At 52.6% G+C, this 115,343-nt stretch carries 95 protein-coding genes (2 of these 95 cut by a window edge); 53 read left to right on the forward strand and 42 right to left on the reverse strand.

Annotated elements, in window-relative coordinates; translation table 11 throughout:
• The 5 genes from Pla144_RS09775 to Pla144_RS09795 form a co-directional block, all read right to left on the reverse strand.
• A protein-coding gene (locus Pla144_RS09775; RefSeq protein ID WP_146450499.1) for a menaquinone biosynthetic enzyme MqnA/MqnD family protein crosses the window boundary here: on the reverse strand, positions 1-624 show its 5' portion. Its footprint begins 201 nt before the window's first position; 624 of the gene's 825 nt are visible here — the first part of the coding sequence; the start codon lies at positions 622-624; the stop codon falls past the left edge of the window.
• A gap of 163 nt (positions 625-787) precedes the next feature.
• Positions 788-2,596: a putative ABC transporter permease subunit gene (locus Pla144_RS09780; protein ID WP_146450500.1), complete on the reverse strand. Its 1,809-nt coding sequence runs from the start codon at positions 2,594-2,596 to the stop codon at positions 788-790.
• A 36-nt stretch (positions 2,597-2,632) separates the two neighbouring features.
• A complete protein-coding gene (locus tag Pla144_RS09785; RefSeq protein ID WP_146450501.1) occupies positions 2,633-3,421 on the reverse strand; it encodes an ABC transporter ATP-binding protein in 789 nt (262 codons plus the stop codon).
• Between the two features lie 105 nt (positions 3,422-3,526).
• Positions 3,527-4,450 (reverse strand): hypothetical protein, encoded by a 924-nt coding sequence (locus tag Pla144_RS09790; RefSeq protein ID WP_146450502.1) that lies wholly within the window; start codon positions 4,448-4,450, stop codon positions 3,527-3,529.
• 198 nt (positions 4,451-4,648) lie between these two features.
• On the reverse strand, positions 4,649-5,248 hold the full coding sequence (locus Pla144_RS09795) for a hypothetical protein (RefSeq protein ID WP_146450503.1): 600 nt from the start codon (positions 5,246-5,248) through the stop codon (positions 4,649-4,651).
• A gap of 316 nt (positions 5,249-5,564) precedes the next feature.
• On the opposite strand from Pla144_RS09795, the gene Pla144_RS09800 reads away from it, so the two are divergent.
• A complete protein-coding gene (locus tag Pla144_RS09800) occupies positions 5,565-5,789 on the forward strand; it encodes a hypothetical protein (RefSeq protein WP_146450504.1) in 225 nt (74 codons plus the stop codon).
• On the opposite strand, the gene aroA is transcribed toward Pla144_RS09800, so the two are convergent.
• Positions 5,763-7,079, reverse strand: a complete 1,317-nt coding sequence (gene aroA / locus Pla144_RS09805) for a 3-phosphoshikimate 1-carboxyvinyltransferase (RefSeq protein ID WP_146450505.1) — start codon at positions 7,077-7,079, stop codon at positions 5,763-5,765. The two genes, Pla144_RS09800 and aroA, sit on opposite strands and share 27 nt — an antisense overlap.
• 173 nt (positions 7,080-7,252) lie before the next feature.
• Between aroA and Pla144_RS09810 the strand changes: the two genes are divergently transcribed.
• The 4 genes from Pla144_RS09810 (at position 7,253) to Pla144_RS09825 (ending at position 13,469) form a co-directional block, all read left to right on the forward strand.
• Positions 7,253-9,505 carry an FdhF/YdeP family oxidoreductase gene (locus Pla144_RS09810; protein ID WP_146450506.1) on the forward strand — a complete coding sequence of 751 codons (2,253 nt, stop codon included), beginning with the start codon at positions 7,253-7,255 and terminating at the stop codon, positions 9,503-9,505.
• A gap of 40 nt (positions 9,506-9,545) precedes the next feature.
• Positions 9,546-11,240 carry a M2 family metallopeptidase gene (locus Pla144_RS09815; protein WP_146450507.1) on the forward strand — a complete coding sequence of 565 codons (1,695 nt, stop codon included), beginning with the start codon at positions 9,546-9,548 and terminating at the stop codon, positions 11,238-11,240.
• Positions 11,241-11,421: 181 nt separating this feature from the next.
• Positions 11,422-12,060: a hypothetical protein gene (locus Pla144_RS09820; RefSeq protein WP_146450508.1), complete on the forward strand. Its 639-nt coding sequence runs from the start codon at positions 11,422-11,424 to the stop codon at positions 12,058-12,060.
• Between the two features lie 134 nt (positions 12,061-12,194).
• Complete coding sequence (locus tag Pla144_RS09825; RefSeq protein ID WP_146450509.1) at positions 12,195-13,469, forward strand: hypothetical protein; 1,275 nt, start codon at positions 12,195-12,197, stop codon at positions 13,467-13,469.
• Positions 13,470-13,552: 83 nt separating this feature from the next.
• On the opposite strand, the gene Pla144_RS09830 is transcribed toward Pla144_RS09825, so the two are convergent.
• The 4 genes from Pla144_RS09830 to Pla144_RS09845 all read right to left on the reverse strand — a co-directional run bounded on the left by Pla144_RS09830 (position 13,553) and on the right by Pla144_RS09845 (position 19,348).
• Positions 13,553-15,439, reverse strand: coding sequence for a preprotein translocase subunit SecA (locus Pla144_RS09830; protein WP_146450510.1), 1,887 nt, complete (start codon positions 15,437-15,439; stop codon positions 13,553-13,555).
• Positions 15,440-15,625: 186 nt separating this feature from the next.
• Positions 15,626-16,570: a hypothetical protein gene (locus Pla144_RS09835; protein WP_146450511.1), complete on the reverse strand. Its 945-nt coding sequence runs from the start codon at positions 16,568-16,570 to the stop codon at positions 15,626-15,628.
• Between the two features lie 248 nt (positions 16,571-16,818).
• On the reverse strand, positions 16,819-17,271 hold the full coding sequence (locus tag Pla144_RS09840; RefSeq protein ID WP_146450512.1) for a hypothetical protein: 453 nt from the start codon (positions 17,269-17,271) through the stop codon (positions 16,819-16,821).
• Between the two features lie 139 nt (positions 17,272-17,410).
• Positions 17,411-19,348: a M13 family metallopeptidase gene (locus Pla144_RS09845; RefSeq protein ID WP_197530550.1), complete on the reverse strand. Its 1,938-nt coding sequence runs from the start codon at positions 19,346-19,348 to the stop codon at positions 17,411-17,413.
• A gap of 209 nt (positions 19,349-19,557) precedes the next feature.
• On the opposite strand from Pla144_RS09845, the gene queG reads away from it, so the two are divergent.
• Complete coding sequence (gene queG, locus Pla144_RS09850; RefSeq protein ID WP_146450514.1) at positions 19,558-20,685, forward strand: tRNA epoxyqueuosine(34) reductase QueG; 1,128 nt, start codon at positions 19,558-19,560, stop codon at positions 20,683-20,685.
• Positions 20,686-20,716: 31 nt separating this feature from the next.
• Positions 20,717-21,805 carry a tRNA dihydrouridine synthase gene (locus tag Pla144_RS09855; protein ID WP_146450515.1) on the forward strand — a complete coding sequence of 363 codons (1,089 nt, stop codon included), beginning with the start codon at positions 20,717-20,719 and terminating at the stop codon, positions 21,803-21,805.
• On the opposite strand, the gene Pla144_RS09860 is transcribed toward Pla144_RS09855, so the two are convergent.
• From Pla144_RS09860 to Pla144_RS09880, 5 genes are all read right to left on the reverse strand, one after another.
• On the reverse strand, positions 21,802-25,722 hold the full coding sequence (locus Pla144_RS09860) for a hypothetical protein (protein WP_197530552.1): 3,921 nt from the start codon (positions 25,720-25,722) through the stop codon (positions 21,802-21,804). The genes Pla144_RS09855 and Pla144_RS09860 overlap by 4 nt on opposite strands.
• A gap of 211 nt (positions 25,723-25,933) precedes the next feature.
• Positions 25,934-27,175: a sulfatase-like hydrolase/transferase gene (locus Pla144_RS09865; protein WP_146450517.1), complete on the reverse strand. Its 1,242-nt coding sequence runs from the start codon at positions 27,173-27,175 to the stop codon at positions 25,934-25,936.
• 26 nt (positions 27,176-27,201) lie between these two features.
• Complete coding sequence (locus tag Pla144_RS09870) at positions 27,202-27,996, reverse strand: WecB/TagA/CpsF family glycosyltransferase (protein WP_231936290.1); 795 nt, start codon at positions 27,994-27,996, stop codon at positions 27,202-27,204.
• Positions 27,997-28,039: 43 nt separating this feature from the next.
• A complete protein-coding gene (locus Pla144_RS09875; protein WP_146450519.1) occupies positions 28,040-29,437 on the reverse strand; it encodes an O-antigen ligase family protein in 1,398 nt (465 codons plus the stop codon).
• 32 nt (positions 29,438-29,469) lie between these two features.
• Positions 29,470-31,077: a GumC family protein gene (locus Pla144_RS09880; protein WP_146450520.1), complete on the reverse strand. Its 1,608-nt coding sequence runs from the start codon at positions 31,075-31,077 to the stop codon at positions 29,470-29,472.
• Between the two features lie 336 nt (positions 31,078-31,413).
• Here Pla144_RS09880 and Pla144_RS09885 point away from each other — a divergent pair, with 336 nt between their 5' ends.
• The 6 genes from Pla144_RS09885 (at position 31,414) to Pla144_RS09910 (ending at position 38,019) form a co-directional block, all read left to right on the forward strand.
• A complete protein-coding gene (locus tag Pla144_RS09885) occupies positions 31,414-32,709 on the forward strand; it encodes a GNAT family N-acetyltransferase (protein WP_146450521.1) in 1,296 nt (431 codons plus the stop codon).
• Between the two features lie 18 nt (positions 32,710-32,727).
• Complete coding sequence (locus tag Pla144_RS09890) at positions 32,728-33,579, forward strand: polysaccharide deacetylase family protein (RefSeq protein WP_146450522.1); 852 nt, start codon at positions 32,728-32,730, stop codon at positions 33,577-33,579.
• A gap of 117 nt (positions 33,580-33,696) precedes the next feature.
• Positions 33,697-35,169: a lipopolysaccharide biosynthesis protein gene (locus tag Pla144_RS09895; RefSeq protein WP_146450523.1), complete on the forward strand. Its 1,473-nt coding sequence runs from the start codon at positions 33,697-33,699 to the stop codon at positions 35,167-35,169.
• Between the two features lie 79 nt (positions 35,170-35,248).
• Positions 35,249-36,382, forward strand: coding sequence for a glycosyltransferase (locus Pla144_RS09900; protein WP_231936332.1), 1,134 nt, complete (start codon positions 35,249-35,251; stop codon positions 36,380-36,382).
• 81 nt (positions 36,383-36,463) lie between these two features.
• The gene (locus Pla144_RS09905) at positions 36,464-37,066 is read left to right on the forward strand and encodes a lysophospholipid acyltransferase family protein (RefSeq protein ID WP_146450525.1); all 603 of its coding nucleotides are present in this window, start codon (positions 36,464-36,466) and stop codon (positions 37,064-37,066) included.
• A gap of 2 nt (positions 37,067-37,068) precedes the next feature.
• Entirely contained in the window at positions 37,069-38,019 is a 951-nt protein-coding gene (locus tag Pla144_RS09910) for a phosphatidate cytidylyltransferase (RefSeq protein WP_146450526.1), read from the forward strand.
• A 47-nt stretch (positions 38,020-38,066) separates the two neighbouring features.
• Here Pla144_RS09910 and Pla144_RS09915 read toward each other — a convergent pair whose 3' ends face one another.
• The 9 genes from Pla144_RS09915 to Pla144_RS09955 all read right to left on the reverse strand — a co-directional run bounded on the left by Pla144_RS09915 (position 38,067) and on the right by Pla144_RS09955 (position 50,465).
• On the reverse strand, positions 38,067-39,044 hold the full coding sequence (locus tag Pla144_RS09915; protein ID WP_146450527.1) for a DUF1559 domain-containing protein: 978 nt from the start codon (positions 39,042-39,044) through the stop codon (positions 38,067-38,069).
• 100 nt (positions 39,045-39,144) lie between these two features.
• Positions 39,145-40,392 carry an MFS transporter gene (locus Pla144_RS09920; protein ID WP_146450528.1) on the reverse strand — a complete coding sequence of 416 codons (1,248 nt, stop codon included), beginning with the start codon at positions 40,390-40,392 and terminating at the stop codon, positions 39,145-39,147.
• A 110-nt stretch (positions 40,393-40,502) separates the two neighbouring features.
• Positions 40,503-41,516 (reverse strand): SMP-30/gluconolactonase/LRE family protein, encoded by a 1,014-nt coding sequence (locus tag Pla144_RS09925; RefSeq protein WP_146450529.1) that lies wholly within the window; start codon positions 41,514-41,516, stop codon positions 40,503-40,505.
• Between the two features lie 131 nt (positions 41,517-41,647).
• Positions 41,648-42,550, reverse strand: a complete 903-nt coding sequence (locus Pla144_RS09930; protein WP_146450530.1) for a hypothetical protein — start codon at positions 42,548-42,550, stop codon at positions 41,648-41,650.
• Between the two features lie 117 nt (positions 42,551-42,667).
• On the reverse strand, positions 42,668-44,143 hold the full coding sequence (locus Pla144_RS09935) for a DnaA ATPase domain-containing protein (RefSeq protein WP_146450531.1): 1,476 nt from the start codon (positions 44,141-44,143) through the stop codon (positions 42,668-42,670).
• A gap of 465 nt (positions 44,144-44,608) precedes the next feature.
• Complete coding sequence (locus tag Pla144_RS09940) at positions 44,609-46,060, reverse strand: DUF1501 domain-containing protein (protein ID WP_146450532.1); 1,452 nt, start codon at positions 46,058-46,060, stop codon at positions 44,609-44,611.
• Between the two features lie 10 nt (positions 46,061-46,070).
• Positions 46,071-48,521, reverse strand: coding sequence for a PSD1 and planctomycete cytochrome C domain-containing protein (locus tag Pla144_RS09945; protein ID WP_231936291.1), 2,451 nt, complete (start codon positions 48,519-48,521; stop codon positions 46,071-46,073).
• 65 nt (positions 48,522-48,586) lie between these two features.
• Entirely contained in the window at positions 48,587-49,561 is a 975-nt protein-coding gene (locus Pla144_RS09950; protein ID WP_146450533.1) for a GNAT family N-acetyltransferase, read from the reverse strand.
• A 22-nt stretch (positions 49,562-49,583) separates the two neighbouring features.
• Positions 49,584-50,465 (reverse strand): DUF6690 family protein, encoded by an 882-nt coding sequence (locus tag Pla144_RS09955; RefSeq protein ID WP_146450534.1) that lies wholly within the window; start codon positions 50,463-50,465, stop codon positions 49,584-49,586.
• 233 nt (positions 50,466-50,698) lie between these two features.
• Here Pla144_RS09955 and Pla144_RS09960 point away from each other — a divergent pair, with 233 nt between their 5' ends.
• The 6 genes from Pla144_RS09960 to Pla144_RS09985 all read left to right on the forward strand — a co-directional run bounded on the left by Pla144_RS09960 (position 50,699) and on the right by Pla144_RS09985 (position 57,199).
• Positions 50,699-51,916 carry a class I SAM-dependent methyltransferase gene (locus Pla144_RS09960; protein WP_146450535.1) on the forward strand — a complete coding sequence of 406 codons (1,218 nt, stop codon included), beginning with the start codon at positions 50,699-50,701 and terminating at the stop codon, positions 51,914-51,916.
• A gap of 40 nt (positions 51,917-51,956) precedes the next feature.
• Entirely contained in the window at positions 51,957-52,823 is an 867-nt protein-coding gene (locus tag Pla144_RS09965; RefSeq protein WP_146450536.1) for a sugar phosphate isomerase/epimerase family protein, read from the forward strand.
• Positions 52,823-53,737 (forward strand): UbiA family prenyltransferase, encoded by a 915-nt coding sequence (locus tag Pla144_RS09970; RefSeq protein ID WP_146450537.1) that lies wholly within the window; start codon positions 52,823-52,825, stop codon positions 53,735-53,737. The genes Pla144_RS09965 and Pla144_RS09970 overlap by 1 nt, the downstream gene beginning before the upstream one ends.
• Before the next feature lie 50 nt (positions 53,738-53,787).
• Complete coding sequence (locus Pla144_RS09975; protein ID WP_146450538.1) at positions 53,788-54,624, forward strand: sugar phosphate isomerase/epimerase family protein; 837 nt, start codon at positions 53,788-53,790, stop codon at positions 54,622-54,624.
• Positions 54,625-54,646: 22 nt separating this feature from the next.
• Positions 54,647-55,972 (forward strand): alkaline phosphatase family protein, encoded by a 1,326-nt coding sequence (locus Pla144_RS09980; RefSeq protein WP_146450539.1) that lies wholly within the window; start codon positions 54,647-54,649, stop codon positions 55,970-55,972.
• A gap of 156 nt (positions 55,973-56,128) precedes the next feature.
• On the forward strand, positions 56,129-57,199 hold the full coding sequence (locus Pla144_RS09985) for a hypothetical protein (RefSeq protein ID WP_197530554.1): 1,071 nt from the start codon (positions 56,129-56,131) through the stop codon (positions 57,197-57,199).
• Positions 57,200-57,217: 18 nt separating this feature from the next.
• Here the strand turns inward: Pla144_RS09985 and Pla144_RS09990 are convergent, their stop codons facing one another.
• Both Pla144_RS09990 and Pla144_RS09995 read right to left on the reverse strand, forming a co-directional pair.
• Positions 57,218-58,030: a TatD family hydrolase gene (locus Pla144_RS09990; protein ID WP_146450540.1), complete on the reverse strand. Its 813-nt coding sequence runs from the start codon at positions 58,028-58,030 to the stop codon at positions 57,218-57,220.
• Positions 58,031-58,080: 50 nt separating this feature from the next.
• On the reverse strand, positions 58,081-58,344 hold the full coding sequence (locus tag Pla144_RS09995) for a hypothetical protein (protein ID WP_146450541.1): 264 nt from the start codon (positions 58,342-58,344) through the stop codon (positions 58,081-58,083).
• A gap of 252 nt (positions 58,345-58,596) precedes the next feature.
• On the opposite strand from Pla144_RS09995, the gene Pla144_RS10000 reads away from it, so the two are divergent.
• Positions 58,597-60,207 carry a HEAT repeat domain-containing protein gene (locus Pla144_RS10000; protein ID WP_146450542.1) on the forward strand — a complete coding sequence of 537 codons (1,611 nt, stop codon included), beginning with the start codon at positions 58,597-58,599 and terminating at the stop codon, positions 60,205-60,207.
• The gene (locus tag Pla144_RS10005; RefSeq protein WP_146450543.1) at positions 60,204-60,614 is read left to right on the forward strand and encodes a hypothetical protein; all 411 of its coding nucleotides are present in this window, start codon (positions 60,204-60,206) and stop codon (positions 60,612-60,614) included. Before Pla144_RS10000 ends, Pla144_RS10005 begins: the two co-directional genes overlap by 4 nt.
• A gap of 1 nt (position 60,615) precedes the next feature.
• Here the strand turns inward: Pla144_RS10005 and ccsA are convergent, their stop codons facing one another.
• The 4 genes from ccsA to Pla144_RS10025 form a co-directional block, all read right to left on the reverse strand.
• Positions 60,616-64,173: a cytochrome c biogenesis protein gene (gene ccsA, locus Pla144_RS10010; RefSeq protein ID WP_146450544.1), complete on the reverse strand. Its 3,558-nt coding sequence runs from the start codon at positions 64,171-64,173 to the stop codon at positions 60,616-60,618.
• 146 nt (positions 64,174-64,319) lie between these two features.
• Positions 64,320-65,435: a hypothetical protein gene (locus tag Pla144_RS10015; protein ID WP_146450545.1), complete on the reverse strand. Its 1,116-nt coding sequence runs from the start codon at positions 65,433-65,435 to the stop codon at positions 64,320-64,322.
• Positions 65,436-65,573: 138 nt separating this feature from the next.
• A complete protein-coding gene (locus tag Pla144_RS10020) occupies positions 65,574-67,187 on the reverse strand; it encodes a helix-turn-helix domain-containing protein (RefSeq protein ID WP_146450546.1) in 1,614 nt (537 codons plus the stop codon).
• A gap of 101 nt (positions 67,188-67,288) precedes the next feature.
• Positions 67,289-67,633 (reverse strand): hypothetical protein, encoded by a 345-nt coding sequence (locus Pla144_RS10025; protein ID WP_146450547.1) that lies wholly within the window; start codon positions 67,631-67,633, stop codon positions 67,289-67,291.
• A gap of 222 nt (positions 67,634-67,855) precedes the next feature.
• Here Pla144_RS10025 and hisN point away from each other — a divergent pair, with 222 nt between their 5' ends.
• The 7 genes from hisN to bioA all read left to right on the forward strand — a co-directional run bounded on the left by hisN (position 67,856) and on the right by bioA (position 74,653).
• A complete protein-coding gene (hisN, locus tag Pla144_RS10030; RefSeq protein WP_146450548.1) occupies positions 67,856-68,671 on the forward strand; it encodes a histidinol-phosphatase in 816 nt (271 codons plus the stop codon).
• Positions 68,672-68,810: 139 nt separating this feature from the next.
• Positions 68,811-69,086, forward strand: coding sequence for a 50S ribosomal protein L28 (gene rpmB, locus Pla144_RS10035; RefSeq protein ID WP_146450549.1), 276 nt, complete (start codon positions 68,811-68,813; stop codon positions 69,084-69,086).
• A 40-nt stretch (positions 69,087-69,126) separates the two neighbouring features.
• Entirely contained in the window at positions 69,127-69,414 is a 288-nt protein-coding gene (gene gatC / locus Pla144_RS10040) for an Asp-tRNA(Asn)/Glu-tRNA(Gln) amidotransferase subunit GatC (protein ID WP_146450550.1), read from the forward strand.
• Between the two features lie 8 nt (positions 69,415-69,422).
• Positions 69,423-70,973, forward strand: coding sequence for an Asp-tRNA(Asn)/Glu-tRNA(Gln) amidotransferase subunit GatA (locus Pla144_RS10045; RefSeq protein WP_146450551.1), 1,551 nt, complete (start codon positions 69,423-69,425; stop codon positions 70,971-70,973).
• Between the two features lie 31 nt (positions 70,974-71,004).
• A complete protein-coding gene (gatB, locus tag Pla144_RS10050; protein ID WP_146450552.1) occupies positions 71,005-72,486 on the forward strand; it encodes an Asp-tRNA(Asn)/Glu-tRNA(Gln) amidotransferase subunit GatB in 1,482 nt (493 codons plus the stop codon).
• A 4-nt stretch (positions 72,487-72,490) separates the two neighbouring features.
• Positions 72,491-73,282, forward strand: a complete 792-nt coding sequence (locus Pla144_RS10055) for an SAM hydrolase/SAM-dependent halogenase family protein (protein WP_146450553.1) — start codon at positions 72,491-72,493, stop codon at positions 73,280-73,282.
• 27 nt (positions 73,283-73,309) lie between these two features.
• Entirely contained in the window at positions 73,310-74,653 is a 1,344-nt protein-coding gene (bioA, locus tag Pla144_RS10060) for an adenosylmethionine--8-amino-7-oxononanoate transaminase (RefSeq protein WP_146450554.1), read from the forward strand.
• Between the two features lie 34 nt (positions 74,654-74,687).
• Here the strand turns inward: bioA and Pla144_RS10065 are convergent, their stop codons facing one another.
• On the reverse strand, positions 74,688-76,097 hold the full coding sequence (locus tag Pla144_RS10065; protein WP_146450555.1) for a hypothetical protein: 1,410 nt from the start codon (positions 76,095-76,097) through the stop codon (positions 74,688-74,690).
• A 462-nt stretch (positions 76,098-76,559) separates the two neighbouring features.
• On the opposite strand from Pla144_RS10065, the gene polA reads away from it, so the two are divergent.
• The 9 genes from polA to Pla144_RS10110 all read left to right on the forward strand — a co-directional run bounded on the left by polA (position 76,560) and on the right by Pla144_RS10110 (position 88,652).
• The gene (gene polA, locus Pla144_RS10070) at positions 76,560-79,400 is read left to right on the forward strand and encodes a DNA polymerase I (protein WP_231936294.1); all 2,841 of its coding nucleotides are present in this window, start codon (positions 76,560-76,562) and stop codon (positions 79,398-79,400) included.
• A 54-nt stretch (positions 79,401-79,454) separates the two neighbouring features.
• Positions 79,455-80,057: a dephospho-CoA kinase gene (coaE, locus tag Pla144_RS10075; protein ID WP_146450556.1), complete on the forward strand. Its 603-nt coding sequence runs from the start codon at positions 79,455-79,457 to the stop codon at positions 80,055-80,057.
• 290 nt (positions 80,058-80,347) lie between these two features.
• A complete protein-coding gene (gene rho / locus Pla144_RS10080) occupies positions 80,348-81,829 on the forward strand; it encodes a transcription termination factor Rho (RefSeq protein WP_146450557.1) in 1,482 nt (493 codons plus the stop codon).
• Positions 81,830-81,853: 24 nt separating this feature from the next.
• On the forward strand, positions 81,854-82,315 hold the full coding sequence (ribH, locus tag Pla144_RS10085; RefSeq protein WP_146450558.1) for a 6,7-dimethyl-8-ribityllumazine synthase: 462 nt from the start codon (positions 81,854-81,856) through the stop codon (positions 82,313-82,315).
• Positions 82,316-82,401: 86 nt separating this feature from the next.
• Positions 82,402-82,812, forward strand: a complete 411-nt coding sequence (gene nusB, locus Pla144_RS10090) for a transcription antitermination factor NusB (RefSeq protein ID WP_146450559.1) — start codon at positions 82,402-82,404, stop codon at positions 82,810-82,812.
• A gap of 51 nt (positions 82,813-82,863) precedes the next feature.
• Positions 82,864-83,862 carry a signal recognition particle-docking protein FtsY gene (ftsY, locus tag Pla144_RS10095; protein ID WP_197530555.1) on the forward strand — a complete coding sequence of 333 codons (999 nt, stop codon included), beginning with the start codon at positions 82,864-82,866 and terminating at the stop codon, positions 83,860-83,862.
• A 438-nt stretch (positions 83,863-84,300) separates the two neighbouring features.
• Positions 84,301-85,713: an ammonium transporter gene (locus Pla144_RS10100; protein ID WP_391580966.1), complete on the forward strand. Its 1,413-nt coding sequence runs from the start codon at positions 84,301-84,303 to the stop codon at positions 85,711-85,713.
• 470 nt (positions 85,714-86,183) lie between these two features.
• On the forward strand, positions 86,184-86,531 hold the full coding sequence (locus Pla144_RS10105) for a P-II family nitrogen regulator (protein ID WP_146450560.1): 348 nt from the start codon (positions 86,184-86,186) through the stop codon (positions 86,529-86,531).
• 198 nt (positions 86,532-86,729) lie between these two features.
• Positions 86,730-88,652 (forward strand): sodium:solute symporter family transporter, encoded by a 1,923-nt coding sequence (locus Pla144_RS10110; protein ID WP_146450561.1) that lies wholly within the window; start codon positions 86,730-86,732, stop codon positions 88,650-88,652.
• Here Pla144_RS10110 and larE read toward each other — a convergent pair.
• From larE to Pla144_RS10135, 5 genes are all read right to left on the reverse strand, one after another.
• On the reverse strand, positions 88,649-89,509 hold the full coding sequence (gene larE / locus Pla144_RS10115) for an ATP-dependent sacrificial sulfur transferase LarE (RefSeq protein ID WP_231936295.1): 861 nt from the start codon (positions 89,507-89,509) through the stop codon (positions 88,649-88,651). The two genes, Pla144_RS10110 and larE, sit on opposite strands and share 4 nt — an antisense overlap.
• Positions 89,506-89,787 carry a hypothetical protein gene (locus Pla144_RS10120; protein ID WP_197530556.1) on the reverse strand — a complete coding sequence of 94 codons (282 nt, stop codon included), beginning with the start codon at positions 89,785-89,787 and terminating at the stop codon, positions 89,506-89,508. The genes larE and Pla144_RS10120 overlap by 4 nt, the downstream gene beginning before the upstream one ends.
• Before the next feature lie 226 nt (positions 89,788-90,013).
• A complete protein-coding gene (locus Pla144_RS10125) occupies positions 90,014-90,709 on the reverse strand; it encodes a TVP38/TMEM64 family protein (protein WP_146450563.1) in 696 nt (231 codons plus the stop codon).
• 2 nt (positions 90,710-90,711) lie between these two features.
• Positions 90,712-92,271, reverse strand: coding sequence for a class I adenylate-forming enzyme family protein (locus tag Pla144_RS10130; RefSeq protein WP_146450564.1), 1,560 nt, complete (start codon positions 92,269-92,271; stop codon positions 90,712-90,714).
• A gap of 192 nt (positions 92,272-92,463) precedes the next feature.
• Positions 92,464-93,552 (reverse strand): DUF4912 domain-containing protein, encoded by a 1,089-nt coding sequence (locus Pla144_RS10135; RefSeq protein WP_146450565.1) that lies wholly within the window; start codon positions 93,550-93,552, stop codon positions 92,464-92,466.
• Between the two features lie 616 nt (positions 93,553-94,168).
• Here Pla144_RS10135 and Pla144_RS10140 point away from each other — a divergent pair.
• From Pla144_RS10140 to atpC, 10 genes are all read left to right on the forward strand, one after another.
• Positions 94,169-94,528, forward strand: a complete 360-nt coding sequence (locus tag Pla144_RS10140; protein WP_146450566.1) for an AtpZ/AtpI family protein — start codon at positions 94,169-94,171, stop codon at positions 94,526-94,528.
• Positions 94,525-94,959 carry a hypothetical protein gene (locus Pla144_RS10145; RefSeq protein ID WP_146450567.1) on the forward strand — a complete coding sequence of 145 codons (435 nt, stop codon included), beginning with the start codon at positions 94,525-94,527 and terminating at the stop codon, positions 94,957-94,959. Before Pla144_RS10140 ends, Pla144_RS10145 begins: the two co-directional genes overlap by 4 nt.
• Positions 94,960-94,975: 16 nt before the next feature.
• A complete protein-coding gene (gene atpB, locus Pla144_RS10150; protein ID WP_146450568.1) occupies positions 94,976-95,884 on the forward strand; it encodes a F0F1 ATP synthase subunit A in 909 nt (302 codons plus the stop codon).
• A 74-nt stretch (positions 95,885-95,958) separates the two neighbouring features.
• Positions 95,959-96,270, forward strand: coding sequence for an ATP synthase F0 subunit C (atpE, locus tag Pla144_RS10155; protein ID WP_146451058.1), 312 nt, complete (start codon positions 95,959-95,961; stop codon positions 96,268-96,270).
• Positions 96,271-96,334: 64 nt separating this feature from the next.
• A complete protein-coding gene (atpF, locus tag Pla144_RS10160) occupies positions 96,335-96,985 on the forward strand; it encodes a F0F1 ATP synthase subunit B (RefSeq protein WP_146450569.1) in 651 nt (216 codons plus the stop codon).
• 5 nt (positions 96,986-96,990) lie between these two features.
• Entirely contained in the window at positions 96,991-97,617 is a 627-nt protein-coding gene (gene atpH, locus Pla144_RS10165; protein ID WP_146450570.1) for an ATP synthase F1 subunit delta, read from the forward strand.
• 53 nt (positions 97,618-97,670) lie between these two features.
• A complete protein-coding gene (gene atpA / locus Pla144_RS10170; RefSeq protein ID WP_146450571.1) occupies positions 97,671-99,212 on the forward strand; it encodes a F0F1 ATP synthase subunit alpha in 1,542 nt (513 codons plus the stop codon).
• Between the two features lie 84 nt (positions 99,213-99,296).
• Positions 99,297-100,181 (forward strand): ATP synthase F1 subunit gamma, encoded by an 885-nt coding sequence (atpG, locus tag Pla144_RS10175; protein ID WP_146450572.1) that lies wholly within the window; start codon positions 99,297-99,299, stop codon positions 100,179-100,181.
• A 64-nt stretch (positions 100,182-100,245) separates the two neighbouring features.
• The gene (gene atpD, locus Pla144_RS10180) at positions 100,246-101,688 is read left to right on the forward strand and encodes a F0F1 ATP synthase subunit beta (protein WP_146450573.1); all 1,443 of its coding nucleotides are present in this window, start codon (positions 100,246-100,248) and stop codon (positions 101,686-101,688) included.
• Positions 101,689-101,763: 75 nt separating this feature from the next.
• Positions 101,764-102,180, forward strand: coding sequence for an ATP synthase F1 subunit epsilon (gene atpC / locus Pla144_RS10185; RefSeq protein ID WP_146450574.1), 417 nt, complete (start codon positions 101,764-101,766; stop codon positions 102,178-102,180).
• 13 nt (positions 102,181-102,193) lie between these two features.
• On the opposite strand, the gene Pla144_RS10190 is transcribed toward atpC, so the two are convergent.
• The gene (locus Pla144_RS10190; protein WP_146450575.1) at positions 102,194-102,889 is read right to left on the reverse strand and encodes a hypothetical protein; all 696 of its coding nucleotides are present in this window, start codon (positions 102,887-102,889) and stop codon (positions 102,194-102,196) included.
• Positions 102,890-103,269: 380 nt separating this feature from the next.
• Here Pla144_RS10190 and Pla144_RS25540 point away from each other — a divergent pair, with 380 nt between their 5' ends.
• Complete coding sequence (locus Pla144_RS25540) at positions 103,270-103,506, forward strand: glutaredoxin family protein (RefSeq protein WP_146450576.1); 237 nt, start codon at positions 103,270-103,272, stop codon at positions 103,504-103,506.
• Between the two features lie 66 nt (positions 103,507-103,572).
• Positions 103,573-104,724, forward strand: coding sequence for a glycine oxidase ThiO (gene thiO / locus Pla144_RS10200; RefSeq protein WP_146450577.1), 1,152 nt, complete (start codon positions 103,573-103,575; stop codon positions 104,722-104,724).
• A gap of 8 nt (positions 104,725-104,732) precedes the next feature.
• Here thiO and nagB read toward each other — a convergent pair whose 3' ends face one another.
• The 4 genes from nagB to Pla144_RS10220 form a co-directional block, all read right to left on the reverse strand.
• Positions 104,733-106,652 carry a glucosamine-6-phosphate deaminase gene (gene nagB / locus Pla144_RS10205; RefSeq protein ID WP_146450578.1) on the reverse strand — a complete coding sequence of 640 codons (1,920 nt, stop codon included), beginning with the start codon at positions 106,650-106,652 and terminating at the stop codon, positions 104,733-104,735.
• Positions 106,653-106,763: 111 nt separating this feature from the next.
• Complete coding sequence (locus Pla144_RS10210; protein WP_146450579.1) at positions 106,764-107,825, reverse strand: Gfo/Idh/MocA family protein; 1,062 nt, start codon at positions 107,823-107,825, stop codon at positions 106,764-106,766.
• Between the two features lie 28 nt (positions 107,826-107,853).
• Entirely contained in the window at positions 107,854-108,720 is an 867-nt protein-coding gene (locus Pla144_RS10215; protein ID WP_146450580.1) for a sugar phosphate isomerase/epimerase family protein, read from the reverse strand.
• Positions 108,721-108,921: 201 nt separating this feature from the next.
• Entirely contained in the window at positions 108,922-110,769 is a 1,848-nt protein-coding gene (locus Pla144_RS10220; protein ID WP_146450581.1) for a monooxygenase, read from the reverse strand.
• A gap of 148 nt (positions 110,770-110,917) precedes the next feature.
• Between Pla144_RS10220 and Pla144_RS10225 the strand changes: the two genes are divergently transcribed.
• From Pla144_RS10225 to Pla144_RS10240, 4 genes are all read left to right on the forward strand, one after another.
• On the forward strand, positions 110,918-112,966 hold the full coding sequence (locus tag Pla144_RS10225; protein WP_146450582.1) for a hypothetical protein: 2,049 nt from the start codon (positions 110,918-110,920) through the stop codon (positions 112,964-112,966).
• Between the two features lie 98 nt (positions 112,967-113,064).
• The gene (locus Pla144_RS10230; protein ID WP_146450583.1) at positions 113,065-113,277 is read left to right on the forward strand and encodes a hypothetical protein; all 213 of its coding nucleotides are present in this window, start codon (positions 113,065-113,067) and stop codon (positions 113,275-113,277) included.
• A gap of 90 nt (positions 113,278-113,367) precedes the next feature.
• Positions 113,368-114,336, forward strand: a complete 969-nt coding sequence (locus Pla144_RS10235) for a GGDEF domain-containing protein (protein WP_146450584.1) — start codon at positions 113,368-113,370, stop codon at positions 114,334-114,336.
• 309 nt (positions 114,337-114,645) lie between these two features.
• The gene (locus tag Pla144_RS10240; protein WP_146450585.1) at positions 114,646-114,969 is read left to right on the forward strand and encodes a DUF6793 family protein; all 324 of its coding nucleotides are present in this window, start codon (positions 114,646-114,648) and stop codon (positions 114,967-114,969) included.
• A gap of 35 nt (positions 114,970-115,004) precedes the next feature.
• On the opposite strand, the gene Pla144_RS10245 is transcribed toward Pla144_RS10240, so the two are convergent.
• A protein-coding gene (locus Pla144_RS10245) for a hypothetical protein (protein ID WP_146450586.1) crosses the window boundary here: on the reverse strand, positions 115,005-115,343 show its 3' portion. 531 nt of this gene lie beyond the right edge of the window; the window shows 339 of its 870 coding nt (coding positions 532-870); its start codon lies off the right edge, out of view; the stop codon is at positions 115,005-115,007.

The raw sequence follows: 115,343 nt of genomic DNA on the forward strand, positions 1-115,343 counted from the left end.
TTGAACCCCTTCGTCTCGAGCGGCCTCAAGCTCTGTTGAGACGGCAGAAAAATTGAGGCCTGGTCGGGCAACCCACATTGCAAACACAAATGGCAATTCCGTCGATCGGCACCATCGGTCGCCGAGATCCCAGGTTTCGATAAACTCGCTATTCTCACACTGAATTGCCCTGTCTCCGATAATCAAGACGGCATCCGACTGCACGTCTTGAGGCCCAGCCCCCAACGGCAAAGATTGTAACTGAGGAGCGATAACTTGCTTCTCTTGCAGGAGCATTTGAGCAAGCAAACAACTGGTCCTCGATCCTTCGTCGAGCGCCAACGTCTCAACCTCGGCTGGGGGAACTCGAAAAAGAAGCTTCACGCTCAAAACAGGACCATGACAAGCAATGCAAGCATTCGACACTACAGACCACTCAGGGTGAACCAATAATTCTGCAGAGGGAACCAGAGCAACATCCAACTCCCCGCCAGCCAACGCATCGGCCAGCCGGCTTGGATAATCCAAAACGATTTTCGCTTCCGGCAACCTCTCCACAAGCCGATAAACCAGAGGCTTAGTATTGAGGTAGCTAACTGCCCCGATTCTTAGACGGTCTTCTGGGTGGGAAGGGGAGCGAGTCATGTCCAAAAATGTCGTAAGTTTTTGTCTGATCCAAAGCGACGATTATAGAGGGCCTTTGGAGGGCCGACTAGGCTGGCCGCGCGGTACGATGTGATTCTCGCCAAAAGATCAACCGAATTAAGCGCGTTACTTTAACCTGTTAGATAGAATCATCGAGGGCCGCTCATACCTCTAGCTTACGAAACGCACGAAAACCACCCATGAGAGGCACAATCGTAACCAAAGCCGTCAACAGCACTACTCCAATCAACCCGAGAGATAGCCAAAGCAGGAGATTTCCTGCCGGAATCATTTGAGTCTGCAACTTGCTTTCATTTGCCATGAAATAGAAATGGCAGGGGAGGGCGGTGAGCAAAACGGTCAGCAAGATGAATATCGCACTCAGGACAAGATTGAGCGTGCCACCAAAACCGGCGGCAATTTTTGAAGGAGACTGCTCCCGGAAATCGGGCATGATCGCACCCAAACCGACGGCCATGCCGGAGAGTCCAATACAAAGCATCAGGCAAATGAATTGGTGAATAACAATCACCTGTATCGACACCCTTAACATGATATCGCTAGAAACGACCAATATAGCGCACGGCAGCCAGGAACCACTTGCTGCAAACAGAAACTTACCCCAGAGTATGGCGTCTCTTTCAATGGGAAGTCTTCCGAGTATCCAGAATCTGCGCCCTTCGAGGCTGATAAGAGGGTATATGAATCGGGTCGTGAAAGTTGATAGAATGAGCCCTACCACAGCCAGATTGAGAAAGCTGACGATGTTGACCCATGCCAATACATTAATGTCCTGGCGGTGTTGCCTGAAGCGGTCGATATTGGCAAAGTAGAGCATCAACAAACCGAAGAAAATGAGAAACTGTGACCACTGAACGGGATCACGACGAAACATGCGAAAGTCTTTGATGATTAACAACTGAGTTTCTCTCGGCAAGAGCCAGAGTAGCTTTTCAGTTATGCGGTCAATCCACGCCATGCGGAGATGCGTCTGGCGTGCTTGCCGGGAATTCAAGCCATAGTAACTTGAACGGTAGAGGAGCCCCCCTACCCAGAGCAATATGACATGAAAAAACATCGCATTCGAAAGTAGTACGATTAGATACTTGCCGCTTTCAAACCAGGGGAGGTCGCCAGGGTCAAAAGTCTCTTCACGCGCCGCTTCCAGCAACCCGTTGCTCAACCAGGTACTTGGCAGCCATTCTTCACGAGTGAACTCGAAACGGCGGAATGTCTGCTTGAACCAGGCGGCTCCCAAAAGATCTGCGTCTTTGATGTCGAGCGTTCGCCATATCGAAGTATAAGCAACGACAACAATCAATAAGGCGATGATTCCTACGACGATTCTACGCAGATGGGGTACACGGCTTATCAGGATCAGACAGATAATCGCTCCTATCGTGCAGGGAATATAGGCGAAGGAGATCATTAACCCAGGCAAGTAGGCGTAATAGTACCACGGGGCTGACACAACAATCCCGTAAGCGATCAACATGGGACTCGCCAGGAGAAAAAATCCCCAGCTGCTAAAGAAAAGAGACTCTTGGAAGCGGTACAGGACGATTCGAGAATCCCTGATGGGCAAGGTCAAGAGATGGTTTGTTTCGTTCGAAGCATACAATCCTCCATACAGGATGATTCCAGACGAGAAAATGAGCATAATCTGCAACGACATGAAGAAGAGCGTGAAGACAAACTGCACTGTTTGCGCATGGTACGTCGCTCCGGGGAGCCCTACCTGGCCGACCACGAAGTCGAATCCCAGGTAGAACAGCACAAAAAGGCCAATCCAAAACACGATGCTCAAGGAGATGACTAAACTGGTCCGCAACCGAGAATTGGCAAACAGGTGGCGTAATTGGCTGCGAGTTTCTCGTATGCGCAACTTCCAAAACAGTTGCCCTTCGCGCTCGTGAGTTGGTAATCGCTCGATCTGATCGAGATAGTCTGATGTACTCAGATCAGATTCCATGATAGGAAACTTCCCAGCATTGTTTCACTGCAACGTTTAAGGCTCAAGCACTGGGCTTTCTGAATGACTCCGAAAATCACCATTCGAATTACCATCGAAAACGGATACATCTGTCAGTGCGAGGTAGAGCGACTCGAGTGTGCCCAATACTCCAGGCACCCTCTCACGCAATTGGGCTACTGTGCCTTCGAACACAAGTCTGCTGGAGTTCATTACTGCAACTCTATCGGCTATTTCTTCGGCGATTCCTAGTGTGTGTGTAGACATCAAGACGGTTTTCCCGTTATCGGCATAGGCTCGCAGGAAGTCTTTGACCAAGCGAATACACTGCGGGTCTAGTCCAACCATCGGCTCGTCGACTACCAATACTTCTGGCTCGTGTATCAACGCTGCCGCAAAGACAGTACGCTGCCGCATGCCGTGGGAATAACTTTCAGTAAGCCTGTCCATGAACTCTCCCAACTGGAATCGTTCGACTTCCCTTTGTACGGCAGTTCTAACTTCCGAAGCCGTCAACCCATACAGTTCACCTACGAATTCCAGGAATTCGCGTGCGGAGAGCTTATCATAAAGAAAGGGCTGATCTGGGACATAGCCAATGAGGCGACTTGCCTCACGCATACTCTCACTAACAACATAGGGGCCAACTTTCACTTGCCCGAAACTGGGCTGGAGAAGACCGACCAACATCTTAATCGAGGTCGTCTTGCCAGCTCCATTATGGCCTAGAAGTGCAACGAGTTCCCCTTTGCCCACAGAAAGGTTGAGCCTCTCTACAGCAGTTCGATTGCCAAACGTGCGGGTGACATCTTCAAAATGTATCATGGATCAACGTCGTGAAGGCACTGAGTCAGCAAATCGATGTACACAACACGAGGTCAATGTACCAGGAAACCATTCAGGATGAAATGAAGGCACCCAGAGTGAAATCTAGTTCTGATCTGATGCGACTTCCGAGTTGAAACTGTCCGTTTCAAGAGTGATCATATCCTCAAAGAACTTCTGACCCATAGCATTGGACTCGGCTTCAGTGAGCCGATTAAATCGAAGATGTGAACTTCCCAGGTACACATCTCGCCTGAGAATTGATCCCTCCGGCTCTACCCAGGACACAGCCTGTAGACGTGCTTTTTCGGAAATCCCAGATCCAAGCAAGCCCTGGTATTCCACTTTAAAGACGCGCCTGAGTTCTTCCGCGAAGAATAGCTTTTCTTCGGCAACCACCTCGACCTTGACCAGTTCTATCTGATCTCCCGAGGCCCGGAAGGGACTATAGACTTCTTCTTGCCAATGTTTACCCAAATACATATAGGGAAGTTCCGAACCAGGAAACAAGACCTCGTTAAGAGAATTGCTGTCTGGCAAGTAAACCGACGTTTCGTAAGGCAAACTACCGGTACTGACCGTAAGGTTTAAATAGGAGTCTTTCACCCTCCCTGAAATCCGGAGGACGGAAGCCATTTCGTTGAGCGATACCTTGCTGTGGAAAGAAGAAAAATTTCCTAAGGAATCAACTTCGATACGAGATTTTACATCGAACGACATTTTCCCCAGGCTGGGGACCGCCATTCTCATCCAAGTTGGCGCTAAATCAGAGATGGGCATGTCATGGAGCAAGATGCGATTATGGAGCTCTACTGTCCCTCCCACCCCAGCCACACGCACACTTGCAGCCTTGCCAACTGGATTGTTGGCCCATTCAACTTCCCAAGCTACGACTTGGTTGTCTCGGAATGTCTCGATGGAGGGAGAATGTCCGTCCCCCATGCCGGGCATGACCCGCTCGGTCACCAGCCATGCCATACTGGAGAGCCACAATGCGAACACTGCAAGGACGAATATCCGATTCGCCATAGGATGACTCCATGGTTAGAGACCTAGACCACGAAACGAAACCAAATCCTTTCCGCCTAAAGAGTTACCGCCCGGCGCGGCACCACTTATCGATTCTCTAGGCATTGTAGCCAGAAATTTGAGTAAAAGCGACAGATTGTTCATTTCTCAGCCAAGAAAACGGCAATTTTGAGCAATTCTGGCTAGCACTTGGGGATACTACTGAGCCGAATCCTTAGAGTTAGCAGAGGCTTCAACACTCCCAATCCCCAACGCCGTTTCCAGATAGTCGTCGAGCGTATAAATAGTTTGCTGACGTAGTGAGGAGGAACCACTCTTTTTTGTGTCAGCCTGGGCTATTGGATTTTGCCGCTTTGCTTCAACCATTGAAATGATTTCTGCCGTCGACTTATCGATAATCGCCCGTTGAAGCACTTCTCTCCCTTGAGGGCTGAGCGAAAGTGCTTCGATTTCTGCGTATCCTCCCAGTTGGCTACTCGCTGAGCTGAGTATTTCACTCCCTTGTTCCTTGTAGAAAAAACGGCAAAGAGGTGCTGTATCCTTAAGAGTTCTATGCAACAGGCCACGGTGCGTAGCGGGGGAAGCACCCAGGCTTAGCCGCAGATATTGCTGTAGTTCTTCGATCTGAGACTCTGTGACCAAGCCTCCGGGAACGTAGCCAGTCATTGATTCCAGATATAGCCTTGCCGTTTCAGAAATCGCCCTGCGCTGCTGGCTGTCCAATTGAGGTTTGGCGGCGAAGGTGATTATTGGTGTAAACGCCAAGAAACTGATCGATAAGATGACTATGGTTTTCATTTCTAAAGTCCGGTCGGATGTGCGGAAACGAAGCTCCGAATTGCAGAAAAGTGGGTTTCTACCCGAGGCCCAAAGTCCGAGAAGAATGGGCACTCTTCTGGGTGTATTAGACAACCCTACCTTACGAAAGCAGATGAAGGGTCCATTTCATAACCCCTTTAATTAAAGGAACTTACATAAAACTCTGAAAAACTTTTTCAGAATAAGTCCCCCTTTCGGGTGGGTTACTATTTGCATCCGGACATTGATGGATTATGTTGGCATAACAGTCGTTCGGAACCGATTCTATTCTTACTCGCCAAACAGGAGGTTAACCATGCCGAGTGGTGCTTATTTCATTCGCAGTTGTCCAACTTGTGGCAGGTCATTGGAAATTCGGGTTGAGTATTTTGGCAAGCGTGTCTCTTGTAAACACTGTTCAGCTGAGTTTGACACGATCGATGCCCCTCAAGATTCACTGGGGGCTAGTGATTCGTCGCTTAGTCTCTTGGCACGTGCTGAAGAGTTGATCGAGTCAGTGAAGATTGGCTCCGTGGCCTGAATTCTGCCGATCATTTGTTAGACTTCCCAGTTCTGTAAAGAACTTGGGATAGGTTTTGGCAGTGCAGTCTGGGTCTCGGATAACGACTCCGCGCGCCTTGATTCCGGCAACGGCAAAACTCATTGCCATGCGATGGTCGTTATAGGTATCAATGGTGGCCGGCAGAACCTCACCAGGGATGATGTCGAGCCCACCCGGGTACTCCGCAACTTTTGCTCCGAGCTTCCGCAGTTCCGTCGCCAAGGCCGCGATGCGGTCGGTTTCCTTGTGGCGAATGTGGGCAATGTTTCGAATACGCGTCGTACCTTTTGCAAACAGAGCCACCACAGCTAATGTTTGCACGGTATCGCTGATCGCATTCATATCTACATCGATGCCACTGAGCGGACCGCCCTGTACCGTGATGGCATCCTCTTGGTATTCAATCTGGCAGCCCATGCTCTGCAGGCATTTGACGAAGGCGACGTCCCCTTGCAGGCTTTGCGAGTTCAAGCCGCGGACCGTCACCTTGCCTCCTGTGACAGCTGCAACAGCCCAGAAATAACTAGCCGCGGAGGCATCTGGTTCGATAGCATAGCGGCATGCTTGATACCTGCCCTGACTCGGTATCTGAATCTCGCAAAAGTCCGATGCGAATTGCGTTTTGACACCAAACGACTCCATCACACGCAGAGTCATTCTCACATAGGGAATCGAAACCAGCTTGCCCGCCACGCGAAGTATGACATCTTCCTCTGCACAAGGAGCCGCCATCAAGAGTCCACTCAAGAATTGGCTGGAGATATCGCCTCTCACGGTTGCAACTCCTCCCTGAAGTCCTCTGGCCGCTACCTTGACTGGTGGACAACCACCGTCTCTTTCACAACGCACATCGGCACCGAGCTGATTCAAAGCAGATGCAAGATCGCCTATCGGCCGTTCACGCATCCTTTCCACGCCATCCAGTCGAAACTTACCCTGACCCAAAGTAACTGCGGCAGTTAAGAATCGAATCGTGGTCCCGCTGTTCCCAACGAAAATTTCTGCTGCTTTGGCTGGAAGATTACCTCCACAGCCGACCACCTGAAGTGTCTGTCCCGAATCGGCCACGTTCACCGAGATTCCCAATGCTCGCAGGCCGTCAATCATGACCTGCGTATCTTCACTGTCGAGAGCACCCTGTAGCTCCGATTTGCCCTCAGCCAACGCAGCACAGATGAGCGCTCGATTTGTGATGCTTTTCGAGCCAGGAGGGCGGATTTCTCCAACTACTGGCTTCTTAACAGGTTGAATTTCGATCTCATCAGGCATGAAGGATAACCGTGAGGCGGCTCGAAGCTGGAAAGGGAAAGACCAATTGGTGAATCGAAATACACAAGGTATGTTAGTAGCTGGAATAGGGCGTGGGAAGCCTGAACGACTGGCCAGCGAGGCGACTGATGATGATTCGAAAACTTAGGGAATGACCTGGAAATTACTCTAACATGAAAAAGGTAACTTCGGGCGGCGGTTGGCCGGCAATCTGGTACACGTTTCGCAAAGGTCGCGAAGCCGGCGGCATTTGGAAGCTGTGGAAAGCTATGCGCTCTAAAAACGCATGCAAGACCTGCGCCTTGGGCATGGGGGGACAACAGGGTGGCATGGTCAATGAGCAAGGCCATTTTCCTGAGGTCTGCAAGAAATCGCTCCAAGCCATGGTTGCTGATATGCAAGGATCGATTGATCCTGAATTCTGGCAGCAGTACTCCATCGAAGATCTAAAGCAACTCACTCCTCGCGAGTTGGAGAACTGTGGCAGACTCACTCAACCGATGCTCTATACCCCCGAGCTGCGCCGCTATCAGCCGATCCCCTGGGAGGACGCCTTTCGACGAATTTCCAGTAAGCTCTGTGAGATTCCAGCCGATGAGACTTTCTGGTACTTCTCTGGACGCAGCAGTAACGAGGCCGGTTTTCTTTTACAGCTATTTGCAAGGCTCTATGGAACGAACAACGTCAACAACTGTAGTTTCTACTGTCATCAGGCCAGCGGCGTTGGGTTGGCCAGCAGCACTGGCAGCGGAACGGCAACGATTGTACTCGAAGACATGGATGCCGCGGACTTGGTTTTCGTCATCGGCGGCAACCCGGCAAGCAATCATCCACGACTGATGCGGACCTTGATGCAAGTGAGGCGACGCGGCGGCGAAGTCGTCGTCATCAATCCGCTGGTCGAAACGGGGCTTGTTAATTTTCGTGTCCCTAGCGATGTGAGATCGCTGCTGTTTGGCACAAAGATCGCTAGCCTCTATGTGCAGCCACACATTGGCGGCGACCTAGCGTTGCTGACTGGCATTGCCAAACGAGTCATTGAACTTAACGCTCACGACGTCAACTTCCTGGTATCACACTGCAATAATTGGGACGAGTGGGCGCAAAACTTAGCCGCCGCATCTTGGGAAGATATTACGACGAAATCCGGTGTCTCTTACGAGCAAATCGACGCCATCGCTCAAAAGTACGCAAAGGCTAATAATGTCGTATTCAGTTGGACGATGGGAATCACGCACCATGCTCACGGAGTGCAAAACGTACAGGCCATTGCCAATCTTGCCTTGCTGCGAGGTATGGTCGGGCGACCAAATGCTGGTTTGCTGCCTATCCGTGGTCATTCCAACGTGCAAGGCATCGGCTCGGTCGGTGTGACCCCCAAACTGAAAGACGCCGTCTTTGAAAGACTCGAATCTCACTTCGGTGTTGCGTTGCCTACATCCGATGGACTCGACACTATGGGCTGTATGGAAGCCGCCCACTCAGGGAATCTCAAGTTCGGACTTTGCCTGGGAGGAAATCTCTATGGCTCGAATCCAGACTCAACCTTCGCCCAGCAAGCAATTGAAAACCTCGACATGATGGTTTATCTGAGCACGACACTCAACACGGGGCACTCCTTCGGCCTGGCGAGAGAAACAATTATCCTCCCAGTACTCGCTCGGGACGAAGAACCGCAACCCACGACACAGGAATCGATGTTCAATCTCGTTCGACTCAGCGATGGCGGCCCTCGGCGACATCCCGGTCCAAAGAGCGAGGTAGAAGTCATCGCCACAATCGCACACGAAGTTTCTTCAACTGATTTAGGCCCGAATAAAAATGTTGCGCTAGATTCCATCGAATGGCTCCGCATGCGCAACACGGGCCGCATTCGTGAAGCCATCGCCGCGATTGTACCTGGCTTCGACAAACTGAAGAACATTGCAGAAACCAAAGAAGAATTTCAAATCGACGGCCGTACGTTTCACAAACCGAGTTTTCCTACAGTCAACGGACGCGCTAATCTGCATGCGCATCAATTACCTGACCTACTCGGAAACGAAGGCAGCCAACTTCGCTTGATGACGATTCGCAGCGAAGGGCAGTTCAACACGGTCGTCTATGAGGATTACGATCTCTATCGCGGTGTGGAAGATCGCCACGTGATCCTCATTCATCCCGAGGATATCGCCGCAAGAGGGCTCGACCCGGCAGTGCCAGTGACTGTTCACGGTCCCGCCGGCTCTCTCTCCGGAGTGCGACTTCATCCCTTCCCACAGATTCGAGCGGGCAACACGGCGATGTACTACCCCGAATGTAATGTGCTCGTTAGCCGTCACCTCGATCCCGCCAGCAAGACGCCGGCTTTTAAGGGAGTAATAATTACCCTCGAACCGGAAGGGGCGCTTCTGGTGCCTAATGAGACTGAATTAAATTCCGCTTAGTGCTCTTTTATACGAATTTACCCTTAATATTAAACCAATCATGACCAATTTCCTTACCAGTTTCTTTGTCTTACTTGTTCTGAGTATCCTGTGGAACTGTAGCAGTTTGAGTGCTGCCGCAGCGCAGGAGGATACCACCGTTGCCGCACGAGATTTCGTAAGGAATTACGAAACGACGGTCGTGCCAATAGAAATCTCGCTCAATCGCGCCTGGTGGGAAGCCAATACTTCCGGAAGCGACGAGGCGTTTGCTAATAAGGAAGCCCTCGATAAGCAGATGAATGAGTTGCTTTCTTCTCCAGGGAATTTTGAAAAGCTGAAAAGCATCAAAGCAGGTACGATCACTGATCCGCAACTCGCCCGCCAGATCGAGGTTCTGTATCTGATCTATCTCAATCGACAAGGCGATCTCACCCTGCTCAATCGCATGTCTGCCAAGGCCAACGAGATTGAGAAGAAATTCAACCAATTTCGTGCCACGGTCGGTAAGAAATCGTTCACCGACAGCCAAGTCCGCGATGTTCTGCTCACTTCCAAGGATTCTGTCGAACGCGAGCAGATCTGGAAAGCTAACAAAGACGTTGGCACCCAGGTGGCGGTCGATCTGCGGGAACTGGTCCGCATGAGAAACGAAGTGGCGAGAAAGCTCGGCTTCAAGAATTACCATGATATGCAACTCACTATCAACGAGCAGGATCAAGCTGAAGTTCTCGCCTTGTTTGACGAGCTCGACGATCTGACTCGCGGACCTTATGCCCGAGCCAAAGATCAGATCGACACAGCGCTCGCCGACCAATACGGACTGTTGGTCTCCGACCTCCAGCCTTGGCACTATCAGGATCCATTTTTTCAAGAGCCACCAGCCGTGTATGAGATCGATCTCGGAGGGCCGTTTTCCAAAACTGACATCTTGCAAGTCTGCCGGGAGTTTTACGCAGGGATCAAACTCCCCATCGAGGATGTCCTCGAGCAAAGCGATCTCTACGAAAAGCCGAAAAAAAGCCCGCACGCTTTTTGCACGGATATCGATCGTGCCGGTGACGTCCGCGTGCTGGCTAATATCGTTCCCAATGAATACTGGATGAGCACCATGCTTCATGAGCTTGGACACTCGGTTTATTCGAGCAAGTATATCCCGATGACTTTGCCGTATCTGCTACGGGTGAACTCGCATATCCTCACTACCGAAGGGGTGGCAATGATGTTTGAGCGGTTTGCGACCGACCCTGAGTGGCTCAAGGCCTACGGAGTCGATGTCGACGACCCAGCGACTTACAAGGCAGCCAGCCAGCGGATGCGTCGTGACAAGCTGCTGATCTTCTCTCGCTGGTGTCAGGTAATGCTGCGGTTTGAAATGGCGATGTACGAAGATCCCGACCAGGACCTCAATCAGCTTTGGTGGGATCTAGTTGAGAAATATCAACTAGTACAAAGGCCCGAAGGACGCGATGCGCCGGATTTCGCAAGCAAAATCCACGTTGTCAGCGCACCTTGCTATTACCACAATTACATGATGGGCGAGTTGTTCGCCTGCCAAGTCCACGCAGCCATTTGCCGCGACCTGGACATACCAGGCAAACCTGCAAACGCGTTCTACACCCGTGAACCGCGTGTTGGCAAATTCATGCAGGAAAAGATATTTGATCCAGGCGCCATGTTGCCATGGAATGAATTAACCAAACATGCCACAGGCGAGCACTTAAACGCCAAGTCGTTCGCAGCGGAGTTTCAGTAAATATAGATTACTGCACGTACGCGACAACTGCGACTGGAGATGTACATGCTGGCTAGGCCGCCGGACCTTCTCAGCTCAGTCTTGAATCTCTAGCCCATTTGTTCTAGTCTAAAGAGTATTGTTCTCTTTACAACACTTCAAAACAAAGACGCGTTTCTCTTAATTGCTTGGAGTGCTCATTATGGATGCCATCAAAATGCAGCCCGTTCTTAGGACATTGCTGCATTCGACTGCAATTGTCTCCCTTGGCTTTTGTTTGGCTGACTGTCTGGCGCAATCCCCTGGAGAGACTGAGCAGGCTCAATCACCCTCTACTGCCGAATACACTGCCGAGCATGACAAGATTTGGAATAGCAAGGAAATGCTCGAAGCAAGGGCTCACCTGAAGACGACTTTCGAGCGTTCTGCGAAAATCTCTCAGGAGCAGGCCGACAAGTATATGGCTGATCTCAAAGCCATGAGTCCAGACGAACTTCAGGTCTGGCTAATAAACTTTCAAGAACAACGTGCGAGTACCCTCAAGCAAGTCGAGCGGGAACGTCAGATTCGACAGCAGACTCTGGCAAGTCGCTCTCCGGCTCAGCAAGTTGGTGGCTTTCGGAATCCCTCACCGGGGAGGGGTACAGTGTCTTCAGGATTGCCAGCGGGGACCGGGCTGCAACCAGCAGGAGGTAGCCGCAATGTTTTTGCTTCCTCACCCCAGGTGCAGAAGCCGTTTTCTTCTCCTGCTTACCAACAATCCGTGCGACCGCTTGTCACTTCCGAAGATGCGGCGCGAACTGAAATACTTCGTGGTTTTTCACCATTCATCGCCTTTTAACTTCCCCACTTCTTTCTCAACGCCTAACGTTTGATTGAAAGCCGTATATGACACCGATTACGCGACCCCGAATTATGGCTCCTTTTTCTGGCTTTAATGTACGGAGACTTTGCCTCTTATTACTGTGCTTAGCTGTGTCTTCCGCTGTTTTCCAGCCAAAGATTCATGCTGCAGAAATCGAGCAACGACTTCCCAATTCATCAAGCAATGCGGCCTTGCACTACCAACGTGCTCTTCTCTTTCTGGCGGAGGTTGATCCTGGAAAGCGCAAACAGCTGGAAAAGCCCATTTGGGAAATCGTTACTCCAAAAACTTCCGAGCAAGAAACCAAAGCAATTGACGACCTGTTGATCGCTGCACGGCACGCAATCCGTGCTGGCCTGATCGGTGCAGCTCAAGCCAATGCCGACTTCGGTGCCAACATGAGCGAATACTCGGTAGGCACGGTGCTTCCCCATGTTGGACCGATGCAGGATCTGGCGAAATTAATTGCCCTCTATGGCATGCAGAAGGAAGCCGAGGGAGACTGGCAGGAGTCCGCTCAGGTTTATCTCGATCTGATTCGTATGGGCCAGCATATGGGCCAGCAAACAACTTTGGCCGAATCGATCGAAGGAGTGCGAATACTTGAAACTGGCTATCACGCGCTTGCTTCCTGGGCAGTGCATAGTCCAGATACCCAGTTAATCAAAGAGGTGCGATCCTTACTGGGTGCAATAGCTCCAAACCCTTTGACTCCTGCGACTGCGATCGGGTACGAGGCTGCCCTGGTCGACCTTCGTCTCAACCGATTGCAAGATGCATTTCCGGATGGGAATTGGGCGGAAATGATGCTCTCCGTGATTGAGGGTCGCCCCGAGAAGCAGGACCCGGCCTCGATTGAAGCATTTGTCAAATCCGAGGCCGCGAAGCGAGGGGTCCCCACCTCTGTGTTCGACAGCAAGTCTTCTTTTGATGAATTCATTGAGAAATTGCGATCGGTCAATGCACAATATTACGAGGCTACCCTGAACAGCCTCGCCCTGCCGACCGAAAAATCCATTACCGTAGGAGAGCAGACTTACCAGAAATTTGCACCGCAATTATTGAGGCTAGGTGACCCTGGCACGCTCAATCCGGGACAAATCGCCGCTTACTTTGCTTCGCATCAGGCGGAACACCAATTAGCAGACTTGGTCCTGGCACTTTCTGCAAACAAGCAGGGTGATCTGTTCCCCAAAGATTTGTCCAAGGTGGCAAACGATTTTGGAGGCAAACTTTCCCCGAGCCCTACCGAGTCCGGCAAACTAACCTACAAAGTATCTCCTGACCAAAAAGGATTTCGAATCTCTTACTTGGGAACGAAGATTGGCGGGGTAGAAATCCCCGAGATTTCGTTTGAATACGGAGGCGGTGGCGCTAGTAAATAGTGATACGCAGTCTAGTCGCGCTCCCCTTCGGGTCGCGGCTTACCCATGCACTCCGGTCACTTACTTTCCCCGGCTCGCCGTGCTTACCCTGGCGTGTCGAGATACGGATCCTGCCCCATTTGGCGTTGGACCTTTTGGCGTTCTTTTTCGTGGTAGAGCAAGATCTTGCGGTCGCGGAAGTGGCGGCGCTCGACGCGGCGTTGCGCGCGGTGAAAGATTTTTTCTAGGCCGCGAATCGGGCCGGCAGATTTTAGTCCTTGTGCTTCCAGCTTAGCGGCGCGCTTGGGGCCGTAGCCCAAGAGCAAGATCTCATCGTCGAGCGCGAGGAATTGGCGGTAGGTACCAGGGTCCCCTTGGCGACCGCACCGGCCAATGAGTTGGCGATCGACGCGTTTGGCTTCGTGGAGTTCGGTGCAGATGACGTGCAGGCCACCAATTTCGCGCACCCCTTCGCCAAGGCGAATATCCGTACCTCGGCCTGCCATATTAGTTGCGACGGTAACTTTTCCTTTTTCGCCAGCGGCGGCGACGATCTCGGCTTCGCGGGCAACATGGCGGGCATTGAGGATCACCGGTTCCACCCCTTGCTCAGCTAGTAGATTGGCCAAGTGCTCGCTCTTGTCGATCGAGCGGGTGCCGATCAAGACTGGGCGGTCAAGACGATGTTGTTCGATGGCATCCTCGACTACTGCAGCCCACTTCTGATCCTTGGTGCCGAATACGAGGGTAGGCAACTGTTGTCGTATGGGAGGGCGATTGGTGGGAATCGAGAGGACATGCACCTTGTAGATCTTCTTCAGTTCACCGCGACTGGTTGATGCCGTGCCGGTCATACCTCCCAGACGCTCGTAGCGCAAAAACAAGTCTTGGATGGTGATACGGGCCGCCTGGTTGGTGGCGAAAGTAATCTCAACCCCTTCCTTGGCTTCGACAGCCTGGTGAATGCCAGCCCGCCACTTGCGGCCCTCTGCCATACGGCCAGTGAATTCATCGACAATCACAATCTCGCCGTCGCGGACGACATAGTGCCTCTCAAAAAACATTTCGCGGGCGACCTTGATTGCCCGTTGGACGTATTCATAGATGGTGGAGAGTGGCAGCCGGTCCATATCGCTCGGTTTTTGTAACGCACGAACGAATTGGCGGCCAGCAAGTGAGAGTTCCACAGTGCGTTCGTCATGATCGTATTCATAATGCTCGTTCTCAACGAAATCGGGAGAGACTTCGGCGGCCCAACGATAGGCTTCCGCCGCAATCTTTTCGTCCTCTCCGGGAAGGGCACTTATAATCAGCGGAGTGCGCGCTTCGTCGATGAGAATACTGTCAGCTTCATCAACAAGCATGAAGTGCAGGCCGCGTTGCACGGGTTGATCGTTTCCTGCCCCACCCGAGACGCCGAGCATCTTGCCAAAAATGTCTTGCTGACCATCCCCTTGAGATCGCATCAGGAGGCGATCACGGAGAAAATCAAAACCCATCTCGTTGGCCGTGCCGTAGGTGACGTCGCAGGTGTAGGCCTTGCGGCGTTCAGGTTGAGGCTGCTGGCCCTGAATGATGCCGACCGACATTCCCAGTGCGGAGTAAAGGGGGGTCATCCACTCGGCATCACGTCGCGCCAGGTAATCATTGACGGTCGCAAGGTGAGCCCCTTTCCCTTCGAGGGCAGCTAAATAGATCGGGAGCGTCGCGGTGAGCGTTTTTCCTTCACCAGTCTGCATCTCGATGATCGATCGGTGGTGCACAGCAGCGCCACCCAAAATCTGTACGTCGAAATGCCGCATGTTGAGTTTGCGACGCCCCGCCTCGCGCACCAGAGCGAAAGCTTCGACGATCAGTTTGTCGATGGACTCACCGCTGCGGACACGGTAGCGAAGTCCTAGGCTCGTCTTGCGAAGATCGTAGTCGTTCAGGGCCTCCATTTGCGGTTCAAGTGCCGTTACTAGAGGGACGTAGCTCGCGCAGCGAGCCATCTGGTCGCCTAAGGTCGACCGGATATTGCACGAAAGTCCGCTGGGGATTCTGGACACGGGGAAGGATGGTTCGTGGATAGTTGTATGTGATAGGGGTGCGCGAGTCGAATACGAGATCTGCTATGCCGACGCACCGCGGCTAGACTATTGCATCATAGCGGGTGAGAATTGCTTGAGAATGGCAACTCAGCGTTGGCGCTGGATACCCTCGACGGTGTACGAGGGCATGAATTGGCCCCCTCCCGCGTCGAGTACTTCCATGGAACCCTGGACAAGTAGGTGTTCACCCGGTTGTAGGCCACCAAGCACCTCAGTGTTGTTGATCACTGCGATGCCGCCATATTGGTCCAAGCCGGCACCGATCGTGATATATCGAAGTCCCCAGACTCCCTTTTCAGGATAGAACTGCAGTTGACCTCGGAGCCAGGTGTACGAGGCATCATAGCCAAAGAGGTTGCTGTCTTCCTGCGATTGATTGGCCAACGGCTGAGATTCAGAGTGGGACACAAACGAGGAATCAGCTGCGCGGCTGCTACCCTGAGGACGGAAACCATCACTGGCCGCGCCAGAAAGCGGAGGCGTGGCGGGCAGGACGTCTACAGACATCTGTGCCTGGGACTGAGTGAACCCTTGTGTAGCAATCGGAGGGGTGTGGACGTAGCCTTGCTGCACGAGCGTTTGCTGTTCGGCGGCAACTTGCAGAATATCGGATGGATTGCTGTTGGGAACCGAGGCGAAGCGCAGATTCTCATTGTCAGGTGCCACTCGAACCACTTGGCTCTCGACTGCGCTGAGAGTTGCTGGAGCGTAGCCGCTCGTGGGTTGCACACCGTAGGGGGTGACACTCCCGGCAGGAGCAGGTTGGTTCCATCCGCCGGGAGGGGTGACAGGTGATGTTTGAGGTGGAGGAGGGTAGCCTGTACTTGGCGGAACAAAACCTGGTGCTGCTCCACCTGGAGAAACAGGAACCTGATCACCCGGATAAAACGGCTGCGCAGCGCCAGGTTGCAATGCACCCGTTGCCGGCGGAGGAACGCGGTCGGGAGCAAGAAATGGATTCGTGATCGGAGTCGCGCTGCTGCGACAACCGAGAGACGCCAAAATTACAATTAGGGTAAATGACCACCGCATCGGCAGATTCCTTTCTACCGCGAGACGAACAGGATTGCGTGGCAGCGCGTCCACTGCCGGCGACGTTTTTCATGGCAGTGGGGTACTGCATGGGAAGTGAATATTAGCTAAACTGCCGAGTCTGTCCAGATGGATTTGCTGGCAGGAGGTGAACTGTCAGCGATTGGACTTCTGTTTTCAGCAAAAAATAACGGCCCAGATTGCTAGCAATCTGGGCCGTTCGTTAAATATGCTACTGAAAAGTCTTTTTACAAGCCGGGACCTGAGGTGCTGGCAGTTCTTGCCAACTGCGACTCAATGTAAGGGTTGACTACAAGCAGTGGTTGAACGGACTTCTGAGTCTGGGTGACGCGATCATCACTTGCCGGTTTCTCTTCGGAAGTACTCGTAGATGTTGGTACAACGTACGGATTCACGATCTCCTCTGCAGCAGCACCACACATTTCGATTTCTGGGGTCATAGTCCCTGGCGGATAAGCGAACGGACTATAGCCATAGGTCCGGGCGACCGGCACGCTATAGTAGACGGGTGGGAAAGCAGCGTAATAGGGTACATTGTCTGCCAACACGCTATAGAGTCGGCCTGCATCCCAGAAGTTGTAACCACCATAACCGCCGATACCGTATTGAGCCTGAGCCTGCTTGCCAACCGACAGGCTGGCCAACATCAAAAGAACCGTCAATCCACATTGCTTAATCATCGTAGAATACCTCTTCGTCTGAATTGCCAATCACAGGAGAACGACCCAAGTGGCCGCTATCTCTAGAATAATCAGCCTTGCCAGGAACGCAAATTCTTTCCTGAAATCCCCACAAATACAGCAATATTCTTCCACTCCGCTACCAAATCCTAATCCGATCTGTGGGTTCGCGGTATTGCTCATCCCCTAGTTTTACGTCGAACGCTTCATAGTAGGGATCGAAGTTGGACATGGGGCCATTACTGCGATACATCGAGGGGGAATGCGGATCGACGAGCAGGCGTTTCAACATCTCTGCATCACGGTACTTGCGCTGCCAACTCTGTGACCAACCCAGGAAGAATCTTTGATCGCCCGTCCAATCGTCGATGACCGGTGCTTCCTTTCCATCCAAGAACAAGTTGTAAGCCTTGTAGGCAATCGACATTCCCGAGAGGTCAGCAATGTTTTCTCCAAGAGTTAGTTCGCCATTCACATGCTTGCTAGGAAGTGGGGAGTAACTATTGAATTGCTCAACTAGCTTGGAAGTGAGTTTGTGAAATGCCGCGCGATCCTCGTCAGTCCACCAATCCTTAAGATTGCCGTCACCGTCGTATTTGCTCCCTTGATCGTCAAAGGCATGGCTAATCTCGTGGCCGATGATTGCCCCGATGCCGCCATAGTTGACCGCGTCATGAGCCTCTACATCGAAAAAGGGAGGTTGGAGAATGGCCGCGGGGAAGACGATCTCGTTTTGCCCGGGATTGTAGTAGGCATTAACCGTTTGGGGAGTCATGAACCATTCGTCTTTGTCGACCGGCTTGCCCAGCTTGTCAATCATGCGGTTGTATTCCAGTTCTTCCGAGCGGAGAAAATTGCCCAAGAGATCATCCGGCTTAACAACCAGAATGGAATAGTCGCGCCATTTCTCGGTGTGCCCGATCTTAGTGGTAATCTTGGCAAGTTTTTCTTTGGCTCGTTCTTTGGTCACCGGCGTCATCCACTCGAGATCATCGATGCTTTGCTTGTAAGCAAGCATCAAATTGCTCACCAGTTCATCCATACGCTCTTTCGCCCGATGAGGGAAATGCTTCTTCACGTAGAGCTGACCCGCAGCATCTCCTAGCACACCAAATCCACGTCCGCCCGAAATGGCATCAACGGCCCGTTTCCAGCGGGGCTGCAATTCCAGCGTCCCAGCGAGTTGCTTTCCGTAGAGTTCAAATTGGGCATTTACATACGGTGCGGGGAGAGCACTAGCGAAGGCATCCATTAAATGAAAGCGGAGATACTCTTTCCACACATCCAAGGGAGTCTCGACAATCAACGCGTCGAGTTCTTGGTAAAAGCTCGGAGTACAGACATTCAGTTCTTCAACTCCCTGTACGTTTGCCGCATCAAAAAAAGTAGTCCAGGGCAGGCTCGGGGAAAGTTCGGCCAACTCAGCAAGGGTGTGCTTGTTGTATCGCTTGTGGGCATCACGGAGTTCTGTTCTAGTCCATTGCAGTTTTGCAAGCGCGGTTTCCAATTCCAGTATTTGTGTGCCAACATCCCCTTCTCGAGGCAACTCACTCAAGTCAAAAAGTGTGTTGATATATTTGACCAAGGCCGCGCGGGCAGCCAAATTCTCTTCGCTCTCCTCTAGATAGTAATCACGATCTGGAAGCGTCGTACCCGATTGAATCAGCGCCGCAAGATACTTAGTGGAATCCTTGTCGTCCTGATCGACAAAAAACCCAAAAGGGGTCTCAACCCCGATCTGATTAAAATGGCCGAAGAGCTCAATCAAATCGTCGTGACTCGATACGTTGTCGATAGCTTCCAACTCACCCTGCAGCGATTGAATGCCGTGCTCAGCGATGGTGGCTTCATCCATGAAGCTAGTGTAGAAATCACCGATCTGCTGCTCGATGCTTCCGTCGGGATGCTCCCCAGCGGCGGCTTCTTCGCAGATTTCCTTGATAGCCAATTGGGCTTCGTCTTCCAGTAAACTGAATGATCCAAAATTGGATTTGTCAGCAGGAATCGGCGTGTGCTTCAGCCAGTTGCCATTCATAAATAGAAACGGGTTGTCCTGCACCCGAACCGAGGGGTCCATTGCCTTCCTGTCGAGGCCGGACTTTAATTCTACGGCGAACACGATTGGGCCTATCGCACAAAAGGCTATTAAAAACATTGCCACCCGACGCATATTTGAGACTCCTGGTTAGTTTGCTAGTAGAGGGTCATAGTTGCCCATTCGCATAATTTTAGACGAGATTCCACTGGGGGGCGAGAGAAGAATCTCGACGTGGTAGAATCGCACGGATGTCCCCTGTCGATCTCACAAAGCGAATTAAACGACATGCTGCCGAACTCGGCTTCCAGTTATGCGGAATCTGTCCTGCCACTCCGCCGCCGGGGATCGCGCGTCTGGACGAATGGCTTGCGTCTGGATACGCAGGACAGATGCATTACATCGCCGACCGCCGCGAAGCATATACCGATCCTGGGCACGTGCTAGATGGCGTGCGGAGTCTGGTGATGCTGGGCATGTCGTACGATGGATCCTCCCAAATCCACAACACGAATGGTACACAAGGCCGTGTGGCGCGATATGCAACGGGTACTATCGACTACCACGATCTAGTTCGCGATCGCCTACACTTATTAGCGGATACCATGCGGGAGTTGGTCCCCAATGCCAAAACTCGTGGAGTGGTCGATACGGCTCCACTTCTCGAGAGAGAGTTTGCACAACTGGCCGGACTGGGTTGGGTGGGGAAAAACACGCTGTTGTTGTCGAAGCAGGCAGGAAGTTATTTTTTTCTGGCAGCGCTGCTAACCGATGAATTACTCGACTTCGATGTGCCATTCCAGGCAGATCATTGCGGAACCTGCACGGCCTGCCTGGACGCTTGTCCTACGGACGCTTTTCCGCAGCCGTTTGTGCTGGATGCCACGCGCTGCATCAGTTATCTGACGATTGAATTGCGAGATGCCGTCCATATCCAGTTGCGAGAAGGGGTTGGAGATTGGGTTTTCGGCTGCGACATCTGTCAGGAGGTCTGCCCGTGGAATCGAGATGCCCCGGCAAGTGAGGAGCCAAGTTTCTCGCCCCAGGCTGATTTAAATCCACTTGATTTGCCACCACTGTTCGACATGGATGAGTCGGAATTCCGACGACGTTTTCGCCACACGCCTCTCTGGCGAGCCCATCGGCGGGGGCTATTGCGCTCCGCGGCGATCGCGCTGGGAAATCAAGGTGATCTAAAAGCCTTGCCTGCACTCAGCACAGGACTAAATGATGCAGAAGCTCTGGTCCGTGGAGCGTCCGCCTGGGCACTAGGGCAGTTTAAGCTCACTGAGGCACGAGACAGATTACATGAACGGCAAGGGTTGGAATCAGACGAGTATGTTCGAGATGAAATAAGACTCGCTTTAAAGCAGAGTTGACTAACAGGGTTTTGACTCGAAAATGGGACCTATGCCAACAACAACGCTTAAACCATTGCGAATCGGAGACCTGGAACTCGATTTCCCAGTGGTTCAGGCTGCGCTTAGTGGGTACAGCGACACGGCTATGCGGCTCATTGCCCGCAGGCTGGGGGCATCCTATACGCTCTGCGAGGTCATGCTTGATAAGTTGATCCTCCAGGTCCGCAAGCGCCAACGGACACACCACTTGATGCATGTAGACGAGGAGGAGCATCCCGTAGCGGGGCAGCTAATGGGGGCCGATCCTCTGCAGTTCGGCCCCGCTGCACTGCGCCTGGTTGAACAAGGTTTTGATGTAATTGACATCAACTTTGGGTGCCCCGTAAAAAAAGTGCTGGGGCGATGCAGGGGTGGATTTCACTTAAGTCAGCCGGCAGTGGCGCTTGAAATTATCAGCCGTGTACGGGAAGCGATCCCTCCACACATTCCTGTGACAGTGAAAATGCGGCGTGGGATCGATGATTCTCAAGAAAGTCGCGAGAAGTTCTTTACGATCTTCGACGGTGCATATGGAGCGGGTGCGGCTGCCATCACCGTTCATGGTAGAACTGTTACGCAGAGGTATGATGGGCCATCTCGCTGGGAGTTCTTGCGCGAGTTGAAAGAGTATGCTGGCGAACGAGTAGTACTTGGCAGTGGTGACTTGTTCGATGCTCGGGCGTGTCTCGAAATGATCGACTACACAGGTGTTGACGGAGTAACCGTCGCAAGAGGAGCGATTGGCAATCCCTGGGTGTTCTCACAAGCGAGAGCACTCGCCTCCGGGTTGCCTCTTCCAGCGCCACCAACCCTATTCGAACAGCGCGATGTAATAGCCGAGCATTACCGACTGGCCGAAGAGTTGTATGGACCGGATCGCTGTCTGCCGAACATGCGCAAATTTGGCATCAAGTACTCTGGCTTACATCCGCAAGGGAATGAAGTGCGGGCCGATTTCTGTACGGTAAAACAGCCAGGTGCTTGGCGAGATGTGTTGGCCAAGTGGTATAGCGTCGATGGGCCGGGAATGTATCCCAAAGTGGAGGAGCCAAATCCTCTGTCGGCAGCGGTGAACCCAGCGTGTGTAAGTGCTTTCTAGCGCCAAATCTTGGGCACGAGTTTTCGCAAACGACTGCCAACTTTCTGGCGGCTTTCTTCGGGGGCTTCTTCAGTGGCAGGATTCTGTTTGGCCAGCACGACCGGTTCACGCTCGACGGGGGGGACATATTCCACTAAGTAGCGGGACCAATACTCGTTTACCAGACGTAAGCAATCGACAACTTGATGGTCACCAAGTGCCGTCTTAGCAGCGTAGACTCGTTTGACTAGCTCACTACGGCGCTGGTCATCGAATCGCAGATCGCAGAGGTCGATATCGTCCACGAGCAGATCTGCATTGCCCGAGGCATGAAACTGTACGCGGATCTGGTTTCCAAGCTCAACAGGCAAGTCGGAAAGCGACAATTCAAAACGAGTCCACTGATTGACGGATAAATCCGTGGCAGAAATCTTTTTGAAGCGGCGATAAGTTCGCCCATCATCCTCAGACTCCACGGACATAACAAATTGGGAATCGGACGCGAATTGCCTAGGGCGAAAGTAGGCTCCTAATACCAACTGGCCTGTCTCGGGAATCGGGAACAAATGACTCTGAACGGCGACTCCTATGCGATCTTCACTCTGCAATCGCAGCGCGAACTCGCCTGTATGGGGCTGGTCGGATTCTACCGCTACCTTACCTTGAGGTCCTTTACGCACTTGCCAACCAAATATTCGCGTGGTTCCTTCGTCCACCTCAAATCCCGGATTTTGCAATTGGCGATAGTCACGGACGATATTCAAATTACCTGTACGATCCTGAATAGCAGCAATTCGCTGTTCGAGATATTCTCTCATAATCCCATCGTCCATCATGCGAAGCTGATCGACTTCAAGATCAGGGCTTTCGATTTTCCAGGCCTGTAATCCATAGCTATCTAAACTCATTTTCCAAGCCGAAGCACCTTGAGGGAGTATCCCTGCTCCCGTTGAATCTGATCTTTCCGCCGACAAGGCTTCTGTACCTAGCAACTGCCATTTGGAGGCTGTTTTTAGTTTCAAGCTGGCCTCCAATTCCACTTTCCAAGGAGACTCGTTGATACAGATCAGATAGGTCGCGTCAGAGGTTCGCTGAATGCGCAATTGGACGGGCTGCTTTTGAAGGGTCCTCGATTCTGTGTACCTTTCAGGCAATTGCTCCATCGTGCGTAGAAGTGACTGTCGTTGTCTATCAAGTGTCATTGGCATGAAATCACCGCCTACTAAAAAATTTGGCAGAGGTCGGCTCGCTAACGCACTTGTCAGGTAATAATCTCGCTGGGCTCCGGCCGGCAAAATCTGATTGGCCAAAACAAGATGAGTCGCCTCTTTACCAAAGGGACTCTGAGCATCGAAACTCGGCAAGTGAGTGTGGGAAACCGAATGAAATACTTGGTCAGTCGTGCGGCGTTCTGCAGGAAGAAGTTCTCCTTTCATTGCCAGCTCGTTAAGCACCATAGTTGAAACTTGTTCTTGCAGGCTCTCGTGAGAACTCTGTTGCAGTGAACTGGTAAGCTCTACACCGGATATTGCTGAAAGCTGATTAAGATCGATCCCCCGCTCAGCAAGTAGTTGAGTGAGTCGGCCAGGGTTGGACATACTTTGCCGGACGGCCCGCTGCATCGAGGAAGCTTCGAAAAGCCCCTCCGTCAGCAGAAACACTTGTGCATCCGACCGGCGTGATTGAACTTGCTTCTGTATGGAGGAATAGAATTTTGTAAGCCTTTGAACTCTCCACGCCTGCCATACCGCTTGTTGTTCCCCTAGCAGAATCGCTGCACGTTCACGAAATCGGTTTTCTCCTGTCATCGGCAGGGAAACTCCAGTCGCTTCCGAAAAAGCCGCGCATGTGTTGTCATCAAATCCCCATTCCAATCCTGGCAACATAGCGTAACCCGTGCTGGCGAGTTGCAACCCGATCCCGGAGAAGGCGGAATGCTCACTGGATCTCTGGGCAAGCTGAATAACCAGCGCGAGAACCTCTTGCTGAACTTGCTCGTTGAGCAAGTTGTATCCAAACTGAGGATCTAGCCCCTCTGTAACTATTCCGCGATATTCCTGGCCATGGGCATCGACGCATGTAATACCGGATTCCTGGGGAGCAGCAGAGCTTCGGAGCTCTTCTAATCGAGCTAGAGGTGAGTCCAATTGCAGCGTCGGGACGAGTCTTACGGCTTCTCGATCGCAAACTCTCAGCAACAATTCCAGAACGTCCTTTCGCTTTGGGTCCTGCCCGCTCGCGGCCAGTAAGCCCGTGTCATACCTTGGTGAGGGAAGCAGGATGTCACTAGGAAAGAGGGCACTACCATCTGCTGCCACCGATGCAAAGACGCTATTGTAGCCTGATAAATGAAGAAACTGGGTGAGGCGTCTCGCCCCATCGAGAAAGGTAGACCAACTCTGAACACTCATGCCACTCGACGGATCAAGTTGCTCAGCCGCACCGAAGTTTTGGGCAAAAACGGGCTTGGCAATATAGCCTGCCAGGAATCGCCCGGAGGGCATTCCTGCATAGGTTTGCGTGGCCAGGCTGCTGGTGGCGTTGTCATGTCGCGAGAGTTTGATCGTACCAAATACACTCGGCAATGTGTGGTGACGGTTGGAAACCAGCAATTGGGGAATGCGCGTACGTGGCCAAAATACGATGCGATGCGTTGATAACTGCGATTCATCGCCTGCGATGACCTCATCGACATACAGACTCGAATTGAGCACAGAGGTGTTCACTCTCCCAGCGGCATCCGGCTCGATAACACTGATGTCCAGCAGTTGTCGAAGATTCATGGGATAGGTAATCTCGACCAAATGCGGGACACCGACCTCTAGTACAGGAAGCGTGAATGCCTGCCAGGAGGGCTCGCCCGACTGAGTCGCTGGCGGCAATTCAACTAGACCATTGACATCACTCTCTCTGGTCACCAGTCTCACATTGCCGATCGATCCCTGAGGTTTTCCACTCAATCGGGTTACTTGGGCCCAGCTTGGCAATCGTTGCCACCAACTAGGATTAGCCGGGTCAATCGAAAGGATCGGTATCCAATGATCGGTAAGTAGGGGTAATTTCGCCTGCGGATCAACAACGACCAGATCGATCTCACGTGTCGCATAGGGTTTACTTTTTTGCCCTGGAACAAGTCGCGTCGTAAAACTCTCTTCGGGGCGTGCCGTTAGGGTGAGTCGATATGCCCCTTCGATTTCCGGACAGACTACATCGAATGCAAGCGGCTCTTCTTGAGGTGAATCGCTGGTCAGTGTTTTTGAAAACTGCCATGCAACCTGCGAGTTTGTCCCGTTATGAAGCTTTGCATCCACGACGACGGGACCCAACAAAAGTTCCTTCTTAAGATCGAGCAGCAATAGCAGTGGCCAGGACTCGCCGGGTTGGAAAATGAGGCTTTCACGGGTTGAGACCACGCGGAATTGGTCACCCGGGCAACGATATGCCAGTATAAAGCTCTCAAGAGAATCGATGGGATGTCTTACCTGCCCATCGATGATCGACTTGAAAGGGACCTCAACGATAGTTGGGGTCTTCGATTGATCGGCACTGAGTTCAATCCGTACTGTCGATCCAATATCTGCCGTAACGGTCACGTCACACCCGTCAAAACCTCGTTTCTCCAAGGGATCGACGAGAAGTTGATGTCCTGCTATTCGAATCGCTGCGCTTGCATCGGATTCGATACCTAATGGCTGCAGGTCTATGAATGAAGCGTCAGCACAAGTAATGGTGCCAAACCATCGATGCTTTGCTCCATCGCCGCTTCCCCAAGCTAGGCGAACTCGGACTGTTGTACTTTCCGCCCAGCAGCAGGTAGAGAGCAGTACGCCACAAGCAACTGTAGCGAGCAGACCGCGCAGCGACGACCCGTAGCGACATAAGGCGACTCGCAGACCACTAGTCAGTTTCCACTCCATCGGACGTCCTTGTCCGACCATGGCACACCGATTGGCTTTAGGGGAATAGATTGAAGAGCGTACTGCAGCCGCAAAGCATTGGAATGACTTCCCTATCGCTTCGAATGTGGTGTGCTGGCACGCCCCAAAAAATAAGGGTGGCGGATTCTAGATAGCACACGATTTAGAGGCTAGGGCAGTTGCAGGCAGTTCTCAGCAGTCGTACAAGAGCTAGCGAAGCCCGCGGGCGGTGCTAGCGTTGGGGCGAAATCAGTTCCTTGGGTAGTTCAATTCCTTGTAGAGTCATGACTTCTTCGTTGACAAACCCACATTCCGAGAGCAGTTGGCAGAGTTGCTCGACGATCTCCGGACAGCGGCTAGCTACATCATTCACCTCCCAGCGATCATCAGGTTTGACGTAAAGACTTTCGGATCCTTGTTCAGATGATGTTCGCAGCATCCAAGCAGGTGTGCGGATCATACGCTGCTCGGCATGACGAGCCAAGGACACTTGCCGGAGGAGGCGTTCGTCATCCGAAAAATACCTCAGTAATGACTGGGTTAAATTATATGAACGATTATTGATACCAAACCAATCAAGTAGTGTTCCAAACAGGTCGGCCGGATGAGCAAAGCCACCCACGCGAGGCAAAGGATCTTGACGCCTGCCCATTAATAAGAGGCATGGCAAGTGAAGTTGCTCACTGTAAAGTTTTTCCACTGAGTGCCCGATCAACTTATGTTCGCCCAAAGCAAAACCTCGAGAACCGCTAAGCATCGTGATTCGTGGTGCCGAACTCTCAAGTTCCTCAAAGGCTTCAACAAAACCGGCGATGCAGGAATCAAGCAATTCGACTTGTGCGCCATAGCTGACTTGATAACTCAACAGTTCGTCGGGATCATCGCCAATTTCCAAACTGGCAGGAGGCTCAACTATCGGCAGCGGGGTAGGATCTTCCTCGTCTAACAGCTGCGCGCGCATTGCCAGAGGGGCATCCCACGGGCCGCCAAGTCCCCTAAGGTGAACCCAGAGTAGTCCATGCACTTTATTTTCTTCAACTTCTTTTTGCCAGACTGCCAGTTGCTCGATGGCTTGGGCAAAGAAACGGGAAAAGTGCGTCTCAGAGATTTTCCTGGCTGATTTTGCATTTTGCTGTTCAAAGAGTACCACTTCGGCGAAGCCACTCTCCCTTGCTTGTTCGGCTACCCAGAAATCGTCGGTCATCAGCCAGGATCGCCCGCCTGATTGACGGATGATTTCTGGTAAAATATGTTCCTCTTTCCTATTAGACTCTAGATAAGAATGGTGGCCAGACCATGCAGCACGATAGAAATCCGAAAGATGCGGCGAGTCGGCCAGCAACCACTCAATAACCACGGCGCGAGCCGCCAGGGCGTCTAAATATGGCGTCGGATACGTGGTGTTGCCATAGGTTCCAAGAGCGGATGCGCGGAGTCCATCAACGACAATCACCAGGGCTAAGCGTGTTTCCATGCGTAGCACTATAGCCGATTGTGGCTCTAGTTCGCAGCGCCCGATGGTTTCCCTCTACGCCATTCCTGCCACACGAGTTGAGGGAACAGCAGGGCATCTCGCAGATATCGCTTAGCAAGTCGTCGAGGTTCCGAAAAGAGGCGGTGGAGCCATTCCATGCCGTGTTCTTGCATCCACTTTGGAGATCGCGACCTCTCCCCAGCAAGAAAATCGATGGTAGCTCCTACACAGAGTGCAACTTTGGCATCGATCTGAGCGGCATGCCGTTCGACCCAGAGTTCCTGCTTGGGGGCGCCGAATCCAACAAGCAAGAGATCAGGCTTGGATTCCGATATTCGTTGTAGAATTCGTTGGCCTTCAAGCGTATCCTGCTCAAATCCCTGCGGTGGAGAATAGGTCCCCACGACTTCGACTTGCCGCCAGCGCCTATGGGCATTATGGGCAGCTCGAACGGCAATTCCAGGACCAGCACCCAAGAAAAAAACACGCAGCGGCCGTTTCATCGCGGACTGAAATGTCGCCTGTCGATCAAAAATGGCGGGCACGAGGTCGCTCCCAGCCACACGTGCGGGTAGTGGTCTCCCTAGCAACCGCGAAGCCATCACAACTGGAGCGCCATCTGCCAAAACGAGTGAGGCACCTTGATAAGCCCTGCGAAGCGCAGCTGACGATTGGAACATGACCGCATGATCAACGTTGGGAGTTACCACATAGCGGCAGGGACCAGCCAGCGGCTCTCGGCACCAGTCGAGTACCTTTTCCACAGCATCAGTCATGTTCAAGGCATTGATATTCATGCCAAAAAGCGAAATTGTATTCATGAGCATGTGACCTTTATCGAAAAAGGAGTCAGGAACCTTTTTTCTAGTTGGTTGCGGCGTTCAATTGCCAGTTGATCGGAATATGTTCAAGGCACCTTTTTGGCACATAGGTCATACTGGTAAGCCCTGCTGTCACCCCGGTCACGAGACACAGGAGCCATTGCTCACTCGGTGAGAGCGTAAGATCGTGGAACATTGCATTTACCATGTAGCAAATCAATGTCGCCAAATGGAACATGCCATGAGCCCGCATCCAGGTCGGTCGGGCTGTATCATGGGCAAGCTTCCAGGCCATTTTTACCCAGGCACCAAGAACCGCCAACAAGAGAACCAAACCAATTAAACCCGTTTCGGTAAGGATGCTCAAAAAGGTGTTGTGATGATCCAACGCTCGAATTGATTCTAATTCGATTTGCTGACTGCGATCGTTGAGGTAGGGCATTTTCTTGTCATAGAACCGCCCAAATCCGTGACCGAACATCGGAGCGTTTTCAAACATTCTCAGTGAAACGATTGCAAATGACTCTCGCTGAAAAACGGAATGGCTTGCAGAACCATTAGAGTCTTGGCGACCCATGTTGATGATCTTGTCCCCTACAAAGATTCCCGCAAAACAGACGCTCACAGCCAGGCCAGTGAAGAGCCAAGGACGCCATTGCTTGGGAAAATGTACGAAGGGAATGATAGCCAAACCGACAGCCAGGCCCAGCCAGCAAGATCGTGTATAGGTGTAGTAAAGAGCACCACACATCAACAACATGGCCCCGACAAGTAATAGGCGACCCCAACGGCCCCTCTCCGCCCAGAGAAACCATGCTGCCCAGAAGCAAATTGAAAGATAGACTCCCAAACTGGCCGACATAAGGGCTGGGCCTCGGGCGCGGCCAAAATGAGCACCCAACGAAGGGTTGGAGATGAACTGAGGAAAAACTGCCCACCATTGCCCCTTCACTTCAGCAATGCCAGTAAATGCCAGATACACACCGAGCATCGACAAACCCGCAAGGAGCCACTTCCACTGGCGGTAGTTCAATTCCGAGTTGCTCACTATCCAATACAACATAGCGGGCATGAAAAAGCTAGCAATCAGCCGCCAGGAAGGCGATACGCTGGTTGCAGCAAGTGGAGGTGCCGAGGTGAAAGCCCACCGGATGGCAAGATAGATCAGTAGCATTCCGCCGAGGCAATCAGGCACACTAAGCGAGCGGACCGACAAAAGACCACGCCGCCAACGCCAGAAAAATAATACGACGAGTGCCGAAAGAAGCAACCGATCAACGGTTAGTGGAACGGGTCCGATATGAGCTTGCCAGAAGTCACGCGTGAATATGTAGCCCAAAGTTACGAACAGTGTACAACCAACCAGCAGCGATCCATGCCGGGCATATACGAATGCCCAAGCAACCGCTGCGACGGCGAATATTGCGATGACAATTTCCATGAAGTCAACTGGTCAGGTGGAATCCGTTGGAATCAAGAGGACAAACCATTCGATGTCGAATGGCTTGTAGACGTGCCATACTGAAGTGGTGAGACGAAATTTGTACCCGGCACCTTTGAGGAGTAAGGATCGAAATCGCACCAATCTCCAGCAGGCTTGCCAAATTTCGCCGCAAGTTTGGAAGCGGCAACTGCCGCCAACACTTTTTCTGAAGGAGTTTTCTGTTCTTTTTCTTTCTTAGTAACTATTTCTGGCTGTGTAATTTCAACTGGGATTTCTTCGCCAAGCGGTGCGGAACTTACAGACAGAAACAGCCATCCGACACCCAGCACGAATCCGCTGAAGGTGCCGATTGCTAGAACTGAGGCTCGTCCAATTCCCACTGGGTATGGTCCAGTTTCAGCTTTGTCAAACGGAGTGACCAACAGGGCACTCAGTGCTCCGACTTGCTTTGCTCGCACTTCGCTCATTTGCTTACGCGCCTGACTAAGTACGGCTCGACTGTTTTCCACAGTAGCAATGCGACTTGAGTACTCTGCTCTCAATTCCGCCAAGTGACCCAACCGATTCTGGAGAGAGACAAGCTGATTATGCAATACTTCTTGTCGATTGCGACTCAGATTGATCTCGATTTCCAGCCCTTTGATGGCGACATCCAGTTCGCTGTGCAGTTCTTCGCGAATACTTGCCACTGATTCCGCTGCAGCTTTCACATGCGGGTGATCAGAAGTTTTCATTCCACTAAGCCTAGAGGCACGCAGTTGAGCATCAACCAGGCCATCTTTAAGACGCTGCAAGGTGGGCTGAAAACTGAGCAAACTGCTAGGCATGGCAACCAATTGGTCAGGGTCGCGCTTTGCTGTTTGTAGAACAACCAACAATTCTTCTGCTTGCCGGAGGCGTGATTCAGTAAGCCGCTGTTCTTTTTCCATTTCGACGGCCTGCTGCCGGAGGTCGCTTTGACCACCAGAGGCAGAGTGCAACAGTCGCAGTTCTCCCAGATCAGACCCCACTTCTGTTTCAAAAGCGATGAGCCGGGCGTTTTCCTTTTCGTGACTTTGGCTGGCCAGTTCTACTTGCTTATCGACTTCGGAGATTAATCCCATTGATCGCTCAGCCCGTAATTGACCCAGGCGATCACCCAACTGTGAGCAAAGCTCGGAAACCAAGCGAATGGCGCGCTCCCGATTAGGGTCTTTCACGCTGAGATAGAATATCTCTGTCTTGCCAAATTCTGCACCGTTGGGTGGTAACATGCTCATCCGCTTTCGCAGTTTTTCGATTTCTTCAGAAGTGGGTTCGGTGGGCATTTCGTTCGACTCTTGGGCGGCAACGGCCATTAGCGTGCAAGCAAGGACTTGACGACTCTTGGCAACTTCAAGAATTGTCTCCTGGAACGTGCGCATTTCGTAAAGATCGGCAAACTTGCCAGGTTGTTTAGCTGAATGTGAAGATGCCTCATCGCGAACTACGAGTCCTTGGACTGCTTCCCAGTTGCGAGTCATGAACAATGCGTAGCCGAGTGCAATCACTGAACATGCGATGGTTGAAGAAATCCAGATACGACGATGCTCAACCAACAGCCTCCAACAAGCTTGCGGTGTGAGAGAAGTATTGTCTGTTGTTGAAAAGTGATTCATGAGAGGCTTCCCCGGGCGAATGTCTTCGACAGGTTTTGAATATGTCGAATCTGACAGATGTACATGCTCAGCAAGTGCTTAGATGCTTGGACACTACCTTCGGGAGGGTGCAATTGCTGCGCCACTCACGATCCCCCAGAGTTGTCCTTGAAGCTTTGAGGGGGTCAAACTTAGCCGTTGTTAACGGAGCATAGCTTTTTTCAAGCGATTCTACGAGAAAACAGGTATCCAGCTTTTTGGGCAAGAATGCTGTGAAAACACATCATATTGACGTTGAAAAACGTCACATCTGGAATTCAAGCTAGAGGTAAATATCCCATTTCTTGGCGTAGGTTTGTGTACCCTTCGACCTATGCTTTCTCGGGAGATTTTGCCTACCCGGGCGATAAAACAACCGTTGGCATCAGTCAGCAGCGCATGAGAATCATTCAACTACCATTACAGAATTCAAAGATGCACATCCGACGCGTGGAACAACTCGAAGACCTGCTGGTCTACCAGCAGCGATGGGATGAACTGGCTGGCGATTGTGTGTTCCGATCCTGGACCTGGCTCTTCACTTGGTGGAAACACTACGCAGCAGTAGGGGACTCTCGCCAACTGTCGGTATTGTTGGTGTTCGACGACTCATTGGAAAGTTGCAACTGCACGAGAAAAGCAAGCAGTTGCAGAAATATAGAGTCTCTCGGCTTTCGTCCTCCCCATACCTTGGTAGGAATCCTGCCGTGTTACTTGGAAGCGACGCGCTGGCAGGGAAATGTGCTGCGATTGTTGGGCGATGGCGAAGTGTGCAGCGAACACCTGGATTTACTTTGTGTGGAGTGTCATGCTGACCGTGTTGCGGAAGCAGTCGCTCGATATTTGAACGCACACGCTACTGCCTGGGATGCCTGGCATGTCGATACTATTCGAGAAGACAGCACTCAACTCTCTAAAATCTTCACCCATTTAAAACGATGTGGCGCTCATATCTGCCGTAAAAAGGGAGCGAATTGCTGGTCGATTCGGCTCCCTGCCACCTGGGAAGAATTTCTGGCGATGCAGTCAAAATCGCACCGCAAACAACTTCGCAGGCTGGAAAGTCGTGTGTTGGAGAGCGACCGAGCTCATTGGCAGTTGGTCGAGTCGCAAGCGGAATTCGTCGGCGCTTGGGAAGCGTTGATTGAATTACATCAACGCCGCAGAAAGTCATTGAATCAACCTGGTTGCTTTGCCTCGGAATTGTGGGGCAAATTCCACCGCGATGTCGCCCAGCAATTACTTGAGACAGGACACCTGAGATTGTCCGTGCTCAACCTTGATAAGCAACCAATTGCCGCTGAATATCACTTTGCAGGGAATAAAGCCTTGTTCGTTTATCAGGGGGGTCTCGATCCTGATCGATGCGATGAAGAACCAGGAAAACTATCGATGATCCGCTGCGTTCAACAAGCAATTGCCGAAGGGCAGCTAGAGTTCGATCTGTTGCGTGGTGACGAACCCTACAAGCCACACTGGCGAGCCGTTCAGTTCCCAACCATGGATATTCAAGTAGTCTCACCGCGTACTACAGCAAGGTTGCGGCATTTCTCGGCCAACAGCCTGAGGAATGTAGGCCGGATCACTAATCAATTTGCCAATTTATTGGGCTAATCAGAATGGGAGTGAATCATGCTAGATACTTGTAGAAGTCAAATGCTGGGCATCTATTACCTGGCAACCTTGCCCCAGAGAAAACACTCGGCCAACGAGCGTCAGACTAACGGTCAGGTACCTATCATCTCGCTGATGTACCATCGAGTGGCCGATCAGAATCCAAACGCCTGGACTATTTCCTGGGATCGATTTCGGGCCCAAATGGATTGGCTCGCGGAACGTTTTGAGTTGGTCAGCCTTGACGAAGCACAACGTCGAATTGCAGCGGACGAAAACACTCGTCCCACGGCTTGCATCACTTTCGACGATGGTTACGCCGAAAACTGCGACAAGGCGATGCCCTGGTTGATCGAACGAGACATTCCAGTCACTTATTTCGTGACAAGCCAGAACATAATTACCGGGGATCCCTTTCCCCACGATGTAGAACTCGGTTGTCCCCTCACACCAAACACTCTCGATCAAATTCGTGAAATGGCTGAGCAGGGAATCGATATAGGAGCCCACAGCCGCACTCATACCGATTTTGGCAAAATTGAGTCAGCAGAAGACTTGTACGATGAACTTGTGGGTGCCAAGCATGAATTGGAATCGCTTGTGGAAAAGCCGATTCGGTACTTTGCATTCCCATTCGGCATGCCAGAAAACATGACTCCCGAGGCATTTGAGATCGCATTTCAAGCAGGATACTGGGGTGTCTGCTCGGCTTACGGTGGATACAACCTGCCGGGGGACGATTCCTTTCACATTCAACGGATCAATAGCGATCCTCAGTGGACTCGCTTTCTGAACTGGCTGACGGTCGATCCGCGCAAGCTTAGCCGCGATCGTCCTTTCTGGCCGGGAAACTATCGGGATCGATTTTAGTGAACACGGTTCATTTGTACCTAGTATTCGGGGACCCCTCCCATTAGTTCCGCAACTTCATCAACGACGATAGCAGAACAACATGCTCGATTGCGCTGCGACACTTTGAGCGCAAGCGTGATCATCTTGTTGCTGGCCACCATTGTTCAACGGAGTGTTGGCTTAGGCCGCGGGGTGCTGTTCTGTCGTTGGCTCACACCTGAAACCTTGGGACAGTGGGAGATGGCCTATAGCTTCCTCTTGCTGTTTGCTCCCTTGGCCGTCCTTGGAATTCCCGGTTCCTATGGGCGATATTTGGAACACTATCGTCAGCGTGGCCTCTTAAGCACTTTTCTACGTCGCACGTCAATTTGGACATTCGTGTGCAGTTCGATAGCTATTGGCTTGCTCATATTCCTGGCACCCCAGTTCGCCAATCTTGTATTTGGATCGACTGACAGTGTCACGACGATATATGCCATCGCTGCCTGTTTAGCCGCTGTCATCCTACACCATACGCTCACCTCGCTGCTAACTGCACTAAGGCTGTTTCGTGTTGTGTCAGTCATGAACTTTGCCCAAAGCTTGCTTTTTGCGATCCTGACTCTCACTTTTTTGGTCTGGTATCCTAACGTGCTTAGCATTGTCGGGGGATATGGACTGGCTTGCCTGGCAGCATCGGTTGGGGCAATGGTCTATATCTGGCCAGGTTGCCGCAGTTCGTCGGAACCTATTGAAAACCTGCCACATGCAGATTTCTGGGGGCGCCTGCTGCGATTTGCATTTTTCGTCTGGGTGACGAACCTCCTCTCGCATCTGTTTGCTGTCGTCGACCGTACGATGATTTTGCATTTCGGCGGCATGTCTGCTGAGGTCGCACTTGAGCAGGTAGGGCATTACCATAGCAGTCGGATCATTCCGCTCTTAGTGGTTTCTTTCGCAGATCTGCTGAGTGGGCTCATCATGCCCCACTTGAGCCACGATTGGGAGTTGGGAAATCACCAAGCAGTTGCTAAGAAAATTAATCTGGCCGTCAAACTTACAGGCTTGGGAATGCAAGCGGTGGGGATCTGTGTGCTTCTGTTTGCTCCCTTTATGTTCGGAACTATTCTCGAAGGCCGCTACAGCGATGGATTAGCCGTCTTACCATGGACCTTGGCCGGCTGCGTCATCTCGGGAATCTATGTGATTGCCCAATGCTATCTCTGGTGCGCTGAGCATCCCCGTTTAGCAGCGGTGCCGTTGGCTATCGGCCTGGGAGTGAATGTCATACTAAATTTGGCACTTGTGCCCATCTGGGGGCTCTATGGTGCCGTAATTGCAACAACTCTGTCCACAATACTCTGTTTGGCAACCCTACACGTCCTCAATGGACGCTATGGAATGGCGGTCGATAGAGGGACGTGGCTTATCTCCATGCTACCTATCTCACTAGGTTTCGGCGTAATTGCTTCCACAGGATGCATTTGCATTGTGCTTCTATTAGCCCTAACAAGTGACTGGGTGTTTCTCGAGGAGGAACGTCAACGCCTACATCTTCTGATCACGGCTGGTAAGGATAAACTGAAATCCATTGCACCCAATCTAGCGCCCATCAATCTCGGTTCTTAAGCGATATTCTCGTTGGTGAGTAATGAAATCCTTGCAGAAACACGAAACGCCCCTTAGAGTCCTATTTCTCGTGACCAGCATGCCAATCGGCGGGGCCGAGACGCTGTTGATGAACTTGGTTCGCCGATTAGACCGCAAACAGATTCATCCTGAGGTCGCGTGTTTGAAAGATCGAGGTCCGCTCGGCGACGAGCTTGTCAAAGAGATCCCCGTTCACAGCAATCTACTTGCCATCAAGTTCGACCTGCGCGTGCTCTATCGACTATGGAAACTGATGCGAACTAGACGAATCGATGCCGTCGTAACGGTCGGTGCCGGGGATAAAATGTTCTGGGGACGACTGGCTGCTCGGATGGCGGGAGTACGAGTGGTAATCTCTGCGCTGCACAGCACGGGTTGGCCTGATTCCGTGGGCAGGCTAAATCGGTTGCTCACTCCACTGACGGACGCCTTTGTAGGAGTCGCTCAATCGCACTCTGAGCATCTTGTAGAGAAAGAGGGTTTTCCGGCAACCAAGGTGCATACTATTTTCAATGGTGTCGATACGAAACGATTTTGCCCCGGCGACCGGGATAAAGTTCGTCGGGAACTGGGTCTCCCCCTCGATTCGAAAGTGGTAGCGATACTTGCGGCGCTTCGACCTGAGAAGAACCATGCACTATTTCTTGAGGGGGCAGCGGAGATACTTCGAAGTGAATCACGGGCGCAGTTTCTCATAATCGGAGACGGGCCTCTGCGCGAGCATCTCGAACTTAAAGCTCAGCAACTTGGATTGCAAAATGTTACGCATTTCCTTGGCTCTCGCTCAGACGTCGAAGGAGTATTGCAGTGCGTCGACGCGGTGGCACTAACCTCCCACAACGAGGCAAGCCCTGTATCGATTCTCGAAGCCCTCAGTTGCTCGGTCCCCGTGGTGGCTGCCAATGTAGGTTCGGTGGGAGAAACCGTTATTGATGGAATCACGGGAAAGCTCTTCGCCGCCGGGGACTCATCCGGTTTTGTTGCATGCACGTTAGATCTTCTCGATGACGAGGAATTGCGAACAAAGCTGGGTGCAAAAGGACGAGAAAGAACTATCAAGCACTGGTCCCTTGAATCCATGGTCCACGGATATGAATCACTAATTTGCTCCCTGGCACAACCTAGTGCGAAACTCATAGTGGCAAGGGACCAAGTTTCAGTTCTCTCAAGCCAGTCCCATACAGCCCATTAGGATGAAACCCAGGGCAACCTAGGCTACCGTGCTCTAGCCTGGCTAGTTAGGATAGAGTGTTTAGGCAGCACATATCTACCTATGATTACAGAAACGCTCTTAACTTGGACCGCTCGTATTATAAGCGGCGTGAGCGTGCGCTGGGTCGATTCACAGCCGGATACTTGTCAGCGCGTCTATTTTGCCAACCACACGAGCCATTTAGATGTAGTTCTGGTCTGGTCGGCGCTGCCCGCTGATGTTCGGCACCTGACGCGCCCAATTGCGGCGAAGGACTATTGGGAAGGTGGCTCGATTCGCCGCCATCTCGCCAAGGTGTTCAACGCGATGTTGATCGACCGCAAAGAAATCAAGGTGCATCAGAGTCCGATCGATATGATGTTGCGGGAAATCGGCAAGACCCATTCACTGATTTTGTTTCCGGAGGGGGGCCGCTCTCCTGGAGAAGAAGTTGGTGAGTTTAAGAGCGGGCTATACTACCTCGGCAAGAAACGACCAGATTTGGAACTGATCCCCGTGTATATCAACAACATGAACCGAATCCTACCTCGAGGGGAATTCATGCCCGTGCCATTATTGTCTTCCTTGACCTTCGGACCACCGATCTGGCTAGAAGCAGGAGAACCAAAAATGGATTTCCTGGCACGCGCGCGTGAGGCTGTACTTAGCCTGAAGGATAACTAAGCATGAGAGACTGGGCACTACTAGGCACGGTGTTGGCGCTCTTGTCGCTTGCGACTTTTGGAGGGCAATGGCTTAAGCGTCAAACGACCTTGGGGCTGGATGCAAAGGCCGTCGATTCATTCAATAGTCGTATTCAAGCCTGGTGGTTTTTTTCTATCGTGTTGGGGATCTCTTTTTTCCATCCCATTCTGACAGTGGTTCTCTTCGGAATGCTCTCCTTCTGGGCCTTGCGAGAGTATATCACTCTGACCCCAACGACCATGGGAGACCATCGGGCACTCTTCTGGGTGTTTTTCTTTTTCACTCCCACTCAGTTCGTACTGGTTGGGTTTAATATGTACTCGCTCTACAGTGTGCTGATACCCGTCTACGCATTTCTCTTTATCGCTGCCCGGGCTGCAATCTCGGGGGACTACCGCCGATTTCTAGAACGCATTGCCAAGATTCAATTCGGGTTATTTGTCTGTGTTTATTGCCTTAGTTTTGTCCCAGCTCTTCTATTCCTTGAATGCCAGAGTACCGAGGGAGATGAATCCGCCAGCGCGCGATTGTTATTTTTCTTTATCACGATGGTCCTCTTTTCCGAACTAGCTCAGTTTCTCTGTAGTCGACTCTTGGGCAAGCATCTTATTGCTGAGGCAATCGACGAGACACGCACTTGGGAAGGTTTGCTGGGAGGAGCGGCCGCAACAGCGATCTTGGGTTCGGTACTGTTCTGGGCTACTCCTTTCAGGCACCTCTGGCAGGTGGCCACCATGTCGATTCTCATCGCCTGCATGTCCTCGGCAGGGGCGCTGACAATGGCTGCTATCCGACGCGACCGAGGGGAAGTCCGATCAGGAACCTTAATCGAGGGACATGGTGGAGTGCTGAGCCGAATCGATGCTGTGTGTTTCGCTGCACCCGTGTTTTACCACGTGACGCTGGTGTTCTTCGGCAGAGCAGGGGGCTAGGAGGAGTGCCGAAACGCGGCACGTGGCTTATCTTGGTCGAACCTCAATCAGGGCAGAGTGACCAATTCCTCACCGGAGAAGGTAGAGAGCGATTCTAGCACGTTTTTATCAGTCGAATCGCTAAGGAATTGAACCGAGCCATCAGTCATCATCAAATTGGCACCGTTGTTGTGTAGGCTTCCCGCACTGGAATAGCTGGCTAATTGTGAGCGGCGGGGGTCGAATATTACTCCCGGCCATTGATAAACATTGATGCCATTTCCCCCAACATCGATCCCCATCATGACCCAGCCTCGGTAACCCCAGGCATTTCCCAGCCCGTTATACACGTCCCGCAACGTTTCTGAGACGGCAATTGTGTGTGAGAGTCCGTCCGTCACATCCTTAGCACGATAGGCTGTGTTCTCTCCAAACAACCTGCGGTCTTCATCGGGTTGCCGCAACCACGGCTTGCATTGGTAGTTGCTATAGGCTGAAAAGTCATAATTGGTTTTACCCAACCCACCCGGAAATCGCGGCTCGCCAATATCTGAAGGACAAGAAAATGCAGTCAGTTCTTGTGAGACTACATTGGCATTGCCACTGACGATTGCATCACCAATCAGTTTTCCCCGAGCCTTCGTCGGAGCACAACACCCCTCATTGCCAACGATGTTGTTGACCGCCGGGTGAAGTTGATCGAATTGGTCATAAACTTCCTGCTGTTCAAGGTAGGGGAGTAAAAACAGCAAGCCATTCCAGTTACGAATTTCGAACGAACCATCTTTCTCTGGATACTGACACCATCCATAGTCTCTTCCAGCGAAAGGAAATTGCCCACGGGCCGCATGATAATTTTGCACCGCCAGTCCAATTTGTTTCATGTGGTTAATGCACTGGGTCCGCCGCGCGGCCTCCCGGGCAGCTTGGACCGCAGGAAGTAGTAGCGCGATCAGCACCCCGATGATAGCTATAACCACCAAGAGTTCCACCAAGGTGAAACCGGTTTGGGAGCGTTTTGCCTGATTATGTGCTCGATGAATCACGGAAAGATTTTCTCTCGGAAGACGAATCCAGGTACGCCTTAAGAATAGCTTGCCGCAATGCACCTGTCGAATTTCGCCCTGGGAGGGCAGATTGCTGAATTCAGGGAGCTACAGAGGGAGCTGTTGGTTCCCGAAAGGCACAGCAGATTAACCCCGAGGCAGCCAGGACAGCGGCCGTCAGTGCAAAAGTGGTTTCGATCCCAAAATGGGTTACGCCGAATTCAGCTAAGCGGGGTCCGATAGTAGCAACCACCCAAGCACCACCCATCATCAGGCTAGAGGCAAGATTCGCTCGATGAGGTAACAGGTGCTGAGCCAAGGCGACCGAGACAGGGATCATCGATGCAAATCCTATACCAGCAAACACAGCTATGAGATAGCTGATCTGAATTCCCAAAAGTGGAAACAATGCTACGAGTGGAGCAAAAAAAAGAGGTACCCAAATTAGCGGCCCTTTTTCTTTACCCGGAGACACAAGTGCACCACCGAACAAACCACCCAATCCCATGCCAAAGATCATGCATGAGTTGAGATTGCCCACGATGGGAGCGGAGTACTTGGCTACTGCTTCTGCGCTCCACTGTGCGTGCTCCGCAGAAACTACTTGCTCCGTCCAGCGTACGAATAAGTAGAGGAGCGCGGTATTGATACAATACCGCATCGACGACGCGGCGTAGAGCACGATCACGTTCGTCCAGTTACCTCTCAAGAAGCTCAAATCGCTGGTATGCCAAGTGTGCTGCTTGATGGGAGTAATATCCTTTAACTTGCGATGCACAACTAATGCAAACAGCAGGATTGGTGCAACAATGTAGGGAAGACTATCGAATCCACCGTTGTCGGATAACCACCTTGGCCAAACGAAAGACCCGGCAACGCCCCCGATCATACCGGCTACAAAGAAAACCCCAGTAGCAGAATTGCGGCGATCATAATGGAGTTGGGCAGCCGTCGTCGCGGCAATCGGATGAAACATTCCTACGCCAACCATTCCTACGACATAGATCGTAGAAAGAGTAACCGAGTTTGTAGTCAGCCCAATCATCCCGAAACCGATACCAGCCACTACAATCCCAATAACGATCAGAATCCTAGTCCTCAAGCGGTCACTGATCAGCGCGCAAATGGGTTGGGACAAGCCTGCTGCGAATGGACCCAGTCCCAATAACCAAGCAGCCTGTTCATGACTCAGACCACAGCGAACTTCGATCAAACCAAGGCTCGACGGAACCAACGTCGCTAGGAAATCGATTACAAAATGAGCGGTTGCAATAACAAGAAAGGCCGTGCCAATCCTCGCCAGCAAGCTTGGTCGTGATTCGATCTCTAAAACAGCTCCCTGGCTCATAGTGTTGCCGATGTCTCCACAGCATTTGTTTTCGATATTTCACCGCAGGCTGGAAGCCTACGCCACGGTAGACCACCGATGGTCACTTAAGGTTCGGTATTTCAAAACACTCACCAACCGATCCCCTTGGTCCTGGTCTGGACCCGGCACAAGTACATGTCGGCAGTAATGTAGAGTACCGAACCATCGTCCCCCCAGGTGCAATTCGCGGTAGCCTCGCCCGTGTCGATCCGCCCTAGAAGTTTTCCATCGGGCGTGATCACGTGCACTCCCCCGGGACCCGTAGCAAACAGATTCCCTTTGGTATCAATAGTCATGCCATCAGGCGAGCCTTTTTGTTTGCCATACTCGCTGCTGACATCATAGAAAATCCGGCTATTGCCCACCGTGCCGTCGTCGTTCACATCAAAGGCTCGAATGATTGGTGCACTGGAGTCGCTTTGGGCGACGTACAAAGTTTTCTCATCGGGCGAGAAGGCGATACCATTGGGTCGTGTCATTTCTCTTGTTAAAAGCGACACCTCGCCAGAATTCGCAATGCGAAACACTCCGCAGCCACCGTAGCCTTGAACCTCGTCAGGTTCGCGACTTGGCAAGCCGTAAGGAGGATCGGTGAAATACACATCACCGTTGGAGCGACAAGCGACATCATTCGGACTATTGAACCATTTTCCTTCCCAGTTGCTGGCGAGGGTTCTTTTGCCTTCACCCCACGGCATTACCGAAATCCGGCGATCGCCGTGCTCGCAGCAAATCAGGCGACCTTCCCTATCCAGCGCAAGCCCGTTGCTACCCGGCTCGCTGCTGTAGGAGCCCACCCCTGTGAACCCCGAAGGCTTCAAGAAGATAGTAATCCCTTTTCCAGCTTGCCACTTAAAGATAGTGTTCTGTGGAACATCAGAGAACAACAAATACCCCCCATCCCGCGGCACCCACACCGGGCCCTCTGACCAGTCAAACCCTGAGGCCAACACCTCGATCCGGGCATCGGGACCGACTAGTTGGTCCAACTTCGAATCAACTCGAACTATTTCACCGATAGTTGGAAGGTTTATTGTGTTCTCCGCCATGAGTTGCGGTACCAGAGCGGCGATCAGCAGGAAGCTGAGAGTTACTATCTGCATTGAGTTTTCCTAGCAGGCGATTCGTAGAGTGATTGCCATGTTGGTAAAAAGGGACTTTTTTGCCCATTATACGATTCCACGAGAGGGCCGCTACAAGCGTTTTTCCCTGTGCAGAGCATGCCATCGGCATACTATTCGAATTTCATGCACTTGATGTGAGCCGTTGCAGCATCCGCAAGCACATCACGGAACATCCGATCAGGATCGCCAAAGACGGCATTGCCGATACCTCGATCAACCGAGCGCGTAGCAAGCAAGGTCTGCAACGGGGTGGGAGGGAAATAGAGTTCCATGTATGTGAGGCGCATCCCTTCTCCCTTAATCCTCAGCAGGCGCTCAAAATACTGCTTGGCGAGGCTTCCATTGCGAGCTAAAACTGCTCCCTTAACGGCCACTCGTACTCGATTCCACTCAGCGGGAGTCATTTCCTGTTTCCAGCCCATCACTTGACTGTGCATCGCATCGAGCTGACTCGCAGCCGCGCAGGCAATATTTGCCTTAATCATCGGTAGCATGCGCCGCGTAAACAAATGTAACTCTTCGGTGCTGAAGCCATGCTGTTGTACGACTTTGTCCAGGAAACGCTTCGACTCAGCGAGAATTCTTTTCTGTCGCTCAAGATTGTCGCCGTTCAGATCGATTTGCTCGATGTTGTTCTCGACGTCTTCAAGTTTAGCGTGATATGCTCGCAATTGCAAAATAAGCTGGTCGTCGAGCGTGCTGGCACCCTCCGACCCAAGCAGAAGATAGATCGCCACCGGAACATGAGCGAACGTCTTGAATGCTTCGTAATCGGGGAGGATGATTGGGGCTGCAACTTCAGTCTTGTTGCGAACCAAGATGAGTTGTCCGTCACGGAGGAGAATAATGGGGCCCCCTGCAGCAAGGTCCAACTCATTTGCTGCCGAATGGGCCCCAATGAAGGCGATATCCAAGTCGGTAAGGATGGTACTCTCTTTTGGAGCGAACTCTGCGGCACAAATTGATAGAGCTGACCAAACAAGAAACGTACCAGCGAGAAAAAATCGTCTCATTTTCATTTCTCCAAAATGCTAGGACACTTCCATGGACGAGATTCTTTGGACGTTCCTAGTTTTTACAGCAAATTTTGCGAACCTCCAAATCCGCTACATGCCGCGTTTCAGATGCGATTAAGCGATCCGCAGTGCCGCTCGCACCTGCCGGATCGCTTCTTCCACTTTGCAGGAACGGTTGGCAACCGAGATGCTAGTGCCTTGGCTAACCATTTTGTCGATGCGACGCTGGGCCGAGATCACGGTGCTGTGACTTCTGCGACCGAAGTATTCGCTAATCTCGCCTAAAGCAGATCGAGTTAGTGTGCAGGCTAGCCACATGGCTACCATTCTTGGCTCGGCCACTGTGCGGGTTTTGCTCTTAGACTTTAGACTGCTGGGATCGACCTGAAATACATCGCAGACGGCTTGTTGGATATCAGAAAGTCGCACCGCGGGAGTGATCTGCTGCACGTATTCCGCCAATACCGTCCGCGCCAAGTCCGAAGTAAGCGGCCTGCCCAGTGCCTCGCTGGTGACGATCAGGCGGTTGATTGCCCCCCGCAATTGGCGGGCACTCCCTGCGATCTGATTGGCAATCAGTGAAGCCACTTCGCCGTCGATAGCCATGCCGATGACTGGGTGCATTTGAGAGAGAAATTGCCTCACAAGTGCCAAGCGTGTGGAGTAATCAGGTAGTTCTATAGGAATGGCCAATCCACCAGAAACCTTGGTTGCCAATTCCGGACTCAGTTTTTGCAATTCCGAGGGTGAACCCGCTGAGGTAAGCACAACTTGCTTGCCACGCTCCTGCAAAGAGTCAATTGTGATAAGTAACTCCTCCAGGGTAGCCCGTTTGCCGACAAGGAACTGGATGTCGTCAATGAGCAGCAAATCGACCGAGCGGTATTTGTGACGAAAACTGGGTGAGGTCCGCCCATTGAGTGCTTCAAGAAACTCGCTTGTGAACTGCTCGGCAGTAAGTCGCACGGCACGAATGCGTGGAGTTCTGCTTCGCACTTCCTGCAAAATCGCATGTTGCAGATGGGTCTTGCCGACACCTGGAGGACCATAGAGCAAGAGGGGTCCATAGTGTCCTAAACGACCGGTGACGGTTTTTGCCGTGCGGAGGGCCAATTCGTTGCAGGGGCCAGAAACAAATTCTGCAAAGGTGGATTTTGACGGCTTTTTCGACGTAGGTTTGCGTCGAGGAGGCGATTTGCAAGTCGTCGCTGCAGGAAAGCAATCCTGAATTGCTGTTTCAGCTAACTGAGACGATTTAGGCGGATCGCCATTTGAGTTGTGTTCGCTGTCAAACAATTGTTGCTGCAATTGAATTGGCTGTTCACAATTTAACTCTGCGGGTGGCGCAGGTCGCACAAAATATTCAACGGCAAATTCTTTACCTGCAATCAACGAGCTCCCTTCCACCAAATGCGGGTGCAAACGGCGGCGAACAAACTGCACTTCGAACGTAGTAGGACAACCGACCCGCAGAGTATCCTTCGAAAACTCCAGCGTCGTCTGCGGACCAATCCACAGATCATAGCGCTGGCGGCCCAGTCGATTTACCAATTCGGTGCGCACAGCGGACAGCCTGTCCGAATCTTCCATGATCACTTCCTGCCTGGCTCTATTGCCCGATGAGAACCACGAACCCGTCTAATACTTTTGCCAAATCTCCAACCAGAAGAGAGTCTTCCCGTCTTTGGATGCGTGAGGGTCGCCTATTCCCTGCCACGCGAAGGAGTGATTCTAAGAGTGCTAGCACCCATCAGGAAGTACTTGACATCGGCGCTGCAGTTGTCCAAACGCCAATTGTTAAGGAATTGCGAGTATTTACTTGGTTCGAAGCGGCACCTAGGACAAAAAAAATTTTGCTGAGTCCAGGTACACGTGTGGAAAATCTGTTCGCTCTAAACTAGTTCTGATCGAGTTGCCTGAGCGACGGTTAGAAACGCCATTAATCAGCGGGAATCGCACTTTCTAGCTCCGCAACATTCCTGGCAATCAGCCAACCACAAAATCATGGGGCACCAGAACGCCTGTTCACGCAAAATTGCGGGATCCATAAAACTTCTAAGAGATGATTTCTCGAATCGGAGCCACATGCTCCACTCCGACCAGCTTTTGGTCGAGGCCGTTGTAGAAATAGCTGAGGCGATTGGGGTCGAAGCCGAGTTGCTGGAGCACAGTGGCATGCATGCGTTTGACGTGCAGTTCGTGTTCAACGGCTCGGCTACCAATTTCATCCGTTTGGCCAACCGAGAGGCCTCCCCGGATGCCCCCTCCTGCCATCCACATTGTGAAACCAGCCGAGTTGTGGTCGCGACCGGTACCTTCGGCGTATTCGGCAGTAGGTTGGCGACCGAACTCTCCCCCCCAAACTATCAAGGTCTCTTCGAGCAAGCCGCGTTGCTTGAGATCGGCGAGCAAGGCGGCGATGGGCTGGTCGGTCTCACCAGCATGTGTGTTGTGATTGAATTCCAAGTCACCATGGGCGTCCCAATTAGCGTCGTTGTGGGCCCCACCGGAGTACAATTGAATGAATCGTACGCCCCGCTCGACCAATCGGCGGGCGAGGAGGCAGCGAGTGCCAAAGTCGTTCGTCGGCCGCTTGCCGACTCCGTAGATGTCGAGCGTCGCCTGTGTCTCATCGGCAAGATTTACCGCTTCGGGAGCCGAGACCTGCATGTTAAAGGCCAATTCGTAGCTGGCAATCCGAGCAGCTAGTTCGCTATTGTCTGCCCTCGCCGCCAAATGCTGCCGATTACCTCTCGAAATCGTGTCCAGGAGTTTGCGCTCCAAGTCACGGTTCATCCCGTCGGGAGACTGCAAATCGAGTATAGGTGCACCTGTAGTGCGCAAGACGGTCCCCTGATAAGTGGCAGGCATGTAACCGTTCGACCAATTCTTCGCTCCGGATATCGGCCCTCCTGAAGGATCAAGCATTACAACGAAGCCCGGTAAATTGCAGTTCTCGCTTCCCAATCCATAGTTCACCCAGGACCCCAAACAGGGGCTGCCTGACTGCAGCTTGCCGGAGTTCATCATAAGCATTGCTGAGCCATGAATAGGAGACTCGGCGGTCATCGAATGCAAGAAGGCAATGTCGTCGACATGCTGGGCGAGATTGGGAAACAAATCACTCACCCATTTGCCGCACTCGCCGTACTGGCGGAACTTCCACCGTGGCTCAACGATTCGGCCCGAGTTCTTGTGACCGCCGCGGCCATGCGTTTTCACGGCAACCGACTTACCCTCCATGCCGATCATCGACGGCTTGTAGTCAAATGTGTCGATGTGGCTCGGACCACCATACATGAACAAGAAAATAACGCTCTTAGCTTTTGCAGCAAAAGGAGCTGGATGTGGCGCGAGCGGTTTGGCTGACAGTGTGGAAGCCGCAGCACTGGCGAAAAAGCCATCCTGCGATAGCATCCCTGCGAGAGCCGTCGCACCAAAACCAGCACCGGCTTGCCAAAGGAATTCTCGTCGTGTGCGTCCGCAAAAGTTTCGTGTTTGGGACATGTTTGTCGTCCTAGTCCAGATAGATGAATTCGTTCAGATTGAGTAATGCCAGGCAATAGTAGCGGAGCGCTTCGTTGGCGTCTTGGCCATGCTCATTCCGCAGGCGAGTGATTAGATCCAAGCCTAATTGAATCTCCTCCTGATTCGCCTCACGACCTAGTACCAATTGTAAAGCATGAGTCACTTGGCTATTTTTTTCAGCCCCTGCCTCGTTTTGCACGCGCTGAGCCAAATCAGTCGCTTGTTCATGCAGAAATGTGCTGTGTAACATCGCGAAAGCCTGAGCAGGTTGTGTGGTATTAAAACGCGCTTCGCAACTCGAATCAGGGTCTGGCAAGTCAAATGCGGTCAAGAGAGGCATCAAAAGCGATCTTTTCACGTGGATGTACACACTGCGCCGCGCCTGCTGTTCTGGAGTAGAATCGCCCCAATTAAGCCCTGGTTGGGATTGAGTCGCCAATACCTCTTGTGAGAGTTGAGGGTAGATACTCGGTCCGTACAATTCGCGGTTGAGTTTGCCGCTGACGGCCAACACCGAATCGCGGATTTCTTCGGCACTAAGACGGCGGAAATCGAACCGCCAGAACAAATTGTTGTCGGGGTCAACAGCCATCCCAGCGGGATTAGCTTCCGATGACATGCGATACGCACTCGAAGTGACAATCAGCCGATGCAGTGACTTAAGACGCCAATTATGGTCGGTCAGATAGCTGGCCAGATAGTCCAGCAACTTAGGGTGTGTGGGAGGGATTCCGAGTTGCCCAAAATTATTGGGTGAGCGAACGATTCCACGTCCGAAATGATGCTGCCATACCCGGTTAGCAATCACTCGGCTGGTAAGCATATTCTCAGGGGAAGCAATCCAATCGGCAAGCACGCGTCGACGGCCTACAGAAGCACGGTTACCGAGAGGTGTGATCTCCGGTTCCTCGCCACCTAATATTTGCGGAAAGTGGGGGACAACATCTTTTCCCGGGACATGTGGGTTGCCTCGCACATGAATATGTGTCGCAGGGGGGCTGGAATCGGTACGGGCCAAAGCGAGAACAGCGTGATCGTGGCCAAGCTTTTCTATTTCCTGATTGAGCGCAGTGATCTCCTGGAGAGTCACGTCATATTCTTGTTCCTCATTGGCTTTTAAATGGGCCCGCAAGTTTTCGCGGAGAACTTCCTCCCGTTTGTCTGATTCAGTCAGTCGCTGAAGCACACCCGACATTCGTTTGATGGCTTGCTGCTCCAGCTGAAGTTTGACCGCTTCCTTGCTCTTCAGGTCATTATTTAGCAAGTCTTGCCGAGCACGAATTTTTGTCGGTGCAGTACTCCATTGGTTGTTCGATAGCTGATCAGCTCGCGTGCCATAGGTTGTCACGTCGCCCATGAAAGCCACGAACCCGTAGTAGTCCGCTTGTGGAAAAGGGTCGATCTTGTGGTCATGGCAACGAGCACATCCAACCGTGAGTCCCAAAAACGCCTGACCAGTTGTCGAAACAAGTTCGTCCATCTCATCAGCCAGCGCTTGGACGGGGTCAGCTGGTTCGTCATCCCATAGTCCCAGCCGGTAATAGCCCGTGGCCGTCATAGTTTCGTCCGTCACCTCATCTAGTTCATCACCAGCTAGTTGTTCACGGACAAATTGATCGTAGGGCTTGTCGTCGTTGAGCGACTGAATCACATAGTCGCGGTACTTCCACACATTGGGCTTGGGACTGTCGCGTTCGTAGCTGTTTGACTCAGCGTAACGAACAACGTCGAGCCAGTGCCGAGCCCACCTCTCGCCGTAGTGGGGCGAAGCAAGCAGCTTATTTACGAGACGTTCGTAAGCATCTGGCCGGTGGTCGGCAAGAAACTCGGCCAGCTCATCAGGAGTCGGCGGAAGACCAATGAGATCGTAATAAATCCGTCGTGCAAGGACTTTCTTGGAAGCTGGCTTGGCTGGCTGTAACCTGGAAGCTTCTAGTAACGAAAGGATGAAACGATCAACATCATTTCGTACCCAGTCGGTATGTTGTACCTCGGGGAGCGCTGGCCGAGAGATCGGCTCGAAGGCCCAATGCTTTTCCCACTTCGCCCCTTCATCAATCCACTGGCGGATAAGATTGATCTCCTCTGTCGACAGTGGCTTGCCCTCCGGCGGCATCCGCTCCAACTCGTCTTCCGACGAAATCCGTCGCAACAATTCGCTGCTATCGGCTTTGCCCTGTACGATCGCAGGCAGTCCAGAGTCACCCTTAGCGAAGGCTGTCTGTGCACTGTGTAAGGCAAGGCCTGACTCGGCAGTCTCCGCACCATGGCAAGCAAAGCACTTTCGAGCAAGGATCGGCTTAATTACTCGAGCAAAGTTTACTTGGTTATTAAGTCCGGCGGCATCGGCGCGGTCGTCTTGGGCAAAACCCAGTATAAGAGTCAATATAAGAGTCATGCTGAGGGCGAGCATGGGCGGAAGTCTGCGAGGAAAAGTCATTGTCCCCTTATCATAACGACTTTGCTCATCACAACCAAGAAATGGTGCGCAAATTGCGGTGATTCTTAGGAGACCGATCTATCTGGCGATGCTACTTTGCTCGAGATCCTAGCATAGACGGTGCGACGATCCCACGCGGCAAAGCCCGCCCGCCGGTACATTGTCTGGGCTGGTGCATTCTGCGGGTCGACGGCCAGCACAAGACGTTCTGCTCGCCCTCTGGCAGAACAACGAATAGCATGACGTAGGATTTCCTCACCTAGGGAACGACCTCGAACTGAGGGAACGACTCCCATGTAAACTAGTTCCATGACTTTTCCGTTGTCGTGCTTGGCAAGAATCAATATACCGATGTCCTGTCGATCCAGCTGGACAAGATACCAGTGCTCTCCTTCATATACGCCCTGCGCCTGGTAGCTGGCAATCACGTCGGCAGGATCACGCAAACCATTCAGTTGCGGGCAATCAAGAGTCCCATCGTAACTCTGCAGAAGTAAGTTTTGCAATCGAGATGCCTGATTTGCCGCATGTGGTTCGAAGAACAAGACTCCTTTCGGCCAGTTTGCATCAACCTTAGGATTCTCCAAAGAGAGGTAGTCTAAATCCACAAGCTTGTGAAATCCTGCGAGGGCTAGGAGTTCAAGATTGACCTCTGCATCTTTTCCAATCACCATTTGGGCAAGTGGCACGCCCCATTCGCTTAAAAGTCCGTCTAAGGACTGCATTAGTTCCGCAGCAGCGGGAGAAGCAAAGTCGGGGGGCCAGAGGATTGCCGTATTTCCCTCCGCGCGTTGCACCCAAGCGGCAGCGAGTATCTCCCTCTGATCCTTCGCAACGAACAAACCCTCTAAAACGGTCGAATCTTGCCGGCGCAGTTGCTCAAGAGTAGCAACCAAGGCGTCTTGTTGATCCGTTGAGACTCCGCGATGCAGACACCTCAAGGCGTCCTTTCTCTCAGATAGAGGACAACGGTAAATCTTGAATTGGCTCATGGACGCAGAATAATCCATTTCAACGTCGACTGTTAGATCAGCCTGCATTCTTGGCAAACTCGTACAACTGCTAGTAGCCTTCAAGCTTGTCCAGGTTCTTGATTTGATCCTCCGGGACTCGACTGCGGGGGAAAAACTTATTGAACGATTCCTGCAGTTCTTTTTTCGCGGCTAGTTGATTGGCAGCGGTTTCCTCTTGGATTTTTTTGGCGGCTTCGTCGGCGCTGAGTGTGGGTTCCACAGGAGTCTTCACCTCCGGAAGGGGAGGAAGCTGCACCGGTAGGGGAGTCGCAGCACTTGGGGATTGCAGCTGTAGTTCGACTGCAAAGCTATTGTGGGGTGAACTCGACCAGAGAACCGGGGAAGGCCGGGTGCGGAGCTCACTCATCACATCGCTGCCTCGTTTAACTTGGAACAATTGTTCCCCCGCCACAAGACTGGTTTGCGGTTGAAGTCCATAACGATGCATGACCAGCATCACAAGCTGTGTAGTATCGCCCGTATTTCCTTTGAACGTGATCTTTTGGACGCGGCCTGAAGGATCGAAGAAGTAGGTCAGCGATCCAGCGATGTCCGTAAGCTGGGTACCAGTGACGAGGGGGATGCGTACACCGTACAATCCCAATTCCGACAAAGCGGTCGACTTGCGGGCCCAATGTTGGTAAACCCATTCTTTGGTAATATCAAAGCGAAACACCTCTTCCAGTGAAACACTGCTGATCCCTTCCAGAGGGGTCCGGACCGGATATAGCTCGGCACCTGGGCCGCTTGGCGGAGTGTTGGTTTGTTGCCATTCAGTTGAGGAGGACTGCACTTGGTGCGAACTTTCGCCCGACGTGGCGCTCATAGAATTCCAGAATTCCGAGATACCCTGGGTCCCGTTGGATTTAACGTAAGGGACGGCGACGGCAGCCCCCAGCAGCAAAGGGATTCCTAATTTACGGGGAAACATTACGATCGGACCTCAAATGGGAACTTCAAAGTTGGCACGGGTGGCTTGACGTTGCACAGGAATCCGTTCCCATAGGTATTCATCGACACACTGGAGTCGTTGCTTCCCGGCCGGCAAGTCCTGCCATTCAGCTTACTTGACGGGAGTCGTGCGTGTTTTCCGGTAAATCGTTGTATTCGTCGTGAGACGTAACCAATCGCTAAGTCACTACTTATGAAATCGATAGGGTAAATATGACCGACTCTGTCGATTATCACTGGCTGGTGAGCTATGAGGCAAGCAGATGGCTCACCGAGGGTGCCAATTCGGGGCTGCCGACGCATCGACTCATCGAAAAGTTACGGAAGTCCCTTTCGACAAGCCGTGCTCGGCTGGTTGCCGCGCAGGTGACCCTCCGAGCAAAAGCTGCTGAGAAGTTCGGTCCACTCGCCCAAGAGATGTTCTTCACTGATCGTGCCCTTCAACAAGCAACAGACTTAGGAATCGCTAGGTACAAGGCTTGCCGTTTCGGAGCTGGAAAGAAGGTAACTGACTACTGCTGTGGTATCGGCGGCGACCTGCTAGCGATTGCAGAGCGTGGACTGACTATTGGATTGGATCAAGATCCCACAATGACACTGCTGGCTGAGGCCAACATTCGCATCCTCAAATGCGACGAACAAGCGATTTTAAAAACCACCACGGCGGAGGAGTACCCACCCGATGCATCAATTCATTGGCACCTCGATCCCGATCGGAGAGTGGAAGGTCGCCGCTCGACGCGTCCCCAGTGGCATTCACCGAGCGAGGCAACGATTGAGCAATGGCTCAAGACAGCTTCAAATGGTGCGATCAAATTCGCTCCTGCAGCTGAGCTATCGCCAGAATGGCAACAAAACGCTGAGCTAGAGTGGATCTCTCGCTCGCGAAGCTGTCGGCAGCTAGTAGCTTGGTTTGGAGAGTTAGCAAAGTTTCCCGGACAGCGTCGGGCAACGGCGATCAAAAATGATGCTGTAAACTCTGAGCCAGATTTTTTCGTTGGTGATCCTCAAACTCAAGCACCTCTTGCGGTCGGTGTTGGGCATTTTGTATTCGACACCGATCCCTGCATCCGTGCGGCACACTTGACTGGAGCATTGGCGACGAAACTTGGTTGTGAAGTTCTGTCTACTGGGGCTGCTTATCTAACCGGCAACGACCCAGTGGAGCATCCCTTGATTACTTGTTTTAGTGTGTCTGATACGATGCCTTTGCGAGTTCCAAGACTTGCCAAGCATCTGCATTTGAGTGGCATAGGTGAACTCGAAATTAAGACCAGGGGCGTTTCTCTGAGCCCCGAAGACTTACGGAAGCGGTTCAAACTCAATGGGGACCACAAGGCAACATTGCTCCTCACACGGCAAGGACGAAAGGAAATCGCCATTCTGGCTGAGAGATACACGGCACCAGGGGTAACAGGCTCACAAACTTGAGATTAGAATTACAGGACAACGTCACACGCAGGAGAGATTTGTGAAGCTCGCTTTCAGTTCCAACGCATATATGCAGTTCTCGATCGAGGAGACCATTCGTCGCATTGCAGCGATTGGCTATCGCGGGATCGAACTACTGGCCGATGTGCCCCATGCCTGGCCGGCGGGGTTGTTGCCTGAACGACGGGAGGCGATTCGCCGGGCAATCTCTGACCACGGGCTCACGATATCTAACATCAACGCCTTTATGATGAATGCCGTCGGCGACCCGCGACAGCCGTATTGGCATCCGGGGTGGACCGATCCCGATCGCCATTATCGCGCCATTCGCCGGGAACATACCAAACGATCCTTACAGCTGGCAGCAGATCTTGGTGCCCCACACATAACAACCGAACCGGGAGGATTTCTTGCCCCGGATCAAACCCGCGAGCAGGCCGCCGACATCTTTTACGAAGAGCTGATGCCTTGTGTTGAATTGGCTAGCAAGCTTCAGGTTGGCCTTCTGATTGAGCCCGAGCCGGAACTTTTTATCGAGCGGTTCGATGAATATCTTGAGTTCATCGCGCGTTTGGACGCGCCAATTGTCGGATTGAATTTCGATGTGGGGCATGCCTATTGTGTTAGAGAGGATCCGCAGGTTTGGGTACCGCAAATGGCGGAGCATACTCGCCACTATCACTTGGAAGACATCGCTCCTAGCCGTGTGCACCAACACTTAATACCTGGTCATGGGGCCATCGACTTCCCTGCTACATTGCAGGCAATAGCCAAAACAGATTACAAGGGCTGGCTCACAGTGGAACTTTACCCGTACATCGATTCCCCCGACGAGGCCGCAAAATCAGCTCACAAGTTTTTGAGCGATTCAATACATTCCCTAGGCCTTGCGGAGTCGGCTAACTAATGGCGAGCACGAGGATCGAGTGGCTGGCGTGGTGGCAGCTCATGCGGGCAGCTAATATCTTTACGGCCGCGTCCAATGTCATAGCCGGGTTTCTCTTGGTTCAACGAGATTGGCAGCCGGTGGGTCCGCTGCTTTTGCTAATCTTATCCTCAGTTTGTCTTTACGAAGCGGGGATGATGCTCAATGATGTGTTCGACGCGGAACTCGATGCAGTCGAACGACCTGAGCGACCGATCCCGGCGGGGCGCATAAATAAGCGGAGCGCATATCGTGTTGGCTTGGGGCTGATCGGAGCAGGAATTCTTGCGGCATATTTTGCTAGTACGATCATTGGAGATTTCAGTGCGGTTCTAATCGCATTGTCATTGGCATCTGTGATCTTGTTCTATGATATCTATGCCAAGTCGACCCTTTATGGGCCACTGGTCATGGGATTGTGTCGTTTGCTCAATGTTTTGCTTGGGGCGAGCGTTGCGGATTCGTTATTGGATCGGTCAGATCCTATCATGTGGGCGATTGGTATCGGGATTTACACCATTGGGCTCACGTTGATTGCTCGTCGCGAAGCCACAGAAAGCCATTCGGGAGAACTTATCGCCGGGGGAGTTCTGGTAGGCGGCGGGATGATTCAAGCGCTCTTGCAGCCGCTGAGTATGGAAGACCGAGCGATTTCTTTTTTTTCTGCGACAGCGATTTCTTTTTTCCTCCTCGGATTTGCCGCTTTTTTGATTTACCGATTGCTACGAGCTCCTAATCAAACTAGCGCACGACGAACCGTCGGAGCCCTAATTTCATTGTTTATACCCATCGACGCGGCGGCCTGCGCGATGGCTGCGGGCTGGTCGGCCGGAGTCTGTGTTTTGTTCCTACTGGTGCCAGTTCGTTTGCTTTCCCGTTGGACTGGGCAGACTTGACTGTACAATCGACTCGGTAATATTGGAGATCGCAGGCGGAGATTCTCGCAATGTATCTTGGTTACAACACGAATGGGCTAGCGCACCACAGTCTATCTGCGGCAATTGAAGTGCTCGCGGCAATCGGCTACCAAAGCATTGCCATCACACTCGACCATGCGGCGCTCAATCCTTATGGTCCGCAGTTTGAGACTGAGTTGTGTGAAATCAGCAACTCGTTGGCCGATCACAACCTGAGTTCAACGGTCGAGACGGGGGCCCGCTATCTGCTTGATCCGCGTCACAAACATCAACCGACCCTGCTTTCCTCGAAAGGGGAGGGGAGGCCCCGGCGAGTTGAATTCTTACGCCATTCGATCGACATCGCAGCAGCGCTGCATAGCGATTGTGTTTCGCTCTGGTCAGGATCCCTCCCTGCAGATGTCGCCTCTGCAGATGGCATGGCTCGATTGGCCGAAAGCCTGCATCCGGTGCTCGATTATGCTGGCCGACACGGAGTCTGCTTGGGCTTTGAACCCGAACCAGGGATGCTGGTTGACACAATGGCCAGCTACGCGGAATTAATAAGTTTGATCGATTCGCCATTCATGAAACTCACTCTCGATGTGGGACACGTACATTGCCTGGATGATGGTTCAATCGCGGCGGTAATCTACGAATGGCACGATCGGATCGTCAATGTTCATATAGAGGACATGCGCCGCGGCGTCCATGAACACTTGATGTTCGGTGAGGGAGAAATCGATTTCCCCCTGGTCATCGCAGTCCTGAAGGAAGTCGAGTATGATGGGCCATTGCATGTGGAACTGAGTCGCCACAGCCACGTAGGACCTGCTTCCGCTCAAAAGGCGTTTGATTATCTAAGTCCGTTACTCGACCTGTCTTGATCTACCGAATTATTGGCTGACTATGTCTGAACATGTCATTCTCCTTTCCATTCCCGGTCTCCGCCGCCAAGACTTGGCTCACATGCCTCGACTTCGCGCGCTGACCGAGCTGGGAGACTGCGCGGAATTGGTACCAAGTTTTCCCGGGGTGACTTGCTGTGTGCAAGCGAATATGACGACGGGACTTCCGCCGGTTGAACATGGTGTGGTCGCGAACGGGTTCTATTTCCGCCAAGAAGAACGTTGCGAAATGTGGATTGCTCCCAATAGCTGCGTCCAAAGACCTCAGCTCTGGGACATCATTCATGAACACGATTCTCAGTTGACTGCGGCCGCTTGGTTTCCACTCCACAGTGTTGGCTCTGGGGCAGATATCGTGTGTTGGCCGGCACCGAAGCACAATCCCGATGGGAGCGAGAGTCTGTGGTGCTATTCCAAGCCTGAGGCGCTCTATGCGGAGTTGCTGGAAACGCTGGGCCACTTTCCGCTGCAACACTTCTGGGGACCTTTTGCCAATATCAAATCAACCGAGTGGATCGTCACCTCAGCGATTGCAGCCGCTGAGCGGTTTCGCCCCAATTTGTTTTACGCCTACCTCGCACATCTCGACTACGCCTCCCAGAAAGAAGGGCCCGACAGCTCTGCGGCAATTCGTGCACTCGGTGAACTGGATGAGCAGATCGGTCGGCTGGTCGAAGGGTTTTCTCATGCATACCAGGGGCGAGAACCCTTGTGGCTTGTGGCCAGCGAGTATGTGATCACCCCCGTCGAGCATGTGAGCTACTCGAATCGCTTGCTGCGTGAAGCTGGGCTGCTTTCGGTTAGTCTGAGCGAAGGACGTGAACTAATTGACTTCCATGCCAGCCGCGCCTGGGCATTGGTCGATCATCAGTTTTCACATGTGTTCGTCAAAGATCGTAATCCTCAAGTGTGCGAGCAAGTCAGAAAGCTATTCACCGGCCAAGCGGGAATCGCTGAGGTCTTAATGCACGCCGAACTGGACAGGTACGATCTAAATCACCCGTTGGCGGGCGACTTGGTACTTGTCTCTGAGCCAAATAGTTGGCAGGCGTATTATTGGTGGCTCGACGACAAACTCGCACCGGCCTTTGCTCGCACAGTCGATATCCACCGCAAACCTGGGTATGATCCGGTCGAAATGTTTTGGGATCCGGTGGCAAAAGGCATCCCGCTCGACGCCACCTTGGTGCGCGGTTCTCACGGAGCACCAGCAAACACCACCGAGCAACGTGGTGTTCTGCTCTCGTCGGAACGCGGTGTTTTCGTCGAACGACCGCTGGCCGATACCGATGTCGCAGACATCGTATTGCGACAATTTGGCATTTAAGCTAGCAATGCCTCGCTAAACGGGGCGGTCTAGACAAGCTATTGCTGCTGTGCGGCTTGAACCGAATGTTCGCTTGGCTCCGACCGATATGTCTTGAAGAGTGCTCCTGCAGAGCGCTCCGTTTAGACCCTTCTTGACCCTCGCCGGGACCCTGCCATGAAATTCACATTCGTTCGCTCGCTGTTCACACTCAGTTGTGTCCTTCTAACCTGTTCTTCCGCTCTCGCTGCCAGGCCCGTTGTGCCAGGCACGGGAACTCGCATCGATTATGTCAGCGATAATTTTGAAGACACCGAGTGGAGCTTTGTCCATAAATTCCCGAAAAGCTCTCGCGAGCAAGACCAGCAGCTGCGTTCGCCAACCGGATACTCGACAAATGGCTTATGGGTTGAAGGCCCCGAACGAGGGCAGCCAGATCACATGCAAGTCGTGCCGACACCGGCCGGTGGCCTAAAAGGGAGCAACTATTCGCTCTTATTACGTACTCTGAATTCTGGAATTCCCGGATACAATACCTATGAAACTGAGCAAGACGATTTCGTTTCGAACAGCCTAGCCCGAATCGGCAGGGTGCCAGTGGGCGAGATTCCCAGCGCAGTTGCCCGTGTTTACCTCCCACCAGTGGATGAATGGGAGAATCGCACGGGGCCTCATTTCGGATTCCGCGTGAGTACACAAACCACTACAACGTCCACCAAGAAGGCAGGGTTCTTTGGCTCGAGAACCGTTACCGAAGCCGAACCTTATTGGCCCGGTCTATGGATACATTTTCGCAGTAAAGGTAGCAAAGGAGCGAAAGAAGACTCCGCTTTCCTGACCTACCGGGGAGATACCCGGGGCAACGACGTTCGTTGTACAGAGATTCCTGTGGAAAAGTTTGGCTGGTGGACGATGGGATTGTCTGTCACGCCTGATGGCATGGTTCACTACTATGCCAAGCCAGGTGTAGAAGATCTCACCCAAGCCGACTACATCACTTCACAGTTCCCTTATGGCTTCTCCGCCCAACAGTTCCGCACTTTTTTCTTCAATGTGTGCAATCGTAGCGACGGCAAGACTTGGTCTACGCCCTTTGTGATCGATGACCCCGCCTTATACGTCGTGAATTCGTCACGGATAGAGAACTTCGTGGAGCGACGAATTGAGCGAGATACACGCAACGCCGAACGCCGCGCCAAAATGAAGGAGCAGACTGCCAACCGCTCAAGGAATCCATCAAGCCGCTAGGCAGATGGTCAAAGCAGCTTAACAAGGTGCTTGGAAGTCGAAGTTGCGGCTCTGGCCAAAAAAGGTGAGCGGGTTGTCGTAGACGATGCGTCGAATCAACTCCTCGCCATGCCCACGGCGGCGCATTTCCAGAATAAAGTCGGGGACGGCGGTCGGCTTGGAGGGACCCCAGTCCCCGGCGGAATTCACCATCAACCGCTCGGGGCCATACATCTCGACCATGTCGGCCGCGCGGGCCGGTGTGCATTTGCTCACAGGATAAAGCGTCATCCCGGCCCAAAAGCCGGCCTCCAACACGGGGCGTATCGTGTGTTCTTCCACATGATCAACCAGAACCCGATGACGTTCGATCCGATTGTCGCTGATGAGCATATCGAGAATCATCCGTGTCCCTTGATACTTGTCTTCCAAGTGAGGTGTGTGGATCAAAATCTGCTCGTTGGTCTTCATGGCCAGGTCAATGTGCTCCAGGAACACAATGGCTTCGTTACGGGTATTCTTGTTGAGTCCGATTTCACCAATGCCCAAGACACCCTTGGCATTGAGAAACTCCGGGATCATAGCGATCACATCTCGCGAGAGTTCGACGTTTTCCGCCTCCTTGGCATTGATACAGAGCCAGGTGAAGTGCTGAATACCATATATGGCTGCACGACGTGATTCAAAGTCTGTGAGCTGGCGAAAGTAATCGCGAAAACCATCGACGCTGCCGCGGTCATATCCCGCCCAGAAGGCCGGCTCGCTCAGTCCAACGCAACCCATTTTGGCAAGCGTTTCATAGTCGTCAGTGGTTCGCGAAACCATGTGGATGTGGGGATCGATGTAATACACGCTGTTTCTCGCCAGGAATGATTTACTGTGATTGCAGAGTTAGAACGGAATCAGCGATTGGGCATTTGCAGTGTTGCCGGCCAGGTTTCGTCGTAATGGCGGCTAAAAAGCAACTGGACCCGCTCCGCACGATCGGGCCCATTCTCTAGCAACAATTCCAAGGCCGTCTGGATCTGCTTTCCACGAGGGTCGTCAGGTGGGCCACCTGTGGCGCGGTCAATTCGATCGAGCGCGGAGGCGATTTCAATAATCTTTGCCCGCACTGGGAGGTACTCTCTCTCAAGTATGGCCTGGGCAGTGAACTTCTGAGACATTTCCGCCGGATCTCCCAATATTTCAAGATTGCTCTCGCACCACAACAGTGGCCTGCACGTGGCTACATTACATGTATTGTATCAATTCTGACGGCTCAGAGTGCCCTGGCAACCCTTCTCTCTAGCCAGGTTGGTTTGAATGGGCTATTTTCCGCCACAACTTCTCTTCGGGGCAAAGCACAACCTACCTTTTGAGAGAGAAAATACTCAATAAACTTAGCTGGAAGCCACGGCTACCGGTGTTGCAACACTATGAAAACTCCAATCGAATTGACGTTTGATGTGCTGGCCAACAGTCGCAACGAGTCGGCCAATGAAGTGCTACTCGCCGGCTTCGAACAGAAAAGCGGGCCACTGTATCTGGGAGCCCTCAAGACGATTCTCGCTCGTCGTAGCAAGGAAACACATTCAGCTGTCATCAAACGCTGGCATGATTTCGACGAAGAAGAGAGAGAGTTTGTCATCGAAGCGCGCGGGAGAATTTCCGGTGCACTACGCGATGCCTTGTTGACAGACGACTCGGTACTGTTTGGCAACGCCTGTCAAATCATTGAACTCATGGCCGAATATGATCTCGTTCCGAACCTGCTAACGCTTGCCGAACACACTTCGAGCCCCCATGCCGCAGATGCCGCGGCGCTTGTTCAGCGTCTGACAGCAAATCTAAGCGATCTTCTGCAGAGCCCCGCCATCGGAAACAACAATGGCGATCCTCAGGTTTTTCGCAAGAGCGTTCTCGATGGCCTCAAGCGGAGTCTGGACCGTTTTCGTTATCACAAGAGAACAGAGATACTGGATGCGTTCTGTTTGATCTGTGGACCGGACGACTATCTTCTGCTTACGATCTTGGATGATCCCCACCATCCTTGCTTCAAGGGGATATGCCAAGTGCTTGCATCGAGTGACTACCCAACGATCCATAACTTACTGGCAGATCTGCTCCAGAGTGAGAAAGCACCCGCCACCATCTTGAGCATTATTTCCCATCGCACGGATCGCGAGTTTATCTGCCAGTTGCTTGGATTGTTTGACCAAGAGAGAACAGCAGCATTCTCTCGCAATCTCAAGCGGTTGCGGTCATTTTCGTGGCTTAACGCCCCGACACATCGGCTCTCGGGTTTTGAGGAGCAAGACCAGCTACGGGCCGTTCAGTTGCTGAGCGCATCCGGGGTATCCTCTGACACCAAGCTTGATGCCATTGAAGAACTCGTAATCAATGGCGAGCCTGCGGGGAGAGCAACCGCCTGCGATGCACTGGCCGAGTTTTCCGGCGACCATGCCAACCACCTGATACTTCAAGCCGTCTACGACACCGCACCTCAGGTCCAGGCTGCGGCTACGAGACAGCTACGCGACCGGCATATTCCGGGTACGATGCCCCTGTTATCGGACTTACTAGATAGCAAGCATGAGGAAGTACGCTGTTCAGCCCGAGAGGCATTAGCTGAGTTCTCGTTTGAGAACTTCGTCAAGACATACGACGGACTCAGCGAAGAGGCTCGTCAGACAACTGGAAATCTCGTACAACGAGTCGATGAAGAGTATCTTCCGATGTTAAAGGAAGAGTTCACCTCGCCGGGAGTCAAACGAAGACTTCGTGCCATCGAAATTGCTTTGCTACTAGAGGTAGTGCCATTTGTGGTAGACAACTTGATCGCACTACTAACAGATAACGACCACATTGTACGCACCGCAGCGGCAGAGGCTCTCAGATACTGGCCGGTACCGGAGGTGCAGGCGGCGTTGGAATCAGCTGCTCACGATCGTAGTGCAGCTGTGCAAAATGCAGCCAGGAGTAGTTTGACCGTATTCGCTAGCTACGAACCGACCAATTCGACGGGATTCGCGGAGGTGCAGCAATGATGGATGCCCTCACTTCAAACTTTCTTCTCGCTCAATTCTCGCGATGGGAACGACTCGGAGATGGATTTCGCAGGTCAGGGCGGCCACTGGAATTTAGTGATCTCGTGCCGTACATCGTAGCACTGTTGGTTCTCGGAGGGATCACGGCAGCTTTCGTCACCTACCGAAGACGTAACGATCTAGGCCGACCTTGCACCGATTCGCAAAAGTTGTTTCGCGAATTGTGCCTAGCCCATGATTTGGACCGTAGCGCACAAAAGTTACTTGGCCAACTGGCAGAGGCTTTTCACCTGGCCCAGCCCTCCGAGGTGTTTGTCAGGCCGAGAGTGTTTTCCCCCGAACAACTCCCCGAGCACCTTCAGGATGAAGCTGCCAGAATCGCCGAACTCCGCCAGCGCTTGTTCTAACTCAGGTCGCTTGCGGCTTGGCGTCCCCCGTCGTATTCCAGAACGCCCCCAAAAGCATCACCGCCAGCTGGCTGGCAACGAAGACCACCAGCCACTTGAGGCGTCCCTCGGTGAATCCATACGAGTGCAGGCCCACTCCCATCAGATTTACTCCGAACCAGGACCAGGCCGTCACAACGTTCCCAAACACGGCCAGGATGGCCAGTCCCCGGTGCGTTAGCATCCCTCCCCAACGGGCGTGCAGAACCAGTGCGTTCCAGAGCACAATGATAAGGGCCCCGTTCTCTTTGGGATCCCAGCCCCAGAAGCGTCCCCATGAATCGTCAGCCCACAGGCCCCCCAGGACGGTCCCCACGAAGCTGAAAAAGATCGCAAAACAGATCGTGCCATACATCATGCGGATGAGTTGCTTGCGATTCTCAGCATCTAAACGATCAAGGACCAATGCCATCACGATGTAGACTAGCCCCATCATCCCGGCAAGGATCGTCGTCGAGTAACCGAGCGTAATACACACCACATGCGTCGCGAGCCAGAACTGGGTGTCTAGTACTGCCTGCAACACCATAAACGTATCGCCGTCACCGGCCAAGTTGTAAGCAATGAACAAGGTGGGAAAACCTACAACTGCCGCCAGCAGATTGCCAAGTCCGCGACGGTAGACATGCTCGTAGACCAAAGCAAACAAGACAGCCGCCCAGCCGATAAAGACCGCCGAGGAATAAAGATTCGTCACCGGGGGTCTGCCTGAGATGTAAATCCGTGCCACTAGAGCATAGGTATGCAGCAGGAAAGTAAACCAGAGGAGCCAATTTGCGGTTCGGTTAAGTATGGCCGTCCACCCCAACCAGGAACATGCCGACAGCACAAAGCACACTAAATACAAGGCCATCGCCAGCACAAAAGGGTTAAATTGGTTGATGTAGGCTTCGTAGTCAATGCGATTCAAATCAAGTTGTTCGGCCGTCTTACGCGAAAGAGCATCGGGATCGCCATTCAGTTTGGCCGCAAACTCTGCATCGGCAGCGGCCCGCTCGGCTATCAGTTCCTGATAAGTGGCGACTGACGAATTGAATTTTTCCAGATCGTTGGAGCGATACGACTGGAGAATAGCGCGTAGTGCAGGAGTTGCGTCATTCAAGGGCTTTCCGCTGAGACTATCGACGATGTAATTCGCTTCTGCAGCGAGCATGATCTGCCAAGGTTCTTCCGGGGTGATGGGCGGAATTGCTCGGGGGCTCTTGGGGTCCAAAGCTTGGATCTCTTTGCCAAGCTCCGAAAGATCCGCCATCAGATTTTCTCGAGAATCGGTTCGCACGGACGGGGCGTAAAAAGAATTCTGGATTGTCCGGTAGAGAATGATCTTTCTTGCTAAGTCCAAGAATTTTTCCTGAGCTAAGGTACGTTCTCCCTCGGGAACACCAGAAGCAAGCTGCCATTGTTTCATCGTTTCTTGGTTTCGCTCTGAAAGTTCACCGATGCTGTAGCGGAAACCATCGCGAGGCTCGAGTTCCAGTGTTTGCAATACATCGAGATTCTCTATGCGAATCACTGGATAGTCCTGGGCAGCGCGAGTGCCGGCGATTACGTCCAAGAGCCAGCGAATGGCTGGCACCTTTGGAGAACTATCCACTTCCCCCTTACCGGAAAGTACGGTCAGCACGTTTCGGGCTAGTGTGTCAAATGGCTGAATACGTCCCTCGTATGCCAACGGCAAATTGCCGAATTCGTGAATCTGCATTTCCGTTGGGGGAAGATCATGCGGCCGTGCCCGCCCGGCGACCCAACCCACAAAAACAATTAAAACCAGGGCAGGGACCCATACCTGCGGTGAACGCCAATCCGAGAGCAATTCGAGGGGAGTTTGACGCGCAGCCATCACCGTAGAGCTGGCCTTGCGATTGGCAAATCGGGTGAATGTGAGGCCAAAATGGTAAAGCATGCCAGCTGCGACCAACATGCAGGAGACATACGGGATCATCCACCCCGTATTGGATACGACTTGCAACACGGTTCCACGTTCCGTTTCCTTGTCCCAATCGGCCTGGTAGAGCGTGTCCCCACCATAGCGTAAGGGATTGTTCATCCAGATTTTAGCCTGGCGATCCACCTTGTTATCTGGGTCGGTTAGTCGTACCTCCGACGAAAAATTCTTAGGCGTCTCGGTACCCACGTACCGATCGAAGCGGAAATCCAGCAGTTCAACGGAATAGGGTTTTACCAGTCGTTTAAACTGCAATTGCATCTCGTAAGGCTTGCCGTCGACTTCGAAACTTTCGGTCATGGCTGCTGAAGAGGGTAAAGCCCAAGTAAGGTATGTCCCCAGTGGCTGATGGTCCTCTTTCGTGAGAATTTCTAGATAGGCAGCAGGCAAGTCCACCGCTTGCTCAGTGGAGGCCCCGGTACTCTGAGGACGTTCCTCGGCCATGCGAAGAGTGCCCCAACCCTCAGTCGCTCGAGAGGTCTCTCCCGGCTGGGCTAGGCGTGTCACTGCATTGGGCAAAAACTCGACCACACGAATAGCGAAGGGAATGGCAGGGTCTTCAATCACTTCGCCCGACTCGGCGGCTTCGCGAAGAATCCCGATGGGGACCACTGTCACTCTGTCCTTGATGGCGTCTGATTTATCCACTATAGCCAGCTCCGCATTGCGGATGTCCTCGGCATAGTTGACTGTCTGGCCCTCAGCAATTTGCATGCGGGCCTCTTCGGCCGAGAGGCCAGTATGCAGCTCGCTAAACATCAACAAGCCTATCCCTCCGTGTAAGAGGACGATGCCCGCCCGTTGGCCAAACACGAGTCGACAACCTGCCAGGAGCACGATTCCAGCAGTCGCCCCTTTGATGAGCTGCCACAGAATTCGCAGTCCCGAGGGATCGAGCTGAGCTTCCGGATGTGTGAACAACCAAAGAGTCAGAGCAACGAACACCGAACATGTTGCTGCACCGAGCCACCATAGCCAAGACGACCCCTTCTTGGCGCGATCTTGAAAACCTAATGCCAACCGATAGGCGAACAACAGAGTGCCGCCCCCCAAAGCAGCCCGGAGGGCGTGCCACAGGCCGTTGCAAAATTGAGGAGAGAGCTCACTGCGGACAGTATCCCCTAACCCGCTCTGCACTACCGCATAGGTTAGCAAAACACCTGCGAGAATGAGTCCGATCCCGACTCTAAGTTGGTTGCCACTGCCACTAACTTTGAATCGGCTTAGATGGGCTGCCAACAGGTTAGCTGTCAGAAGGGCACCCAACGTCCATCCTCCTGGGAAAGGGAAGACGCCGCTAATGTCCCAATCTCGAGGGAAGAAAATCTTTACTTCGATCCAGGCAATCAAAGTGCGGAAATAGCTGTGGACTACAAACCAGATGTCGTGATCCACCTGAGCCAAGGTGCCCGCCAGCACAAGAAAAATGCTCAATGCAAAGAGCACCACGGTCAATCGCAAAGATGCGAATCCGGCAATCAAGTCGGATAATAGATTTGTTTGGCTGTGCGCACGTGTGGAACTGGCTCGCTCGCGAACCGTATCTTGATAGTCTTGGATTTCGGTTGTAGCCACAGCAGATATGTCAGTGAATTAAGGCCTAAGGAAATAGGCCAAGGAGGGAGGTGGGAGGAACATTCAGCATACCGCGACGTGGCGCAGGCTTCCAGCCTGTGATCATGGCAGCCAAGATGGCTACCCCGCGGCTTAGATGAACTATGCTACTCAAAGCGAACCGAACCGAGAAAATCGCGGAATGGCTCCCTTTGCTCGTCTACCAGCTCGGATTCCCCAATCATTTTGAAAAACCAAATTTTTTCACCTTGTTCCACCATGGCTACCAACATGGCAACATGCGGACTGGTCTCGGCGGGGCTTTCCAGGCGAACAAAACTTCCCGAGTTGCCATCGATATCAATCTTCTCTACGAATTCTTCGAGATTCGTCCCTGAAGGCAAGCCCACTTGGCCGGCCCAACGATCAACATTAGCCTGCACATCGGTGATTTGCGGACCTGCAGCAGAGGGAAGGGCGATAACGGTCACCTCTGCTCGCTTTTCTCCGCCGCCAATATTGAACGCCGCTTTACGCATCGATGAGGTCTGGCCTGGCTGCCAACCATCGGGACTCTTGAAGCTTAACCCAGCGTCGCCGGTAGGTGCAGGGTTCCCCACAGGGGGTCGCGGAGGTGAAGATTGCGACGCACCACTTGCCATGTCGGCGTGAGGATTCATCGCAGGGGATTTCTTGAGAATGCCCGCTAATTCGATAACAGTTGCCGGGCCGGCAGCTGTATCGACCTTGGACGTTTGCTTAAGAATCGTTGGCTTGGCTAACTCGCCCTGACTCAGTTGCCCCAGCCAGCGGTTGACATTCAGGGCGACAAAGTCATCCCATTGCCCTGAAAGGGGCAGCGAGGAAATTGCAATCTCCATTTCTCCCTTCTCGTCGGGAATCGCGATCGTGGCTAGCCGCATCTCCGAAGGCCCCTTTTCCGTCCAGTCGTTTAGCAGTTCCCAGGAAAGTGGCCTGTCACTCGATTCCCCCTTTTGGACACTCGACACAAACCGTGTGAACTCGTCTCGATGACGTGATACCGCTTCTGCCGGCCCTGCTAATTTGAAAAACCAAACCGTTTCTCCCGCTGGGAGCATCGCCGCCAAGGTGTGGTCAAGCTGTCCAGCCATTTCCTCGGTGTTAAAAGGAGGCTTCGGTGCTGACGTCCGCTCGGTGGTGTAGGTTCGAATGTCCTCGCCAGGCTGGCAGGCACTGCAAAGCAGCAACAAGAAAACCAAGGGCAGAACTTGCGGCGGGATACGGGCGAAACAAACATGCATGGGGAGAGCTCGCAAGAAGGATAATGGCAGGACAGAACACCTGCCAGCTTGACGTATTCAGCCGCCTCATGCAAGAACGCGCCCATCCAGGGCTGGAATGCTGCCTATCCTCAAGTAAGGCCTACGTCGCGAGATCCTTTATTGCAAACCGAACATCCCCAACAAGGCATCAAGCATCGAACTATTGAGACTATAATTCTCATCCCAACTCCAGATGTTGCGAACCATATCTAACATCATTATGCCGGCCAGTACGAGTAAAATCGCGGGGGCGAAAAGCAACAGGATATTTCCGAGGGTGTATTGCCCCTCAGCAGCTGGCATCGCTGCAGCGCCGGCATAAGTTCCCATGCCTAATTCACCAACTGGGGAATCTCCGAAATCTTCAGAGAGCACAACCCCTTCGTCTTCGTCGGCAGTGAAGGCGTCTCCCTCCAAAACCCCAGCACCAACCTCCTCTTCAAATCCACCCAAATCTGCGTCCAAGGCGATTACCTGCGAGCTGCTGTCGCCGTCGTCGAGCCCCCCTTCACTCAAAGGAGTTAATTGGAAATCATCGTCGGTCTGGAGTTCTGCGCTGGAGTCACCAGAGAGACTGGAAAGGCTCGATCCTCCTCCGAGTAGTGAGATCTCGGGGTCTGATCCTTCCAGCGAAAGCGAACTAAGTATTGCAGATCCCCCTACGTCGAGAGGAATATCGTCGAGAGCTAGGCCGCTATCAGAGGGCGAAATCAGATTGATCCCGCTATCGCCACTGTCGAGTGTTAAATCGCTGCCACCCGATTCCGCCAGAATCAGGTCATCGTCTACAGCCAGATCAAGCTCTGAACCCGACCCTTCATCACTTTGAAGCGTTACACCAGAGAGTTCTTCTAGAGGCACGTCGGTCGAGCCCATATTTGCATCGTCTTCTTGCTCTTCATCGTCGAGTCTTAGATCGCTATCGCCCTTATTGGAAACCAAAGACTTCTTCGACTTCTCCTCACCAGTCTCCAAATCATCGGCGCTGAGCGCAAGGCTCGATTCGGCAGCCAGATCGATTTCCAATTCCTCAAGGTCTTCGAATTTTCGCTTGGCACTGGAAAGATCATCATCATCATCGAGAACTCCTGATCCAGAAATCTTTGACGAGTGGATATCGGAAGCATCACTCGAGGAAAGCTTCGTGTCTTCCTCGTCGGTCACGTCGTCTGCCAACTCAAGTTCCAGATCGGCATCCTCTAGTTCCTTGCGACCGATAATCGTACTCAAGGATTCGCTAACCGATTCGCCTAACTCTTCTTCACTGAGTAAGATCGAATCTGAGGCATCACTCGAGCGATCAAGAGCTTCAAGATCAACGTCACTGGTCTCGGCAGTCACTGTGTCTTCTTGTTCCACCAATTCGAGTTCGCTTCCCGCGGAGAGGGCATCGGTGTCCGCCAAACGGAGATCAACTGCCGATTCATCGGGTTCAGGCGAAGACGCCTGCTCTACTTCGTCGGCCAAGCCGAGTTCGTCGTCCAGATCCAAATCTTCTAGTGGTTCTGCAGCAACGAGTTCATCGGGATCGATAAGTCCAATATCACTGGGAGGAGGAACGTCCGGGACACCTTCTTCAACCATGCCCTCGATTTCGTCGCCACGGAACTTCCAACTCGATCCGTCGCGATAAGCACGCAACATCCCGCTCTCGCGGAGTTCGTTGAGTTTGTCCGCTGAGATTCCCAGCTTCTCAATCGCATCGTCAAAACTATAAAACTTCTGTTCCATCGACACCTCGTGGTTTCCAAGCGAACTTGGATTGCCTCAGGCTCGGCGCCGTGTCCTCCGTGTGAGCGAGCGAGCTAATTAGTAATAGGTTTTTCCTAAATTCATTTTCTCTTTATCGAGTTCTTTATATCTGCCGGTGAAGGGGCACCACTGTTGAATTCCAGCATCTGCAAATCTGCACTCAGATCACGGATGCTCTTCAGTTGGATTTCTCCCGTATCCCGGCTGATATCGTAAACTCCCATCACCCTCGCAGCGGGATCGATCACGATGACCCTCAAGGGTCGTCCGTCAACATCCTGCACATGCGTGATAAGTCCTGCGCCAGCCAACCCGGTTGGCTGCAGTGAAGCCGCATTGACAGGCTGCCAATTCCACAGCATTGCCACTACCAGCCACCCAAATCCAAGCGTCGAAAACCCTACGCCAATCCTTTGCCACATCATTCAGCCTCCTGTTCTATGAACCCCTCATAGGGTTCGGTTTGGGCAGCAACTCCTACTATTCATTCTAAAAGCAGCATTCCCAGGTTCAAGGAAATTTCGCCTTATCCTATTGCGGTGCTTGATTTTACTCAAACCGAGAATTACTTAAACCGAATAATCGCTAGAACTGCAGGGCCAAACGCCCCGATTGCGTTCCCAGGGGTGTCTGGTACCTTGGGTTCCATGGACCCGGAAAACACTACAAAACGCCTGGAGTTTGCCGTCGAAATTGCCCGCCTGGCTGGGCAAACCACTTTGGAGCACTTCCGCAGCCCCAATCTGGCGGTTGAGCGAAAACGGGACGGATCCCCGGTAACTCTGGCCGATCAAGGGGCAGAAAAACTTCTCCGCAGCCAAATTTCTTCTCAATTTCCTGCGGATGCAATCCTTGGCGAGGAATTCGGCGAAACTGAAGGTACCAGTGGTTATCAATGGATCCTTGATCCCATTGATGGCACTAAAGCGTTCATCTGTGGCGTCCCTCTCTACACGACTCTGGTGGCAGTGATGCACAACAATGAGCCTCTGGCGGGAGTGATTTACGCCCCAGCGGTTGACGAGATGGTTTATGCCGCGAAGGGAAACGGATGCTGGCAGGTGGTTTCTGGTGGATCGCCCGAGCGATGTCGGGTTTCTCAAGTGGCATCTTTAGATGAAGCCGTCTTTCTAACCACCTCAGTACGTTCTTTCGCCGAGGATCGCACCCCAGAAGGGAGTGCTGTTTTCGATGCTTTGGCCGCCAGCTGTCGAGTCACCCGTACATGGGGTGATGCATTTGGCTATCTGCTCGTCGCCACTGGCCGGGCGGAAATCATGATCGACGCGGTAATGAATCTCTGGGATGCCGCCGCACTACAGCCCATTATCCAAGAGGCGGGCGGGAAATTCTTTGATTGGCAAGGAAAGCCCAGCGTCCACAACGGCGAGGCCATCGCCACCAATTCTGCCTTGGCAGAGGCGGTACTCAATGTGGTCAAGAAAAGGGGTAATCCGTCGTGAGACTCAACCTGCTGCATCACGATCTGCCCTAACTTCTGCCTCCATCAGCGGTTGCGTAGCCTGCTGGGATCGCTATACTGAGCGGTTTATCCAAAAATCAGTTCAACCACTGTAATCAAGTACGCGAAGGACCAGAACAATGGCCCGACAATGTGAAGTTTGCGGCAAGGGACCCCAAATCGGCAACTCCGTCACGATCCGCGGTAAGCGGAAGTATCTCGGCGGGGTGGGTACAAAAATCACCGGCATTACTCGCCGTCAATTCAAGCCGAATCTCCAAAAAGTGCGGATCAGCACTCCCAATGGCACACACAAGTCGATCCTGGCTTGCACCCAGTGCATCCGCTCCGGATCGATTACCAAGATTGTGCGTCAGGCACCGTTCAAAGTTCCCGAACAACCGGTTGTCTCTTAGACCAGCGATCTAGAAGTTAGCTGGACCGGCGAGAAGTGGGATGGCGATCACTCGCAGCGACGTTGAAAAAGTCTCGCTCTTAGCGCGATTGCAATTTAGCGACTCCGAGTTGGATCGGCTCACAGGAGAATTGGCTCAAATCGTGGAGTATGTCGATCATCTGAGTGAGGTTCCCACAGAGGGGATTGAGCCGATGGCCCACGCGGTCGAGGTGCACAACGTCTTTGTCTCTGACGAAGTCATGCCTAGCTTGCCCCGCGACAAAGCGCTCGCCAATGCACCACGTCATAACGACCGAGCGTTCCTAGTACCTCCCGTGCTTGGATAGTTGACGATATGTCCTCGCATTCTTCACTTATCGAGTCCTCGGCTACCGCGCAGCTTGAGCTACTCATGCGAGGTGATCTCTTTTCGGTCGAACTCACTCAGGCTTATCTCGATTCGATTGCGTCACGAGATGCGAACGTGGGGGCCTTTCTGCGTGTGGAGAAGGACAGAGCACTTGCTCAGGCAGCATCCGTCGATAAGCGGCGGCAGTCAAATAAACCACTTGGCAAATTAGCTGGACTTCCCGTAGCTGTGAAGGATGTGCTCTGCGACCAGGACACGATCACAACCTGCGCCTCGCGAATGCTAGAAAATTTCCGCGCTCCCTATGATTCCACTGTTGTTGCCAAGCTCAAAGCAGCTGATGCCATTTTGATTGGCCGCACAAACATGGACGAGTTTGCCATGGGAGGATCGACCGAGAACTCTGCGTTTCAGATCACACGTAATCCTTGGGACTTGGAGCGAGCTCCTGGAGGATCGAGCGGTGGGGCGGCAGCCTGTGTGGCAGCAGACATGGCTCCGCTGTCGATCGGCACTGACACGGGAGGTTCGATTCGTCAACCAGCAGGTCTCTGTGGTGTGGTGGGACTCAAGCCAACCTATGGCCGGGTTAGTCGCTTTGGGCTGGTGGCGTTTGCCAGTAGCCTCGATCAAGTAGGCCCGCTTGCGCGTACTTCCCAAGATGCAGCACTACTACTGGAAACAATCGCAGGCCACGATTTGCGGGATGCCACTTCGCTCGACCGGCCAGTCCCTGCCTACTCCCAGTCCGTTGCCGAGCCACTTGCCGGGGTGCGAATCGGACTAGTGCGTGAACATTTTGCCGAAGGGCTCGACTCAGAAGTCGCGTCGGCCGTCCGCGACGCGGTTGCGGTCTATGAATCCCTTGGAGCAACCGTTAAGGAAATCTCATTGCCTCATAGCAAACACGCTGTGGCAACCTACTATGTAATAGCTCCTTGTGAGGCATCCAGCAATCTGGCCCGCTACGATGGCGTTCATTATGGCCACCGCACTGACGAGGCAGAGATGCTGGAAGAGCTCGCTGCGGAACGCAAGGCATTGGAGGCCGCCAAGGATGAGGTCGGCCTCTCACGATTGGATTCCTCGTTGGTCCGCATGTACAGAAAGTCTCGCAGCGAAGGTTTCGGTGCGGAAGTGAAACGCCGCATCATGCTCGGAACTTACGCCCTGAGTGCCGGGTATTACGATGCGTATTACTTGAAGGCATTGAAAGTCCGACGCTTGATTCGTCAGGATTTTGACGAGGCATTCCGTGAAGTGGACCTGATCGCCGGCCCCGTTACCGCTCAAACTGCCTTCAAAATCGGTGAAATGGTCGACGATCCGCTCTCAATGTATCTTGTCGACCTATACACGGTCAGCGCCAATCTAGCAGGCATCCCCGGGATCAGCCTACCCTGTGGATTCGACAAATCAGGCTTGCCGATCGGTTTGCAGTTATTGGCGCCTCCTCTGGAGGAAGAACGCTTACTTCGTGGCGCCCATATGTACGAACAAGCTACCGACTGGCATCAACGTAGACCCGAGATCTAATCCATTCGCGCGATTCGCAGACCACCCAGTTATGTCACAGCTCTACACCACAGTCATCGGTCTGGAAGTTCATGTGCAGCTTGCCACCAAGAGCAAGTTGTTCTGCCGATGTAGTACGCAATTTGGGGCGGAACCGAATACTCAAACGTGCTCTGTTTGCCTTGGGCTACCGGGGTCGCTGCCAGTGATGAACCGGACAGCTTTTGATCTCAGTTTGAAAACAGCTGTGGCACTCAATTGTGTGATACCCAAATTCACGAAATGGGATCGCAAACAATATTACTACCCTGATTTGCCCAAGGCCTACCAGATAAGCCAATACGATTTGCCGATGTCGTCGGCGGGATGGCTGGAAATCAGTGATGAAAAAGGCTCTTTTGAACCCAAGCGTGTCCGAATTACGCGGGCTCATCTGGAAGAGGACGCCGGTAAGAGTATCCATGACGAAGCTGCCGGCAAGGCTGACAGCGAGATCGACCTTAATCGCACGGGAACTCCTCTGCTGGAGATAGTCTCTGAACCCGATCTGAGCAGTTCTGCTGAAGCCAAGGCCTATCTGCAAGAGCTAAAGCTGCTCCTGACACATATCGGCGTCTCGGACTGCAACATGCAGGAAGGGAGTCTGCGGGTGGATGCCAATATCAATTTGCACATTGATACGCCGGAAGGGAAAATTGCCACCCCGATCGTCGAGATTAAAAACATGAACAGCTTTCGGGCTGTTGAACGTGCGCTCGACTACGAAGCCCCGCGACAGTTCCGGGTGTGGCAAGAGACGGGTCAGAAAATCGGCGAGGCCCCCAAGCAGACCCGCGGCTGGGACGATTCAGCAGGGGTAACTCGTGGACAACGGAGCAAAGAAGAATCGAGTGATTATCGCTACTTCCCTGATCCCGATTTGGTCCCCGTGCTAGTAACCGACGATCAGGTGGCCGAAGCACGTAAGTCTCTTGGTGAGTTGCCTGCTGACCTACGGAACCGGTTCGTTCAAGAATATGGTCTCTCAGCCTACGACGCGAGTGTGATTGTCAACCAAGGTCAGGGAGTGACCAACTATTTCGAGCAGGTTGCCCGCGAGAGTGGTGATGCCAAGAGTGCTTGTAAATGGGTAACCCAGGATATATTGAGGCTGCTCAAAGATGGGGAACAAGAAATAAATGCGATCGGGGTATCCGCCGCGAACTTGGCGGGAATGATATCGGCAGTCAACGATGGCAAACTGCCAAAGCCGCGTGCAAAAGAGGCCTTTGAGCTGATGCTCTCCACAGGCAGCACCGCGCAGCAGGCGATACAAGAACTGGGAATCGAACAGGTCGACGAGTCGGCGCTAGTCGAGCTCTGCCGAGAGTTACTTGACAAGAATCCTCGTGTGGTTGCCGACGTGCAGAGTGGCAAAGTCCAAGCGATTGGTGCCCTGATCGGACAAGCCAAAAAGCTCAATCCCAACGTCGATCCGGGCAGGTTTCGTGAGATATGCCTAGAGTTGGCTATGGAGTCAAGTTCCTCAGAGTAAACTCATGAGTAACTACCCTATCATCACTCTCACCACTGACTTTGGCGCGAGTAGCCCCTATGTGGCGGCGATGAAGGGGGTGATTCTCTCGATCAACTCTCAGGTTCAGTTGGTCGATATCACACACGCGATCCCTCCCCAGAAAATCCGTCTCGCTGCTCAGGTTCTTGCTGATACGACTTCCTTTTACCCACCAGACACCATCCATGTGGCAGTTGTGGACCCCGGTGTGGGGACCTCGAGAGCCATTGTCTACGCCGAAATTGCCGACCAGCGTTATGTTTGCCCCAATAATGGCTTGCTGGATCGGTTGGCGGATCGGCACCAGCCCACTAAGATGATTCGAGTCAGTGAACCAAAGTATTTCCGCACTCCGGTGGCTCCGACCTTTCATGGCCGCGACATCATGGCACCTGTCGCAGCCCATTTGAGCCTGGGACTTGAACCTGAAAAACTGGGTCCACGGCAGGCGGAACTTGTGAAATTGGAGTGGCGTGGAGCAAAGAGAATGGCAAATCGAATCCAGGGAGAAGTGGTGGCAGTGGATTCCTTTGGGAATCTTGTCACCAACATCACGCGCGAGATGCTTGCTGACGTTCCCACCGATGAAACGGTCGCAATCCGTTGCGACGACCACGAGACCCGCAGCATATTTCAGACCTACGGCGATCAACCGCCTATGACACTCATCGCGCTCATCGGATCGAACGACCAGCTTGAAATAGCCATCGTAGACGATAGCGCCAAGATCATGCTGGGAGTTGGTGTCGGTGCCCCTGTTGAAGTTTCCTGGTAAGTCTTTCCATTCTGCCTCGATTGTCCCATGCACACTCCTGAAATGCTCGCCCAGTGGGATCGCGACCACTATTGGCACGCCTTTACCCAGATGGCTGAGTATGAACCGCTCATCATCGATTCAGCGTCTGGGGTCTGGCTCTATGATATCCATGGTAACCGCTACCTGGATGGAATTAGCAGCATGTGGTGTAATCTCCATGGTCATTGCAATCCGGTGATCGATGAGGCCATCGGGGCGCAACTCAAGAAACTAGGCCATGCCACTTCCCTTGGCATGGCGACCACTCCGGCAATTGAACTTACCCGGCGACTCGCCGAGTTGGCTCCGGGTGACCTCAACCACGTGATGTTTGGCAGCGATGGTTCATCCGCTGTCGAAGCTGCCTTGAAAATCGCCTTCCAATACTGGAGGCAATGCGAGGAGCCACAGCCACAAAAGACCAGCTATATAGCCCTCGGCGAGGCGTACCATGGCGACACCCTAGGTAGCGCCAGTGTCGGCGGAATCGACCGCTACAATGCCATCTTCCAGCCGCTCCTGTTCAATGTGCATCGCTTGCCAGTACCTGATTCTAGAACGCTCGAGACGGATGCTGGCCCACAGCTTTTCCTCGGTCAGCTCGAATCCTTGCTCGCCAAGCACCATGAAGAGATTGCTGCACTGGTGATTGAGCCTTGTATTCAGGCGGCTGCGGGAATGGTGTTTCACCCGGCAGGCTATCTTCATGGGGTGCGTGAACTAACCAGCAAATACAATGTCCTCTTGATTGCCGATGAAATCGTGACGGGCTGCGGAAGAACAGGAAGAATGTTCGCCTGCGAGGGAGAGGACGTGGTGCCCGATCTGTTGTGCCTGGGCAAGAGCCTTACCGGAGGCTACCTCCCACTGTCAGCAACGATGGCGACTACCGAAGTCTACGAAGCGTTTCTCGGCTCTCACGCCAGCGGGCGGGCCTTTCGGCATGGCCATACCTTTGCAGGAAATCCCTTGGCAGCGGCCGCAGCGTTTGCATCGCTGGAGCTGCTGACCAGCGAAGATGTCCAATCACGGTTGCAACTGCTGATCGATCAGCTCTGCGGAATTCTTCATGGGATGGATTCTTTGCCACATGTTTCAGAGGTCAGACAAAAGGGCCTGATTGCAGCTGTGGATCTCGCGCCAGGAGGCTCCAAAACGGCAATCTATCCTGTTGATCTTCGAATCGGTCAAAAAGTCTGTCGCGATGCCTTGAAGCGAAAAGTCTGGCTGCGCCCTCTAGGTGACACGCTCGTGATCATGCCACCGTTGTGCATCTCAGCAGAGGAAATGGCCTTTCTCGGCGAAGTTCTCCACGAGAGTATCGAGGTGGTGACACAGCAACAACAATAGCAACCGAATTCTGCTTTGGAGATGAGAGCAGCTATCAGTATGTCGGCTGGGGTTTACGCGGACGGAAAGTACCAGGGCTGTACTGATTCCTCGGGGGCGCATAATCTCCCTTGGCTTCAAAGGGGAAATCCTCCGCTCGAGCAGAGTTGCCTAATGCCACTGTCCGCAATTCTACCTTCCAGCCCATCAGATTAAGAAACTCATCGAGCGAGATCGTCTCTATGCCGAGTCGGTCAGCGCTCTTGGTCATCTTGGCCCAGGCTTGTTGCTGGTCAACTGACTCTTTCATTGTACTCTCTGGAAACGTGCCCAAGATCAAATAACGGGTATCTACAGTCATCTCACCGTCCACTTCTCCTCCCTTACCAGGAAGAGCATCGACTTTGCCATTATTGAGCGCGATGATTCGCTTTAGTTCTTCAATGTCACTCTTGCCGTCGCCGTTAATATCGACTGTGCCTGCAATCGCAAAACCAACCTGTCGGCCGCGATTCCAAACCTGGCTGTAGATTTTATCCCCTTCCATCAAGGGCCGGGTAGGAATATCGCTGGTAACACGAGCCTCAGCCATGTGGGGGCTGAGAATCTTTGTAACTTCAATACTCCCTTTCGAATCGGCCTTGAGGGCATCGCTCTCATCCCCGCTGTAAACCATGAAAGTCACTTGAGGTCGCAAATGATCTTCCTCTCCAAGGTTGATCCATACTTTCTGATCTTTCTGATTCACCCACCGTACCAATCCATCAGCTGGTTGAGCAAATGGATCGGGATCAAGCTGGTTGCTCCTTAGCAATGTGATATCACGATCCAACTTGGCGAGTTGATCGGCCTGCTTCTTTCCTGCTGAGGAAAGGTCACTACGGGCCTTGTCCACTTCCTGACGCTGCTGGGCCAGTTGTTCCGAGAGCTTATTCTGCTCGGCAATTAAGTCTTGGCGTTGCTTTTCGAACTTAGTTCGTTCGCCGGCGGCATCTTCCTGCAGTTGTTTGTATTTCTGATCGTACTCGGCAAACTGTTTGTCTTTTTCTGCTTTGAGGGCCTTCAATTGCTCATCGAGGTCCTTGACATTGGATTTCGCCGTCGCTTCGCTCTGCGCTAGTTTATGATTTTCTTGCTGCAAGTTTTGCAGCAAGGGACTGTAGTACCTCACGCTTTCATCAAAGGTGCTACCGTACTTCGTCATGTCCTCTTCGAAAGACTTCTGCACGGTATCTTGGGTATCTTCCTCTTTGAACCCCATCATTTCCTTGAAGCGGTTTGCCTCGGACTGAGCGCTGCCGGCGGCTTGCCTCTGACTTTGTGCATCTTGGACGGCCGTATCCGCGCGGGCTTCTTGCTTCTTGCGTTCATTGTTAATGAGCAGCAGGCCCACGATCAAAAGAATCAATAGCAACACAAGGCCAATTACTACGCCTTGCAAAGTTTGGTTGTCTCGAGAAGCCATAGTTTTTCTCTGTTTTCTTGATTGCTTGTGGCTGACTCACTAGTTAAGGCCGCAGGATAGTGAATACTGCTGTGAGCATTACGGTTCTGGCGACGCTACCAACTATTGTACGAAGCTAATCAACGTAAGTGCGAATTCTTCATTGCGCTTGTTTGCCCGGGACGAAGATCTTAAAAGTCAGTCAAGGAAAAGCTCACCCTAACTTTCGTGGTCACGAACAATAGGAATCGCTCTAAGTCGATGTTAATTGTGGGATTACGTCATGTCAAGAATTGGCGAATAGGAGGTTTGGGCAATAGCGATTCTGCCAAATAGTTGGCTGCCTTTCTCACTGCCGAGACCTTGGTAGAGGAGCGCTCGTAAGCGATACTGGCCCTCATCAATTGCATCCGATAATCGGCCCAGGCAGGACATTTGGGCGATTGCGTGGTCTTAGATTCCCTCAGATTGGCTCAATAAACCATGCCCACTCCCTCACGACAAACAACCTTGCCTGGGATGGAGGTAGACCCAGGGAGTGAGAGTCTAGAGATTGATACCTCGGCGAAATCCAATGATCTCACGGGGTGGAGCATATGTGCGATCGATGCTCATTCTCTTATCTTTCAGGTTTTCCATGCGATTCCTGAGATGACCAGTCCCCACGGGGAACCGGTCTCGGCTGTGTTTGGCTTCGTACGAGACATTTTGCAGTTGCTGGAAACTCGCAAACCGGATGCGATCATCTGCGCTTTCGATTTACCCGGACCTACCTACAGGCACAAGCTCTATTCCGACTACAAAGCCGACCGTGGCGAGATGCCCGCTGATCTCATCCCACAGATTCCCAAGATCACTGCGGTACTCGACGCGCTGGGAATCCCGGTCGTGAGTAGCCCTGGGTATGAAGCCGACGACGTGTTGGCAACTCTCTCGCGGCAATGTCACGAAATGGGCGCAAACTGTCTCATAGTGACCGGCGACAAAGACTGCCGTCAGTTGATAACCGAGCGAGTATCATTGTTCAACATCCGCAAGGGTCAAGTTTATGACGCTCAGTCGCTCCAGGCTGATTGGGGCATCCTTCCCAATCAGGTTGTCGATTTTCAAGCCCTTGTGGGAGATAAGGTGGACAATGTACCGGGGGTCCCGCTCATCGGCCCCAAGATCGCGCAAGAATTATTATCTAAATATGAAACGCTTGAAAACGTGCTGGACCACGCCAGTGAGGTCGCCGGTGTCAAACGCCAGCAAAATCTGATCAATCATCGCGCTGATGCCCTCATGTCGCAACAATTGGCACGTCTGGAGACACAGGTGCCAGTCGTGTTCGATTGGCATGCGGCCAGACATCGCAAAGTCAATTACGAGCAGCTCAATGAGTTGTTTCGCCTGTACGGATTTCGCACGATGGGCGAGCGGGTAGCGGCACTCGATAGATCGGGTTCTGCACCGCCACAGACGCAGCCGAATCCTTCAACCGCGACCTATCACCTTGTGGACTCCGAGGAAAAGTTGACTGCGCTCGTTACGGAATTGAGTCAACAACCGCTGATTTCAGTTGATACGGAAACGACCGATATTAATCCCCGTCTAGCCCAAGTCGTTGGATATGCGCTCGCATTTGAGCCAGAAGAAGGCTATTACGTCCCCGTACGCGCCCCGGTTGGGCAACCTGCGCTCGATCCCCAAAGGGTCGCTGACTTATTGCGACCAATCTTGGAGAACCCCGAGATTGCCAAGATTGGGCAGAATCTCAAATACGATTACGTCGTGCTGAGACAGGTCGGCATTCGGCTGACTGGGATCGCTTTTGACACGATGATTGCCAGTTTTCTCCTAGACTCAGGCGAAAGAAGCCATGGCTTGGACGGACTTGCTCTTCGCTTACTTGGGCACGAAACCACCAAGATCGATTCGCTCATTGGCAAGGGGAAAAATGCAAAGCGTATGGACCAGGTCTCGGTCGAAGCGGTAGCCCCTTACGCTGCCGAGGATGCCGAGATTCCCTTGAGGCTCATGCCGATAATGGCAGAAGGATTGGCAGAAAAGCAATTGGAGGAATTGAATAACACGGTCGAGGTCCCGCTAGTTGCGATCTTGGGTGACATGGAATTTGAGGGAATCTCGCTCGATACCAAGCGGCTGGCCGAATTAAGCGCCGAATACCGTACAAGACTGGATAAGCTGACAGTCGAAATCGAAGAGATGGCAGGACATCCCTTGAACATCGCCTCGCCCAAACAGTTGGCCGAGTTGTTGTTTCGTGAGCTGGGACTTCCCGTCATCAAGAAAACCAAGACCGGAGCCAGCACCGATGCTAGTGTGTTGGAAGAATTGGCATCGTTGCATCCCTTGCCGGCGAAAATAGTCGAGCATCGTCAATACGCTAAGCTACTCAACACATACATTGACGCCTTACCAGCCATGGTTCACCCAGAAACTGGGCGAGTCCATGCTTCGTTCAATCAGGTTGTTGCCACTACGGGACGGCTCAGTTCCAGCAATCCCAACTTGCAGAACATCCCCATTCGCACTGCGGAAGGACGAGAAATTCGCTCCGCTTTTCAGGCAGGCCCTGCAGGGTGGAAGTTGCTGGCAGCCGACTACTCGCAAATCGAACTGCGTGTGCTGGCCCATTTTTCCGAGGACGAAACTCTTTGTACAGCCTTCGCCAACAACGAAGACATTCATACCTTGGTCGCGAGCCAGGTGGAGAATGTCTCTCTTGGCGAGGTAACTTCCGACATGCGCCGACGGGCCAAGGCTGTCAACTTCGGCATCATCTACGGCCAGAGCCCCTTTGGCTTGGCCAAGGGGCTGGGGATATCACAGGACGAAGCCGCCCAGTTTATCGAAACCTACTTCGCTCGGTATCCGGGTGTCTTGCAATTTATGATGCAAACGCTCTCTAAGTGTCGTGAGCAAGGGTATGTTTCCACATTGCTCGGCAGGCGTCGATCTGTGCAGGGGGTGCGACCCGTCCCCGCAGGTCTTCGCGAAGAAAAAACAGGTTCCCTACGGCAACTCAACCTCGCAGAACGCACCGCTGTCAATACGGTCATCCAGGGCTCGGCTGCCGACTTGATCAAGTTGGCGATGATCGGCGTAGAGCGGGCACTCTGCGAATCGAGTCTGTCAGCCAAGATGCTGTTGCAAATACACGACGAACTCTTATTCGAGGTATCTCCTGACGAGGTCAACGAATTGGCCAGGTTGGTGGTTTCTGAGATGAGTGGTGTGCTGCCACTAAGGGTCCCGCTGCAAGTCGATGTAAAATTCGGCGACAACTGGGCGGAATGCGAATCGTGGGAAGAAGGTTAAAATAAGTTTGAACTTGAAAGTTCAATTGTCGGCACGTGTTTGGGATTTTATTATATGCTAGTAATTGGTCTCATCGGCGGAATCGCCAGCGGCAAGTCGGCTGTTGCCAAGGAACTTTCAGTGCTGGGAGCCACTGTGTTGGATGCCGATGCGGCGGCCCATAGGGTCATCAATCGATCTTCCGTCCGCTCGGCCTTGGTAGACCGATGGGGGGCCAGCATTCTCGACGAAGTTGGCCAAGTCGATAGGCGGGCGGTTGCCAAACGCGTCTTTTCAGCTGACTTAGGGCGCAGCGAGCTCAAATTTCTGGAAGGGCTACTACATCCATTGATCCGGCAGGAGTTTGAAACCGAAATCGCGAGTTTGTCGCAAACCCCCACTCCGGCAGTGGTTATCGATGCCCCCCTCTTACTCGAGGCAGGGTGGGGTGAACTCTGCGACGTGTTGTTGTTTGTCGACAGCCCGTTGGCCGACCGCCAATCCAGAGCCGAAAACCTGCGTAACTGGAGCCCAAACGAATTAGCCACACGTGAGGCCGTCCAATTGCCGATAGAGGAAAAACGGCATCAAGCCACACACTTTGTATCCAATGAAGGGTCGCTTGAGAGCCTAACTGCGCAAGTACGCCAATTCTGGCAGCAACTGCCGCAGACGTGAAAGGAAGGCAACCATTCAAGGTCTTAACCAAGAATTAACGCCGGGCGACTTCCCCTGGCACTGTTTCTGTGTATATTAGTAGCACTGGCAGAGAAAGTACTTTCATGTCAGCCCGCCCGACGCATTTCCCGCGTCAAGAAAATTTTCCAATTTCGCTTTCCGTAATTATGCAGTTTCTGCAATAATGGGGTATAGCCCACCAAAGGCTCCTCCTCGTTTTGCTCCCTAAGATATTCCCCGCCGGCGCAGTTCGCGCGCCACATTCCCTCACTTTTCAGGAGTTTACTATCATGTCCGAAACCGGAAATTATGGCACCAGGTCTGGCCGAGGTTCATCCTACAACCGTCGTCGACGTCCTTTTGAGAGCACCAGCGACAGCCATATCGATGGCGATGCCCTAGCCCAACTTGAGCGAGAAGAACCGCTCTCGATCGCCGAAGAACTTGATAAGGCCGCTGAGCGAGTTCGTCGTGTTGGCAAGGCCATTGAGCGCACTGATTCGCCAGACCCCAATATGCACATCGCTGCCTTGCAGAAGATGTCCATGCCCGAGCTGATCGAGGTTGCTGAGACGGAAGGGGTCGAAGAGGCGGCAGGCCTCAAAAAGCAAGATTTGATTTTCCGCATCCTCAAGCAGCGAGTCAAACTCGACGGCATGATGTTCGGTGAGGGGACTTTAGAAATTCTCCCGGACGGATTCGGATTTCTCCGGAGCCCCGACTACCACTATCTTTCTTGCCCGGACGACATCTACGTCTCGCCCAGCCAGATACGCCGCTTCGGCTTGCACACGGGTGCCACGGTAGCGGGCACGATTCGTCCTCCCAAAGAAAACGAGCGGTATTTCGCTCTCTTGCGGATCGAGGCGATTAACGGTGCCGACCCCAATCTACTGTCCCGCAAAGTGTACTTTGACAACCTTACGCCAGAACATCCCGACGCTCGGATTTCCATGGAAACGACTCCCGACGAGATCGCGATGCGAGTGGTCGATATGATCGTCCCGATCGGCTTCGGCCAACGCGGTCTCATTGTCAGTCCCCCTCGCGCGGGCAAGACGATTTTGATGCAGAAAATGGCCAAGAGTGTGTTGGTCAATTATCCCGGAGCCTATGTCGTGATGCTGCTCATCGATGAGCGGCCTGAAGAAGTCACCGATATGGAGCGTGAGGTCAAAGGTCCCAACTGTGAAGTGATTAGTTCAACGTTTGACGAACCGGCGGCACGCCACATTCAGGTTGCCGAGATGGTCATCGAAAAAGCTAAACGGATGGTGGAATACGGCCGCGACGTGGTCGTTTTTCTCGATTCGATTACCCGCTTGGCTCGAGCCTGGAATTCGGAGTGCCCCAGTTCCGGAAAAATTCTCTCCGGCGGCATCGACGCCAATGCCATGCAACGTCCTAAGAGATTCTTTGGTTCCGCCCGAAAAGTGCAAGAAGGTGGTTCGCTGACAATCATCGCCACCGCATTGGTCGATACGGGCAGCCGCATGGACGAGGTCATCTTTGAAGAATTCAAGGGGACCGGCAACCAAGAAATCTTGCTCGATCGCCAATTGGTCGACAAACGGATCTGGCCAGCCATCGACATCAACCGCAGCGGAACCCGCCGTGAAGAAATGTTGATGGATCCCGAAGAACATCGTCGAGTGTGCATGTTGCGGCGAGTTCTGAACGAGATGAGCCCAACCGACGCGATGGACCTGCTCACCACACGACTGCGGAAGACCAAGACAAATGCTGAGTTCTTGATGAGCATCAAGGAGTAAGCGACATACCGCGCGTTTTCATCCATGGAACGACCTCCGCTAGACGGATCCGAACGATTTGCGATTGTTGTGGCCGAGTGGAATCGCTCGATCACGGCGAAACTGCTTCAGGGTGCGCTCAGCACACTGGTAGGCGCTGGTGTTTCAGAGTCTCAAATCGATGTCGTCTGGGTCCCAGGAGCATGGGAAATCCCAGTGGTGGCCCAACGATTTGCCCAATCCGAGAGCTGTTCTGCAGTGATTTGCCTGGGTGCAGTCATTCGAGGAGAGACGTCGCACGATCAGCATATCAATCGAGCCGTGAGCCTGTCTCTACAACAGATCTCCCTGGCCAATGATCTGCCGATGCTCTTTGGATTGCTCACTTGCGAAACAATGGAACAGGCGATTCACCGCTCCGGGGGCAACGTGGGCAACAAAGGCATCGAATGTGCCGAGGCCGCGCTGGCAATGGTCGCATTGCTCAAGAACTGCCCTCCGGCATAGAATGCGATACCCACCGACTAATCGGAAGAGCGGAGCTGCCTCCGATTTCGAATTCAGAAACCCCACATTTTTGTACCGTTATTCCCATGGCAAGCCGCAGTCGAGGACGTGAAGTTGCGCTGCAAGCGCTTTTTCAGGAAGATCTCAATCCGAGAGATTCCCGCGACCAGGTTATGCCTCTGCTCGAAAATCGCCTGAAGGAGCCTGAGCTGCGCGAATTTGCCATCTCGCTAGTCTTGGGTGTCTTGCGAAATCGGGAAGAATTGGATGCCCTGATTGCCACCAAGGCTGACAACTGGAGCGTGTCGCGAATGGCGGCCACCGATCGCAACGTTATTCGTATGGGCGCCTACGAAATCCGCTACACCGATACTCCTCCCCGCGTCGCTATCGACGAAGCGGTCGAACTCGCCAAGCGATTTGGCTCTGCGAACTCTTCGCAGTTCGTGAATGGAATCCTAGATAAATTGATCGAAAGGAAAGGAAAGAAGGAATGACCAATGACGAAATACCCAAGCTCGAATGACAATTTTTCGAATGTCGAATGAATGTGGTTAACTTCGACATTCGGTTTTCGTTATTCCGTCATTCTTACTTCTGTAATTCAAATTATGGGTTTTTTCGACAAGTTTCGTAGCGGACTGAAGAAAACCGCTAATATTCTGAAAACCGACGTCCGCGACCTTTTTAAGAGCGAAGGTCGACTCATCGACGATGCTTTCCTCGACGAAATGCGTGCCATTCTGTTTAAGACGGATATGGGCTACGACGGAGTTGAGAAAATCGTGGAGGAAGTCGCTACGAAAATGCGCGGTCGGGTAGTGACGCTCGAAGAAGTCGTTGCCACATGGAAAACCAAGTTGACAGAGTTGATGTCGCAGGACGACTCGCCGATTCGGTTCGCTAAGTCGGGCCCAACAATCATTATGGTTTGTGGCGTGAACGGAGCAGGAAAGACCACCTCAATTGCCAAATTAGCTCACCTTCTCAAATCGCAAGGCAAGTCGATCGTGCTTGGGGCAGGAGACACCTTCCGGGCCGCAGCAGTCGAACAGCTCACAATTTGGTCCAAACGCCTTGGAGTCAATCTCGTCACTGGTGAGCAGGGAGCCCATCCCGCCTCGGTGGCTTATCGTGCCGTGGAAGAATGTATCGCAACTGGGGCCGAAGTTTGCATCGTTGATACGGCTGGCCGACTGCAAACTCAGAAAAACTTGATGGCTGAATTGACCAAGATTCAACAGTCTATCCGAAAATTGATCCCCGAAGCACCGCACGAGGTGCTGCTTGTGCTCGACGCCACTACGGGCCAAAACGGCATCAGCCAGGCCAGCAATTTCACTGAGGCAGTGGATTGCACGGGAATTATCCTTGCCAAGCTTGATGGCACGGCCAAGGGTGGCGTTGTTGTCGCCATTAAGCAGCAGGTTGGACTCCCGGTCAAATATGTCGGAGTTGGCGAGCAGCCGGAAGACTGGGCGCTCTTCAATCCGGTCGAATTCGTCAACGCCTTGTTTGCTGAAATCGATGGCACGAGTCCGGACTAGCATTTTAGCGCCGAACGGTTCGATCCGCGTTCTACCACTCTTTGGCTCGAATCGTGGTGACTAAGACCAATGAGGACAGTTTTGTGCCAACTATGACCTGCCCAATAGCGCATCAAAGAGTGATTATCTTTCTGGCAAGTCATGCTTCGCGAAATGCAATTCAGATTCTCTGCGGACTTTAATACTTTTCGTAACTTGTTTGAAATAAGCAGGTTACCGCCCTTGTTCTATTCCATCAACGAAGTGCTGGCACGCTGATTGCTCATGGCTCTCGCGACGTTGGAAATCTTTGCTGCAATGTCGTTATGCAGTGAAAGGAGTTCTTCACGTCTGGGGCTATTGTTTACGCCTCCGGGACCCAAAAGGTGGAATTCTAGATAACTGTGTGGTCCTGCAGTGATACTAATCCTTCTGACAATGTAAAAAAGGGCGAGTTTTATGTGTTCTCTCGTGATGAATCGCGGCTGGCGTTCTATGCTGGTCGCGCTGATGTTGTCGCTCGGCGCGACAGCCATCTTCAACCAACCTATGTGGGCTCAGGAAGAAGAGGCCACCGTGACCGAAGAAACGGTTGCTGTGGCTGTGGAAGAATCTCCCGATTTGGGCTTTGGCTATGCACTGGACAACGCGATGTTGTTCCTCTCTGCGGTTCTAGTGTTTTTCATGCAGGCCGGTTTTGCCATGGTTGAGGCAGGCTTTAATTCTTCAAAAAATGCCGTGAACATCTTGTTCAAGAACTCGATGGATATTTGCATCGGCGTACTCTTGTTCTACGCCATTGGATTCGGCCTCATGTATCCCGGTAGCTACGGAGTAGACGTTGAAGCCCACAAGTACTTTGCTTTTGGTGGCTTTGGCCTCGATGGATATGAAGCTGCAGCTGATCGTACCTTCAGTCCTGAAGTGGACTGGTTCTTTCAAGCAGTGTTTGCTGCCACAGCTGCCACAATTGTTTCTGGGGCTGTCGCTGGTCGCATGAAAGTAGGAGCCTATTTGATATACAGTGCTGTTCTCACAGCATTCATCTATCCCGTTAGTGGTTTCTGGAAATGGGGCGGCGGATGGCTAGGCCAAATGGGTTTTGCTGATTTCGCGGGCTCTGCCGTTGTCCATGCTGTAGGTGGTTTTGCTGGACTGGCAGGTGCCATAATTCTTGGTCCCCGACTTGGCCGGTTTGTAAATGGCAAATCGATCCCAATGCCTGGCCATAGCATGCCAATTGCCGCTTTAGGTGTCTTCATTCTGTGGTTCGGCTGGTATGGATTCAACCCTGGTAGCCAGTTAGCGTTTCATTCCACAGGTGATATTGATGCCGTTATGCATATTGCTATGACCACCACATTGGCGGCTGGTGCTGGCGGTATCGTCGCGACACTGTTGAGCTGGTTCATGTTTGGTAAGCCTGATCTCTCGATGGGTCTGAACGGTATTCTTGGAGGTTTGGTTGGTATTACCGCCTGTTGCGATTGCATGTCGAACAACATGGCCATCGTGGTTGGTACGGTTGCAGCAGGCTTAGTTATTGCCGGAATTTTGCTGCTCGACAAACTTCAGATCGACGATCCTGTTGGGGCCTTCCCTGTTCACGGAATGTGCGGGGTGTGGGGTTGCCTGGCTATCGGCATCCTGCCGAACACCCTTACCGCTGGACCTGAACCATCAACTTCATTCTCGACTCAGTTTATCGGAACGTTCTCGATTGCGGGTTGGTCATTCGTCACAATGATCGTATTATTCTCGCTCCTCAAAGCCATGGGGATATTGCGGGTCAGCGAATCGGAAGAGCAAAAGGGTCTGGACGTGAGCGAGCATGGCATGCAAGCCTACTCCGGGACGCCCAGTTACTCATGAAGTTGACGAAGTAGTTTTTGTTTAAATTGAATCGCCGCTTGTGGATCGCTGGTCCCTCTCATGTGCTCCACAATCGGCTGATTAATACTTTTATGATACTACCCCTTTACCGGGGTCCAATGGTGATGTCCCAACTGGCTTGGTTGCACTTGCCGCCTACGGTGCAACCAAGCCGGGACGCCATCACCAAAATCGAGTTACAAGTGCGGCACAAATCAAGCGGATTGCTCTGCTTTATAGTGGTTTCGAACTCTGACGATACCAATCAGCCTACCGAGTGAAAGTTGGGCTGTCTGAGCCCATCAAACCAGAAGGATGCCCCAATGGCTTGGGTGGGTTTTCCGCCTATTCCCGCCCAAGCCGGGGTGTCCCTGTGTTGAATGCGGATTGCGGAATGCGGAATGCGGAATTAGGATGGGCGATAGCGTTCAAATCAATTCCGCAATCCCCATTCCCAATTCCGCATTTTTATGAAGCTAATCATTGCCATCGTCCAGCCCAGCAAACTGGAAGACGTCAAAGCAGCCCTTTCGAAAGTCGAAGTTGTCCGACTCACAATTATGGACGTACAAGGCTTTGGCCGGCAAAAGGGGCAGACCGAGGTTTACAGAGGTCGAGAGATCACCGTCAACCTCTTGCGGAAAGTTCAATTGCAGATCGCAGTGAACGACAATTTTGTCGAGCCTACCATCAATGCGATCATTGAGGGGGGGCGCACGGGAGAGGCTGGTCAGATCGGCGACGGAAAAATCTTCGTCCTCCCCCTAGAAGACTGCATCCGCATCCGCACTGGAGAACGCGGCCCCGAAGCGATTTAGCTGCTCTGCAGGTTATTTCTGCGATTCTTGAGCCGCTCACTCTTTTCTCCTCGGCTCGACAGGTTTGTCATAGATTCAAATCGGAGTGGTGGAATTACTCCCCACGTTAGACTATCATGCTCCGAGCAACTGTTCCCAGAGTCGCGTGCTTATCGTCTCAAATCTCATTTTTTAGGCGTGTTTTTTTAGGATTATTTCATGGGTGGAATCGATATCCTGGTGTTCGTGCTGTTTGTTGCATCCGTAATAGGCATCGGACTTTGGAAGAGTAAAGACGAGGAAACTAGCGGTGAAAAAGGGGCCCAGGAATATTTCCTCGCCGGTCGAGGACTAACTTGGTGGCTCGTTGGCTTCTCGCTTATCGCCGCAAACATCTCCACCGAGCAATTCGTCGGCATGAGCGGCGAAGCCGCTGATTGGCTTGGCATGGCAATTGCCAGCTACGAATGGATGGCAGCCATCACTTTGGTTGTGGTTGCGTTTGTCTTCCTGCCCAAGTTTCTCAAGAGCGGCATCTACACGATTCCAGAGTTTCTGGAATATCGTTACAACACCTTTGCGCGCGCTGTCATGGCCATCACCACGATGGTTATCCTCGTGGGCGTGCCGACGGCCTCGGTCATCTTCTCAGGTGCCAAGGTAATCAGCGTATTCTTCCAAGGACAATCCTTAATGGGTTTCGATTTGGGAAGCATCTCTGTCGGGTGTTGGATCATTGGCGTTCTAGCAGCAGCCTATGTCTTTGCAGGAGGCCTCAAAGCGTGTGCTTGGGCTGACCTGATTCAAGGTGCCGCCCTAATTGTCGGTGGCGGCATCATTGCCTACTTGTCCTTAAAAGCGATTGGTTCCGCCGATCCACAGGAGCTTCTCACCACGGCACGCAACAAGGAGGTTTCGGTCGATAGCCTGGAGAACGCAGGACCATTGCAGCGATTTATTGATCTGAATAAGGGCGAACTACCCGACGGTAAACTTCACATGGTGCGACCGCTTGATGACAAGAAAATCCCCTGGTCGGCCCTCATAATAGGACTCTGGATTCCTAACTTTTTCTATTGGGGTCTGAACCAATACATTACCCAGCGAACGCTTGGCTCCAAATCTTTGGCAGAAGGCCAAAAGGGAATTATCTTTGCTGCTTTCTTGAAATTAGTCATTCCATTCGTCGTCGTGATTCCAGGAATCTTGGCCTTCAACCTGTATAGTGGCGACTTGAAGTCACTGGCCGAGAAAAAAAATGCACACCTGCTGACAGAATTCGAGGCTGGTTCAGAAAAACTCATCGACTTTTCCGATCGATTCGCAGAAACGAATCCTGAACTGGCCGCGAAGATCGTAAATCACAATGCAACTCTGTTGGAAGAAACTCCGTTAGAATCTGACAAACAGGAGGTCATTTCGATCTGGGGGAGAAACGCCGAACTAATTGAAATGTCAGAAACCAGTAAAATCCCTGTTGCAGGCAAGTTGGTTGGCTATGACTACGACGCTGCGTTTCCAACGCTGCTCAAGAATCTGCTCGTTCCGGGTAGCGGCGTATTGGGATTTGTCCTCGCCGCAATCTTCGGTGCGGTTGTTAGCTCCTTGGCGTCGATGCTCAATTCGGCATCCACGATTTTTACGATGGACATCTACTACAAGCTTCGTAAGGGCGCTTCCCAGAGTGAGCTTGTCTCAATTGGTCGCGCTTGTACGATCGCGTTTGTGTTAATCGCTCTCTTGATTGCACCCAACCTTGGCAGCCCAAAATTTGGCAACATTTTCAACTACATCCAAGAATTTCAAGGGTTCATCTCGCCCGGTGTGTTGGCGATCTTCATCTTCGGTTTGCTTGTGCATCGCGCTCCGCGATCAGTGGGAACGGTTGGGCTAATTCTCAATCCCATTCTCTACGGTGCACTAAAGCTGGTCGCCCCACAGATTGCGTTTTTAGATCGTATGGCGATTTGTTTTGGTATACTTTTGGTTGTCTTGGCAATCATGACCAAACTCAATCCGCTGCCGGAACCGGTCGAACTACCCGTGAACGAATCGATGAATCTGGAAGAATCGGGCGTGGCAAAGTTTTGGGGGGTTGTGGTCGTCGTGTTAACAATTGCTTTGTATGTAGTGTTCTTCTAATCTTTTGAGCAAGACAGTGTGAGCTGGTCCACTGAGACCAACTGAGTAAAACTCCCCGAACGAAAGCCCTCCAGGTCGACGGTCACATAGCGAAAACCTATTTCCCGCAGGCGGTTTGCTATCGCGGTGCGCTGGTGAGGTTCTGCCAATCTTGCTACCTCATTAGCGTCCACCTCCAAGCGGGCCAGTTCATCCTGATGGCAACGCACTCGCACCGAGCTAAATCCAAGTTCCCGGAGAAACGCCTCAGCGGCGTCGATCCGCGCTAGCCGTTCCGGCGTGATATCCAGTCCGTAAACTACTCGACTAGAGAGACACGGCGAGGCTGGCTTGTCCCACACTTCCAGCCCCCATGCCTGGGCCAGTTCTCGGACCTTTTGCTTGTTAACTCCGCAAGCAACCAGCGGGCTCACAACACCATGCTCTTCGGCAGCCTGCAATCCCGGGCGGAAGTCGCCCAGATCATCGATATTCGTACCGTTAGCAATTGCGGCAAAGCCACGCTGAACTGCCAATCGGCGGATTTGGCTATACAACTCATTCTTGCAATGCCAACATCGCGTCGGCTCGTTCTTCAGATAACCAACATCGGCCAGCTCGTCCGTATGGAGTGTCTCATGACGAATGCCAATTGAGGCCGCGATCCGCTGAGCAGTATCGAGTTCCCCCGCCGCCAAACTTGCACTGACACCGGTCACAGCCAAAGCACGCTCGCCTAATGCTAGTTGGGCTGCTTTGGCAACCACCGCACTATCGACCCCTCCTGAATAGGCGACAACACAACCGGAAAGCTCGCCCAAATACTCGAGCAATCCTTGCTGCGCATCAGCAACAGATATGGGAAAGCTTTGACTCACTTCTTATGGTGCTCCAGCATTTGCGGTTCAATCGGCTGACTCGTACGGGACTCCGCAACTGACCTTAAATAGCAAGGAGCGATGTTCCATTGCTCTCCTGAATCCGTGATGACCGTGACTGTCTTGCGGTTATATTTGGTCAGTACACCAGCCTTCAATCCGCCACCACCAGAGTCAAACTCCACTCGCTCGCCAATACTGAACTCCAACATATCGGCATGGGCGCGCATCTGACGCAAAAACTTTAGCCGAGCCACTATACGGTGATTGAGGTCCACCAACTGTGATTCGTTGAGCCAATGATATCAATAGATTCATCTCTAGGCATATTCAATATCCTCCATGCCTGTATTATGCGGCGATTTCGTTATTTTTGCCAGTGCGACGGCGGCTGGCAAATCCGCTGCCGTGCCTTGCCGAATACGGTGGTGATGCCACCAGCGTCTGAATTGTTGCCAATGGTTGAGCCTGAGTTAGTTGAATAAGGCTGGCCCCACTGAGCTACTATTCAGCCTCGGCAACTGCCTTCTGTGCCATGCGAACCACGACAACCAACAGCACTAAGCAGACAACGAGTCCCGCACCAACTAATACCAAGTGCATCGTCGAGTGTCCGCCCGGTTGGCCTGCCGCCTTGATCATGTGTTTCGCGGCGTACCCCGTGTAGACCTGGACAAACAATCCTGGTATCAGACCAAATAATGCAGCTAGAAAAACAGGAAAACGGGTTGTGGTGGTTCCGATGACGTAGCTGACCATTACGGGATTGAGCGGCAAGAGTCGCAAGAGAAATTGCAACCGGAAACCTCTGTGATTCGCTGCTCGCTGGATGGTTGAGAGCTTTGGTCGCCGCTCAATTGCTTGTTGCACCCGGTGCTTGAAGAAATGGTGCGAAAGCCCGAAGGCGATGCACTGTACGATGACCGCTCCCAAGAGAACAACAGCCGTTCCGAGCCACGGGCCAAATAATGCCCCTGCAACAGCTCCTAGCACAGAGTCTGGAAAGAAGACACTCGTCAATACAATGAGTAGACCCAGATACGCCACCGGCCCCCAGACGCCCAACCCTGCGATCCAATGCTCAACGTCGAGAATGTGACCGTGGAGTTGCCCGCTGTAATGAACGCCCAGCGCAATGACCAACACCACAAGCAGGATGCCGGCAAAGAGTTTTCCCCATTCCACGCTATTCTTGCTCATGCTCACTGGCTTGCTAGTACATGACCCGACTCCGCGAGGCGTTTGAGTGCCACCCGGTCGGTCTTGCCAGTTGCGTTGAGCGGCATTTCGTCGAGGACAACAATTTCCTCGGGTGCCTTGTATCCCACACGCTCTCGAGAAAACTTGATCAATTCGGCAATGGTGGGACGATCTGCCCCAGGCACCAGAGTGATATACGCGCGGACGTTTTCGCCATGTACCACATCGTGTATTCCTACGACTCCAGCCTCAGCCACAGCTGGGTGCTCAACGAGCGATTCTTCCACTTCCTGAGGACAGATGTTCGAGCCGTCATGCACAATGATCTGCTTCTTGCGACCGGCAAACCAGAGATAGCCGTCTTCATCCGCGCGGACAATGTCCCCCGTATCGAGCCAGCCGTCGACAATGGTTTCGGCAGTAGCTTCCGGTCTTTTCCAATATCCGATCGTGTTGATTGGCGACTTAATCCACAACTTCCCTTCGCTGCCGACGGGCACTTCTCGGCCTTGGACATCTCGAACGGAAGCTTGATAGCCCGGCGCGAGCTTGCCGATTGAGCCGACTTTATTCTTTCCGGAAGGAGGATTGATAGTTGCCAAACCTATTTCCGACATTCCATAAAGTTCATCGATTTCAATGCCTACCAACTCGACAAACTCTCGTTCCAATTCTGCCGATACTTTGTCCCCCCCTGCGAAACAGGCTCTTAGAGCACGAAAATGGTGACGAGTTGCCCCATGGTCACGAACCACGTTGAACAAGGCAGCCGGCAACATGCACAGCATCGTGGGTTTCGTTCGGTCGAGGAGTGGAAGTACTTCATCTCCATCAAAGGTACGCGCGATTTCGACTCGGATGCCTGCTGCCAATCCTGCCAAAGCCATTAGCGAAGCAGCAATATGCGATATTGATGAACCGGGCAGGAATACATCGTCTGGAGTGATTTCGAAACTGACAATTGCGCTGGCCAACATCCAGCCAAAAGTCTCATGAGTGTGCGTGACACCTTTCGGTTTGCCAGTGCTTCCGGACGTAAAAAAGATAAATATAGGCGTATCCAGCGAGGGCTCGGGCAGGGCAAGAGACTTCGGTTCAAGTTGCAATAGTTCGTCGAAACTTGGACTACGCATGCCAGTTGCCCCGTACGTGATTCGCCCAAGTGGCAGTTTGGCAACCAACTTGCTCTTGTCGAGGTCGGCATCGCGTTCGACGTGTGCGAGAAGAATTGCCGCTTCGCTGACCTCCAATGCGTGGTCGATTTCAGGGGCCTGATAACGATAGTTGAGCGGAGTGGCAACAAGTCCAGCTTTAATACAGGCCAGATAGAAAATAATGAGCGAGGTGCGGTTCGGCATAAGCGACGCCGCTCGGTCTCCCGGTCTCAGACCCAAACCGAGAAGATTTGCCGCCAAGCGTGAACTCACCAGGTCGAGTTCGTACCAGGTCCAACTGAAGTCAGCTGACACCAGCGCCAGTTCGTTTGAGTTCAACTGCAGTCCACGCTGTAAGAGCTGCGTCAAAACTACTGGTTTCTCAAGCAGTGGCCCCGTGAGTGGCATCGGAGTTTCTTCCATGATTGGAGAGGGTTAAGAGTCTTGCCCTAAAATGCTGCTGGAGGCATTGTAACCGTTGTGCGATCACCTGCCAAACACTCTAAGCACCATCTGCCATGGAGAAAACGGGAGGCGCGATTTCCTCTGTCGAGCTCCACCTGACGGGCAGGTTGTGGCTAATGCGATGAGGGTGTGCGACTAACTTGGCTTGCTGATGTCCCGGAAGAGGGGTTCCATCACCTTAGTATTGCGATCCAGGGCAAGAATGACGGTTCGCTGCTCCACGCCGTCACATGCGCTGGCGACGATGGGTATGACCTGCCGTTGCTCGGCAAGCTTCAGCTTGGCGGAGAATGTGCCATCGGGGCGTACGTTGATCGGCACACCCTTGAGGGTAACGTGCGCGGAACGGGAGGTGACTCCGTAAATCGTCACGTCTGCATCGACCGCTAGTTCCAAAGCAGAGACCGAATCGAGCGCCGCGCCGTGCCCGAAGCGTGTGTTCATAGGCGATCCCATCGGGCGGTGCAGGCGTGTTTCAAGGAGTTCCTGCAATTCGCGACTGGTCCCTTGCTGAGAATATCCTCCACTCATAGCGAAAATGCGATCTGCATTTTCTGCCACGTCCGACCAATTTTCATCGACTGTCTCATTTGCATCGGCAGAAGGGGTCTGGACGGAATTGCTGCGGGCAAGGGCGTAAAAGGTTCCATCCTCGGCCAGGTAGCCGATCTCCATGCGAAATTGGCTGGGGGGCTCGGCCACGTCAACGTACCAGTTTGATACCCCGCCGTGGATCGTGATGTCCCGAACTAGCACTGACGAACCTGCCTCCATAATGCGAAACACACGCAAGGTAGGCTGACAATGGTGCCATCGCTGTCCCAAGGCAGCCTGGGCGCGATCAATGCTGCGTTGCGATAAACTCCAATTCGCGTGTAGCCAGTAGGGATCGCGGACCATCACTATTAGTTGATCTCGGTCCGAATCCGAGTTCTCGGTGCCAGAATCCTTAAGAGCCAAGTTTTTCAGCAAAGCCAGCTTCTGCTGCGCGGCTTGAATATCCTGCCTGACTTGGGGAGGAGTTTCGGAAATTCGAGTAGTTGAACTGCCTGAGTGACCGTTTCCATTCTGCTGCTGCCTAGTGGAAGTCTTCTTTTGGGCAACATGAATGAGGGCCTTGATGAGATCAGCCTTTCGCATGGAATGCCAGCCTGGCACCCCTTGCTGGCGGGCTATTTGGGCGAGATCTTTCGCGGTGTGCGAGCGGAGTGATGCGGCGGTCATAGGCTCAAGAAGCCCTCAGGGCAAAGATTTGAGTTCGCTCGGCCATTCCCACAGAATGAATACCAAACAAGTCGGGTGCAACGTCCGTGTGGGGTTCTGCCGATCGGAACTCGACCTTCGAACACCCCGTTATGATATTGGAGCCTCGGTCGCAGCCCATGCGGATCTATGGCAACTGGCATTCCCTGACCAGGTACCTAAAAAGAAAAATGGGGCCGTCTATTATTCAAGGCACCATAAATCCTCTCATCTTCATCCTAATTACAAATTCGGAAAAACGCAAATATTTGGCATCTCCTGCTGGCTGTAAGTTATTGCCCCTGCATAGGTTACGAGGGGTTTCTTCTCGAGACTGCCGACTGGCTTTGAGCGGTCCACACTTGCCGATATGAACCCCCATTCTTCGTGATGAGATGCCACCTCTATCTCTTTGTGAGGAAAAAGGTTGTGACGAATTACCAGACTTTGTGAAAAATTGCACGAATTCCCCTTCGCGCTCTACTTGCTCCCTATTAGATTAGGCCAGACGAGAAATAATACGCGGTTCTACTATCGTAGAATTGCGTTCTCAGCGGCGTCTCACCACGGGAATCAGCTTCAGCAAGATGAGATCGTAATGTCCTGGGAGCCGTCAAATGGGGCAGATATTGATGACCCAGTTGGCGACAGGCCAGATGACCAAGCGAACGACGATAATCGCTCGGCTTCGGCAAAGGCTGCCGAATGGGCGTCGCGAATAATGACCATCTCCCTTGAGATGGTGCTTCCAGGCCTGGCGGGTTATTGGCTTGATAACAAGCTGGGAAGCAAGGGTTTATTTATGATACTTGGTTTTGCCGCAGGAAGTCTGATTGCCTTCAAGCAGTTGCTGGCAATTGCCAAGATAGGGCAGGGCAAGAAACGTGTTGGCCGAAGTCGGCTGAGGGAAAGTCCTGCCAGTACAACTGCCAAGTTATCCGAGAAGGACAAACTGTGACTTCATTATCGTCAGGCTGGTCCACAAGCGGCGCACCAAGCAGCTTGCTGTCCTGCGCGTTGTTCTTGCTCGTGGTCATGGCGATCTTCGTTGGCTGCTCGCTTCCAATTGCCTTTTGGATTGGCAATACGGCTTGGCTCTCACTTCTGACGGCAGCCTCAATTTGCTTCGCGGCAGGTTTGGCTGCTCTTGTGATTTCATATCAATTCAGCTTAGCCGGTCAAAACTTGGCCGGGATGCTGCTGGCCATGGGTTGCCGCTTGGTACCGCCGCTGATGGTCTGTCTGTGGCTGGCCCTCAATAAAAATCAGGCGAATCATAACTCGTTTGTGGGTTTCTTGATCGCAAGTTATTTGGTGTCGCTGGCTGCGGAGACATTTCTCTCGGTCCAAATGATCGATTCCCTTCCCTCCAAGCCCGCCTCGCACTGACCCCGCATTTCCAGCTATGGCCAATCCACTCGACCCCAAAGAACTCTTTAAGCACGTCGAAGATTCGACGAGCTTTCACTTGCCCCAGGCGTTGACTCCGCCCGGCTCGCATGGCCACGTCGAGTTGCCCCAGCCTTTTCTGCTGGATAAGCCGCTGATCGAGATGCACACTGGCAATGAGCTGATCGATAAAACAATTCAACCGCTCGAATTCAAGCTGACCAGGTTCATGGTGCTTGAGGTGATCATTGCCGCGATCATCGTGTTGCTATTCGTCTTCCTGGCGGGACGGCTTAAAGGGGGATCGCAGGCCAAGGGCCGGCTCTGGAACCTGCTCGAAGTATTCTTGCTCTATATCCGCGATCACATCGCCCGGCCTTGTATCGGTTATCACGATGCCGACAAGTTTGTGCCTTTTCTGTGGACTATGTTCCTGTTTGTGCTGGGTTGCAACCTGATGGGTATGATTCCCTGGATGGGTTCACCAACCGGGGCACTCGCCGTCACCGCGGCCTTGGCACTAACGACGTTTATAGTGGTTATCGGTTCGGGAATGAAAAAGCTTGGTGTCGTGGGATTCTGGAAGGCTCAAGTGCCCCACATGGATTTGCCGAAGCCGATTGCCATAATGCTGATCCCGCTCATTTTCGTGATTGAAATCCTTGGCTTGTTCATCAAACATTGCGTGTTGGCCGTGCGTCTCTTGGCCAATATGATGGCAGGTCACGTGGTGCTGGCCGTGTTGTTGGCGTTCATTGGAGCTAGCGCAGTGGCAGGTCAAGCCATTTGGGGAAGTGTCACCGCAGCCAGTGTGCTGGGTGCCACCGCACTCAGTTTACTTGAATTGTTCGTGGCCTTTTTGCAGGCCTATATTTTTACCTTCTTGTCGGCCCTATTCATTGGAGCAGCAGTACATCCGCACTGATAAACCCTTTGAGTAGGTTCGATTTTGTATAGTTTTTTTCAGGTCTCGTTTTGTTGTAGGAGATTTTTAAAGTGATGAAATTGGTCAAATTGCTATCGTTTTGTTGGGCTGCGTTGGCCGTTGCTGGTCCAGCTATGGCACAGGGAGCTGGAGATGCTGCCGCTGCTGGTGGCGGGATTAGCCTTAACTTGGGAGCTGCCTTTGGTGCAGGTCTGGTGATTATTGGTGCCGCCTTGGGTATCGGCAGAATTGGTGGCCAAGCGGTCGAAGGCATGTCTCGGCAACCGGAGGCTGCTGGTAACATCCAGACGGCCATGATTATTTCCGCAGCGTTGATCGAAGGTGCTACGTTCTTTGCCTTGATCGTATGTATGCTCTTTAACTAGTTGCATATTGCAAAAAGGTATTTTTCTTAAAACCTGCAAATGCTATTGCGATAGGGTGCTGCGCATGAGCTTTCGACAATTTAGTTCTTGTTTGCTATTGGTCTTTGCGCTGAGTGGCTGGCTTGTCGGTTCTCCGACCGCCGAAGCCGCCAGTGAGAGTCACGGCTCCGCTGCTGCGGAGCATGGTGAGGGTCACGAAGGGGGAGACCCCAATCCCTTGAGTGTCGATCCCGATCTGGCGATCTGGACCGTTGTTGTGTTCGTGGTGTTGTTCTTGGTTCTGAGCAAGTTTGCCTGGCCAGCGATTTCGGCAGCCCTCGTGGAGCGTGAAAAACGTATCGAAGGCAACATTGCCGAGGCGGCCGTCAAGCATGAGCAAGCCAAAAAGCTGCTGCTGGAGCACGAAGCAAAATTGGCTAGTGCTGCCGACGAAGTGCGTGCCCTGCTGGAGGAAGCCCGACGTGACGCCGAGCACACCAAGAATCAGATCGTCGCGGAGGCCAAGCAGGCAGCAGATCAGGAACGCGATCGAGCCCTTCGTGATGTGGAGCGTGCAACGGATGCCGCCAAGAAGACCCTGGCTGAGACAAGTGCCAACCTGGCCGTTGAATTGGCGGGACAAGTGGTACGAGTCAACATATCGCCGGAGCAACAATCGCAATTGGTCCGCGACGCGTTGGGTAGGTTATCGTCCATGAGCCCCAGTAAGAACTGATTTCCATGGCAGAGAGTTTTTTCAGTCCCGAAAGCACAAACGAGACGGTCCTCGACGTAGGCGCCGAGATGCTCTCGCGTGTGTATGCCAAAGCCGCCCTGAACGCCGCTGGGGATCACGATGCCCAGCAAGGTTTGATGGACGAGCTCCAGGCAGTGGTGTCCGAAGTACTGGTAAAGCACTCTGATCTAGAAAAAGTCTTTGATTCGGCTCTTGTTTCGCAAGAGCACAAGCAAGGGATCCTCGAACGGGTTTTCGGAAAAAGCCTCTCGCAGTCAGCGCTGAGCTTCCTCTATGTGCTGACGAAGCACAACCGATTAGGAATGCTTCGTCAGGTAGTTCGTTCCGCCGGCGAACTTTGGAAAGAACGTTGCAATCAAGTGACTGTTCACTTGGAATTGGCCCAAGAAGTCGACCAGACGCTTGAGCAGGAAATCATTGCCACTTTAGCACAGGTATTTGACACCCACCCGATCGTCCAGGTGAAGATCAACGCCGACTTGATAGCTGGTTTTGTGGCTCGCGTTGGGGATCGAGTTTTTGATGCTTCAACTCGCACAAGCCTGGAGCGAACCCGGCAGTTGATGATTGCTAGTGCCGTCGAATCGATCCAGCGACACCAGCGCATATAACAAATTATCAAATTAATAAGAAACCAAACATTTAGATTCCCGGGAGAGCTTCTATGAAGTTCAACAGCGACGAAATCGCTTCTGTCATCCAAAAAGAAATCGAGAACTATTCATCTCAGATTGATGTCCGCGACGTGGGTCGTGTGCTGGAAGTGGGCGACGGCATTGCCCAGGTCTACGGCCTCTCCGATGTGATGGCAGGAGAAATGGTGCAATTCGAGAGTGGCGTGACTGGCCAGGCGTTCAACCTCGAAGAAAACTCAGTCGGTGTGATCATCCTGGGTGATTACCTGCATATCAACGAGGGTGAAGAAGTTCGCAGCACAGGCAAGCTCTTGAGCGTGCCCGTAGGTGACGAACTCCTGGGCCGCGTGGTCGATCCCCTTGGCAACCCTCTCGACGGGAAGGGCCCGATCGTCACCAACGAGCGCCGCGAAGTGGAAGTCATTGCCACCGGTGTTTCCCAGCGTCAACCTGTGTGCGAACCGCTGCAAACTGGCATCAAGGCCGTCGACGCTATGACCCCCATTGGCCGTGGCCAACGCGAACTGATCATTGGCGACCGCAAGACAGGCAAGACAGCCATCGCCATCGACGCCATTATCAACCAACGCGATTCCGGCGTGAAATGCTTTTATGTGGCCATCGGTCAGAAGGAGTCCACCGTCGCCGGTGTGATCGAGAAGCTCCGTGATTCTGGTGCCATGGATTACACCACGATTATCGTTTCCGGCGCGAGTACACCTGCCCCGCTCCAATATGTCGCCCCGTACTCGGGGACGGCCATGGCCGAATATTACATGTACAAAGGGGGCCATGCCTTGGTCGTCTATGACGATCTAAGCAAGCAAGCCGTCGCCTACCGAGAACTGTCGCTCCTTATGCGTCGTCCTCCAGGCCGCGAAGCTTTCCCGGGTGACGTGTTCTACTGTCACAGCCGATTGTTGGAACGGTCGTCCAAACTTTCCGATGAACTCGGAGGCGGCTCGATCACGTCGCTGCCGATCATCGAGACTCTCGAAGGAGAAGTATCCGCTTACATCCCCACGAACGTGATTTCGATTACTGACGGGCAGATCTATCTGCAACCGGATTTATTCTTCTCGGGGGTGAAGCCTGCGATGAATGCGGGTATATCAGTGTCACGTGTGGGTGGTGCGGCTCAGATTAAAGCGATGAAGAAGGTAGCCGGTGGTTTGCGTCTCGACTTGGCAGCCTTCCGCGAGCTTGAGGCCTTTGCCCAGTTGGGAACCGAGCTCGACCCCGCTACCCAAGCCCGCCTGGATCGTGGTTATCGCATGGTCGAACTCCTCAAGCAGGGGCAGTACAAACCGCTCAATGTCGTGGACCAAGTGCTCGTGATCTTTGCGGGCACACGTGGATTTCTAGACAAAGTCGCCGTCGAACGTGTGCAAGAGTGGGAACAGAAATTCCTCACTTTCATGTCCGACCAGAAATCTGAAATTCGCGACGAACTTGCCAGCAAGAAAGACCTGGACGACGACCTGACCGAAAAGATCAAGTCCGCCATTGAAGAATTCAGCACCCAGTTCCAAGGCACAGGCGAAAAGAAACAAGAAGCCGTTTTGGCGTAGAACCAGACCAGTAACTAACGCATCCGGCTCGCCTTACTAACAACTAGCCACCAACCACCAACCACTAGCCACTAGCCACTATCAATGGCCAATCCCAGAGAACTCGATCAACGCCGCAAGTCAGTCCGCAATATCCGCAAGATAACGAGGACCATGGAACTGATCGCCACGGCACGATTCAAGAAAGCTATGGATCGAGCGGCGGCGGCCACTGCGTACACTGATCGCATCACTCAGTTGGTCTCTGATCTTGCCAAGACAGGCTTGCAAGTAAGTCATCCGCTGTTGGAACAACGCGAGAAGACTGATCGAGCAGTGTTGCTTGTGCTTACGGCCAATCGTGGTCTCTGTGGTGGCTTCAATGGCAATCTGATTCGTGCCGCTCTGGATCGTTGGAAGCAGTTGAAGGAGGAAGTTCCAGAGTGTCGTTTAGAGATTTCCGGCAAGCGAGGCATCGGTGGCTTCAAGTTTCGCGGCCATGTCGCGGATCAGACTTACACCCACTTTGAAGATAGGCCGTCTTTCACTGAAGTGGAGTTGATTGCCAACCGTTATCTGGATGAGTACACGGTTGGGGCGATTGATCGACTCGACGTCGTATACATGAAATATGAAAGTGTTTCTCGGCAAAATGTGTCCGTCGAGACTCTATTGCCGCTCGGATCGCTGGGTGACTCGGCACCTGAAGCGGAGTTAGCAGCTACGAGTGGTCCTCAGTACGACTTTCTCCCTTCGCCGGAGAGCATTTTGGAGGAAGTTGTACCAACCAGCTTCAAAGTGAAGCTGTTCAAATGTTTTCTCGATTCGGCGGTGAGCGAGCAAATTGCCCGCATGGTAGCCATGAAGGGTGCTACCGAGAACGCCGGAGATTTGATTAAGACCCTGAGCATGCAATACAACCGTGCCCGCCAAGGTCGGATTACTTCGGAATTGATGGACCTGATCGGCGGCGTCGAAGCCCTCAAATAGTTTTCACAGTTAGCATTTTTATCGAGCCGCGACTTAACACGTCGCCGGGAGAAGCGAAAGTTTTATGACAGCAACCGCAACAAACATTGGCCATATCACCCAAGTGATTGGCTCCACTTTTGATGTGGAATTCGACGAAGAGAATCTGCCGGCAATTTACAATGCCGTGAAGGTTGTTTCTGAGCACAAAGGGGTGAAGCTGAATCTCACCGGCGAAGTCCAGCAACAACTCGGCGGCGGTCGAGTCCGTTGTGTCGCCTTGGGCAGCACTGACGGATTGATCCGGGGCCAGGATTGCATGGACACGGGTGGGCCTGTAACGGTCCCAGTCGGTACGGCCACCCTCGGCCGAGTCTTCAATGTGCTTGGCGAGGCAGTCGATGGCCGCGGACCTGTAGATGCTGAGGAGCGCTGGCCGATACATCGTGAAGCGCCCAAGCTCGATGCCCTCTCGACCAAAACCGAATTGTTTGAAACCGGCATTAAGGTGATCGATCTGCTCACCCCGTTTGTTCGCGGTGGTAAGGCAGGGTTGTTCGGCGGTGCCGGTCTGGGCAAGACGGTCATTCTGACCGAGTTGATCGCCCGTATAGCATCGGCACACGGTGGTTACTCCGTGTTTGCCGGGGTAGGGGAGCGGACCCGCGAAGGAACGGACCTCTGGCTGGAAATGCAAGAAGCCAAGATTGGCGACACGGGCCGCAGTGTTATCGATCAGACCTGCATGGTGTTCGGTCAGATGAATGAACCGCCAGGTGCCCGACTTCGCGTGGCGTTGTCCGCTTTGACGATGGCCGAGTATTTCCGTGACAAGACGGGTGCGGACACGCTCTTGTTCGTCGATAACATCTTCCGCTTTTCGCAAGCGGGTAGCGAAGTATCCGCCCTGTTGGGACGTATGCCGTCTGCGGTGGGTTACCAGCCTACGTTGGCCAGCGAAATGGGGGCCCTCCAGGAAAGAATCGCATCAACCAGCAACGGGGCCATCACCTCGGTGCAAGCCGTCTACGTGCCTGCGGACGATCCCACCGATCCTGCCCCTGCCACCGCCTTCGGCCAGTTGGATGCGTTCTTGTATCTCGAACGTTCGATTTCGGAAAAAGGTATCTACCCGGCGGTCGATCCGCTTGCCTCGGCAAGCCGAATTCTCGATCCGCAGTATGTTGGCGACCGTCATTACAACTGTGCCCGCCGTGTTCAGAACACGTTGCAACGTTACCGCGAATTGCAGGACATCATCGCGATTCTTGGTGTCGACGAGCTTTCCGAAGAAGACAAGATGATCGTGCATCGAGCCCGCCGAATCGAGCGGTTCCTTTCCCAACCGTTCCTTGTGGCTGAAGTCTTCACTGGCAAGCCGGGTGAGATCACACCGCTGTCGGAAACAATTCGCAGTTTCGAAGAGATATGCGATGGCAAGTGGGACCACCTCCCCGAGAACGCCTTTATGTATGTAGGCGTCATTGAGCAAGCCGAAGAACAGTGGAAGAAAAGCGAGAAGAAGTAGTGAATGACGAAACCGACCATGAGACATTACTTGGTCTTAGTTCATTCGTCATTGGTTATTTAACAAGGTTCTAGCATGTCCGAAGCATCCCCCACCTCCCAACTCCGCTGCATCGTGGTCACGCCTGAAGAGACGGTGCTGGATGCAACCGCCGATTTCATAGCGATTCCGTTATTCGACGGGGAGTTGGGTGTCGGCAGAGGCCATAGCCCGATGATTGGCCGACTGGGCTATGGGGAGCTGAGATTAAGAACGGGCAGTGAATCCGACCGATACTACGTAGATGGCGGGTTTGTACAGGTGGTAGACAACGTGGTCTCGGTGCTCACCAACCGGTCGCTAAAGGCTAGTGCCGTCGATACCGTCTCCGCTTCAGAGCAACTCGCTGAGGCACTCACGCGGAAAGTAGGCGGAGAAGAGGCACTTGCCATCCGCGATCGACAGATCTCCCAATCTCGTGCCCAATTGCGAGTCGGACTGAATTCTAAATAAGTTTCGGACCAGTCTAGGATCCGTGATGGCGACGACGCACCGCTTTCCGTCGAGCGCTGCGTCCCCCGCTGGCAAGATAGCCGTACTGTATGGCAAACCACTCAGCGTACCTTTCGCGATCGGTGTAGTTAGAGTTCCGATTGTCGAGTAGGTGGCCTAGTTCGTGTATAAGGATATTGTTCAGGTAGTAATCCTGAATAGCCTTTTCGCTCCAACTCAGCCGCCATGTAAAGTCATCAGGACGATCCCAGCGACCACCGTACATCTTTGCTTCATTCACCACTTCGGGGCGAGGTGGGGAAAAAAACAACTCTTCACGGGATTCTTCCAGCGGATAGAGATAAAGAGTGGCACCCCATTGCATGCCGTAGCAGGGGAAACTCTGCTTCTTGCGAGTCATTCGGCTGAATTGAACGAATTCCAGAGCGCGGAGAAACGACGGAGGAAGCTCCGCCAACCTGTTTCGCACTTGATCGGGAGTCAAGATATGCTGGTAGCCTGGCCCTGGGTCTTGTACGATAATTCTGTACTGTTCGCTGCCCTCAGTTGGTTCATGCCAATCCTCAGGTGGCGAAAACGCATCTTTTGTGTCGCGACTGCCTAGTTTCAGCCGACGCCCGCGCTGTGATAGCCGAACCACAGAGGGTACAATCGATTTCTTTGCTTGGTAGCCGTTATTTCGGAGAGGAAATTGACGTCGAGTATTCATCGTCGCATCCGATACCAATAAGGGGAGGATTTGGCAGCTGACCTTCAAGTCGAGAGTCGAAGCGTACAAGAAATAATGAGAACTGCTTGGGGGATGACAGCTCTCAATGGCCCCAGATAAGTGTTTAAGGACCCACTGGAAGCTTATTCCATCCTACTCACCCGGCCACTTCGCTTCCACGAAATTGCTGTAAAGTGTTATTCTGATTAGACTTAGCAATTGGACAACACCCCCTCTTTTAGGGGGTTTCCCAGGGCTTGACAGTGGGCCCTCACGAAGACCAGAAGGGATGGATGGAGGAGTTGTGCAATGGAAATTCGCACATTCGCGACCTTGTCATTAAGCGCTCCAACTAGAGCCCAGAAACATATGCCGCGAGAATGGACGTAATTCTTTACACGCGAACAGGTTGCCACTTGTGCGATGATGCACTCAATGTGTTACATCAACATGGATTGGAGCCAACTCTTGTAGACATTGATTCCAACGAGGGCCTTCGCAACAAATTCGACACATGCGTTCCTGTCGTTGAAATTAATGGAAAGATTCGGTTCCGATCCAAGGTAGATCCCGTATTGCTTCGTCGCCTCCTAACTGAAGGCAAGTCCGATGCGTAAGACTCCAGTAATGTCTGAATTCCCAAGCATTCTAATTCGCAGTGAATCCCGAAACACCTGTTAAGAATGCAGAAAACTTCCGAAAAATTCGATGTTCTAATTGTTGGTGGCGGGATCATCGGTCTATCACTGGCCTGGGAACTCACGCAGCAAGGCGTCCGAGTATGCCTTACCGATAGGCGAGATTTCGGTCGTGAGGCCTCTTGGGCCGCTGCGGGGATGCTTCCTCCAGGACCTCCAGAAGCAATCTGGCCACGCTTCTCATCCCTCGACCAACTTGCAGGGTTAAGTGAGCGTCTACATGGCGAATGGCACGATAAATTACGTGAATTCACCGGCATCGATACCGGCTATAGGAAGACAGGTGCCCTGTATCTGCCCGCAGATGTAAATGGCCCCGAAGAGCAACTCGTCGAAAAATGCAAGCTCTGGGATGAATGGGGTATAGAATACCACCGAATTGACCAAAAAGCACTCTCAGACGTCGAACCTCTATTGTCTACCACGCATGGGGGAGTTCTTTTGCCTGCCGAGGCACAACTCCGTGCACCGCGGCACCTCAAAGCACTCGAAGCAGCCTGCCTGAAATCTGGGGTACACCTAGAACCTAACTGCCAGGTGCTGGGGTTTGAAAAGTCGGGAAACCGCCTCCAGGCAGCCCTTTCTGACAGCAAACTGATTACTGCAGACCAATTCTGCTTGACCGCAGGTTGCTGGACAGGGCAAATCGCCGAAAGTCTAGATCTGGAAATCCCCCTACGGCCCGTTCGCGGACAAGTCTTACTACTCGAAGGTCCTTCTGGGTTGCTCAAAGGGATCATTAATGTCGGGCAATCCTATTTGATGCCTCGAACCGATGGCAGTATTCTCGTGGGAGCAACACAAGAAGAAGTCGGTTTCAATCAACAAACGACTGCTGAAGCGAAACGAGATTTGCTTAAATTCGCTCACGATCTATTCCCAGCCCTACGTGATTTTCAACTGAAACACCACTGGGCTGGCCTGCGGCCGGCTACCCCTGATGGGCAGCCTTTCCTGGGAAAACTGCCCCAGCTAGAAAACGCCTGGATCGCCGCCGGCCACTTCCGAGCCGGCATCCAGCTTTCGACGGGGACCGCTGTGGTGATGCGATCACTGATGTTGGGTCAGACGCCTGAAGTGAATGTAGACGACTTGGACAACTGTCGAGGGCAGGGGGAGAGTTCGCGTGCCAGATAACTTGGCGATCACAGAATCCCCTCAGCGTCCCCATTCCAGCGAACAAAGCCTTCGATCGCCTCGTACTCGGCCAGTCCCAGGGCGTCATAAAATTCGGAAGTCGCGCGGTTGCGGTCTTCCGCCCGTTGCCAGAATTCGCGCGGGTCGGAACCTGGGAACAGGGCTTTATCCTTTTGCGATTGGTGCTTAAAGATTGCAATCCGCTTGCGCATTAATTCACGAGGACTCAAGGGTACGGCCATCTCAATTTGGTGCGGGCTCCATTCCTGCCATGCCCCGCGATAGAGCCAAACGACGCACTTATGGTACCAATCTTGTTCTTTCACTCGATTGCACGCCTGGAAAACCGCGCTCAAGCAGGTGCGGTGTGTCCCGTGCGGGTCGGAGAGGTCCCCCGCCGCGTAGATCTGGTGAGGCTTGATCTTTTCGAGCAGGTCAACTGTGATGGCTATGTCTTCTTCGCTGAGTGGTTTCTTGCGGACCCGACCGGTCTCATAAAAGGGCATGTCCAGAAAGTGCAACTTTTCTGACGGTACACCTGAGTAACGAGTAGCGGCTCGTGCCTCGCCGCGGCGAATCATTCCTTTGATCGACTGCACCTCGGGACTGTCGACCTGTCCAGCAGTTTTGTGCTTCAGAAACTGCTCGACGTGAGATTCCAAGCTGTCCACGCGCTCGTGATCGATGTTGAAATGTCGGTTAAACTCTGCGGCAAACTCAGCAAAGCGAATTGCGTCATCGTCGAACACGGCTATGTTACCGGAGGTTTGATAAGCGACGTGGACTTCGTGTCCCTGATCTGCCAATCGGATCAGAGTTCCTCCCATCGAAATAACATCGTCGTCTGGATGAGGCGAAAAAATCAAAACCCGCTTGGGGAACACGTCATCATAGGTTTGCCGACGGTCGCCGGGTTGTTTGGCGTGCTCGGGCTTTCCAGCAGGCCAGCCGGTGATCGTCGATTGTAAGTGCCGAAATACTCGCAAGTTGATTTCATAGGCCGACCCCACCGTTGCAAGCAACTCCTGTAAGCTCTCCTCGTTGTAGTCTTCTTCCGTGAGCTTGAGGATCGGCTTATCGAGTTGAGTTGCCAGCCAGATAACGGCCTTCCGAATCGTCGCATCATCCCACTCGACGTCACCCAAGACCCAAGGACAGCGAAGTCGGGCTAAATTCTCTGCTGCGGCTTCATCTAGCACGAAACGGGTATTCGGGTGTTCCTGCAAATAGGTCGCCGGGATGTTCGGTGTGATGGGTCCCTCAACCGACTGGGCAACAACCTGGGCTTTCCCTTCACCAAAAGCAAGCAGATAGATTTGTGCGGCCCCGGCAATGGTCCCGACTCCCATAGTAATCGCTCGCCGGGGGACATACTCTTCGCCAAAAAAATCGCTCGCAGCATCCCCACGAGTAACCCGATCAAGCGTGATCATGCGCGTGCGACTATTGCGGCCCGAACCTGGCTCGTTGAAACCTATATGACCCGTGCGGCCAATGCCCAAGAGTTGGATATCGATCCCACCCACCTCGGCGATCTGCTCTTCATACCGCTGACAAAATTCGGGAACATCCTCTTCCGCAAGGGTTCCATCGGGAATATGGATATTGCCTCGCTCGATGTCGATATGATCGAAAAGATGTTCATTCATGAACCGCACATAACTCTGCAGTTCATTGGGCTGCATTGGAAAGTACTCGTCAAGATTGAACGTGATGACGTTTTTGAATGAGAGTCCTTCCTCGCGGTGAAGTCGCACAAGTTCGTTGTACACACTCACTGGCGTGCTGCCGGTGGCCAGGCCCAATACACACATCTTGGCTTCGTCGCTTCGCTGGCGAATGAACGCAGCTATCTCGGAAGCTACATAGTGGCTAGCTTCACGGGCCAAACGAAAAACTTGACAGGGAATCTTTTCACTTGGGGACATGCAGTCGGGACTCTCGATTTCAGGTGCTTCGTGAATTATTAAGTGTCGCTTTATTATGAATTGAGCCGACACCTCTTGGCAACGTGTAATTAGTCGCGATTCTGCGAAAAACTATAACTTTATTACGCGGCGTTTCCGTAGACTTTCCGCCTGTTTATTGCACAGCACAATCGCGTCCAGAGCCAGTTGGGCATCGAGTATTTTAGAGGTTTCTCCAGAACTAATACTTCGAACGACTTCGCGGAGTTCGGCTTCAAATGCGTGTTGGGGGTCTTCGCCTGCCAAGGCGATATAGTCCACTTTCCCGTTGTGCCGCAATAACGTTGGTGGGCAGAGATACTCCGCCTTATCGCCAGTCACGGCAAACTCGAACAGCATGGTTGCCTTTTCGAGATGTATCTCGAACCCATGTAAAAACTGTCGGCCCTGCTGGGGTATGGTTCCAGAAGTCGCTTGCACCACAGGGCCCTGAGTCCCATAGTCAAAATGCGAATGCCAATACTCGGCGAGATCGTTCTTCGTCCGACCGGTGGTCGAAACGGCCTCAGGCATGCCAAAGAGCAACCGAATAAAGTGAGCGTCATGCACATGCAGATCCAACATGGGCCCCCCCACCTGATCAGCCTGCCAAAAATTAGCGAGCCAACTGGGGTCAGCAATCACCCGTTTGAAATTTCCTCCGAGCAGTTTGCCATAGCGACCACTACGAGCCGCTTTCAGGGCCCAACTGTACTCTGGGAAAAACGGCAGAACATGACCGACCAGGAGCGTCCGACCCGCTTTCTCGGCAGCCGCGGACATTCGTCGGCAGGCAGCCGGAGTGAGTGCCATCGGTTTTTCGCAGAACACATGCTTGCCAGCACGGAGGGACTTCACGGCCACCTCTTCGTGCAGCGAGGGAGGAAGCGTGATGTCGACGGCATCAATTTGCTCATTGGCGAGCATCTCATCGACGTCGCTGTAGGTAGCCACGCCCGAGAGATCCATCAACGTGCCGGCCGGGCCAAAGTTCCCCTGGATGCCACGCCAGTCTCCCGTTAATCGCAGTGGATTTTTTTCGCAAATTGCGACAACTTTTGCACCGCGGATTTTCTGATAACTCAGGTAATGGATCATCCCCATGAATCCAATGCCCGCAATTCCAACTTTCAGCATGATGTTGATAGTGCCCATCTTTCCCGCGCAAGTGGGAATCTAGTGATTAACTTGAAAAGTTCAGGGATTGCATGGTTCGGCGCAGCAGCTCCACCCCACTACCAATTTCCTCAAGCTGGCGGGCCGGATTTTGAGGTATTTCTCGCTCGATGGTAAGCGGTCCTGTGTACCGAATCATTTCGAGTATGCGCATGAATTGGGTGAAGTCCACGTCTCCTTCACCCAAAGCGACTTCCGTGCCCCAGGTCTCACCGGGACGATCCGACCACTTAGCGTCTTTGCAATGCACGCTCCTCACAAACCGCCCGATCCGTTCCAGTGCAGGAAGAGGTTCCCCGCAGCCATAGAGAATCATGTTGGCCGGGTCGAAGTTGACAAACAAGTTTTCTCGCCCGACGGTCTCTAGAAAACCCTCCAGCACGTCGGCCGGCTCTTGGCCGGTTTCAAGATGAATTGCCTGATCTTGCTTATCGCAGTAGTCGCACACCTCGCGCATCATTTGCACTACTTGCTGATAGGTCTCTTCCTTGGGATCGTGGGGCACAAAACCAAGGTGAAGCCCCACAGCTTTTACTCCTAGTTGAGAGGCGAAGTCGGCAATTTCTAACAACTCCTTAACTCGTTCTTCCCGAGTCTCGGCGGGGACAAGCCCCACGGTCCGCTCGACTGTGGGAATATCTGCATAACTTTCGCCAGCGAACCCGGCAAACACGCAAGTCACCCTGATGCCAAGCCGCTGCAAACGCTCGGTCACTTCGGCAACCTCTTCCGGTGACCGCCGCTCGGCCTTGGGTGCATGAAGCTGAATCGTCGTGAGCTGAAGATCGGCTAGAACATCAAAGTTGACTCCTAATCCGGCATCAATACTCGTGAAAACGCCAAGAGGCCAGTGGTCAGCAACTGAGAGATTCATGTTTTTTGTTCCCGGCGCAAAACAAATAGAACGGCAATTTCCCGTCGTCCTGGCAAAACCGCGAGGTCGATAAGCCACCAGACGTATACGTTATAAGCCGAATAGATATCGGTCTAGCCCCTCTGTGACACTAATTGGCCGGGGACAAGATGAAGTAGCACCAGTTCCAGGCTGAGACGAGATGTTATCCGAAATGGGATACTACTGCACCGGCCCGAAATCCACTACTTCATACTTCACGCGAAGATTGAGCATCTCCTGGGCAGAGAGTAATCCAAACTTCACCAGTGCTTCAGGGTCTGGGTTGTTGGGATTGTAGTGCGAATTGTCAAAATGCGTTACCGTGTAGAGCGCATCACCTGCCTTGAGCCGCACTGGATTGACAAATTCGTAAGTCCGCTGCCAATTGAAGTCATAGGTCGGAATCTTCATGATTAATTCCCGGTGCTCTTCAGGAGTGCCGGGGTTTTCCGCCTTATAGATTGAGAAGTCTTTACCACGATAATGCATATGTGGTGCGAGGGCATAGATCAAAACGTCCGTGGGAAACTGATAGTAGTTGGCCTTCTCATAGTGCATGTCGTGGGGCCGCAGGCGAATATCTTTACGGTTGAATACCTTGGTCTCTAATACATGTTCCGGCTTCTGCTTGGCCCAACGGATCCCCATCCGCGACACGTCCGGTTTCTCTTCTTTGCCCGTTGGGGTGTAGTGCATCTCGAAGAAAATATCTTGTCCCGCAGGCAACTTCAGCGCAAAGTCATCCGCATAGGTGCGAGCATTGAACGGGTCACCAGCAATGTAATCACCCACTTTCTTCACTTTGTCGCCTGTCAGGCCATATAGCTCAAACATCGCTTGAGTGGCGACAAGTTGCTTTTCATTGTGTGGTCCGACGATGGCACCGATGTGGTGCACTACCGCCCGGTTACCCGGCTTGAGTTCGATCGCTTGGATATAGCGATCTTCGGAGAAGTTGGCCGTCACCCGATAAAACTGATATTCATCAAGTCGAAACAGGGGAACCACATATGGCTCAGGCATCTCGAACACAAAGTCTGGCTCACCAATGGCCCAATCCTGAGCAGAAGGCCATTCTTGTTGTGGAGGAGAATCCGCAAGGTCCCCAGCCGGGCACCCGTTTTCTACCCAAGCTCGGAACGTGTCAATTTGTCCGGCACTAAGACTCTCATCGTGCTTGAAACCTCCTGTTTCTCCACCAGCGTCCGTTCTGCCATGCCACGGGGGCATTAAGCCATTTTCCATGCGGCTTAGCATCACCTCGCTCATAGAGGCCACAGTTTCATAGTCATCGAATGTGCTAAAAAGTTCGGCTCCAGCTTCCCCTTCGCGATGGCAGCTAATACAATGGTTTTGTAGGAGGCGAGCAATTTCTCGGTGATAGGTCACCGATTGATATTTGCTAAGATCTCGCGGGGCGTGCTTGGCAATGGCGCAGCCTGACGCGGCGGTTTCACTGAGCGAAGGTTTTTCGTCCTGGAGGAATGCCACTAATGCGTCAGCGAGATATTCTTGCTTCGCGTCCGCTGTTCCTCCTCCGAACCACATGCCATTAATTTGTCCGCGATAAACGACTTTTGCGGGATCGTACCCACTGCGAGTATCGAGCACGGTCACCTGAGGGGTGGTCTTCAGCTCGAGTTGCTCGTGCCAGGGATTCTCTGCATCGTCTTTGAAGACAGGAAACACAAGACCCGTGTCTAAGGCATAGCCGGCGATGGACTGCAAATCGTCGCTACCATTAGGAAACAAAGCAATAAACTGAATTCCTGCATCATCATAGTTCTTCTGCAATTCATTCAGCATGGGAACCAACCGACGTACTAATGGGCACTTCGTCGAAAAAGCAACGACGACCAACGCCTTGTTTTGCTTCGACTCATAGTTGTATGCCAATTGCTGTGGCAAGTGGGTGTCTCCCCAGCGTCCCGTCAAGACGGGGGAGGCGGCAGTTAGGTTGCCAGAAGTTACTAGCGACATAACCGCTATAAGCGGGAACAAGAGCCTATTTTTTCTGGAAGGTTTCATGGCAACTTCGCATCAAGAGGTCGATTCTATGATCATTCAACGGCTTGCATGCCCAAAAAGCAACTTATGCTTTCACAGGAAATCGCCGTAACACATACAATGTTAGTTCAAAAAAACACTCCATTGCCCGACAACCTGGACACTTCCCATGATTTACAACTCAGTATGCTGGTGTCAACTCTGCGCCATACTTGCCGGCATGGCGTTGCAAACTGACGCTGCCTCACTGGAACCTGTGCGTCCAAATGTTGATCCATCGGCCATTTTGGCCGATGCCGAATCACGTTTCGTGCAGCCCCCTGAATCCTGGTTCCAAGAAACTCAAGATGTCTTGCGCGCTGAACTCGATCGCGTGGGGAATGCCCTGGACAGCCAAGGCCAAGAATACGCCCAGCCTTGGAAAGACCACTTTCACTGGGAAAAACTGGAAAAAAATCTCGGGCCGCTAGAGACCATCGAAGTCTCTGACATCGAACTGTCGCGAAGATGGATGTACTCCAATCGCAAAGGAACAGAGTATCCATTCTTTGCTGACCTTCGGTCGGCTACTGATGCCTATCTCGACGCGGCTTACACTTTATCGCATCCTGACCTGCGCGGCGAATTCATCAAGAAAGCTGCGCTGGCTCGTCAACAGGCGCAGGCCGTTTTGACTGACCCCAGTGATTCCAACGCTGCTGCGCTAGGACGTACACTCGGTTGGTTGGAGAAAACACGCCAATTGGAGACAGAGACTGCCATCCTGCGTTCGTCAATGTCCCACCCCAACCTACAGTTAGTAGTGGCCAAGCCGCTGATCCTCGATGTCATGTCCACACAAGACACCTCAGTCGAGCATAGCCTGGCCGTGAGTGATTCCAGTCAGACGCCAACCAAACGACGCTTTCAAAGATCCCGCACAGTGTATGTGCAGGGAATGGCACATACTCAGGGAGCGATATCCCTGGAACTTGTCCCCAATCCTCTGCTTGCTGAACTCAATATTGTATATCAAGGTGAAGTCAACTCTCTTTGCCACGCAACCGCGGGGCCGATTTCATTTAACATTCACACTGCAGGCCCTGTCTCTGCTTTTACCCCTGTCACTTTTGGACCCGAGGGAATCGAAGTCCGCGATACGGCTGTCGAACCCCAAGTTCGAACAAGTGTTGGACAAGTCTCAGCAGAGAGAAACTTTGTGCGACGTATTGGCGAGCGGCGAGTCAATGAAACTGAGTCACGGGCTATGATGGACAGGCGATCACGTGAGAAGACGGTAAACCTCCTGAAAGAAGAAATGGACGAACGCGTCGGCTCGGCTATCGACGATATCCGCTTGGAAATATCCCACATGCGATCTGCCATGGGTCAATTCAGCGAAGTGTTTGCCCCTGTCGTCCGCGAGGGGGCGGCCCCTTATTTCTCCGGCACACAATCATCCGACCACAACGTAACTGTTAACATTCACGAAGGTCGTCGAGAACAATTTGGTGCCGCCTTACCGTGTCCGGAACACTTTCCAGATGCCGACGTGGTGGGTCAGATACATGTTTCGTTCGTCAACAACCTGCTCGAAACGATAATGGCTGGGAAGATGTTTACGGATGAATACTTCATGAAGTACGCCAAGGTACTGCAACCGACGCTTCCCCTAGACTTAATGGTCCATGCCCGCACTCAACGGTGGGCAATCATTGCAGATAAGCCTCGCCCTTTGGAACTTGAAATCCCTAATTCCAATCACTTCAGCTTTAAAATGAGAATTGCTGCCTTTGAAGTGGATGGCGAGCGTTTCACGGCTTCAACCGTGGCCACGGTCCGCTATCAATTGAAACAGAACGAATTCGGCGACTACTATCTCGAGAGAGAAGGGGACGTTCAACTCGATTCGCAGCTTGATTCTCACAACCGCGATCTTTTGCAACGGAAACTCGGTGCATTCTTTGCACCAGTTCTCGATGGAGGAGGGGTCATCATTCCCGAGGGGGGACAAACCGGGGTACTTAGTTCGCTGGAATTGCTCGGTGTCCAGGCATCCGAAAACTGGCTGGCCATCGGATATAAGGTGCCTCAAGAGATTGTCAACTCCCTGATGAGCTCTGGTAATGATAATAACTCAATGCCACCTGCCACCACTGAATCCCCAGCCTCTGAGTACAAGCTGCCACCCCCGTATGCAGTGGATGATACCCTCAATACCTACCCAGGCATTCGGTAAATAGGGATCATTCTGGTTGCACGGTTCCTAACGACGCTATCGTTTGCCATTGGTTCGCGGAACGCTCTCCTGGCAAGACCTTGTATGGATTCCAACCTATGGTTGAGAAGAGATATGTCCCCACCCACGCAATCGAGGTCTTCGCAATGAATACATTTTATCAAGTTCAAAATTGGTTCATTCAGATGCTCAACGAAACTTGGGCCTGGTTTTCGACTTTGAGCAATGTCGAGTGGATGGTAGTACTCGGGATTTGTTCCGCGTTCGGCTTTCTTTGTATGCGAGGCATCGCCAACCGGGGAACTTTGTAAGAGCAGAATCCCAAATTGATATGACAGCTTGAGTTAGGCCTAAGCTCCCCAAAGAATTCCACTGGCAGTTATTTCCCATAGGACCTTAGATTGATACCTTTCCCACCACTCGGCAGCTTTGAAGTCATTCTCGCCGATACCGTTGCACTAGGTGCCGTTGCGCTGATCGGCTATCTTTTTGGCAGCCGCACCCGCAATCAATCAGGCAAGCCAACTGATGCCCAATTGGCGGGTGAACTCTCCCGCGCAATGCGCATCGCCCGGGAGTTGCAGAATATTGCCGGCCGAATTAGGGAAGAAGTTTCCGAACATCAAGCGACGATTAATCACTTTCAAAGTCGATTGAACTACTTGGATAAAACCGACCATAACGAAAGTTGGCAGGCTCTGAGTGACGAGGCCGATCTGTTGCTCAACCCAACGATGAAATTGGCGAGTAATTTGTCCTTGGCTTATGACGAATTGCGAAAACATTCAAATCAATTGACCCTCTTTGCCGGTTCGCGAACTGATCGAGAGACTGGCTTGCGCAATCGACGAGCAATGGAAGAACAACTTGACATCCTGCTGGCTATTTATTTGCAGAATTCACGTCGCTTTGCCGCAGCAATCTTTAGCATTCAAAGCGAACACGGCGAAGTGGGGAAAAAGAGCTTGAGTGAATTCGCCAGTCTGCTGGAACACACCGCACGAGACACCGACATCGTGGCTCGATATAGTAGCGACGAGTTCGTGGTCTTGATGCCACACACTAGTCTGGCAGGAGCAATTGTGTTCAGCCAGAGGTTATTGAAATCCGTGTCTTCCAGCAGTTCACTGATCCTCTACGGCGGAATTGTAGAAGTTCGAACCGAAGATACTGCAGAGAAGATACTCTCGCGCGCTGACTCGGCGCTGTACAGTGCTAGGAGCGACGGCAAGAGTTGTCTCTACCAGCATACGGGAAAGTCGATCCGTCCGCACGAACTGACTCCCTCTTCGAAACTTACTGAGCCTGATGAATCCCATCCTCTCGACCAATCTACGGCTCAGCATCAAACAGCTCTCGCTGCACTCTAATCTGCGATTTCTACTGGCAGACTGTGACGTGCGTTCAGGCAAAGTCCGGCCCCTTCCCCAGGGGTGAGATTTGGCTGAAAAATGCAAATTCTTCTGACAAGTTGACGCTGCCATGAGTTTTCAATTAGACTTACTGACGGTCTGTCTGAAGTGGGTATTTCTAGGCTGACCATGAGAATCGGAGTTCAAGATACCCGTGCCAACTAAGTTCACCATTGGGAACTAGAATGGCAAGGGTGGTGGATTCGTTTGGAACGGATTACTTGGTTCTGACTTCTATCATTTACAACCGTCAGAAAGGAGATTGTCATGCCACTCTTTGAGGTCGAAACGGATAGTCACATCATCATCACTTGGGCGCAAGACAACGACGATGCTTCGGCTGTCGTCACGGATGCATATCCCAATGATTCGGTCATCCGGATGACCAAACGACCACGCGATACATGGGTGATCTCTAAGAGCGCTTTGGGGCTCGCCGGTTCACTTGATGTCTGCCATACCGCCCGAGATTGTCTTTCCAAGGCTGAGGGAGATAAAGTACATGCCATTCGCCTCTATATGCACGAAACGGGCGTTGACCTTGAACAGGCTCGCAAAGTAATCGAGTCCAACATGGTCATGGGCTGGTAGCCTATCTTGTTGGCTGATTGGGACTACCCGCGGATCTACCGGTACTGATTTGTGCCGGTGCCGGGATATGCCACATTGGGCACTTTTGCTTGACTACTCGCTGGCTCGGCAGGTCGTGTGGCGACTTCATACTTTGCGTTCGATGTTGCTGTTGAAGGATAAGTTGCAGTTCCACCTGGTCGATAGGGGTCTGCCGCTGCAATGGCCGATGCAGTTTGTACCTGCTGGACTTCTTTTTGCTCGCTATTAGAGGATGGCGTTGGCCTTGACGTACTCGCCTGAGAGTATCGATCACCTAATCCGCTTGGACTTGATACCGCTGGAGTGGTGGCGCCTGTGCTAACAGGCGAACTGAAATTCGGATAACTGGTGCC

Origin of the sequence: Bythopirellula polymerisocia (assembly GCF_007860015.1) — a bacterium.
Classification (GTDB): Bacteria; Planctomycetota; Planctomycetia; order Pirellulales; family Lacipirellulaceae; genus Bythopirellula; species Bythopirellula polymerisocia.

What these genes read in the sequence shown, in the direction of transcription:
- aroA (WP_146450505.1), bottom strand. Translation starts at nt 7,079, where the DNA reads ATGCCTGATGAGATCGAAATTCAACCTGTTAAGAAGCCAGTAGTTGGA.
- Pla144_RS09835 (WP_146450511.1), bottom strand. Translation starts at nt 16,570, where the DNA reads ATGCGGTGGTCATTTACCCTAATTGTAATTTTGGCGTCTCTCGGTTGT.
- Pla144_RS10240 (WP_146450585.1), top strand. Translation starts at nt 114,646, where the DNA reads ATGCCACTCTTTGAGGTCGAAACGGATAGTCACATCATCATCACTTGG.
- atpB (WP_146450568.1), top strand. Translation starts at nt 94,976, where the DNA reads ATGGCCAATCCACTCGACCCCAAAGAACTCTTTAAGCACGTCGAAGAT.
- Pla144_RS09980 (WP_146450539.1), top strand. Translation starts at nt 54,647, where the DNA reads ATGTCTGAACATGTCATTCTCCTTTCCATTCCCGGTCTCCGCCGCCAA.
- atpD (WP_146450573.1), top strand. Translation starts at nt 100,246, where the DNA reads ATGACAGCAACCGCAACAAACATTGGCCATATCACCCAAGTGATTGGC.
- Pla144_RS09975 (WP_146450538.1), top strand. Translation starts at nt 53,788, where the DNA reads ATGTATCTTGGTTACAACACGAATGGGCTAGCGCACCACAGTCTATCT.
- nusB (WP_146450559.1), top strand. Translation starts at nt 82,402, where the DNA reads ATGGCAAGCCGCAGTCGAGGACGTGAAGTTGCGCTGCAAGCGCTTTTT.
- Pla144_RS09935 (WP_146450531.1), bottom strand. Translation starts at nt 44,143, where the DNA reads ATGGAAGATTCGGACAGGCTGTCCGCTGTGCGCACCGAATTGGTAAAT.
- ribH (WP_146450558.1), top strand. Translation starts at nt 81,854, where the DNA reads ATGGAACGACCTCCGCTAGACGGATCCGAACGATTTGCGATTGTTGTG.
- atpH (WP_146450570.1), top strand. Translation starts at nt 96,991, where the DNA reads ATGGCAGAGAGTTTTTTCAGTCCCGAAAGCACAAACGAGACGGTCCTC.
- Pla144_RS09810 (WP_146450506.1), top strand. Translation starts at nt 7,253, where the DNA reads ATGAAAAAGGTAACTTCGGGCGGCGGTTGGCCGGCAATCTGGTACACG.
- Pla144_RS09910 (WP_146450526.1), top strand. Translation starts at nt 37,069, where the DNA reads ATGAGAGACTGGGCACTACTAGGCACGGTGTTGGCGCTCTTGTCGCTT.
- Pla144_RS09780 (WP_146450500.1), bottom strand. Translation starts at nt 2,596, where the DNA reads ATGGAATCTGATCTGAGTACATCAGACTATCTCGATCAGATCGAGCGA.
- Pla144_RS10230 (WP_146450583.1), top strand. Translation starts at nt 113,065, where the DNA reads ATGGTTGAGAAGAGATATGTCCCCACCCACGCAATCGAGGTCTTCGCA.
- Pla144_RS09945 (WP_231936291.1), bottom strand. Translation starts at nt 48,521, where the DNA reads ATGACTTTTCCTCGCAGACTTCCGCCCATGCTCGCCCTCAGCATGACT.
- Pla144_RS09920 (WP_146450528.1), bottom strand. Translation starts at nt 40,392, where the DNA reads ATGAGCCAGGGAGCTGTTTTAGAGATCGAATCACGACCAAGCTTGCTG.
- Pla144_RS09960 (WP_146450535.1), top strand. Translation starts at nt 50,699, where the DNA reads ATGACCGACTCTGTCGATTATCACTGGCTGGTGAGCTATGAGGCAAGC.
- Pla144_RS09880 (WP_146450520.1), bottom strand. Translation starts at nt 31,077, where the DNA reads ATGAATCACTTTTCAACAACAGACAATACTTCTCTCACACCGCAAGCT.
- Pla144_RS10025 (WP_146450547.1), bottom strand. Translation starts at nt 67,633, where the DNA reads ATGATGTGGCAAAGGATTGGCGTAGGGTTTTCGACGCTTGGATTTGGG.
- Pla144_RS10045 (WP_146450551.1), top strand. Translation starts at nt 69,423, where the DNA reads ATGTCCTCGCATTCTTCACTTATCGAGTCCTCGGCTACCGCGCAGCTT.
- atpF (WP_146450569.1), top strand. Translation starts at nt 96,335, where the DNA reads ATGAGCTTTCGACAATTTAGTTCTTGTTTGCTATTGGTCTTTGCGCTG.
- bioA (WP_146450554.1), top strand. Translation starts at nt 73,310, where the DNA reads ATGCACACTCCTGAAATGCTCGCCCAGTGGGATCGCGACCACTATTGG.
- Pla144_RS10055 (WP_146450553.1), top strand. Translation starts at nt 72,491, where the DNA reads ATGAGTAACTACCCTATCATCACTCTCACCACTGACTTTGGCGCGAGT.
- Pla144_RS09950 (WP_146450533.1), bottom strand. Translation starts at nt 49,561, where the DNA reads ATGCAGGCTGATCTAACAGTCGACGTTGAAATGGATTATTCTGCGTCC.
- Pla144_RS09830 (WP_146450510.1), bottom strand. Translation starts at nt 15,439, where the DNA reads ATGGCTCGCTGCGCGAGCTACGTCCCTCTAGTAACGGCACTTGAACCG.
- Pla144_RS09820 (WP_146450508.1), top strand. Translation starts at nt 11,422, where the DNA reads ATGGATGCCATCAAAATGCAGCCCGTTCTTAGGACATTGCTGCATTCG.
- atpE (WP_146451058.1), top strand. Translation starts at nt 95,959, where the DNA reads ATGAAATTGGTCAAATTGCTATCGTTTTGTTGGGCTGCGTTGGCCGTT.
- rpmB (WP_146450549.1), top strand. Translation starts at nt 68,811, where the DNA reads ATGGCCCGACAATGTGAAGTTTGCGGCAAGGGACCCCAAATCGGCAAC.
- Pla144_RS09795 (WP_146450503.1), bottom strand. Translation starts at nt 5,248, where the DNA reads ATGAAAACCATAGTCATCTTATCGATCAGTTTCTTGGCGTTTACACCA.
- Pla144_RS09785 (WP_146450501.1), bottom strand. Translation starts at nt 3,421, where the DNA reads ATGATACATTTTGAAGATGTCACCCGCACGTTTGGCAATCGAACTGCT.
- Pla144_RS09930 (WP_146450530.1), bottom strand. Translation starts at nt 42,550, where the DNA reads ATGAGACGATTTTTTCTCGCTGGTACGTTTCTTGTTTGGTCAGCTCTA.
- Pla144_RS10215 (WP_146450580.1), bottom strand. Translation starts at nt 108,720, where the DNA reads ATGAATCTCTCAGTTGCTGACCACTGGCCTCTTGGCGTTTTCACGAGT.
- Pla144_RS10225 (WP_146450582.1), top strand. Translation starts at nt 110,918, where the DNA reads ATGATTTACAACTCAGTATGCTGGTGTCAACTCTGCGCCATACTTGCC.
- rho (WP_146450557.1), top strand. Translation starts at nt 80,348, where the DNA reads ATGTCCGAAACCGGAAATTATGGCACCAGGTCTGGCCGAGGTTCATCC.
- Pla144_RS09940 (WP_146450532.1), bottom strand. Translation starts at nt 46,060, where the DNA reads ATGTCCCAAACACGAAACTTTTGCGGACGCACACGACGAGAATTCCTT.
- Pla144_RS10130 (WP_146450564.1), bottom strand. Translation starts at nt 92,271, where the DNA reads ATGCCACTCACGGGGCCACTGCTTGAGAAACCAGTAGTTTTGACGCAG.
- Pla144_RS09865 (WP_146450517.1), bottom strand. Translation starts at nt 27,175, where the DNA reads ATGGAAACACGCTTAGCCCTGGTGATTGTCGTTGATGGACTCCGCGCA.
- Pla144_RS09790 (WP_146450502.1), bottom strand. Translation starts at nt 4,450, where the DNA reads ATGGCGAATCGGATATTCGTCCTTGCAGTGTTCGCATTGTGGCTCTCC.
- Pla144_RS10105 (WP_146450560.1), top strand. Translation starts at nt 86,184, where the DNA reads ATGAAGCTAATCATTGCCATCGTCCAGCCCAGCAAACTGGAAGACGTC.
- gatB (WP_146450552.1), top strand. Translation starts at nt 71,005, where the DNA reads ATGTCACAGCTCTACACCACAGTCATCGGTCTGGAAGTTCATGTGCAG.
- Pla144_RS10000 (WP_146450542.1), top strand. Translation starts at nt 58,597, where the DNA reads ATGAAAACTCCAATCGAATTGACGTTTGATGTGCTGGCCAACAGTCGC.
- Pla144_RS09855 (WP_146450515.1), top strand. Translation starts at nt 20,717, where the DNA reads ATGCCAACAACAACGCTTAAACCATTGCGAATCGGAGACCTGGAACTC.
- Pla144_RS10125 (WP_146450563.1), bottom strand. Translation starts at nt 90,709, where the DNA reads ATGAGCAAGAATAGCGTGGAATGGGGAAAACTCTTTGCCGGCATCCTG.
- nagB (WP_146450578.1), bottom strand. Translation starts at nt 106,652, where the DNA reads ATGTCCCCAAGTGAAAAGATTCCCTGTCAAGTTTTTCGTTTGGCCCGT.
- Pla144_RS09815 (WP_146450507.1), top strand. Translation starts at nt 9,546, where the DNA reads ATGACCAATTTCCTTACCAGTTTCTTTGTCTTACTTGTTCTGAGTATC.
- atpG (WP_146450572.1), top strand. Translation starts at nt 99,297, where the DNA reads ATGGCCAATCCCAGAGAACTCGATCAACGCCGCAAGTCAGTCCGCAAT.
- polA (WP_231936294.1), top strand. Translation starts at nt 76,560, where the DNA reads ATGCCCACTCCCTCACGACAAACAACCTTGCCTGGGATGGAGGTAGAC.
- Pla144_RS09840 (WP_146450512.1), bottom strand. Translation starts at nt 17,271, where the DNA reads ATGATTAAGCAATGTGGATTGACGGTTCTTTTGATGTTGGCCAGCCTG.
- Pla144_RS10020 (WP_146450546.1), bottom strand. Translation starts at nt 67,187, where the DNA reads ATGGAACAGAAGTTTTATAGTTTTGACGATGCGATTGAGAAGCTGGGA.
- Pla144_RS09995 (WP_146450541.1), bottom strand. Translation starts at nt 58,344, where the DNA reads ATGTCTCAGAAGTTCACTGCCCAGGCCATACTTGAGAGAGAGTACCTC.
- Pla144_RS10110 (WP_146450561.1), top strand. Translation starts at nt 86,730, where the DNA reads ATGGGTGGAATCGATATCCTGGTGTTCGTGCTGTTTGTTGCATCCGTA.
- Pla144_RS10220 (WP_146450581.1), bottom strand. Translation starts at nt 110,769, where the DNA reads ATGAAACCTTCCAGAAAAAATAGGCTCTTGTTCCCGCTTATAGCGGTT.
- Pla144_RS10100 (WP_391580966.1), top strand. Translation starts at nt 84,301, where the DNA reads ATGTGTTCTCTCGTGATGAATCGCGGCTGGCGTTCTATGCTGGTCGCG.
- Pla144_RS09955 (WP_146450534.1), bottom strand. Translation starts at nt 50,465, where the DNA reads ATGTTTCCCCGTAAATTAGGAATCCCTTTGCTGCTGGGGGCTGCCGTC.
- Pla144_RS10005 (WP_146450543.1), top strand. Translation starts at nt 60,204, where the DNA reads ATGATGGATGCCCTCACTTCAAACTTTCTTCTCGCTCAATTCTCGCGA.
- Pla144_RS09900 (WP_231936332.1), top strand. Translation starts at nt 35,249, where the DNA reads ATGCCAATCGGCGGGGCCGAGACGCTGTTGATGAACTTGGTTCGCCGA.
- Pla144_RS09860 (WP_197530552.1), bottom strand. Translation starts at nt 25,722, where the DNA reads ATGGTCGGACAAGGACGTCCGATGGAGTGGAAACTGACTAGTGGTCTG.
- Pla144_RS09845 (WP_197530550.1), bottom strand. Translation starts at nt 19,348, where the DNA reads ATGGACCCCTCGGTTCGGGTGCAGGACAACCCGTTTCTATTTATGAAT.
- gatC (WP_146450550.1), top strand. Translation starts at nt 69,127, where the DNA reads ATGGCGATCACTCGCAGCGACGTTGAAAAAGTCTCGCTCTTAGCGCGA.
- Pla144_RS09905 (WP_146450525.1), top strand. Translation starts at nt 36,464, where the DNA reads ATGATTACAGAAACGCTCTTAACTTGGACCGCTCGTATTATAAGCGGC.
- atpA (WP_146450571.1), top strand. Translation starts at nt 97,671, where the DNA reads ATGAAGTTCAACAGCGACGAAATCGCTTCTGTCATCCAAAAAGAAATC.
- Pla144_RS09800 (WP_146450504.1), top strand. Translation starts at nt 5,565, where the DNA reads ATGCCGAGTGGTGCTTATTTCATTCGCAGTTGTCCAACTTGTGGCAGG.
- Pla144_RS10135 (WP_146450565.1), bottom strand. Translation starts at nt 93,552, where the DNA reads ATGACCGCCGCATCACTCCGCTCGCACACCGCGAAAGATCTCGCCCAA.
- Pla144_RS10190 (WP_146450575.1), bottom strand. Translation starts at nt 102,889, where the DNA reads ATGAATACTCGACGTCAATTTCCTCTCCGAAATAACGGCTACCAAGCA.
- Pla144_RS10065 (WP_146450555.1), bottom strand. Translation starts at nt 76,097, where the DNA reads ATGGCTTCTCGAGACAACCAAACTTTGCAAGGCGTAGTAATTGGCCTT.
- Pla144_RS10140 (WP_146450566.1), top strand. Translation starts at nt 94,169, where the DNA reads ATGTCCTGGGAGCCGTCAAATGGGGCAGATATTGATGACCCAGTTGGC.
- ftsY (WP_197530555.1), top strand. Translation starts at nt 82,864, where the DNA reads ATGTGGTTAACTTCGACATTCGGTTTTCGTTATTCCGTCATTCTTACT.
- Pla144_RS10210 (WP_146450579.1), bottom strand. Translation starts at nt 107,825, where the DNA reads ATGGGCACTATCAACATCATGCTGAAAGTTGGAATTGCGGGCATTGGA.
- thiO (WP_146450577.1), top strand. Translation starts at nt 103,573, where the DNA reads ATGCAGAAAACTTCCGAAAAATTCGATGTTCTAATTGTTGGTGGCGGG.
- Pla144_RS09870 (WP_231936290.1), bottom strand. Translation starts at nt 27,996, where the DNA reads ATGAATACAATTTCGCTTTTTGGCATGAATATCAATGCCTTGAACATG.
- Pla144_RS09925 (WP_146450529.1), bottom strand. Translation starts at nt 41,516, where the DNA reads ATGCAGATAGTAACTCTCAGCTTCCTGCTGATCGCCGCTCTGGTACCG.
- hisN (WP_146450548.1), top strand. Translation starts at nt 67,856, where the DNA reads ATGGACCCGGAAAACACTACAAAACGCCTGGAGTTTGCCGTCGAAATT.
- Pla144_RS09890 (WP_146450522.1), top strand. Translation starts at nt 32,728, where the DNA reads ATGCTAGATACTTGTAGAAGTCAAATGCTGGGCATCTATTACCTGGCA.
- atpC (WP_146450574.1), top strand. Translation starts at nt 101,764, where the DNA reads ATGTCCGAAGCATCCCCCACCTCCCAACTCCGCTGCATCGTGGTCACG.
- Pla144_RS09985 (WP_197530554.1), top strand. Translation starts at nt 56,129, where the DNA reads ATGAAATTCACATTCGTTCGCTCGCTGTTCACACTCAGTTGTGTCCTT.
- queG (WP_146450514.1), top strand. Translation starts at nt 19,558, where the DNA reads ATGTCCCCTGTCGATCTCACAAAGCGAATTAAACGACATGCTGCCGAA.
- Pla144_RS25540 (WP_146450576.1), top strand. Translation starts at nt 103,270, where the DNA reads ATGGACGTAATTCTTTACACGCGAACAGGTTGCCACTTGTGCGATGAT.
- Pla144_RS10015 (WP_146450545.1), bottom strand. Translation starts at nt 65,435, where the DNA reads ATGCATGTTTGTTTCGCCCGTATCCCGCCGCAAGTTCTGCCCTTGGTT.
- Pla144_RS09875 (WP_146450519.1), bottom strand. Translation starts at nt 29,437, where the DNA reads ATGGAAATTGTCATCGCAATATTCGCCGTCGCAGCGGTTGCTTGGGCA.
- Pla144_RS09970 (WP_146450537.1), top strand. Translation starts at nt 52,823, where the DNA reads ATGGCGAGCACGAGGATCGAGTGGCTGGCGTGGTGGCAGCTCATGCGG.
- coaE (WP_146450556.1), top strand. Translation starts at nt 79,455, where the DNA reads ATGCTAGTAATTGGTCTCATCGGCGGAATCGCCAGCGGCAAGTCGGCT.